The sequence below is a fragment of the Stutzerimonas chloritidismutans AW-1 genome, assembly GCF_000495915.1.
Classification (GTDB): Bacteria; Pseudomonadota; Gammaproteobacteria; order Pseudomonadales; family Pseudomonadaceae; genus Stutzerimonas; species Stutzerimonas chloritidismutans.
This window is the reverse complement of sequence record NZ_AOFQ01000032.1, coordinates 115,144-221,301: the sequence shown is the minus strand read 5'-3', so window position 1 is coordinate 221,301 and position 106,158 is coordinate 115,144. Positions and strand designations below refer to the sequence as shown.

Annotated in this window: 83 protein-coding genes and 2 pseudogenes (1 of these 85 only partly in view); 38 read left to right on the top strand and 47 right to left on the bottom strand. The window is 61.9% G+C overall.

Annotation, left to right across the window (positions count from 1 at the left end; all coding sequences use genetic code 11):
- Positions 1–497: 497 nt before the first annotated feature.
- The 4 genes from merA to merT are packed head-to-tail and all read right to left on the bottom strand — an operon-like array spanning position 498 to position 3,058.
- Positions 498–2,168: a mercury(II) reductase gene (gene merA, locus F753_RS36810; protein ID WP_023445427.1), complete on the bottom strand. Its 1,671-nt coding sequence runs from the start codon at positions 2,166–2,168 to the stop codon at positions 498–500.
- Positions 2,168–2,413, bottom strand: a complete 246-nt coding sequence (gene merF, locus F753_RS36805; protein WP_023445426.1) for a mercury resistance system transport protein MerF — start codon at positions 2,411–2,413, stop codon at positions 2,168–2,170. Before merF ends, merA begins: the two co-directional genes overlap by 1 nt.
- A 2-nt stretch (positions 2,414–2,415) precedes the next feature.
- Positions 2,416–2,694: a mercury resistance system periplasmic binding protein MerP gene (gene merP, locus F753_RS36800; protein ID WP_023445425.1), complete on the bottom strand. Its 279-nt coding sequence runs from the start codon at positions 2,692–2,694 to the stop codon at positions 2,416–2,418.
- A gap of 13 nt (positions 2,695–2,707) precedes the next feature.
- Positions 2,708–3,058, bottom strand: coding sequence for a mercuric ion transporter MerT (merT, locus tag F753_RS0124935; RefSeq protein WP_021018607.1), 351 nt, complete (start codon positions 3,056–3,058; stop codon positions 2,708–2,710).
- Between the two features lie 71 nt (positions 3,059–3,129).
- Here merT and merR point away from each other — a divergent pair, with 71 nt between their 5' ends.
- From merR to F753_RS36785, 3 genes are all read left to right on the top strand, one after another.
- On the top strand, positions 3,130–3,549 hold the full coding sequence (gene merR / locus F753_RS36795; RefSeq protein WP_021018608.1) for a mercury resistance transcriptional regulator MerR: 420 nt from the start codon (positions 3,130–3,132) through the stop codon (positions 3,547–3,549).
- A 301-nt stretch (positions 3,550–3,850) separates the two neighbouring features.
- Positions 3,851–4,801, top strand: coding sequence for an arsenic resistance protein (locus F753_RS36790; RefSeq protein WP_023445422.1), 951 nt, complete (start codon positions 3,851–3,853; stop codon positions 4,799–4,801).
- A gap of 24 nt (positions 4,802–4,825) precedes the next feature.
- On the top strand, positions 4,826–5,239 hold the full coding sequence (locus F753_RS36785) for an EamA family transporter (protein WP_245218650.1): 414 nt from the start codon (positions 4,826–4,828) through the stop codon (positions 5,237–5,239).
- A 319-nt stretch (positions 5,240–5,558) separates the two neighbouring features.
- On the opposite strand, the gene F753_RS36775 is transcribed toward F753_RS36785, so the two are convergent.
- The 13 genes from F753_RS36775 to F753_RS36715 all read right to left on the bottom strand — a co-directional run bounded on the left by F753_RS36775 (position 5,559) and on the right by F753_RS36715 (position 18,721).
- A complete protein-coding gene (locus F753_RS36775; protein ID WP_023445419.1) occupies positions 5,559–5,918 on the bottom strand; it encodes a hypothetical protein in 360 nt (119 codons plus the stop codon).
- A gap of 80 nt (positions 5,919–5,998) precedes the next feature.
- Positions 5,999–6,958 carry an SdiA-regulated domain-containing protein gene (locus F753_RS36770; RefSeq protein ID WP_023445418.1) on the bottom strand — a complete coding sequence of 320 codons (960 nt, stop codon included), beginning with the start codon at positions 6,956–6,958 and terminating at the stop codon, positions 5,999–6,001.
- A 77-nt stretch (positions 6,959–7,035) separates the two neighbouring features.
- Entirely contained in the window at positions 7,036–8,523 is a 1,488-nt protein-coding gene (locus F753_RS36765; protein WP_051375871.1) for an ArnT family glycosyltransferase, read from the bottom strand.
- An 80-nt stretch (positions 8,524–8,603) separates the two neighbouring features.
- Positions 8,604–9,344, bottom strand: a complete 741-nt coding sequence (locus tag F753_RS36760) for a glycosyltransferase family 2 protein (RefSeq protein WP_023445416.1) — start codon at positions 9,342–9,344, stop codon at positions 8,604–8,606.
- A 91-nt stretch (positions 9,345–9,435) separates the two neighbouring features.
- Complete coding sequence (locus tag F753_RS36755; RefSeq protein WP_023445415.1) at positions 9,436–10,134, bottom strand: TVP38/TMEM64 family protein; 699 nt, start codon at positions 10,132–10,134, stop codon at positions 9,436–9,438.
- Positions 10,135–10,206: 72 nt separating this feature from the next.
- Positions 10,207–11,199, bottom strand: coding sequence for an NAD-dependent epimerase (locus tag F753_RS36750; protein ID WP_023445414.1), 993 nt, complete (start codon positions 11,197–11,199; stop codon positions 10,207–10,209).
- On the bottom strand, positions 11,196–12,539 hold the full coding sequence (locus tag F753_RS36745; protein ID WP_023445413.1) for a UDP-glucose dehydrogenase family protein: 1,344 nt from the start codon (positions 12,537–12,539) through the stop codon (positions 11,196–11,198). The genes F753_RS36750 and F753_RS36745 overlap by 4 nt, the downstream gene beginning before the upstream one ends.
- A 183-nt stretch (positions 12,540–12,722) precedes the next feature.
- Positions 12,723–14,858 (bottom strand): LTA synthase family protein, encoded by a 2,136-nt coding sequence (locus tag F753_RS36740; protein WP_023445412.1) that lies wholly within the window; start codon positions 14,856–14,858, stop codon positions 12,723–12,725.
- A gap of 34 nt (positions 14,859–14,892) precedes the next feature.
- Positions 14,893–15,279, bottom strand: coding sequence for a diacylglycerol kinase (locus F753_RS36735; RefSeq protein WP_031297681.1), 387 nt, complete (start codon positions 15,277–15,279; stop codon positions 14,893–14,895).
- Between the two features lie 5 nt (positions 15,280–15,284).
- On the bottom strand, positions 15,285–16,001 hold the full coding sequence (locus F753_RS36730) for a lipopolysaccharide kinase InaA family protein (RefSeq protein WP_023445411.1): 717 nt from the start codon (positions 15,999–16,001) through the stop codon (positions 15,285–15,287).
- Positions 16,002–16,004: 3 nt separating this feature from the next.
- The gene (locus tag F753_RS36725) at positions 16,005–16,694 is read right to left on the bottom strand and encodes a class I SAM-dependent methyltransferase (RefSeq protein ID WP_023445410.1); all 690 of its coding nucleotides are present in this window, start codon (positions 16,692–16,694) and stop codon (positions 16,005–16,007) included.
- Positions 16,695–16,776: 82 nt separating this feature from the next.
- A complete protein-coding gene (locus tag F753_RS36720; RefSeq protein ID WP_023445409.1) occupies positions 16,777–18,048 on the bottom strand; it encodes a sensor histidine kinase in 1,272 nt (423 codons plus the stop codon).
- On the bottom strand, positions 18,038–18,721 hold the full coding sequence (locus F753_RS36715) for a response regulator transcription factor (protein ID WP_023445408.1): 684 nt from the start codon (positions 18,719–18,721) through the stop codon (positions 18,038–18,040). Before F753_RS36715 ends, F753_RS36720 begins: the two co-directional genes overlap by 11 nt.
- Before the next feature lie 105 nt (positions 18,722–18,826).
- Here F753_RS36715 and F753_RS36710 point away from each other — a divergent pair, with 105 nt between their 5' ends.
- From F753_RS36710 to F753_RS36700, 3 genes are read left to right on the top strand one after another with little or no spacing between them, the layout of a single operon-like run.
- On the top strand, positions 18,827–20,785 hold the full coding sequence (locus F753_RS36710; protein ID WP_023445407.1) for an LTA synthase family protein: 1,959 nt from the start codon (positions 18,827–18,829) through the stop codon (positions 20,783–20,785).
- A 55-nt stretch (positions 20,786–20,840) separates the two neighbouring features.
- Positions 20,841–21,590, top strand: a complete 750-nt coding sequence (locus F753_RS36705; RefSeq protein WP_023445406.1) for a phosphatase PAP2 family protein — start codon at positions 20,841–20,843, stop codon at positions 21,588–21,590.
- A complete protein-coding gene (locus F753_RS36700; protein ID WP_023445405.1) occupies positions 21,590–22,270 on the top strand; it encodes a dual specificity protein phosphatase family protein in 681 nt (226 codons plus the stop codon). Before F753_RS36705 ends, F753_RS36700 begins: the two co-directional genes overlap by 1 nt.
- Before the next feature lie 211 nt (positions 22,271–22,481).
- Here the strand turns inward: F753_RS36700 and tnpC are convergent, their stop codons facing one another.
- The 4 genes from tnpC to F753_RS36680 form a co-directional block, all read right to left on the bottom strand.
- Positions 22,482–22,844, bottom strand: coding sequence for a Tn3 family transposase post-transcriptional regulator TnpC (gene tnpC, locus F753_RS36695; protein ID WP_023445404.1), 363 nt, complete (start codon positions 22,842–22,844; stop codon positions 22,482–22,484).
- Positions 22,841–25,855, bottom strand: a complete 3,015-nt coding sequence (locus F753_RS36690; protein WP_031297679.1) for a Tn3 family transposase — start codon at positions 25,853–25,855, stop codon at positions 22,841–22,843. Before F753_RS36690 ends, tnpC begins: the two co-directional genes overlap by 4 nt.
- A 289-nt stretch (positions 25,856–26,144) precedes the next feature.
- On the bottom strand, positions 26,145–27,533 hold the full coding sequence (gene hemN, locus F753_RS36685; protein ID WP_023445401.1) for an oxygen-independent coproporphyrinogen III oxidase: 1,389 nt from the start codon (positions 27,531–27,533) through the stop codon (positions 26,145–26,147).
- Between the two features lie 222 nt (positions 27,534–27,755).
- Positions 27,756–29,378, bottom strand: a complete 1,623-nt coding sequence (locus tag F753_RS36680) for a methyl-accepting chemotaxis protein (protein WP_014820238.1) — start codon at positions 29,376–29,378, stop codon at positions 27,756–27,758.
- 606 nt (positions 29,379–29,984) lie between these two features.
- Here F753_RS36680 and galU point away from each other — a divergent pair.
- Positions 29,985–30,824 (top strand): UTP--glucose-1-phosphate uridylyltransferase GalU, encoded by an 840-nt coding sequence (gene galU / locus F753_RS36675; RefSeq protein ID WP_014820237.1) that lies wholly within the window; start codon positions 29,985–29,987, stop codon positions 30,822–30,824.
- A 46-nt stretch (positions 30,825–30,870) separates the two neighbouring features.
- On the opposite strand, the gene F753_RS36670 is transcribed toward galU, so the two are convergent.
- Positions 30,871–31,293 carry a VOC family protein gene (locus F753_RS36670; RefSeq protein ID WP_023445399.1) on the bottom strand — a complete coding sequence of 141 codons (423 nt, stop codon included), beginning with the start codon at positions 31,291–31,293 and terminating at the stop codon, positions 30,871–30,873.
- Positions 31,294–31,364: 71 nt separating this feature from the next.
- Here F753_RS36670 and gorA point away from each other — a divergent pair, with 71 nt between their 5' ends.
- A complete protein-coding gene (gene gorA / locus F753_RS36665; RefSeq protein ID WP_023445398.1) occupies positions 31,365–32,723 on the top strand; it encodes a glutathione-disulfide reductase in 1,359 nt (452 codons plus the stop codon).
- Positions 32,724–32,763: 40 nt separating this feature from the next.
- On the opposite strand, the gene F753_RS36660 is transcribed toward gorA, so the two are convergent.
- Complete coding sequence (locus F753_RS36660; protein ID WP_023445397.1) at positions 32,764–33,270, bottom strand: copper chaperone PCu(A)C; 507 nt, start codon at positions 33,268–33,270, stop codon at positions 32,764–32,766.
- Positions 33,271–33,720: 450 nt separating this feature from the next.
- Here F753_RS36660 and F753_RS36655 point away from each other — a divergent pair, with 450 nt between their 5' ends.
- The 3 genes from F753_RS36655 to F753_RS36645 all read left to right on the top strand — a co-directional run bounded on the left by F753_RS36655 (position 33,721) and on the right by F753_RS36645 (position 37,717).
- Positions 33,721–35,019, top strand: coding sequence for a sialidase family protein (locus F753_RS36655; protein WP_167332067.1), 1,299 nt, complete (start codon positions 33,721–33,723; stop codon positions 35,017–35,019).
- Complete coding sequence (locus tag F753_RS36650; protein ID WP_023445395.1) at positions 35,019–35,606, top strand: hypothetical protein; 588 nt, start codon at positions 35,019–35,021, stop codon at positions 35,604–35,606. The genes F753_RS36655 and F753_RS36650 overlap by 1 nt, the downstream gene beginning before the upstream one ends.
- Positions 35,607–35,680: 74 nt before the next feature.
- Positions 35,681–37,717 carry an LTA synthase family protein gene (locus F753_RS36645; RefSeq protein ID WP_023445394.1) on the top strand — a complete coding sequence of 679 codons (2,037 nt, stop codon included), beginning with the start codon at positions 35,681–35,683 and terminating at the stop codon, positions 37,715–37,717.
- A gap of 95 nt (positions 37,718–37,812) precedes the next feature.
- Here F753_RS36645 and F753_RS36640 read toward each other — a convergent pair whose 3' ends face one another.
- From F753_RS36640 to F753_RS36625, 5 genes are all read right to left on the bottom strand, one after another.
- The gene (locus F753_RS36640; protein ID WP_023445393.1) at positions 37,813–38,199 is read right to left on the bottom strand and encodes a diacylglycerol kinase; all 387 of its coding nucleotides are present in this window, start codon (positions 38,197–38,199) and stop codon (positions 37,813–37,815) included.
- A gap of 551 nt (positions 38,200–38,750) precedes the next feature.
- Positions 38,751–39,116 carry a hypothetical protein gene (locus F753_RS49550; protein ID WP_156924036.1) on the bottom strand — a complete coding sequence of 122 codons (366 nt, stop codon included), beginning with the start codon at positions 39,114–39,116 and terminating at the stop codon, positions 38,751–38,753.
- Between the two features lie 66 nt (positions 39,117–39,182).
- Complete coding sequence (locus F753_RS36635) at positions 39,183–39,461, bottom strand: phage/plasmid replication domain-containing protein (protein WP_031297673.1); 279 nt, start codon at positions 39,459–39,461, stop codon at positions 39,183–39,185.
- Positions 39,462–40,036: 575 nt separating this feature from the next.
- Positions 40,037–40,294: a hypothetical protein gene (locus F753_RS36630; RefSeq protein ID WP_023445389.1), complete on the bottom strand. Its 258-nt coding sequence runs from the start codon at positions 40,292–40,294 to the stop codon at positions 40,037–40,039.
- A 316-nt stretch (positions 40,295–40,610) separates the two neighbouring features.
- Positions 40,611–41,546, bottom strand: coding sequence for a helix-turn-helix domain-containing protein (locus tag F753_RS36625; protein WP_023445388.1), 936 nt, complete (start codon positions 41,544–41,546; stop codon positions 40,611–40,613).
- A 165-nt stretch (positions 41,547–41,711) separates the two neighbouring features.
- Here F753_RS36625 and F753_RS36620 point away from each other — a divergent pair, with 165 nt between their 5' ends.
- The 7 genes from F753_RS36620 to F753_RS36590 all read left to right on the top strand — a co-directional run bounded on the left by F753_RS36620 (position 41,712) and on the right by F753_RS36590 (position 49,179).
- A complete protein-coding gene (locus tag F753_RS36620; protein ID WP_023445387.1) occupies positions 41,712–43,778 on the top strand; it encodes an FUSC family protein in 2,067 nt (688 codons plus the stop codon).
- Entirely contained in the window at positions 43,775–43,978 is a 204-nt protein-coding gene (locus F753_RS36615; protein ID WP_003300280.1) for a DUF1656 domain-containing protein, read from the top strand. Before F753_RS36620 ends, F753_RS36615 begins: the two co-directional genes overlap by 4 nt.
- 3 nt (positions 43,979–43,981) lie before the next feature.
- Positions 43,982–44,881, top strand: a complete 900-nt coding sequence (locus F753_RS36610) for an efflux RND transporter periplasmic adaptor subunit (protein ID WP_023445386.1) — start codon at positions 43,982–43,984, stop codon at positions 44,879–44,881.
- On the top strand, positions 44,878–46,350 hold the full coding sequence (locus F753_RS36605; protein ID WP_023445385.1) for an efflux transporter outer membrane subunit: 1,473 nt from the start codon (positions 44,878–44,880) through the stop codon (positions 46,348–46,350). The genes F753_RS36610 and F753_RS36605 overlap by 4 nt, the downstream gene beginning before the upstream one ends.
- Positions 46,351–46,369: 19 nt before the next feature.
- Entirely contained in the window at positions 46,370–47,305 is a 936-nt protein-coding gene (locus F753_RS36600) for a LysR family transcriptional regulator (protein WP_023445384.1), read from the top strand.
- A 285-nt stretch (positions 47,306–47,590) separates the two neighbouring features.
- On the top strand, positions 47,591–47,827 hold the full coding sequence (locus F753_RS36595; RefSeq protein WP_014820223.1) for a DUF2790 domain-containing protein: 237 nt from the start codon (positions 47,591–47,593) through the stop codon (positions 47,825–47,827).
- 272 nt (positions 47,828–48,099) lie between these two features.
- Complete coding sequence (locus tag F753_RS36590; RefSeq protein WP_023445383.1) at positions 48,100–49,179, top strand: DUF1615 domain-containing protein; 1,080 nt, start codon at positions 48,100–48,102, stop codon at positions 49,177–49,179.
- 143 nt (positions 49,180–49,322) lie between these two features.
- On the opposite strand, the gene F753_RS36585 is transcribed toward F753_RS36590, so the two are convergent.
- The 3 genes from F753_RS36585 to F753_RS36575 form a co-directional block, all read right to left on the bottom strand.
- On the bottom strand, positions 49,323–50,351 hold the full coding sequence (locus F753_RS36585; protein ID WP_023445382.1) for a hypothetical protein: 1,029 nt from the start codon (positions 50,349–50,351) through the stop codon (positions 49,323–49,325).
- Between the two features lie 166 nt (positions 50,352–50,517).
- Positions 50,518–53,082 carry a DNA ligase D gene (ligD, locus tag F753_RS36580; RefSeq protein ID WP_023445381.1) on the bottom strand — a complete coding sequence of 855 codons (2,565 nt, stop codon included), beginning with the start codon at positions 53,080–53,082 and terminating at the stop codon, positions 50,518–50,520.
- 26 nt (positions 53,083–53,108) lie between these two features.
- On the bottom strand, positions 53,109–53,405 hold the full coding sequence (locus F753_RS36575; protein ID WP_023445380.1) for a hypothetical protein: 297 nt from the start codon (positions 53,403–53,405) through the stop codon (positions 53,109–53,111).
- A gap of 276 nt (positions 53,406–53,681) precedes the next feature.
- On the opposite strand from F753_RS36575, the gene F753_RS36570 reads away from it, so the two are divergent.
- A complete protein-coding gene (locus F753_RS36570) occupies positions 53,682–53,957 on the top strand; it encodes a DUF1652 domain-containing protein (RefSeq protein WP_014820219.1) in 276 nt (91 codons plus the stop codon).
- Between the two features lie 7 nt (positions 53,958–53,964).
- Here F753_RS36570 and F753_RS36565 read toward each other — a convergent pair whose 3' ends face one another.
- Together F753_RS36565 and F753_RS36560 are read right to left on the bottom strand one after the other, a co-directional pair.
- Positions 53,965–54,249, bottom strand: a complete 285-nt coding sequence (locus F753_RS36565; RefSeq protein WP_023445379.1) for a DUF2061 domain-containing protein — start codon at positions 54,247–54,249, stop codon at positions 53,965–53,967.
- A 105-nt stretch (positions 54,250–54,354) separates the two neighbouring features.
- On the bottom strand, positions 54,355–54,885 hold the full coding sequence (locus F753_RS36560) for a ferritin-like domain-containing protein (protein WP_023445378.1): 531 nt from the start codon (positions 54,883–54,885) through the stop codon (positions 54,355–54,357).
- A gap of 204 nt (positions 54,886–55,089) precedes the next feature.
- On the opposite strand from F753_RS36560, the gene F753_RS36555 reads away from it, so the two are divergent.
- Entirely contained in the window at positions 55,090–56,202 is a 1,113-nt protein-coding gene (locus F753_RS36555) for a mechanosensitive ion channel family protein (protein WP_031297667.1), read from the top strand.
- Here F753_RS36555 and F753_RS36550 read toward each other — a convergent pair whose 3' ends face one another.
- Entirely contained in the window at positions 56,203–56,709 is a 507-nt protein-coding gene (locus F753_RS36550; RefSeq protein ID WP_023445376.1) for a CinA family protein, read from the bottom strand.
- A gap of 297 nt (positions 56,710–57,006) precedes the next feature.
- Here F753_RS36550 and glgA point away from each other — a divergent pair, with 297 nt between their 5' ends.
- The 7 genes from glgA (at position 57,007) to F753_RS36515 (ending at position 69,111) form a co-directional block, all read left to right on the top strand.
- Positions 57,007–58,557, top strand: coding sequence for a glycogen synthase GlgA (glgA, locus tag F753_RS36545; protein WP_023445375.1), 1,551 nt, complete (start codon positions 57,007–57,009; stop codon positions 58,555–58,557).
- A 12-nt stretch (positions 58,558–58,569) separates the two neighbouring features.
- On the top strand, positions 58,570–60,342 hold the full coding sequence (treZ, locus tag F753_RS36540; RefSeq protein WP_023445374.1) for a malto-oligosyltrehalose trehalohydrolase: 1,773 nt from the start codon (positions 58,570–58,572) through the stop codon (positions 60,340–60,342).
- Positions 60,339–62,414: a 4-alpha-glucanotransferase gene (gene malQ, locus F753_RS36535; protein ID WP_023445373.1), complete on the top strand. Its 2,076-nt coding sequence runs from the start codon at positions 60,339–60,341 to the stop codon at positions 62,412–62,414. The genes treZ and malQ overlap by 4 nt, the downstream gene beginning before the upstream one ends.
- Entirely contained in the window at positions 62,411–65,221 is a 2,811-nt protein-coding gene (locus F753_RS36530) for a malto-oligosyltrehalose synthase (protein ID WP_023445372.1), read from the top strand. Before malQ ends, F753_RS36530 begins: the two co-directional genes overlap by 4 nt.
- Positions 65,218–65,571 carry a DUF2934 domain-containing protein gene (locus tag F753_RS36525; RefSeq protein ID WP_023445371.1) on the top strand — a complete coding sequence of 118 codons (354 nt, stop codon included), beginning with the start codon at positions 65,218–65,220 and terminating at the stop codon, positions 65,569–65,571. Before F753_RS36530 ends, F753_RS36525 begins: the two co-directional genes overlap by 4 nt.
- A 98-nt stretch (positions 65,572–65,669) precedes the next feature.
- The gene (glgX, locus tag F753_RS36520) at positions 65,670–67,820 is read left to right on the top strand and encodes a glycogen debranching protein GlgX (protein WP_023445370.1); all 2,151 of its coding nucleotides are present in this window, start codon (positions 65,670–65,672) and stop codon (positions 67,818–67,820) included.
- A 439-nt stretch (positions 67,821–68,259) separates the two neighbouring features.
- Positions 68,260–69,111, top strand: a complete 852-nt coding sequence (locus F753_RS36515) for a M23 family metallopeptidase (protein WP_023445369.1) — start codon at positions 68,260–68,262, stop codon at positions 69,109–69,111.
- Between the two features lie 9 nt (positions 69,112–69,120).
- Here F753_RS36515 and F753_RS36510 read toward each other — a convergent pair whose 3' ends face one another.
- The gene (locus F753_RS36510; protein ID WP_023445368.1) at positions 69,121–69,960 is read right to left on the bottom strand and encodes a DUF2218 domain-containing protein; all 840 of its coding nucleotides are present in this window, start codon (positions 69,958–69,960) and stop codon (positions 69,121–69,123) included.
- 29 nt (positions 69,961–69,989) lie between these two features.
- Positions 69,990–70,814 (bottom strand): DODA-type extradiol aromatic ring-opening family dioxygenase, encoded by an 825-nt coding sequence (locus tag F753_RS36505; RefSeq protein WP_023445367.1) that lies wholly within the window; start codon positions 70,812–70,814, stop codon positions 69,990–69,992.
- 103 nt (positions 70,815–70,917) lie between these two features.
- Here F753_RS36505 and F753_RS36500 point away from each other — a divergent pair, with 103 nt between their 5' ends.
- The 5 genes from F753_RS36500 (at position 70,918) to F753_RS36475 (ending at position 76,069) form a co-directional block, all read left to right on the top strand.
- Complete coding sequence (locus F753_RS36500; RefSeq protein WP_023445366.1) at positions 70,918–71,838, top strand: LysR family transcriptional regulator; 921 nt, start codon at positions 70,918–70,920, stop codon at positions 71,836–71,838.
- 268 nt (positions 71,839–72,106) lie between these two features.
- Positions 72,107–73,024, top strand: a complete 918-nt coding sequence (locus F753_RS36490; protein WP_023445364.1) for a DUF72 domain-containing protein — start codon at positions 72,107–72,109, stop codon at positions 73,022–73,024.
- Positions 73,021–73,824 carry an endonuclease/exonuclease/phosphatase family protein gene (locus tag F753_RS36485; RefSeq protein ID WP_014820202.1) on the top strand — a complete coding sequence of 268 codons (804 nt, stop codon included), beginning with the start codon at positions 73,021–73,023 and terminating at the stop codon, positions 73,822–73,824. The genes F753_RS36490 and F753_RS36485 overlap by 4 nt, the downstream gene beginning before the upstream one ends.
- Positions 73,821–75,065 carry a cardiolipin synthase ClsB gene (gene clsB / locus F753_RS36480; RefSeq protein ID WP_023445363.1) on the top strand — a complete coding sequence of 415 codons (1,245 nt, stop codon included), beginning with the start codon at positions 73,821–73,823 and terminating at the stop codon, positions 75,063–75,065. The genes F753_RS36485 and clsB overlap by 4 nt, the downstream gene beginning before the upstream one ends.
- Complete coding sequence (locus F753_RS36475) at positions 75,062–76,069, top strand: lysylphosphatidylglycerol synthase domain-containing protein (RefSeq protein WP_023445362.1); 1,008 nt, start codon at positions 75,062–75,064, stop codon at positions 76,067–76,069. Before clsB ends, F753_RS36475 begins: the two co-directional genes overlap by 4 nt.
- A gap of 369 nt (positions 76,070–76,438) precedes the next feature.
- Here F753_RS36475 and glgB read toward each other — a convergent pair.
- From glgB to F753_RS36460, 3 genes and pseudogenes are all read right to left on the bottom strand, one after another.
- Positions 76,439–78,654, bottom strand: a pseudogene (gene glgB, locus F753_RS36470) (1,4-alpha-glucan branching protein GlgB).
- Entirely contained in the window at positions 78,647–81,973 is a 3,327-nt protein-coding gene (gene treS, locus F753_RS36465; protein WP_023445361.1) for a maltose alpha-D-glucosyltransferase, read from the bottom strand. The pseudogene glgB and the gene treS overlap by 8 nt, the downstream one beginning before the upstream one ends.
- 136 nt (positions 81,974–82,109) lie before the next feature.
- The gene (locus F753_RS36460; protein WP_023445360.1) at positions 82,110–84,122 is read right to left on the bottom strand and encodes an alpha-1,4-glucan--maltose-1-phosphate maltosyltransferase; all 2,013 of its coding nucleotides are present in this window, start codon (positions 84,120–84,122) and stop codon (positions 82,110–82,112) included.
- 358 nt (positions 84,123–84,480) lie between these two features.
- Here F753_RS36460 and F753_RS49725 point away from each other — a divergent pair, with 358 nt between their 5' ends.
- Positions 84,481–84,645 carry a hypothetical protein gene (locus tag F753_RS49725; RefSeq protein ID WP_003285031.1) on the top strand — a complete coding sequence of 55 codons (165 nt, stop codon included), beginning with the start codon at positions 84,481–84,483 and terminating at the stop codon, positions 84,643–84,645.
- A 23-nt stretch (positions 84,646–84,668) separates the two neighbouring features.
- On the opposite strand, the gene ligD (F753_RS36455) is transcribed toward F753_RS49725, so the two are convergent.
- The 4 genes from ligD (F753_RS36455) to F753_RS36440 form a co-directional block, all read right to left on the bottom strand.
- Positions 84,669–85,589: a non-homologous end-joining DNA ligase gene (ligD, locus tag F753_RS36455; protein ID WP_084799377.1), complete on the bottom strand. Its 921-nt coding sequence runs from the start codon at positions 85,587–85,589 to the stop codon at positions 84,669–84,671.
- Between the two features lie 12 nt (positions 85,590–85,601).
- Positions 85,602–86,552, bottom strand: a complete 951-nt coding sequence (ku, locus tag F753_RS36450; RefSeq protein ID WP_023445358.1) for a non-homologous end joining protein Ku — start codon at positions 86,550–86,552, stop codon at positions 85,602–85,604.
- A 53-nt stretch (positions 86,553–86,605) separates the two neighbouring features.
- Positions 86,606–87,463, bottom strand: coding sequence for an SDR family oxidoreductase (locus F753_RS36445; protein ID WP_023445357.1), 858 nt, complete (start codon positions 87,461–87,463; stop codon positions 86,606–86,608).
- A gap of 105 nt (positions 87,464–87,568) precedes the next feature.
- Entirely contained in the window at positions 87,569–88,585 is a 1,017-nt protein-coding gene (locus tag F753_RS36440; RefSeq protein ID WP_023445356.1) for a zinc-dependent alcohol dehydrogenase family protein, read from the bottom strand.
- A 263-nt stretch (positions 88,586–88,848) separates the two neighbouring features.
- On the opposite strand from F753_RS36440, the gene F753_RS36435 reads away from it, so the two are divergent.
- The 5 genes from F753_RS36435 to F753_RS36415 all read left to right on the top strand — a co-directional run bounded on the left by F753_RS36435 (position 88,849) and on the right by F753_RS36415 (position 97,161).
- On the top strand, positions 88,849–89,766 hold the full coding sequence (locus tag F753_RS36435) for a LysR substrate-binding domain-containing protein (RefSeq protein WP_014820192.1): 918 nt from the start codon (positions 88,849–88,851) through the stop codon (positions 89,764–89,766).
- Between the two features lie 314 nt (positions 89,767–90,080).
- A complete protein-coding gene (gene mexE, locus F753_RS36430) occupies positions 90,081–91,310 on the top strand; it encodes a multidrug efflux RND transporter periplasmic adaptor subunit MexE (RefSeq protein WP_023445355.1) in 1,230 nt (409 codons plus the stop codon).
- Positions 91,311–91,405: 95 nt separating this feature from the next.
- On the top strand, positions 91,406–94,576 hold the full coding sequence (locus tag F753_RS36425; RefSeq protein WP_023445354.1) for an efflux RND transporter permease subunit: 3,171 nt from the start codon (positions 91,406–91,408) through the stop codon (positions 94,574–94,576).
- Positions 94,573–96,021 carry an efflux transporter outer membrane subunit gene (locus tag F753_RS36420; protein ID WP_023445353.1) on the top strand — a complete coding sequence of 483 codons (1,449 nt, stop codon included), beginning with the start codon at positions 94,573–94,575 and terminating at the stop codon, positions 96,019–96,021. The genes F753_RS36425 and F753_RS36420 overlap by 4 nt, the downstream gene beginning before the upstream one ends.
- Positions 96,022–96,168: 147 nt before the next feature.
- A complete protein-coding gene (locus F753_RS36415; RefSeq protein ID WP_023445352.1) occupies positions 96,169–97,161 on the top strand; it encodes a TRAP transporter substrate-binding protein in 993 nt (330 codons plus the stop codon).
- An 84-nt stretch (positions 97,162–97,245) separates the two neighbouring features.
- On the opposite strand, the gene F753_RS36410 is transcribed toward F753_RS36415, so the two are convergent.
- From F753_RS36410 to F753_RS36395, 4 genes and pseudogenes are all read right to left on the bottom strand, one after another.
- Positions 97,246–98,739 carry an efflux transporter outer membrane subunit gene (locus F753_RS36410; protein WP_023445351.1) on the bottom strand — a complete coding sequence of 498 codons (1,494 nt, stop codon included), beginning with the start codon at positions 98,737–98,739 and terminating at the stop codon, positions 97,246–97,248.
- A pseudogene (locus F753_RS36405) lies at positions 98,736–101,851 on the bottom strand (efflux RND transporter permease subunit). Before F753_RS36405 ends, F753_RS36410 begins: the two are co-directional and overlap by 4 nt.
- 28 nt (positions 101,852–101,879) lie before the next feature.
- A complete protein-coding gene (locus tag F753_RS36400) occupies positions 101,880–104,960 on the bottom strand; it encodes an MdtB/MuxB family multidrug efflux RND transporter permease subunit (RefSeq protein ID WP_023445348.1) in 3,081 nt (1,026 codons plus the stop codon).
- Positions 104,957–106,158: the 3' portion of an MdtA/MuxA family multidrug efflux RND transporter periplasmic adaptor subunit gene (locus tag F753_RS36395; protein WP_023445347.1), read on the bottom strand. It continues 40 nt past the right edge of the window; the window shows 1,202 of its 1,242 coding nt (coding positions 41–1,242); its start codon lies off the right edge, out of view — the gene reads right to left on this strand; it ends in the stop codon at positions 104,957–104,959. The genes F753_RS36400 and F753_RS36395 overlap by 4 nt, the downstream gene beginning before the upstream one ends.

Here is a 106,158-nt window from a genome sequence, read left to right as displayed (position 1 = left end):
CTACACCCCCCCCGCCATATCCTTTGGTGGCCTTGCAGCTAAACCCGCCCTTGAATTGCATACTGGCTCCACGGCTCAACTTCCAGCTTCTCATTGACATCGGCCTACACCAGGAACGACGGTGCAACGTTGCGTGCAGCCCGCCACTATGCCTCGGCTTGTGAGATATCGGCCATTGGCAGCATGAAGTGCAGTCGGGCTCTTTGCCCGACGCTTACAGGCAGCTGGACAGCTCTAGGATGAGCTTTATAGGCCTTTATAGTTGATTATAGAGCGATTATAGAATCCTATTTTGGGTGCCCAATTCAGCCCACTTTTGGCCAGCATGCGATTAGCTGGGGTTAGATTTCCAAGAGATACCGCCCTGGCCCCTTCGGTCTGCGTCTCGGCGCTGCAAGCTGTGGTGATGCGAGTGTCCGCCCCCACCTCCTTGGCTGTTCCGATCTCACTGATGCAATAGCCTCGGCTCTCGTCTCCTGACACGGTGCAGTTTTCCCTTAACCCGCGCAGCAGGACAGTTGCTTCACGTCCTTGGTGAAGGTTTGCGCGGCGAGTTTCAGTCCCTCCACCATGGTCAGGTAGGGGAACAACTGGTCGGCCAGTTCCTGCACGGTCATCCGCGCGTGGATGGCGATGGCGGCAGTCTGGATGATCTCGCCCGCTTCCGGCGTCACCGCCTGCACGCCCAGCAGCCGGCCTGTACCGGCCTCGGCGACCAGCTTGATGAAGCCGCGGGTGTCGAAGTTGGCCAGCGCGCGGGGCACGTTGTCCAGGCTCAGCGTGCGACTGTCGGTTTCGAGGCCGGCGTGGTGCGCTTCCACCTCGCTGTAACCGACGGTGGCCACCTGCGGATCGGTGAACACCACGGCCGGCATTGCATCGAGATTGAGCGTCGCCTCGCCGCCAAGCATGTTGATCGCCGCGCGAGTGCCGGCCGCCGCCGCGACATAGACGAACTGCGGCTGGTTGGTGCAATCGCCGGCCGCATAGATATCGGGGGCGCTGCTGCGCATGCCGGAGTCGATCTGGATGGCGCCGTGTTCATCCAGTTGTACGCCGGCTGCTTCCAGGTTCATGCCTTGAGTGTTGGGCGTGCGGCCGGTGGCGACGAGCAGTCGGTCGACACGCAGTTCGCCGTGGTTGGTAGTCAGCACGAACTCGCCGTTGGCGTGGGCCACCTGGCTGGCTTGCGTCTGCTCCAACACTTCGATGTCCTCCAGGCGGAAGGCCGCCGTCAGCGCTTCGCCGATGGCCGGGTCTTCGCGGAAGAACAGCGTGTGGCGCGCCAGGATCGCAACCTGGCTACCCAAGCGGGCGAAGGCCTGGGCCAGCTCCAACGCTACCACCGAGGAGCCGATCACGGCTAAGCGTTTGGGAATGCTGTCGCTCACCAGCGCCTCGGTAGAGGACCAGTACGGCGTGCCACTGAGACCGGGAACCGGCGGAATGGCCGGGCTCGCGCCGGTGGCAACCAGGCAGCGGTCGAAGGCAACGATACGCTCGCCGCCCTCGGCCAGTTCCACGCTAAGTGTGCGGCCATCCCTGAAACGGGCGGTGCCGCGCAGCACAGTGATAGCTGGCGTGCTCTCCAAGATGTTTTCGTACTTGGCATGACGCAGTTCGTCCACGCGACCTTGTTGCTGGGCGAGCAGCCGTTCGCGCAGCACGCTCGGCGGCGTGGCGGGCAATCCAGCGTCGAACGGACTCTCGCGGCGCAGATGGGCCACATGCGCGGCGCGAATCATGATCTTCGACGGCACGCAGCCAACGTTGACGCAGGTGCCGCCGATGGTGCCGCGCTCGATCAGGGTAACGCGGGCACCGCCTTCCACTGCCTTGAGGGCGGCCGCCATGGCGGCGCCGCCGCTGCCGATGATGGCAACGTGCAGCGATTGCTCATCGCCGGTCTGCGTAGTTTCCCGACCCGGCCAGCCCGGCACCTGGTCGAATGGACCGGCAGAGCCGTCGGCGATCCGCGCGCGATAACCGAGTGCGGTGACCACCGCGATAAGCGGCTCCAAGTCCACATGGCCATCGGTCGCGATCGCTGCCAATCCCTGCGGATAGGACACGCTCGCCGAGCGCACACCAGCCACCTGCTCCAATGCCTGTTTGACGTGCTCCGTGCACGATCCGCAGGTCATACCCTCCACCTGGAGCTCGATCATCACTTTTCTCCCATCTTCGAATCGGCTGTGCAGCAGGCCTCGGCTTTACGCTTCTTGTGCAGGGCATAAAGGGTCAGCGCGATAAAGGCACCGAGCGCCGGAAACAGTACGTAGTCCAGGTAGCCGACCCAGGCGGATAGGCCAAATACCCCGAGCAGAATCACCAACACTGGCGTGAAACAACACAATGCCACCACTACCGATCCGCTCACGCCGATCTTCAACAGCGGTTTTGGGTTGCTCATGGTCACTCCTTGAGCGAAGCCGGGTAGCCCGCGTTTTCGCTGGCTTGGGTGAGAGCTTCGACACTGGTCTTGGCATCGTCGAAGGTGACGATGGCTTCGCGGTTCTCGAAACTCACCTCGGCCTTGGTCACGCCATCGACCTTGGTCAGCGCCTTCTTCACCGTGATCGGGCAGGCGGCGCAGGTCATGCCGGGCACCGCTAGGGTGACGGTCTGGGTGGCAGCCCAGATAGGCGTGGCGATGAGGGTAGCGAAGGCGAGGGATGCGAGCAGTCTTTTCATGGCTAGCTCCTGATCAGTAGAACAACGGAAGGATGTAAGGGAAGCCGAGTGCGACCAGCACCAAGGCCGCCACCAACCAGAACAGCAGCTTGTAGGTGGTGCGTACCTGCGGGATGGAACAGACCTCGCCTGATTTGCAGGCAGTTGCCGGGCGGAAGATCCGTCGCCAGGCGAAGAACAGCGCCACCAGTGCTGCACCGATGAAGAACGGTCGGTAAGGTTCCAGCACGGTCAGGTTACCGATCCACGCCCCGCTGAATCCCAGGGTGATCAGTACCAATGGCCCAAGACAGCAGGTCGAGGCGAGAATCGCCGCCAGCCCCCCGGCGACAAGAGGGGCGCGCCCGTTTGACGGTTCAGACATGCATTTCTCCTTTTGAGCATATGATCGATGGTTTAAGGTTACTTCCGTAGTCAAGTACGGGATCAAGCGCTATGGAGAACACTGTGGAAAGTCTGACCATCGGCGCCTTCGCCAAGGCGGCCGGGGTCAACGTGGAAACCATCCGTTTCTATCAGCGCAAGGGACTGTTGCCCGAACCGGACAAGCCTTACGGCAGCATTCGCCGTTACGGCGCGGCGGATGTCGCACGGGTGAGATTCGTGAAGTCCGCGCAGCGGCTGGGCTTTAGCCTCGAAGAAGTGGCCGGCCTGCTGCGACTGGACGACGGCACTCACTGCGACGAAGCGCGCGCGCTCGCCGAGCAGAAGCTTGAGGATGTGCGGGGAAAACTCGCGGATCTGCAGCGAATCGAATCAGTCTTGGCGCGACTGGTTCATGACTGTTGTGCGAGCCAAGGGACTGTTACCTGCCCGCTGATCGTTTCGCTGCATGGGGAAAGAGAACGGGCATGATGCGGTTGGAGGTAGTAGGGCTTACGTTGGTTTTTGGTTCCATTGCTCCCCAACCCCCAACCCCCAACCCGCATTCGGCGAACTTTTTCGAGCTGGCTGACTGGTAGTGCTCTACATCAAGACACCGATAGAGCTCGGCTTCGCCGGCAAGCTGTTCGATAACGTCTTAATTTTTCGGCGCCATGTAAACGACGGATGAAGCCAAGTCGGGCTCCAAAGTGGCCCGGTAAGCTGCACCGATTGATCGCCCGCATCGCCAACGACATTGGCTTAATCGCCTAGCATCGAAGAAGGACTCACAGTGGAACGCCTGACACTCGAACGCAACCAGGTCTGGCTGTACCTGGGTGGCATACTGGCCGGACTGGCCCTTGGCAATCTCGCTCCCGGAATGGGAAGTACTCTGGAATACATGTTGTGGCCGGCTCTGGTGGCGTTGCTCTACGCCACCTTCGTGCAGATGCCGCTGTTACATGTGCGTGAGGCGTTTCGCGACCATCGCTTTGTTGGCGCGGTGCTGCTGGGCAACTTCCTCCTCGTTCCCCTGCTGACCTGGGCCATGTTGCAGTGGCTGCCTCACGACCCAGCACTGCGCATGGGCGTGTTGCTGGTGTTGCTCGTGCCCTGCACGGACTGGTTCATTACCTTCAGCCAACTGGGTGGAGGCAATGTGCCCCGTGCTATTGCGGTCACGCCGATCAACCTGCTACTGCAGCTGGCATTGTTGCCGCTCTATCTGTGGTTGATGCTTGATCAGGGCGTCGCCTTAGAATTGCGGGTGATCGACCTCTGGCCAGCTCTGTTGGTCGTATTGATACCGCTTGTGTTAGCTGCATTGTCGGAGCGCTGGATCGAGGCCCGAGCGGGGCGCGATGTTTGGCGCGAGCGACTGGCCTGGTGGCCGGTGCCGCTGTTGACACTGGTGGTGTTCCTCATCGCCGGTGCCCAGGCTGAGGCGGTGCGAGCTGCGCTGAGAGAGTTGCTTATCGTCATCCCGGTGTTCGTGTTGTTCCTGCTGGCTGTGCCTTACATTGCCAAGCTACTGGCGCGGCTGATGGTGTTGCCCAGCGATCACGCCCGCACCCTGGCATTCAGCTTGGGTACACGCAATTCTTTTGTGGTCTTGCCATTCGCCCTGGCCCTGCCTGCGGGCTGGGAGGTTGCAGCCATGGTTATCGTCCTGCAGTCGGTAATCGAGCTGTTCGGTATGGTGTTCTATCTGTGGTGGATACCCCGCAGGCTGTTCAAATAGGACGCGCCGGTCATGGAAAAATGGGTGCTGTACGCCTTTATCTCGATGTTCTTCGCCGGATTCACGTCGGTGATCGCCAAGATGGGGCTCAATGGGATTTCCGGCGAGCTGGGGCTGACGATTCGTACGCTGTTCGTCTGCGCTTTCGTGCTGCTCTTCGCGGTTTGGGCAGTACCCGTACAGCAGCTCGCCGAGGTCAGTCAGCGCAACCTGCTGTGGCTTGGCCTCTCTGGCATCACCACGGCGCTGTCTTGGATCTTCTACTACAAGGCGTTGAAGTTGGGAGACGTAGCCACGGTGGCGCTGATCGACAAGGGCAGCGTCGTGGTAGCGATGCTGATGGCCTGGCTACTGCTGCGCGAAGTGATCACGCTGCGGATGCTGGCCGGTGCCGGGTTGATCGTGGCCGGGCTCTTGGTTATTGCCAAAAAGCCCTGACCAGTGACCCTAGGCCTCGTGCTGTTGAAAGGCAGCCGCCAGCGTGAGCTGTGCACGGGCCTCGATGATCTCGATCAGTTCGAAGTGCTTGGGGAACTCTCGTGAGCCAGCCACTAGGCACGAAGTGATGATCGAGGTGAACCGTGGTGCTTTGGCCTTCGGCCGCCGCGCAGAGCATGACGTTCAACTCTGAATCATCACCAGCCATCGCTGCTGGCACGAAGACGATGCCGTTGTCACTGATACCGAAAGATCGTCTCCATTCGGGGAATCGCTTCTGCTCAGGGTTTGAAACGGCAAACCAATGAATCTTATCCATTTATTCCTTCTCAAAAGGGAGCAGCGTGGAATACGGCAGCGAATCACCTTCGGCTGCGGCTAGTACCTGGTCCAGCACCGCCTCAGGGGCATCGAGAGCACCGAGAATCACATACAACTCGGATAACACGTTCATCCTATCCGCTCGATCGAAGCCGGCATCACCACCTACGGGCTCGGGATGATCGAATGCAGTGGCAACGGCATTCTCCTTGAGCAGATAACGCGCGCCGCAATCGCAGAGAAATGGTTGCTTGGCGTTGTAGAAACGATCCTGTGCTTCCCAACCATGCAGCCGCGGCTCCATGGGCTTGCCACACTTGGGGCAATAGGCAGGTTGCACATCGATAAGGTAAAGCATGCTTGAGTTCCTTTCCTGGCGGACCGCTCCGTGTGTGGAGGGCCACCCGCAAAGGCAATCCGAGGGCAGCCCATAGCAACTTAATCCTTCTTGAAGCGATAGAAAAGATTGGGCTCGCTGACCACATAGAGGAGTCCTTCGTCGTCCATGGTCAAGCCTTCGGGTTGGCCTGCGCTTTTCTTCAAGTCGCTAAAGCGGCCGAGCAGAGTACGGAAGCTGACCCCATCGCCGTTCTCGCTGAGTTCAATCACCAACTTCGACTCGTCGCTGAGCACCAAAAGATGTCCGGTTCGTTCGTCGAAGTGCAGGTCGGAGATGTCCCGGGCGAATACGCTGCGATCGATCCAGCCACTAAGATCTTCCACCTTGAGCTGGAGCTTGGCGTTGAGGCTCGCTTTAGCGCCACTGACGACATAGAGCTTGCGAGGGTCGCGTTCCTTTGCGACGAAGATGCGGTCATGAATGGCGTCGTAGGTTACGCCTTCGAATCCTTTGTTGTGAGCGCTGGACGTAAGAGGCAGGGCCAGAGTCTGGGCGTCTAGCTTGTCGACTACCTGGCCAGGTTGCTCGGGCAGGCGGAAGAACACCAATTGCTGTTGGAGTTCGTCAGCCACCACCACCAGACCGTCGCCCATGTAGGCCAGACCTTCTACGTCCTCGAAGCCATTCAGTGGGTACTGTGCCGTGAGACTTCCTTCGCGGTCCAACTCCACCAGCATGATCGGCGGGGCATTGGTCACTGCCAGTAGACGTTTGCGGTCTGGAGCGTAGTCGATGGCAGACAAGTCGTCGCTAATACCTATTACCGGTCGCGCCTCGACCTCTACCTTATAATCCGGTAGCCAAATGCTGCGCCCCTTCCATTGATCGGCAGTCAGGCGGCTGGTGACATAGAACCAGGCGCGGTCATGCCAATGGAAACTGTTGGAGGCTATGGCGGCCAGCAACAGGATCAAGAGGCCCAGACTGAACAAACCAAGCGAGTGCAGTTCGCGTCTCGGCTTGAGCTTGCCTTTGTTGTGTTCAACAGCACTGTTCATGGCGTTTTTCCTGTAGTACGGGCGACCGCTGGCTGGGTGCCCTCCAAGGGAGGGGCCGCAAGTTCGTTCACGGGCCATCAATCGAGTGGCTGCTTCCAGGCGAAGCGATAAGGTGGTTGTTCGGCGAATGTCGCGTCGTGGCACTGGCCGTTGTCGGCATCCACCTGTACCAAGTACCAATCCTCTTCGTCCCCATCGCCGACGCGCTTCGCCTTCTCTGGCATGAAGCAGCGCGTCAATTCTGAGGCGCGGACCATTGCGAAAGTGTCGGGATGTCGACGTATCCATTCGGCGGCTTTGTCGACCTGATTCGGTGCTACCACGCCGAAGTGCACCAATGGTTGACGGGAGTACAACCAGTGGCCTTCGCGCCAGTTGGTCAGTATCAGCTCGGCGCTGTGGGTTGCCTTAGCCACGCTTGCCATCAAGGTTTGGCGTGGATTGATGCCTTCTTTGATAGGTTCAATGAAGCCGCGGGCAAACCACGCGAAGAACCAGAATAGGGTCAGGCCAATGAAGATCTTTCGGCCTCGCGGGCGCTGGGCGAACCAACGGCGTAGCAACCAGGGCACCAAAGGCGCCATGATCAGCACAAGACCGGGGATGGCCGGGTAGATGTAGAGCTTGCGCTTGCCGCTGCTGAGGCTGAAGAAGATCAGCACGAGGACGACCCAACCGAGCAGCACCAAGTAGCGGCCATCCTTTTTGGCCAGCTGGCGGCGCCAAGCCGGCGCCATCCAGGGCAGGGCCAGTATCAGGGGCAGCCAGTTCTTGGGAATCACGTTTGTGAAGAAAAACCAGAACGGCTCGCGGTGGTGCCAGGCATCGGCATAGCGCTTCGCCGTTTGTTTTAGGAGGATTTCACCCAGATAGGCCCGACTCGCTTCATCGCCCGATACCGTGATCTTGATGATCACTGGCAGTAGCCAAGTACAGATGGCCGCCAATGCAACAAGCAGTCCCAGTGCCCAGGCCCAGGTTTCATTCGGCATGCGTACGACGTGATTCCACTCGCGGCGAGCTGCGTAGGCGTAGGGAATCAGCATCAGCGCAGGTAGGAAGCCGACGCCTTTGCTGATGACGCCGAACCCCATGGCCGCGCACGCGAGATAGAACCAGCGCCAGTCTGGGCCTAGCAGCAAGTGACGGACCATGCCGTAGAAGCCGATGGCGATCCACAGCAGCAGGAATCCATCGATCTGCCCCGCGCGGAGGATGCTGTAGGTTTGATAGGTGGCGAGAAACAGCAGGCCTGCGATCATGCCGATATGACGATTCCAAAGGCGTGAGCCGAGGTCGTGCAGGCAGGCCGTTGTTATCACACCGGCCAGCAGTGCCGGTAGGAACAGGGCGATCGTAGGGGCGATGCCGAGCTTGATCAGACCGCCGACGGCCCACATGAACAGCGGTGGCTTGTCCGGATAGATTTCGCCGGCGCGGTGGGGGATCAGCCAGCCGCCACTCTGGAGCATTTCCCAAGCTACCCCGAGGAAGCGCTCCTCGTCCACGTTTGATGGCTGGCGCAGGCCGAGCCCTGCACTAAGCATGACTGCGGCCAGCAACATCAGAAACAGCAGCGCGGAGCTTCGAGAGCTAACCAGGCGCAAGTAGACGCTCTTGGTCAGGAGGGCGAGGTGACCCATGCCTAGATCTCCAGTTCACGCGGGCTGGCGTTGAAACGCGTGCGTCGGATCAGCCACCAGACGCCGAACAGATCGAGAATGCCCACCAGTGCGCGGTCCAAATTGCCGTACTTTGACACCCCGGCACTGCGCGGGCGGTGGTTGACCGGGTGGACCCGCATGCCGCCCTGGTGGCGCTGAATCAGCGCCGGGATAAAACGGTGCATGTGGTCGAAGTAAGGCAGGCGGAGAAAGGCTTCGCGCTCGATCAGCTTCAGCCCGCAGCCGGTGTCCGGAGTGTTGTCCTTGAGCAGATAGCTGCGCAGGCGATTGGCAAAGCGCGAGGCCCAGCGCTTGCTGGCGGTGTCGCGGCGATTGACCCGGTGGCCGGCGATCAGCTTGAGGTTCTGTGACGCGTCCGCTGTGCGGACGATGGCCAGCATGCCTGGGATATCCGCCGGGTCGTTCTGCCCGTCGCCGTCCAGCGTGGCCAGCCAAGTGCCTTGTGCGGCCTGAGCCGCATGGTAGATCGAGGTGCTCTGGCCGAGTGAGCGATCCTGACTGAGGATGCGTAGCTGCGCGTAGCCGTCGCGCTTGAGGGCAAGCAGTTGCGCGGCGGTGCTGTCAGTGCTGCCATCATCGACCACGATCACCTCGAAGTTCTCGCCGGCCAATGCCAGGCGAATTTCCTCGAGCAAGGCAGGCAGGTTTTCGGCTTCATTTTTGGCCGGAATCAGTACGGAGAGTTCGGGCTTGGTCAGCATGCTAGGTCCATGGGGTGCGTTCATTCGAGTCATTCGTGCCGGTCAAGAAACAAGACCACTGGGGAAGTGAGAGGTCAGGCCTCCAGCGGGTTCAAGATTGCTCCACCTCACCGAGAGCGGCATCGATCCGGTCGTCGAAGCTGAGGCCGTGGCGATGACGATGGTACAGGTAGGCGCCGAGCATGCCGGACGCCAGGAACAGCAGGGAAGCAGCCCCGATGCGCAACGTCGGTGCGACATTGATGCCACTACCGACGAGAGCGAAGACCAACGTCTGGGGCAGGTAGCCGACGAAGCTGGCGGCGAGGAAAGGCAGCATACGGGCGCTGGAAACCCCGGCGACAAGGTTGGTCAGGATGTTGCTCCCGATGGGTAGCAAGCGAATCAACAGGGTCATCGAGAACGGGTGCTCGTGAACGAAGCGATCGAAGCGTGCGGCGCGCCTGCCAAGGCGGTCGCGCAGCAGGCGCCTGCCGAACAGCCGGGCATAGAGGAATGTAACCAGGCACCCCAGCAGTGCCGCCAGTGTGCCGAGCAGGGTGCCGGTCAGCAGGCCAAAGGCATACCCGGCGAGGAAGGCGATGATCTGGCGCGGCAGCCCCAGAGCGGTGAACAACATGCCCATGGCCAGAAATAGCAGCGTACCCTCCAGGCCGTGGCCGCGGATGTGGGCATCGACCCAGGCTTCGTTGATGGCGTTGCCGAGGTCGCTGCTATCGAACAGGTAGCCGAGTAACGCCAGACTGAGGATAAGCACCAGGCCCTTGATGAGCACGCGCGGGTTTAGCATCGACGTGCTCCTGCGCCACTCGTTGCCAGCATAGGCTGTTCGCTTGAAATCACTGCTCGACTGCGCATCGCGTCAGACTCCATAAAAGTCGCAGTACCAGTCGACAAAGCGCGTCACACCTTCCTGCAGCGGTGTCTCGGGGCGGAAGCCTGTCCGCTGGGCCAACGCACTGGTGTCGGCCCAGGTTTGCGGTACATCCCCGGGTTGCATGGGCTGCATGTGTTTTATCGCCTGGACACCGGTGGCCGCCTCGATACAACCGACGAAGTCGAGCAGACGTACCGGCGAACCCAGACCGATATTGAACAGGCGCGCCGGGGCGCCCTGGCGGGCCTGTTCCGACTCGTCGGCATAGGGCGGCGGACAGCCCTGGATGCGGACGATGCCTTCGACGACATCGTCGATGTAGGTGAAGTCCCGCGACATGTCGCCATTGTTGTAGATGTCAATAGGCTGGCTGTCGAGGATCGCCTTGGTGAACTTGAAGGGCGCCATGTCAGGCCGCCCCCACGGACCATATACGGTGAAGAAACGCAGGCCGGTAGTGGGGATGCGGTAGAGGTGGGCATAGGTATGGGCCATTAGCTCGTTGGCGCGTTTGGTCGCGGCGTAGAGCGATATCGGGCAGTCGACGGCGTCATCGATGGCAAAGGGCACCTTGCTGTTCATGCCATAGACCGAGCTGCTGGAGGCGTAGACCAAATGACTCACAGCGTTGTGCCGACAGCCTTCCAGAATGTTGACGAAGCCGCTCAGATTGGCATCGGCATAGACGTGGGGGTTCTCCAGCGAATAGCGCACCCCGGCCTGCGCCGCCAGGTGGATCACACGCTCGAACTGGTGCTTCTGGAACAGCACCTGCATGCCGTCACGGTCGGCGATATCTTGCTGAATGAATGAAAAGTTGGGCATTCCAGTCAACTGCGATAGCCGTGCCTGTTTGAGCTCGACGCTGTAGTAGTCGTTCAGATTGTCGATGCCCAAGACCTGGTGTCCGGCCTGGCACAGACGCATGGCGGTATGAAAACCGATGAAGCCCGCTGCACCAGTAACGAGAAACTTCATGCCTGCACCATTCCACTGACCGCGCGGCCGATGGAGTAGTAGGTCAGGTCTTCGCGCACCAACTGTTCAGGTTCGAAGATATTGCGCCCATCGAACACCACCCGATTGACCAGGCGTTGGCGGATCAGTCCGAAGTCGGCGACGCGAAAATTCAGCCATTCGGTGATGATCACCAGGGCGTGCGCCCCCTCAAGGGCCTCCTCTTTGGAGTCGGCCAAGTACAGGCCGGGATGCTCTCCATAGATGCGCCGGGCTTCGTGCATTGCCTCAGGGTCGAAGGCGCGAACGCGCGCACCCGCTGCCCAGAGGGACTCCAGCAGGACGCGACTGGGAGCCTCGCGCATATCGTCGGTGTTCGGCTTGAAAGACAGGCCCCAGACGGCGAAGGTCTTGCCACTGATATCGTCGTTGTAGTGACGACGGATGTTGTCGAAGAGTTTCTGCTTCTGGCGCTGGTTGACCGACTCCACGGCCTCCAGCAGCAGCGGTTGGTAGCCGGCCTCCCCCGCAATGCGCTGCAGCGCCTGAATGTCCTTCGGGAAGCAGGAGCCTCCGTAGCCACAGCCGGCATAGATGAAGTCATAACCGATGCGCGAGTCGGAGCCTATGCCCTTGCGCACCATCTCAATATCTGCGCCCAGGCGCTCGGCGAGATTGGCCATTTCGTTGATAAAGGAAATCTTGGTGGCGAGCATGCAGTTGGCCGCGTACTTGGTCAGCTCGGCGCTGCGGCTGTCCATGACGATCAATTTTTCATGATTGCGACTGAACGGCTTGTAGATTTCGCGGAAGAGCTCGATGTTCTGCTCGCCATCGATGCCGATGATGATGCGCTCGGGGCGCATGCAGTCATCAACCGCCGAGCCTTCTTTGAGGAATTCGGGGTTGGAGACCACCTGTACACCCAGGTCGCGCCCCTGCTTGCTCAGAGCCGACTGGATGCGCGCTTGAATACGCTGGGCAGTCCCCACAGGCGAGGTGGATTTGTTGATCACCACCTTGGACTCACGGGAGTACTCGGCGATCGTATGGGCCACGGCGAAAACGTATTGCATGTCAGCGCTGCCGTCTTCGTCAGGTGGAGTACCAACGGCGATGAAAATCACTTTGGAAAAGCCCACGGCTTCTGTTGCATCGGTGGTGAAGCTCAGGCGACCCGCTGAGAGATTGCTTAGGAGTAAGGCTTCAAGACCAGGCTCATAGATCGGTGACAAGCCCTGGTTGAGCTGGGCGATACGGCGCTCGTCGATGTCGATGCAGCATACTGTGTGACCTACTTCAGCCAGGCATGCCGCCTGGGTCAGACCGACGTAACCAGTTCCGAAAATAGTGATCTTCATGCAATGCCTGTGTGTTTTTTCCAAATACGTCGTTCCGCTTGGTGGTCCTGAGCCGTTCCACCAGCCAGTTTTCAAGCACCAAGACAGCCTAGCAATACAAATGTGAAAAATTTGTGCTCCCGCATTTAGGCGGGTGAAATACTACGGAATAAGGTTGCGCTGAGAGTGCAGGAAATTTGAGATTCAATTTTCCTGCAGATTCTTTTCGACCACGGACAGAGCGCTTATGGAAGCGTCAGGCTTATTCGAAATCCTATCCTCAACCCCTGTCGTATTACTGAGCAGACTGTTGGTTGCGGTCTGTAGGTAGGCCTGTAGTTGCATACCCAAACGGTCATCCCGCTCTGTAGTAGGCGTCAGGGCACCTTGCGGATGCGGGCCCAAAGTGTATTGATAGCTGCGTGGAGGCATGTCCTTAGGCAATACCAGCATACGTTCGTCACTGATCATGGCTACTGTCTGGTCACTGCCCGAGGGTTTCACAATGGCAAAGCCACTGTCGCCATCTGGCAAGCTCAACAAGTCGCGCCCCCAGCACTGGTGGCGCACAGGCTCTCCAAGCCGGCCCATGATGGTTGGGACGATATCAACCTGACTGCCGACGACATCCTGGGTCTTACCAAAGGCGTCTTGGACGCCCGGCGCGATCAACAGCATGGGGACATGAAATCGGTACAGATCCATCTCGGTTAACTGCTCTTGAGCACCAAAGCCATGGTCACCCACGACCACGAATAGGGTGTCTTTGAAATAAGGCGCTTTACGAGCCTTTTCAAAAAATCGTCCCAGAGCCCAGTCAGAATAACGCATAGCTGTCAGGTGCTGATCAAGCGAACCTTGCCCTGTCACGGGCTCAACAGGCAACACACCTGGAAGCGCGTAAGGCGTATGGTTTGAAAGCGTTTGCAGGAGTGCATAGAAGGGTTTCTTCGGGTCTTGCTTGAACAGTTCTTCTGCAGCGCGATCAAACATATCCTGGTCAGCCACTCCCCATGTCGGGTCAGATACCACGGGGTCAACAAAGTCATTACGACCGATAAACCGTGTCATGCCCTGGTTGCTGAAAAAGCCACGTTGGTTATCCCAGGCAAAATCGCCGTTGTAGACATACAGATCGTCGAAGTCGCGAGTGCTAAGCAACTGAGCCAGACCGGAGAATTGGTGGCCTCCTTCCGGAGTCTGCATCAAGTACTCGAAACCGGGTAAATTTGGGAAACAGGCCATGCTGGCAAACATGCCTTGATGGGTATGGGTGCCATTAGCGAAGAAGCGGCGAAACAGCACACCCTCCTGAGCCAGTCGGTCGAAGTTCGGTGTGATGCCAGCTTCGCTGCCGAGCGCGCCAACAAAGTGCCCAGCAAAACTCTCCATCAGAATCACTACGACATTGCGGATCGGCAGGCGCCTGTCTTGTGGGGGCTGGAAATCGCGGCGGATCGCTGCTGTGTTCTGGTCTGCTAGGCGGTCGTGTTCGGTGAATAAGAGATCGCGTGTCAGGGTCGTCGCTTGATCTGCGGGCATGCGGCTCTTCCAAACCTTGTCGGCGCGATCACCTGAGTAGTGGTTCTTGGCCGCGGCATAAAGGCTCAAGGTGCCATTGAGGCCTAGGTGGTTGGCAAACATTGAGTCTGTGGTAAATGCATCCCCCCAGCGTAGTGGCGGCCCTTGCCGCAAAGTACCTCGCGCCACAACGACCGATATAGCCAGACAAAGCAGCAGCGCCATACCATGACCGAGCTTATTCATTGTTCGGCGCGACTCGACGGTTGAGCGGCCCTTGCCACGAGTGCGTATATCCAGCCAACCCAGCAGTACGAAAAAGAGAGCGCTCAACGCCAGCCAGGCACCCAGTAGGCGCAGCACTGGAAAGCCATACCAGAGCATGCTCAGCACAGTTGCCGGGTCTTCTTGCAAATATTGAAAGACCAATGCGTTGAGACGCTGATGAAACTCTCGATAGAAGTTCAGTTCAATCATGCCGAGCAGGATAGCTACCGCTGCGCAAGTCCCCAGCCAAATGCGTTGCCATGTCCGGCAGACCATTGCCGGGCGATATGCCAATGCCAGGGTCAGTGGTGCGCAGATATAGACCACTAAGCGCAAGTCGAAACGCAGGCCATTAAAAAACGCTTCTGCCAGGCTGGTCCACGCGGTAGCTCCAATCAGCTCTCGGTTGAAAAGTAATAGGGCCACGCGTAACAGGGTCAGCAAAGCTACTAACAGCGCTGCACTGCCAAAAAGGAAGGCCAGGTGTTCGCTAAGGCCAAGTTTTTCTTTCGCATTGGAGGCATCAGCGGACGCTGGTATGCGGGGAGGCATAATGGGTAGCCTTTTATAATTTAAGAATGGGGAGCTATAACAGGATCAAACCCCAAGTAAGGGCAATCAGTATCAGTGCAATGAGTTGCGCCGCACTTCCCATATCCTTGGCTTGTTTAGACAGTGGGTGGATGCTCAGGGAAATACGGTCAACAGTGCTCTCTATGGCTGAGTTGAGTAGCTCCACTATCAACGCCAGCATCGGCACGAGTATCAGTAACACGCGCTCACTGGGCGTTGCATCCACCAGACAAGCCAGCGGCAGAAGCACTGCATTTAATAACAGCAGCTGCCTGAAAGCGGCTTCGCCTTGAAACGCTGCCCGCAAGCCTGCCAGCGAGTATCTAGTGGCATAAATAATGCGGGTAAAGCCACTGCGGCCTTTCAACGAGAGGGCATCCAATTCGTCGCTCTGTGGCATGTTGCTCATGGCTGCAACACTCCAGCAGGGTCGTTCAGCGCTTGCTGATAGGCCTGGTGGATAAACAACAGATCAGTTTCAGGCATGTTTCCACGGTGCCGCCCTAACTGGCCTAGGTCACGGCGAGCAGCGTCTTTGATTCGTAGACGTCGGCGGCTTTTTTCGAGATCGAGCAAGGCTATTTCGACCGTCACCGTGCCGCCTTCGTTAACCTGGGATTTGACGAAGATATGCTTGGGATAACAGCAACCATGCTGCCAGCCCGCCAAATGCAAGCGTGCTAGGGTTGCTGCGAGTTGTATCAGTGCAGCCTTCGTAAGCTCGGCACTATTCTCAACAGCGTACCACTGCTCTAGGCTGACAAAGCCTTGCAGGGCTTCAGTCACCAGCAGCGCCTGCCAGGCACCATGCTGCTGTCGTGCAGTGCAGTAAACGACGTTAGGTGTCTTGATGCCCAGGCGGGCAAAAGCGCGATAGGCCTGCAGTTCTCGCAAGATGGTCGGGCGACCAAACGGATGCAACAAAGTTCGGTAGGTATGCCCAACCTGGCGCTTACAGTACAAGGGTGGCCGCGTTAAATCGCGCTGCTGCAACAACTGAACGCCACTTTCGTCACCACGTCGCTTGTTGGCCGGTTCAACCCAGATACCGGAGCTATTCCACCAGCGATCAAATTCTGTAGTGATGAGCTGCGGCGATGCTTTTTCGGTCATTACGCCCATGGCTCAGGCCTCCTTGCGCAGCACATAAGTGCGCCACATGGCGTAGCCTGGCAGAAAATCTAGGTGATCGACGACGCGGAAGCCGGCTTGTTTAAATTCATCCTCGATAACTGACTTGGCTACGACAAATCGGTTTTGGTTTTGTGACGCCCGGCCTTCATCTGCTCGCCGCTGTTCCAGGCGGCGACGCTTCCATGCCTTGTAGTTGCCATCAACCCAGAGCGAAAGGATTACGCTATCGCGGCTAACGCGATGGAACTCACGCAGAATGGCCAGTCGGTGCTCAGATGATTCGATGTGATGCAGCAGACGTATGCAGAAGATGCAGTCCACCGCATTGACACCCAGGTCAATATCAAACGCCGAAATCTGGAAGGTATTCACCCGCGAGACTACCTCTGGCGGTTGTGCGGCGCATGCTGTAGCGAGCATATCGGCTGAGTTATCGGCGGCGAGGATCACCCGATTGGGTTGCTCGCAAAGCATGGGCCAGAAACGCCCAGCACCACAGGGCAAATCCAGCACCAAATCGGGATCATCCGCTAGCTTTAGAGCCCTGCGCGCCACCTGAATATCGCGCCAGTGCGACAGCTGCCGAGCCAAGCCATCCTGATGCTTAATCAGGTACTGCTGAGCATGCTCTTGGTCATATTTACGGGAAAATTCGAGTTCGACGGGATTTGGTTTCGACATGGCGAGGCGTCCACAAGAAGGTACGCTCGCCACACTAGGGGGTTGGGCATCATGGCCCTGTCAAAAGGATGTGAAAAAATCGTCAAACAACGCTTTTCAAGGTTACGCTGAAGCATGCTCCCCCACCGGGTAGGTTATGAACCGAGATCGTCCAACCTTGCTTGCTACAGATGCGTTTTACTAATGAAAGACCCAGACCCAAACCATCCCCTCGCGCCTGTGTACCACGTACAAAGGGCTGGAAAATCTGCTCGTGATGCTCGAAAGGAATGCCGCTGCCACTATCCTCTACGCGAAACTCTCCAGATCCTATTACTAGGCGTACAACCCCCCTCTCGGTGTAATGCAGTGCGTTTCGCAGTAGGTTGGCCATCACCGTGTTGAGAAAAGTAGGATTGTAGCGACCATCGTCCGTGCCCTCTTCAATGCACTGGAAATCCAGGTTTTTTTCTCTGAGCATTGGGCCCCAACGCTCGGCTTGCTCGGTGGCCACCTTGGCTAAGCTGCTACTAGCGACAAAGGCTGTCTCATTAGTTTTATCCCTGGCCAGTTGCAAGAAGGTCTGGACCAGCTCGCGCATCTCCTCGCTAGCCCGGTCTATACGTTCAATCTGCATACGCTCGCGCTGCCCCAGTGTCGCCTCTGCAAGCAATTCGCAGGAAGTGGCAATGATCATTAGTGGGGTGCGCAATTCATGGCTGACATCACTAGTGAATAGCCGTTCACGCTCCAGTGACTGACGGACTTGGCCCAACGTGCTGTCAAAGGCAGCTGCCAGTTGACCAATTTCGTCATCAGGGTATTCGGGAGCAAGTGGCGGAGCCAAAGAGTGCAATTGGTCGCGATGACGCACCTGCTGAGCCAAGCGGCTGATGGGCGCCATCACCTTACGCGCCATGACGAGCCCAAGCCCCCATGCGCCTGCGATAGTCAGTAGGAAGCCTGCGAGTACAACATCGAATAGAACTTGCTCACGTGCCTCGAACTCGTGTTGTTCCTGCACCAATAGATAGGTCTGATTGTTGATTTCCTGGACATAGACATAGAACGCCTCATCGCCATCGACGACCTCATTAAAGCCTTCTTCTAGATTTGCATACTGCTCGGGAATGGCATACTCGGAATGGCCAGAGGCGAAAAATCGGGTACTAGAGTCCAAGCGTGGTGGCCGACCTCGATTGATATCCTGGTGCAGCACGGTGTTCAGTTCTCGCTGTAACTCCTCGGAAACCAGGTGCTCTTCGACAAAGTGCACCACCGCTACGATGCCTATGGAAAAGGTGCCGCTGACCATTACGGTCATCAGTACAAAGGCGAGCAGGATGCGCCGTGCAAAAGGTTGTTTAGATACCATCAGTTTTCTCCGCAAGGCGGTAACCCACACCATGCTGGGTGTGCAGCAGCTCTGTATTGAAGGGTTTATCGAGAACCTGACGGAGTTGGTGGATATGGCTTCTCAGGCTATCGCTATCGGGGCATTCATCTCCCCAGAGCGCTTCCTCCAGTACTTCGCGGCGTACCACGGCCGGGCTTTTCTGCATTAACACCGCTAATAGCTTTAGGCCAATGGGATTCAGCTTGAGCGGTCGGCCTGCTCGACTGACATACAACGTATCCAGGTCATAGAGCAGATCCGCTACTTTCAATTGGCGTTTTCGGCTGCCTTGGCTGCGGCGCAGGATCGCCTCGATACGCGCGACTAACTCGGATAGGGCAAAGGGTTTGATCAGATAGTCGTCAGCTCCGACGTTGAGGCCGTGCAGCCGGTCGTCAAGCGCATCACGGGCAGTCAGCATAAGGATTGGTACCTCACTCTGGCCATCCTCACGCAGGCGTTTGCACACCTGATAACCGTCGATGCCCGGCAGCATGATGTCAAGCACGATCAAATCGTAGTGCCCCGTGCTGGCTAGGTGTAAGCCGCTCAAGCCATCCTGCGCGCAGTCGACGCTGAAGCCCTTTAACTGCAGGTAGTCCAGCACATTAGCCAGGATGTCGCGGTTGTCTTCGATCACCAGAATACGCATCGCCTGATTACTCTTTGATTTTGACGTTTTTTTCACGTCGCTTTGACAGGCTACTGACAGAGGCAAATGCAGACTGCGGCCCGTTCATCCAAAAAGGATCATACGATGCCCCAGCTTCATTATGCGCAAATTCGCTACTTATCCATCGTCGTGCTGACGTGGCTAACGGTATTCGCTCTGACTCGTAGCCTGTTGCTGGTTAGCCACCTGGCAGATGCGAATATCAGCATTTCGAACCTTATGGGCTTGTATGCCGTAGGGATGATCTACGACTTGAGCTTCCTGCTTTACGCGACCTTGCCAATGGCGCTTTACCTGCTGCTTTGCCCGCGCGCGATTTGGCAGCAGCGATGGCACAAAAAGTTGATGACCAGCGCCATGGCCCTCAGCCTGTTCGTCATGCTGTTCACTGCTGTTGCGGAATGGCTGTTTTGGGACGAATTCGGCGTACGCTTCAATTTCATTGCCGTCGACTACCTGGTGTACTCCGAGGAGGTGATCAACAACATACTTGAGTCATACCCGATTTACCCCCTGCTGGCACTGCTCGCCATCTTGGCTATTGGTCTGACATTCATCCTTCGCCGCCCCCTAGCAGCTGCCTTGGATGCCCCACGCATGGCACCTAAGCAAGCTTTTTATAGTCTGGGTGTTTTGCTCTTGCTGGCCGGGCTTAGTAGCGCGTTTGTTGGGCAGAACTCCCCCCGTGGAATAGGTGGCAATGCCTATCAGCGCGAACTGGCGAGCAATGGTCCTTTCCAGTTCTTTGCTGCATTTCGGAATAACGAACTGGACTACCAGCAGTTTTATTCGACCCTGCCGGAGTCCGAAGTCGCCGGGTTGCTGCGACGTGAGGTGAGCGAACCCAATGCACGTTTTATCGGCAGCGACCCGTTAGATATTCGCCGTGAAATCGATAATCCTGGGCAACCAAAACGCCTAAACGTGGTACTAGTAACCATCGAGAGTTTGAGTGCCAAATACCTGGGTAGCTTCGGTGACAGCCGCGGATTGACACCGAATTTGGACGCACTGCGCAAGCAGAGCCTGGCATTTAGCAAATTTTACGCCACGGGCACCCGAACTGATCGGGGTCTAGAAGCCATCACTCTGTCGATTCCACCAACGCCGGGGCGTTCGATCGTCAAACGTATTGGTCGTGAAGCTGGTTATGCGAGTCTTGGTCAGCAGTTCGCCGCCCAAGGGTATGACAGTGCATTTCTCTACGGCGGCCGTGGTTACTTCGATAACATGAATGCTTTCTTTGGCGGCAACGGCTATCGCATCGTTGACCAAAGCAGCGTGGCCGAGGCTGATATTGCCTTCAAAAATGCCTGGGGCATGTCGGATGAAGATCTCTATAAGCAAGCCCTCAAAATTGCAGATGCAGACCATGCAGCGGGCAAACCTTTCTTCCTGCAATTGATGACCACCTCAAATCATCGACCCTATACCTACCCTGAAGGTCGCATCGACATACCTTCCGGTGACGGTCGCGAAGGAGCGGTGAAGTATACCGACTACGCCATTGGCCAACTCCTTGCCCAAGTGCGGGAAAAACCTTGGTTCAAGGACACGCTGTTCGTCTTCGTCGCCGACCACACTGCAGGCAGCGCCGGTAAGGAAGATCTGCCAGTGGCCAACTACCACATCCCGCTGTTCATTTACGCTCCGGAACATATCGAACCTAGAGAGTTCACCGATGTTGTCAGTCAGATCGACCTGGCTCCAACTTTGCTGGGCATGCTCAATATCGACTATGTCTCAACGTTTTTCGGGCGCAACGTGCTGCGAAAGGATCGCACTGCTGGACGCGCTCTGGTTGGTAACTACCAGCACCTAGGACTGTTCGATGGCAACAATCTGGCCATTCTCAGTCCAAGGCGTGGCATGCGCAAACATGAAGACGCATTGGGGTTGAGCCATGAGTCGATCATTGGCACCGATGACGGGCTGCTGCGTCGCGATATCGCCTACTACCAGGGTGCTAGCTATGCCTTTCAGAAGGGACTTATAGCTTGGCGGTCAGGGTTGCTGCCAGATGAAAAGTTGGGCCTGCGTTAACCCACTCATGCATTACAGGCACCGCCTGGCGGTGCTTTGATTTGGAGCTACTGAAATGACGGCCGACCGCTCAGAAAGCGCTTCTCGCTACTTTGATTTCCGTCTTGCGATAGGTATTCCGTTAGGGCTTATGGCCTTACTGTTGCTGCTTGACCCTAGTGGAGTTGATTTCGCTTTGGCAGAACTGTTTTACGAGCCGGGCCAGGGCTTTATCGGACGTCACAGCTTCTGGCTGGAAGACATACTCCATGACCGGGCGAAGCAAGCTGTTATTTTCGTGGGTGTAATGGCCATTTTCGGTTTCGTACTAAGTCTGATGCCAACCAGGCTAAGTCCTTTTCGTCGTCAACTAGGTTACCTGGTACTGGCATTGGCTCTATCAACCAGTATTGTCACTCCGCTGAAAACACTGACTGGCGTGCACTGCCCATGGAGTTTGAGCGAGTTCGGGGGAGCAGAAACTTTTACACCTTTGCTCAGTGAGCGCGCGTCAACCGAAAAGCCAGGGCGCTGTTGGCCAGGGGGGCATGCCTCGGCGGGGTTCTCTCTGTTGGCTCTGTTTTTCGCGCTGCGCGACAGGCGTCCTCGCACCGCTCGCATTGCTTTAGTTGTTGCGTTTGGACTGGGAGCAGTGTTTTCGCTAGGACGTATGATGCAGGGTGCGCACTTCCTCTCGCATAACCTGTGGACCTTGTTGTTCGACTGGCTGATCGGAGTGCTGTGCTACCGGTGGATTCTCTATAAAGCGCCACAACCAATGCAACTGTCTCAGCTTGCGCCTGATTTAGCGGGAGGACAGAACTGATGCAAGGTCTTCTATGGTTCCTTCGCCTGTGCCTGGCAGCGCTGGTATTGGTCGCTGCATTGGCAGCACTGCCTGTTAGCATGGCCTGGAGTGCCGCGCCTACAATTCAGAGCCTGACTGGCGAGACTCGGCCACAGAGTTGGGCGGAGCCGCTAGATGAGCGGTTGAACCTGTATCAGATACAGCCCAATCTCTATCGCAGTGCTTTGCCTGACAATGAGGCTCAATCGATGCTCAAAGAGCTGGGCGTCACGACAGTGATCAATTTCTATCAACGTAGCGACTCCGCTTGGCTGCATGATCCAAAAGTGCGTCAGATTCACCTGCCATTCCATACTGACAGAGTTGATGATACGGATGTGATCGCAGCACTACGGAGCATCCGACAGTCACAAGATCTCGGTTCTGTGCTGATTCACTGTAAGCATGGACAAAACAGAACTGGCCTGATTGCGGCGCTATATCGCATCGTTTATCAGAACTGGAGCAAGGAGCAAGCTCTGGCTGAAATGCGCGGTGGCGGCTTTGGAGGTGAGCAGCGACTAGGCGATGCTGAACGATACGTGCAACAAGTCGATATAGAACAACTTAAGACCGCACTGGAGAGTGGTGCCTGCAGCACAAATCCATTAGCCTTGTGTGCGATGAAGGCTTGGATAATCGATGTGCTTAACGTGTAATGCCAGTAGTGGCATATCGAGCGGCTGCGTGACGATGCAGAGATCCCAGGCTATATTGCAGTTTCATCCGTGTGCCCCTCTTATGCCGCCTACGGGCGGCTTTTCTTTTTCAGGACTCAGCTAACTGCACTGTCTGTGCAGAGCATTTAGCTGAGTCCTGAAAAAATCAACGCTCAAACCTGCACCGAGTTTGGCTTGAGCCCAACGCCAGCTATCGTTCATGGCCTGGAACAAGATCACCCAACGGTGCAATCGTCATCTGAGCAATGCGTATCCAAGAACTCAGCGTTTCGAGATCTAGCCGTACCGATTCGGCCGCTTCCCAAATGCTGACATTCTCAGTTGGGACTGTCGGTACGACGCCCTCGATTACTGTCAGCGCCATTGCATGCAACCGCAGTAGTTCGTCGCGCATGTCATTAATTCCACCCAGTTCTGCCAGACATGCATCCAGTCGGCCAACCAACTGCAGAAGCCGGGTGGTGTCGAAGTTCGTTCGCAGCCTTTCCAGTGCTACAGAATCCACATCGCCGTAAGGAGTAATCTGAAAAGACGCCGGCGGAATCTCGATCATGTTGCCTCCTCGGCATCGGCCTTGCTGGCCGTATTGACTCGCAGCGAGCCGGCAGCCTGCTGGAATACCGAATCCTTGATCCAGGGCTCCGGTGGCCGATTGAGCTTAAGATTGAACTCGCCGAAGCGCTTGACGTTGCTGGTCAGGTAGGGACTGAGGAAGGACACATCTTCATCGGTGAACTGCCAGCCCTCGCGGGCCAGTTTCTGCAGGATGCGCATCATGTCCACGGTGTTCTGCAGGATCACCGACGAGGCCACCATGTCGTTGTAGCGCAGGCGTTTCTGCTGCTCGTCCGGATCGTTTTCGGCGATCACATCGCCGCCGAAGGATAGCCACTTTGAGAAACCGTTGTAGGACTCGATCTTGTTGGTGTTCGCGGTGACCTCCTGGCGCAACTCGCGACTGCCGATCCAGTTGAGCAGGAAGATCGTACGGATCACGCTGCCCAGTGCCTGTGCCGCATGGTAGAGCTTGTTACGCCTGCTGTAGGAACCGAGTTTTCGCAGCAGCATAGGCGAGGAGATTTTGCCGGCCTGGATAGACAGCGCGACCTGCATCAAATCCTGCCAGTGGGTTTCGATCAGGTGCCAGTCGGCAGTGTCGGTGAACAGGCGGTTGATATGCTTGTACGAAGCGCCGCGATCCGGCCGGCACATCACCAAGTCCCGCCAGTTGCGAATACGTGGCATCAGGTTAATGCCCAGCAGATGGGTGAAGGCAAAGACCGTCGCCGATTGCCCCTGAGTATCGGAATACACAGTGTCTGCCTCGACACTGAGATCAGCCTTGAGCAGCCCCTCAATCACGTAGATCGCCTCCCAGATGCCCGGCGGGATGAAGTGTTGGAACACAGCGATGTAGTTGTTGGCCACGTGCCGATAGGCCACGGCCCCCATCTTGCGGTAGCGGAAGTGGTAGCCGGCCAGCAGGTTGTCATCGTAGAAATCGAACTGAGTACCGTCCGCGGCCACCGCCTTGCCATCGCCCCAAAGCTTGGGCAGATCGAGCTGCAGATAGAGCTCCACCAGCTCACGGTTGGCCTTGTCCAGCTTCTCCAGAGAGAGGTGTCGGCGATTCGTATAAGACAGCATGTGTGGCGTGACATTACCGGCCAGATGCCGTGCGGCCTGGTTAGGGCCCAGGTTGCAGCCCATGGCGAAAATCGTCATCAGGTAGCGTTCGGCCGGTTCTTTAAGCTTCGGCTCGTTCCCAGACATGGGGCCGAAATGCCGAGTGAACTGAATCCAATGCTCGATGTTAGCCATGATGTCGAGCACGTGCCTGGCCGGGATGCGCTGCATAAGCGCCGTCTGGAGCGAGATGGCCGAAGGTGGGATGTCCCGCGCCGTTACTCGGCGCAACACCGGTTCTCCAGCTTCGTTAATCGATACGTCCCCTCGGCAAGATGGGAATTTGTCGTCCAGTTGCTGCGCGGTTTCCTCCAGTTGGGTCTTAAGGGAGGCAACAAATTCCTTCGCCGTGCCAGGCAGCCCCATCTTTTCGCAGTAGGCCGGTAGTCGCTGGAGACAGTCGTCCCAGGGTAGCAACTGCTTGCGATAGTCGGCGAAGGATTCCGACCCTTGTACGCACATGTCACCGGATCGCAGTTCGTTGGCCAAGTAGGAGAATACGCAAACTTCCAAATAGCGGCGGTTGGTCGATGGCCCTTCACTGGCAGGCCGACGCACGACCTTAACCCAGCGCTCCGACGCGAACGACAAGTCGACGTGCTCATCGATCCATTCGCGGTGTAGATTCTCGCTGTCCTGGATCAGTTGAAGCGCCTGAAGCAGAGATCGATCCTGAGTGGTGGGCTCCAACTGGAGAAGGTGACTGAGACGGAATAACAGCGAGCGATGGGACCTGAAGTGCTTCCAGATCAACGGCAGGTAGTTATTGCCGCCGGTAGCCTGGACTTCGGCGCAAGTCTCGCGCAACCGATCCAGATTGCCATCGGGGGAGAGGTATTCCCGAATCAGGCTGCCAGCCTCCTGGTCATCCGGTTCTTGAACCAGAATCTGCACCACGCCGTCCAGGGTCGCCGCTAACTGCTCCAGCTTCTGACGTTGACGCGCCTGGATTTGCTCCAACTCTTCCTTGGCGCGCTTATGAATCGTCGAAATCCGTCGGATGAACATCTCGGCCAAGTGGTCCCGGGTCCGCACGCGCATACGGTAGATCAAAGCCAGCATCAGCGTGTAGCGCTTCGGTAGCGAGCAGTCCTTCAGCTCGGCGACGTCTGACGCCGCGGCTTGGGCAGCGAAGTGACGGATCTTGGTATCCACTATTCCATCAAAAATGGCCCCCAGATCCCCGAAGCTTTCGAGCCAGGCCAGATGATCAATCAGCACCTCCAGGTGTTTGCGAGAGGGTTTCTTGGGTGCCTGTTTCAGCGCATTGAAGTCGCTCTGGCGTCGGCCGAAGTCAGTGTCGAGCAGCTCCTTTAGCTTGTGGATCACCTCGATTGGCGTTCTGGTTACTACGAGGTTGAATATTGCCCCTTGGGATTCGGCTTGAATCCTCTCAGCGAGATCATTCAGGGTCGAGTACGCAGGGAGCTCATAATCCTGGCGGATCAGTTCTTCAATCACGGAGTTAATGATGTCGGCACGCTGGTCAAGCACGAACGACATTGCTTTGGCATGCCTCTCGGCGAGCTCGATAGCATCAGAGCCGTAGAATGCAGTCACACCGAGGCGAGCTCGGATCGCGTTCATGTGGCGATATTGCTGAAACCACTTGTATTCCGCGAATTTCACCTTGCTACGCTGACCCAACTCCTCGCGAATGAACGCCACCAGTTGATCAGGTACGTCGGTGATATCAGGGAAATATCGGAGTACCTGAAAGGTCTTCAGGAGAACGGCGAGATTGAGGTGAAAGGGGGCCTTGGACTTGCTTCGTACCCACTTAATCTCATCATCTGAGAAGGAGAAATCCCGCTGCAGCTCAGCTTTTGAATACGCCTTTGACAGAGTGGGGTACGCCGTGCGCTCTAATGAAGCCATAGGACCTCCTTTTCTGAGGAATCAGAAAAGATAGTCCACAATCAAGGGCGGTGCGGACGACTTAGAAAAGCCACCAATATCAATATCTTACGCGCGAAGTGAGTGAATTTTCCCTTTATCTCGGCATGACCCCTTGCACATCCGCTGCAGCTGGGGCGCGCGCGGCCCGCTCAAAGACTGGCTATTTATACAGTTTGAGCGGCGTTTGGCAATTGCCCGGTGATCAGCGGAAGTCTCACCAGCTACAGCAGGCGGCTAGACGCCGCCTGCTGTGACGTCGTTGGCGATGTCAGACCGTGCGCGAAAAACGACCGCGCTGCTCGCCGCCGAGATAGGCGTCGAAGGCCATGGCGACGTTGCGCATCATCAGCTGCCCTTGCGGTAAGAGGACCAGCGCATCGTCGTGCAGCTCGACCAGGCCATCGGCAACCGGTTCGGCGAGCTTTGCCAGCGAATCGGCGAAGTATTCCCGAAAATCGATGCCGTGCTTCTGTTCGATCTGGCGGTAGTCGACGCGGCTATGGCACATCAGCGACACGATGACGTCACGGCGCAGGCAGTCATCGTCGCTCAGCTTGTAGCCGCGCTGCACGGGCAGCATGCCCTCGTTGAGGCGCGCGTAATACTGCGATAGCTCCTTGACGTTCTGGCTGTAGCTGTCGGCGACCTTGCCTATGGAGGAAATGCCCAGCCCGATCAGGTCGCAATCGGCGTGGGTCGAATAACCCTGGAAGTTGCGCTGCAGCGTGCCATTGGCGCGGGCAAGGGCCAGCTCATCTTCCGGCAGGGAGAAGTGATCCATACCGATATAGATGTAGCCGGCGGCGGTAAGGCGCTGGATGGTCAACTCCAGCAGCTCGAGCTTGCGCTCCGGCGGCGGCATGTCCTCTGGGCGAATCAGCTTCTGCGCTCGCACCAGCTCAGGCAGGTGGGCGTAGCTGTAAGCGGCGATGCGATCGGGGCGGATGTCGATGATCTTGTCCAGCGTGGTGTCGAAGCTGGCCACCGTCTGCAGCGGCAAGCCGTAAATCAAGTCGACGCTGATGGACTTGAATTGCGCATCACGCGCGGCCTGTACCAGCTCGCGGGTCTGCTCTTCGGTCTGGATGCGATTGACGGCGATCTGCACCTGCTCGTCGAAATCCTGCACGCCGAAACTCAGCCGGTTGAAGCCCAGTTTGCGCAGACCGTGAATCTGCTCAGGCGTGACGGTGCGCGGGTCGACTTCCAGCGAGAACTCGTGGTTGTCGCTGTCATCCATGTTGAACGCCTGATGCAGGCTCGCCATCAGGTCGGCCAGCTGCTCGCTGGTGAAGTAGGTAGGTGTGCCACCGCCGAGGTGCAGCTGAGTGAGCTTGCGCGAACGATCGAAGAGTTCGCCCTGCATGGCGATTTCGCGCTTGAGATACTCAAGGTACTCGACCGCGCGATCGGTCTTGTGGGTGATGATCTTGTTGCAAGCGCAGTAGTAGCAAAGGCTCTTGCAGAACGGAATGTGGATGTACACCGACAGCGGCTTGGGTATTTGCGCCTGATTACTGCGTGCGGCGGCGGCATGGTAGTCATCCTGGGCGAAGGCCTGGTGGAACTGCGGGGCAGTGGGGTAGGAGGTGTAGCGCGGACCGGGACGGTCGTATTTCTCGACCAGGGCGCGGTCGAAGCTCGGCAGTTGGTCCATGTTCGTTGTCACCTAAGGTTGAATTCGGAGTCATGCGCGGAACGCGGTGTCACCCTCGGGTGTGTCCGGCTCAGGCAGGTCATGGGCGCGGATTATGGACGATTCGGTCCGGCGCGCCGACTGTCTCAGATCAAGAATAGCGCCCCGGCGGTACTCCGAACCGCACCGTTGGGCGATTCGAAATGCGTACCGGGCGCGGCCGGGAAGGCCGCGCCGCAGTGGTCAGAGCTTGAACTGGCCGACCAGACGGTTCAGCTCGGTTGCCAGACGCACCAGCTCGTCGCTGATCTGCGAGGTCTGGGATGCGTCAGCCGAAGTGGTGTCCGCAATGCGGCTGATGGTCGTGATGTTGCGATTGATCTCTTCGGCAACCGCACTCTGCTGTTCGGCAGCCGTTGCGATCTGGGTGTTCATCTCGTTGATGGTGCCGACTTCGTCGGCGATCACGGCGAGACTCTGGGCAGCCTTCTCGACGCATTGCGAACCCGACCGGGCACGCAGTTGTGCTTCGCTCATGGCCTGCACCGCATTGCGAACGCCGCTTTGCAGCTGTTCGATCATGGCCTGGATTTCTTCGGTGGATTTCTGCGTGCGCGAAGCCAGGGTACGTACCTCATCGGCCACCACCGCAAAGCCGCGGCCCTGTTCGCCGGCGCGTGCCGCTTCGATGGCTGCGTTCAGCGCCAGCAGGTTGGTCTGCTCGGCGATGCCATTGATCACGCCGAGCACCATGTCGATGCTGGCGCTGTCGCTCTCGACCCGCTGGATGACCTGGGCGGCTTTCTCGATCTCGGCGATCAGCACTTCGATACCGTCCAGTGCCTCGGTGGCGACCTTCACGCCGGCTTTTGATTCGTTGTCGGCGCCGGTCGATGCCGTGGCGGTCTGGCTGGCATTGCGTGCCACTTCCTGCACGGTCGCGCTCATCTCGTTCATCGCCGAGGCAACCATGTCGGTCTCGCTGCGCTGCTCGTTGACGGCAGCCAGGGTCTTCTCTGCAACATGGGATACCCGCTCGGAGACATCACTGAGCTGATGGGTAACGCCCGCGACGGCCTCCAGGCTATGGCGGAACTTGCCGATCATGCGGTTGAAGGCATCGCCCATCGCGCCGATTTCGTCCTTCGCACCCACCTCGACGCTAAGGCTGAGGTCTTCGTCCTCGGCCATGGTATTCATGGTGTGGCGCATGGCAGTGATGCGGCGGATGATGACGTGGCGCACGGTCAGGCACATGACCACCACGCCGATGAACAGCAGCAGCAACTGAATCCCGCCGCTGATCATGATGTTGCGATCGACTTCCTGGTCCAGCGCCTTGAGGTCATAACTGATGCGCACAGCGCCCATTACCGTGTTCTCGCCAACCTGGTGGCAGGTCAGGCAGTTGGTACCGCGGTAGTCCGCGTGGGCCAGGATGGGATTGATGACGGTCAGCACACGGCCACCGTTCTGCTTGTTGACCTCGATGATCGCCTCGCCGCTCAGCGCGCGGCGATCCAGCGCGTCGGCCGGGGCCTGGTGGTCATAGCCAGGGCCGAACACCTTGGTGACTTCTTCCCCGCGGATGATGCGCGCATCGATAACGCCTGGGCGCGCGAGGATCTTGTTCCGCAGCACCTCTCGCTGAGCCATGGTGCCGGTCAGCATCATGGTGTTGATGCTATCGAAATAGGAGTCGGCGGCATCCTTGGTCTGCTGCTCCACAACCTGGAGCACGAGCCGCTTCTCCGTACTGGCAGAGAAGAACAACGAGGCAGACATGATCGCCACCAGGACCAGCACCAGGGCCAGGTTGATCTTTGTCTGCACGGACATTTGTCGGGAGGCGGAGCTGTTGTTCATGGTTTTCCTTAGTACTACTGCCACGCGGGGTCAGCTGCCATTGCAGCACTGCTGCGCTGCCGATACTTGCGGCGCAGCATTGAGCAGGCAGTCACCTGCTGATATCGGCGTGCTGTGCGTATTCTTGAAACCAACCGCAGGTGATAGCCATGCGCCATTATTGGGCGGCGCTATGGTATTGCTTTTCGGCACGAGAGAAGTGCTTCGGGCGACCGACAACAGTGCAATTGCACATTTCCCTGATTCAGGTCATGGGTCGACCGGCTCTCTTTCGGTGCAAGGTGCGACAAAGGTGTAATGATCATTGGCTATGGGTATTCGCGGTTGCGCGTCCGGTTATTCGGCCTCACTGGCACGGTGAAAAAACACCGACAGATGGCTTTACAGAGCGCCCCGACCGCCATTAGCGTGGCGACCCGCCGGAGCAGCGAAACCAGTGCCTCCGACAGGCAGGCACATAATCTGCATCGAGCGTGAATGTCGCTGCGAACCCCGCTGCAAAACGATGGTCGTAGGCTCTACGCCGGCATGGCCGGGCAACATCGCAAGGCAGCTGCTGTTCTCGATGGCAGTGCATCGACTGGAACCTTTATTTCAAGGACTCACATGATCAAGAAATGCCTTTTTCCCGCTGCCGGATATGGCACCCGTTTTCTTCCTGCAACCAAAGCCATGCCCAAGGAAATGCTGCCGGTGGTGAACAAGCCCCTGATTCAGTACGGGGTTGAAGAGGCACTGGCGGCGGGGCTGAACCAGATCGCGATCGTCACCGGGCGTGGCAAGCGCTCGCTGGAAGACCATTTCGACATCAGCTACGAGCTGGAGCACCAGATCCGCAACACCGACAAGGAAAAGTACCTTGTCGGTATTCGCCGCCTGATCGACGAATGCAGCTTCTCCTACACCCGCCAGGTGGAGATGAAGGGCTTGGGGCATGCGATTCTCAGCGGCCGCCCGCTGATCGGCGATGAGCCGTTCGCCGTGGTCCTGGCTGACGACCTTTGCATCAACCTCAATGGCGATCCGGTCCTGGCGCAGATGGTCAAGCTCTACAACCAGTTCCGCTGCTCGATCGTTGCCATTCAGGAAGTGCCGCCGGAAGAGACCAGCAAGTACGGTGTGATCGCCGGCGAGATGATCCGCGACGATATCTACCGCGTCAGCCACATGGTCGAGAAGCCCAAGCCGGAAGATGCGCCGTCCAACATGGCGATCATCGGTCGCTACATCCTGACTCCGGACATCTTCGATCTGATCGAGCAGACCGAGCCGGGCAAGGGCGGTGAGATTCAGATCACCGACGCGTTGATGCGCCAGGCTCAGGATGGTTGCGTGCTGGCGTACAAGTTCAAGGGCCAGCGCTTCGACTGCGGTAGCGCCGAGGGCTACATCGCGGCGACCAACTTCTGCTACGAACACTTCTACCTGACCGGCAAGGCGTTCTGAAGCAATTGGGCCACCTAAGGGTGGCCCAGTCACTTCCGGGCCTGCTTCAAGGCTCCGGCATATCCTCGGCACCCGGTCCAAGCGGCTGCCCGTAGCTGAATTCGACATAGTTGCCCGCAGGATCGCGCAAACCGCAGTAGTAGCCCACCGGATAGGGTTCGTCGCGCGGCTCCCATATCAGACAGCCTTCCCTGCGCGCCAGGTCGGCAACCGCATCCACTTCCTCTCGACTGGCCAGCGCGAAGCCGAAATGGCTGTAGTCGTCCATCGCCAGCGATCGATCCTTGCCGCCCGGCATCATCACGAAGATGAACTCGCGCTCTTTTCCAGGCTCCGCCATCCAGACGATGCGTGAGCCCTTTCCGGGGCGCTCGTGAAACACGTGCATGCCGCAGAAGTGCTCATAGAACGCGATACAGGCGTCCAGATCGGGCACGTGCAGAGCCAGGTGGGTGAGGGTAGGGCGCATGCGGCACTCCTTCGGTGATTCAGGCCGAAAGCCTGGGTTATGCTGTTCGCTACAGAAGGAGACAACATTACATGGCTTACGACTTCGATCTATTTGTCATCGGTGCAGGTTCCGGTGGCGTGCGTGCGGCGCGCTTCGCTGCAGGTTTCGGCGCGAAGGTGGCGGTTGCGGAAAGCCGTTACCTGGGCGGTACCTGTGTCAACGTCGGTTGTGTGCCGAAGAAGCTACTGGTCTACGGCGCGCATTACGCCGAAGACATTGGCCAGGCACAGGGCTACGGCTGGACCATCGACGGCGCGACCTTCGACTGGAAGACCCTGATTGCCAACAAGGACCGGGAAATCCAGCGACTGAACGGCATCTACCGCAGCATCCTGGTGGATAGCGGCGTGACCCTGCTGCAAGCGCATGCGCGTCTGGTCGATGCCCATACCGTCGAAGTCGAGGGCAAGCAGTACACGGCCGAGCACATCCTGATCGCCACTGGCGGCTGGCCCCACGTGCCGGCGATCCCGGGGCGTGAGCACGCCATCACGTCCAATGAAGCTTTCTACCTCGAATCCTTGCCGCGACGCGTGCTGGTGGTCGGTGGTGGCTATATCGCCGTCGAGTTCGCCTCGATATTCCATGGCTGCGGTGCCGATACCAAGCTGCTCTATCGCGGTGAATTGTTCCTGCGCGGTTTCGATGGCTCGCTCCGCGATCACCTGAAGGACGAGATGATCAAGAAGGGCGTGGATCTGCGGTTCAACGCCGACATCGTGCATATCGACAAGCAGGCCGATGGCAGCCTGCTCGCGACGCTGGAAGACGGCCGCACGCTGGAAGCGGACTGCATCTTCTACGCGACAGGCCGCCGTCCGATGCTGGACAACCTGGGGCTGGAAAAGGCCGGCGTAGCGCTGGATGCCCGAGGTTTCATTGCCGTTGACGATGAATACCGTACCTCGGTGTCTTCGATTCTGGCGATCGGCGACGTAATCGGTCGCGTGCAGCTGACACCCGTCGCACTGGCTGAGGGCATGGCCGTGGCGCGGCGGCTATTCAAGCCGGAGCAATATCGCAAGGTCGATTACACGACCATCCCGACCGCGGTGTTCAGTCTGCCGAACATGGCAACTGTCGGGCTGACCGAGGAGGAGGCGCGCGAGCAGGGCTACAAGGTAACGATCTTCGAAAGTCGTTTCCGGCCGATGAAGCTGACCATGACCGATAGCCTCGAGCGCAGCCTGATGAAGCTGGTGGTGGATGCTGAGACCGACCGTGTGCTCGGCTGCCATATGGCGGGACCGGATGCCGGCGAGATCATGCAGGGGCTGGGCGTGGCGCTGAAGGCCGGGGCCACCAAGCAGGTGTTCGACGACACGCTGGGCATCCACCCGACGGCCGCCGAAGAGTTCGTCACCATGCGCACACCGGCGGCGATCTGAAAGCATGCTGGCAGCCGCCTGCGGCGGCGCGCCAGATCACTCAGTGATGATGCCCTGGCGCAGCTCCGCCGGCAGCCGGGGCGTCTACCTCGATGCTCACCTCGGTGGTGATCTCGCCGCCGTCCTCGAACTGCAGCGTCACCGGGAAGCTCTCCCCAGCCACCAGCGGCTGCTTGAGCCCGAACAGCATCACGTGATTGCCACCCGGCTTGAACTCCACCTTGCCAGCTGCGGGCACGTCGACCGCCTCGACCTGCTGCATCTTCATCATGTCGCCCTGATGCACATGGGTGTGCAGCTCGGTCTTTTCGGCCCGTGAGGTCTGCGCGCCGATCAGGCGCTGTGGCTGCTGACCACGATTTTCCAGTATGAAGTACACCGCGCCAGTCGGAGCGCTGGGCGGCATCGCCCGCGACCACGCCTGGCTGACAGCCAGCTCGCTGGTGGCCGCTTGTGTCGAAGCCTGGTGGTCGTGGTGGTGCTCCTGCGCAAGGGCAGGCAAGCAGAGTGCCGCAAAAGTACCAGCGGCCAGTAAGCGAAGCAGCATGAGAGAACTCCCGTTCTGTTGAGATGCGCCATATTACGCCGCTGGCCCTGCAGCGGTACGTCTGGGTAGTCGACTTGTCGGTCGGCCATGGCTTGTGTGCCGCGCGATGGAGAGGAGGGTGCAGCAATTTGCCACAGGCATGTTTGTGACACTATATTGCGACGCCTGCACTTGCAGCCGTCGAGGGTTTCTGTAGCACCTGGTTTTTCTGAACGAAGCGTTTATCAAGCGCGGCTGATCGGCTTCATGCACCAAGTGATTGCTCCGACCCTGGTGCTCGGCCATGATCGGCGGCCGCACAGACAAGCTCGGTACTCCCGGCCATCAGAAGTCGGGGCAAACCGATCAATACACTTTCTTTTTCACGCCCCGACGATTTTTGGGGCATACGAGCTTGTCGTTTCTTGCAAAGCGCAGGACGCGTCATGTGTTTATACGGACATGATTTATATGAGTTCTGGAAAGTTCGGATTTCTTCCCACCTGCCTGTCTGTCGTCGCCCTTGCAGCTATTTTCACTACCGCCTGGTGGCTTCATCCTGAGCGAGCGGTTGCCGGTTTCGCCGTAGCTGGCAGTCCCCATGCGTTGCCGCTTGCCAGCAAGGGGCCGTTTTACAGCACCCGCTTCGCATCCTCCGATCTCGACGAATTTGTCCATGCCTCCTCGGTGACCTCCTTGCCGGATGGTGGCCTGATGGCCGTATGGTTTGCCGGTTCACGCGAAGGGGCTGCGGATGTTCAGGTGCGCGGCGCGCGATTCGACGCGATTGCGGCGGAGTGGGGCGACGAACTGGTCCTGGCAACTCGCGAGTCGACCCAGAAGGCGACCCAGAAGCACATACGCAAGCTCGGCAATCCGGTCATTGCGCTGGCTCCCGACAACAGGCTGTGGCTGTTCTATGTGTCGGTATCGATCGGTGGCTGGGCTGGAAGCGCCATCAACGCCATGTATTCGGATGATCTGGGAAAAACCTGGTCGACTCCCAGGCAGCTGATCACCACCCCCTTCTTGAACATCAGCACACTGGTGCGCAATGCCCCGGTATTCCATCAGGACGGCACCATAGGGCTGCCCGTCTACCACGAGCTCCTCGGCAAGTTCGCCGAGTATTTGTACATCAGCCCGAACGGCGAGGTGACCGGTAAAAGTCGAATCAGCAAAGGCAACGATTCACTGCAACCAACAGTGGTGCCAATGGACGAGCAACATGCCGTTGCCATGCTGCGCTATGCAGGTGCCAGCCATCATCGCGTGCTCGCCAGCCGCACCGCGGATGCCGGCAGAACCTGGAGCAAGCCTTATCCGATCGACCCGGCCAACCCCAATTCCGCGCTCGCGGCGGTGGCCACGCCCAATCATGGCCTGCTGGTTGCCCTGAATGATCTGGAGGACGGACGTTTCCGTCTTCGCCTGATGGAAACCGACTCGAGCCTCGATCTCTGGAAGCCGGTGATTGACCTGGACGAATCGCCTGACCCGGAGGGCAACCCGTTCACCCCGGAGGTATATCGGGAAATCATCGGCGACAAGTTTCGCCTTTCCAGCGGGCCGCGGCGGCTATCGCTGGTAGACGAGTTTCTGACAAACCTGGATAAGCGCGTCTGCAAGACCCATGGCTGCGATTTCGAGTACGAGTATCCCTACTTCATCAGGAGCGCCGACGGTCTCTACCACCTGGTCTATTCCTGGAACAACACATTCATCAAACACGTCAGCTTCAATGATGCCTGGCTACTGGAGCAGCTCTGATGCCTGAACTCTGGCAAGCGCATCTGACCTTCGGGTTACTCGCTTTCATCGTCACGCCTGGATTTGGCTTCGGCCGAGGGGTTCAAGGGCTTCGCCTTTTCCTCCTGCTGGGGATCAGCTTCATTCCTGTGGACGGTTTGTCACTGGCCGCCTACATGCGCAGCTTCACTGATGACGTGGCCATCACGACGCTGGTGGCGCTGGCATTTTTCGCGGCAGTGCGCTTGGGACTGATGGCGATGCCGCCGCAGAACGCGCACGTGCAATTGTTGATTGTGATGGCAGGGCTGGCGCTTTTTCTCTACCCGGCAACGATGGGCCTGTCCTATCTGGACCCCTATCAAATCGGTTACGCCCCCCGCCCGCTGATCGCAGTGGTGGGCGTGCTTGCCCTGGGATTGCTGCTGCTCAATAACTGGCTGGGCGCTTTCATGCTTGGCCTTGCCACCTTGGCGTTCAGCCTGGGGATCAAGCCGTCGCCCAATTACTGGGACTATCTGCTAGACCCCTTCATCGCCTTGTTCAGCTGCGGGGCGTTGCTTGTCTATGCCTGCAGGGCTCTCGTGCGCAAGCCAATGCCCGCGTGACGAAAATTACTCCAGCCGACCTGTGATGGCTCGGCTGCGCTATTTGACGATTCGATAGATTCGAGGTTGGGACAATGGGTTGGCTTCAGTCGCGGCGCCTGCATTACTGGTTCGGTGCAGTCGGGATTCTGTTCATTGCGCTCGCAGCATTACGCGGGATTTTCTTCGTCGGTTTTTCCGGACTGGCGCCCAGCACGCTCGGCACGGTCGATGCCGTACCCGAAACGCTCGGAATCGGCCTGCGTTTCGACCTTCGTCTGGCGATCCTGTTGATGTTGCCGATCGCGCTGTTGGCGTGGCTGCCGGTCTGGAATCTGACCCGCTCCCGCGTCCTTCGCTGGGTGGCGCGGCTCTATCTGGCACTGGCGCTTGGTGCAGTGCTGCTGGTCTACATCATCGATTTTGGCCACTACGCCTATCTCGGGGTGCGCATCAATGCCACCGTGTTGCGCTTTCTGGAGGACGCGCAGATCTCCACCGATATGGTCTGGCAAACCTACCCCGTGGTCTGGATCACCCTTGGCTGGGCGGCGGCAACCGCTCTGGTCTGGTGGCTGCTGCTGCGCTTCGAGCGGGTCACGCTGGATCGTCCGGCAAAGCGAATCAGCCGGCTTTCACTGATCTGGGGTAGTGCGCTGATGGTGGTGGCTGTCTTCATCGCCATCCTCGGGCGTTTCGACAATATCAACCTGGAAAACCCCGTGCCGCTGCGCTGGAGTGATGCTTTTTTCTCGGGCGACAACCAGATCGCAGCCCTTGGCCTGAATCCGGTGATCTTCCTCTACGACACGCTGAAGGTGCCCAATCAGCCGTATGACCGGGAACAGGTCAAGGCCCATTACGATGTCGTCAGCCGTTACCTAGGCGTCGACCAGCCTGATGCGAAAACGCTTAATTTCAGCCGGGAGCAGGGCGTTCAACCCTATGCGATTGACGGAAAGCGGCCGAATGTCGTCTTCGTCATGCTCGAATCCCTGGGAACCACCGCGGTGGGCGCCTACGGCAATCCGCTCAATCCAACTCCCAATATCGACCGGCTGGCCAAGCAGAGCTGGTTCTTCAAGAACTTCTACGTGCCCGTGACCGGCACCGCGAAGACCGTTTGGGCGAGCATATCCGGCGTACCAGACGTTTCCCGGCAGGAAACCGCGACGCGCAATCCGCTGATCACCCGTCAACACAGCCTCGTCAACGCGCTGCAGGGCTACGACAAGTACTACATGATTGGCGGCAATTCTGGCTGGGCCAATATGAATGCCCTGATCCGCCAGAGCATCGACGACATCCAGCTATATGAAGAGCGCCACTGGAACTCTCCGATGGTGGATGTGTGGGGAATCTCCGATCTGGACCTGTTCAAGGAAAGCGACCGGCTGCTGCGAGAGCAGGGGGAGGGCAAGCCCTTCTTTGCCTATATCCAGACGGCGGGCAACCATCGTCCGTTCACCATACCCAAGCAGAACGACGGCTTCGAAGCCCTCGATCTGCCTTTGGAAAAGGTGCAGGGTGCCGGTTCCCGCAGCGTGGCGCAGTACAACGCGGTCCGCCTTCTGGATTTCAACATCGGCCGCCTGATGGAGATTGCGAAGAAAGGCGGCTGGTACGACAACACCATCTTCGTCATGTTTGGCGACCACAACACGCGCATCGCTCAGATTCCGCACATGCTGCCGGCATACGAAAAGCTGGGGCTCGAGAGCAATAACGTTCCGTTGTTGATCCATGCGCCCAAGCTGCTGGAGCCACGAGTGATCGAGGAGGCCGTGGGTCTGGCCGATCTGCTACCGACCGTACTGGGCATGGCCGGCATGGAGTTTCGCAACGGTGCGATGGGACGCGACATCCAGCAGCCGGCTCCTGAAGGGGAGCGAGTGGTTCCACTCGTGCTCCGCGAAGGCACGTTCCCGCTGATTGGTGGCGTGACCAAGGACTTTCTTCTGCAGATGCAGCACGACGGCAGCCAGCCGACCCTGCACGAAATTGCATCACCGGAGCCTCTGGTCGACGTAGCCGACCGGTATCCCGAGGAATTCCAGCGACTTGTCGCCCTGACACGGGGTCTGCACGAGACATCGCGTCTGATGCTCTATCAGAACGTCAGGAAGGACTGAGTTCCAGGGCGGTGACTGCCTATCCGCGAGCTGTCTGACACAGTGCGCGGATGGGCAGATCGGGCGAACATTAGCGTCAAGTTACAGCGCCAGGCTCAATAGAGAATCATCACCCAGGTGACCGCTACCATCACCAGCGACAGCAGTTGCGCCGCGCTGCCCATGTCCTTGGCGTTCTTGGAAAGCGGGTGCAGTTCGAGCGAGATTCGGTCGATTGCTGCCTCTATCGCCGAATTGACGAGCTCGACCACCAGTGTCAACAACGGCACGATCACCAGTAACAAGCGTTCGATTCGGCTGACGTCAAGCGTGAACGCCAGTGGTATCAGGACAGCGTTGAGCAGCAGCAGCTGTCTGAAGGCAGCTTCGCCGGCAATCGCAGCACGGATACCTGCAATGGAGTATCCCAGCGCTCTCAGGATTCGCCTGAGACCTGAGTGCCCCTTGAGCGATTGCGCGTTGAGTTCTTCGATGCTGCTCATGTTCAACTTCCTGGCAGAATTGTGGCGAGTATAAGCATCCCGCGGCAGAGAGCGCGTGCTGATCGTGGCAAACGAATACCAGAGAGGGAAAGGACCAGAAGGTGGCGATGGCAAAGCACGGCCATTACCTACCACAAACGAAATTTAACATAATATAGATTATGCGAAGCGCCCAGTAAGAGCACGGTGGCCGCCAGGGCATGCTGTGCGAACGCTGAAGGCGCTACTGCTAGGCGTCAGCAATAACGTTTCAAGCAAGCAGGAACTAGACAGCGATACGCTACACGGAATGCACCTACCCAGCCCCCTAAAGGGGGCCCGGCAGGTGCATACAAAGCAGCAGCACGGCGGCTAAACCGTGCCATGTGAGAACTGAACATCTGCAGCAGCATGAGCGGGCTCAGTGGTCGTAGTGCGTGCTCTGGCGGGCAGCGTGCGGATACGGGGTGCTCGCTAAGACCGGTAATAGAAATTACCGGTGCTAAGCCAAAACCTGCCAATACCCTAATCAGGGGCTTAGAAGCCCCAAATATGAGTAAGCCGATCAATCGTCAGTGAAGAACATCAAGGACGGTCAGGCTGGAAACGCCGACATACTCCGAAAACTCGAAGCCGTCCTGCTGGATCAGCAGACTGCTATCGATTCCGTGCTCAATGCTTCCGATCGAAACAGCTAAAACTCGGCCTGTTGAGATATGAGATTCAAGCGGGTCACCGTCACCCTCACATGTCTCGGTGTCAGAAAGGATGAGCTCAGCAAAGCGGATGTGCTTACCAACCAGAACGAGCGGGTGAACGAACGTTTTACCCCTAATTGAGCATGATATTTTTTCAAGTTCAGGCATGGTAAGCAGGCTTTTGGAAGAACCATCAAAACCGCTTGAGACAGTTGTTTCAGTAGAATTGAGCGCAGCCATTTCGATCCCCTATAGATCGTTTTTGGTAAGCAGGCAGGGGTGGTTGCAGCCACCCTTCCCTGCGGTTCAGATTTGCTGTTTTTGAAGTGAAACTATCTCGCCAGCAAATGGTTTGCCGATATCGAGACCAATCTTCCTGAGGCGCGCTCGATGCACCTTAACGGCGCTCTTGGAAAGGTCGAACTCAACACCCTCCATCCATTGAATGGCATAAACAAGCGTCGCATTCGCAGCTGAGAAGCTCTTCACGATGCCTTTTTCTAAAAGCAGTGGCTGAATCTCAAGCAGCCTTATCGGCACAGGATATCCTCGCTTAAGGTAGTCCAAATAAGTATGGACTTCCATACTTTAGAAGCTCTAAGCAGAAGAAGCAAGCGCCGGGTTTGTTAGAGAAAAAGTCTGGGATTTCATACCAAATTGGGGGTGTTACAGCACCCCCACCGCCGACCAACTGAAAAGCGCTGCTGAAACCGGGCAACTGTCGTGACCTGACCAGAGACGGTGCTGAAGGTCTTGGGAGAGCGGCAGAGAGACGCCCGGAGCGGTTCCGTTTGGGCAGATCGGGGCGCGGGTTGAGGTAGTGGCGGGACAGTAGAGCGAGGAACGCGAAAAGCCCCTGGCGAGCCGTTGAGGCCGTCGGGGGCTTTTTCGTTGGCGGGAGATCGGCCGCTGCGCGGGTATCGTCGCGGTAACGGCGATGCAATCAGTCCAGGGCGTGCAGGCGACTAATCGCCGCGAGCGGCGAGGTCGAGGCCAGCAGGACAGGTCAGAGGGATGATTTCGAATCGCAGGAGGCAACGATAGGCATGAGCTTATCGTCGATCCACTGGAACCACTCTGAATTCGCTTGTGATCTGCCAGCGACATAACCGAGCCCGATCATCACTAAGCAGAGAGCGACCAAAAACCAGATACGGAGATCAGCCATCGATCAAGTCTCCTTGCCCGGTCTTTTCGAGAAGCTGAGCCGCCGAGGAGCGGGCCTGTTCGATGATGTTGCGGAGCCGGCGAATCTCGGTCCGCTGGCTGTCGATGACTTCGTGGAGTTCCTGGTTCTTGTGATACAGGTCGAAGGCATCGAGAGCGGCCATTTTGAATGCCTTGCTGGCAACCTTCTGGCCGTATTGCATCTTGAGGCGGTCGCCCTCCTCGTTGGTTACGTCGAATTTGATAAGCATTTTGGTACCTTTCCTTTCAACCAGGTTCGTTCCTCGAGGAGGGAAATGGTACCAAACCATCAGAAGCATTCCTAGCGATTGGTACCATTTGTTCGCCCTGGTGCGATCGGAGATCCGCGAAAATGGTACCAGTCGCCTCGCATAATCCGCCGTTATGTTACGCCTGCCCTACGGGCTGCGCTGGCCGCAGGATAGTCCCAGCGCACCGGCTCAACATAACGCCGAGCCTCAATTATGCGAAACACGACCTTACGCCTTAGGCGTTACCCACCACCAGATCACCTCAAGCTTTTCGCCTCAATATCTCCAAAGCGCTTCAGCTTTCGGGTGAATCCTTTGCCTGCGCATGCTGGCTGTTCGGCTGACTAGTTTCCGCATTCCGAAACGCCGAGCGAAATTCGCTGGGTTTGAGTCCGGTCTGCTTGCGAAAGAAACGGCTGAAGTATGCCGCGTCGTCGAACCCCAGGTCGCGGGCGATCTGCTGGATGTCGAGCGTGGTATACGCCATCTGACGTTGTGCTTCGCGAACGACTCGCTCGTTGATGATCGCAGTCGGTGATTCACCCAGACCTTCGCGGGTGGCTCGGCCGAGTGTGGCTGGCGTGATTCCCAGCGCTTCGGCGTACAGACCAAGCGGCCAATGCTGTCTGAAATGCGTGTCGACCAACTCACGAAACTGAATCAGCAGCTGGGACCGCCTGCCATTGGCTGGGCGAGCTATCGGCACTGGCTGTTCCAGCCGGACGACATGTACGAGCAGCGCGATCAACAATGCGTGCCCCGCGGCGACATTGCCGCGTTCCTGACCGAGCGCTTCCGCCTGGATCAGCTGGATCAGCGGCCATATCGGCTCTTCACCGTCTGCATCCCACGGCAGCGGCACCACTGCCGGACGTTGCATCAAGGCCAGCAGGTCGCTGGACAAAATCCGCGCCATCGACTCCAGCGGTCGCTGTGCTGCCGTGATGACCGGCCCGTCGGTCTCGGGACTGTAGCGAAAGGCATGCACGGTGCGCTGCGGCAGCAGGATCAGGCACGGCGCACCGAAGCCCATGCGGCTGTTCTCCAGAGAAACTTCGCCCTCGCCACTTCGTACATAGACGATCTGCAACAGTGAGTCATGCTGATGCGGCTTGATTTCGCGCTGATGCATGTCGCCGCGTTCGTTGATCCATTCCAGATGCAACAGGTCCTGCCATACGGGCAATGCAGCCTGGCCGTACAAGGCGTAGTTGGGAATGCGTTTGCTCATGAATTCCTGCCGTGGTGCCGGTATCCGGCGCGGAAAAATGCACTAATCGTCCTAGTGGTTGTTCAGTCTGTCATACGTCTTTGACGTTAAATGTAACCATCTGTGTTGCAGCGTGACGGCCGCGCCCTCTCCCGCCTCTGGCCCACGCCCCAAAAAACGAATTCTATGAATATGCCAACCTGGCGCGAATGGCTGTTTTCGGCCAAGGCGCTGATTGCCGCCCTGCTTGCGCTGTACATCGCTCTGGCGATACCGCTGGAAAACCCTTACTGGGCCATGGCCTCGGTTTACGTCGTGTCGCATCCGTTGTCCGGGGCGACACGTTCGAAGGCGATCTATCGCGCGCTGGGCACGCTGCTCGGTGCAGCCGCATCGGTCGTGCTTCTGCCGACGTTCGCTCAGCAACCGGTGATGTTGAGCCTGGCGATCTCGTTGTGGATCGGCGCCCTGCTCTTTCTCTCATTGCTGGACCGCTCGCCACGCAGCTACATCTTTCTACTCGCCGCCTATACGGTGCCGCTGATCAGTCTCGCCGAGGTCAATCACCCAGCGACCATCTTCGATGTCGCCCTGGCGCGTTCCGAGGAGATTCTGCTCGGTATCGTCTGCGCCAGCGTGGTGAACGCCGTGCTGTTTCCCAGCCGCATCGCGCCGACCCTCGCCGCGAAGATGCACCTGCTGTTGCGCGATGGGCGCGGTGCCGTCAGCCGGATGCTCAATACCCACCACCTGGGCGAAGCCGACCAGCGTGCGCTGAATGCGCTGCTGGTGGATGTGATGGGGTTGGACGCGATGATCAGCCATCTGAGCCACGACAGCGGCAGTCATCTCTCCACTGTCCATGCTCGCGAATTTCGCGCGCGTATGGCGATGTTGATGCCGCAGCTGACCTCCACCGCGGACTCGCTGCACCGGCTACAGGCTGAGCTACAGGGCTTGCTGCCGGAACTGGTGGATTACCTGCAGCAGGTGGATCGCTGGATTCAGTCCGATGCCGAGGCTGGGCACGGCGAGCATCTGCGCGAACGCAGCCTGCAGCTGGCAGCCTGGCTGGGCGACAGCCATCCGGCGCATGCCCTGGCGATCGACAGCGGTCTGCGCCAGCTACGCGCGTTGATCGACCTGTGGCAGGACTGCCTCGACCTCTACCAGCAGTTCCATGAGGGCCATCCCGAGGCGGCGCCGGCGCTGCGCTATCACGTACAGCAACTGGTCGGCGGGCCACGCCACTATGACTACGGCCTACTGGCATTCACCGCGGCTTCGGTAGCGCTGTCGGTGTTCTGCCTGAGCATGCTGTGGTTCGTTTCCGGTTGGGAGCACGGCTATAGCGGCGTGTTCATCGCCGCGGTGGCAGGCTGCTTCTTCGCCAGTCAGGACAATCCGGCGCCGTTCATCAAGTCGTTTCTGGTCGCCACGCTGATCTCCTCTACGGCCGCCGGCATCTACCTATTCGCGTTGCTGCCCAACGTGCACGATTTCGGCAGCCTGGCCATCCTGCTCGCCGTGCCGCTGCTGTTGCTTGGCACCCTCGCCGGTCGACCGCAACACGCCGGGACAGTGATCGTGATTGCGGTGCAGACGATCTCCAACATCACCCTTCAGGACAGCTACCGCGCCGATTTTCAGCTGTTTGCCGACATCGCTCTGTCCACTGCGCTGGGCGTGCTCTTCGCGTTCGTCTGGGCTCGCCTGACCCGGCCGTTCGGTACGCTCTGGGCTGCGCGGCGATTGGTACGCCACGGCTGGCTGAGCCTGGCGGCGCTGGCAGACCTGCGACGTTGGCGCAACGAAGCCGATGATGCCTCGAGTTTCATCGACCGTATCGCCCAGCTGCTGCCACGCCTGGCTCAGCTGGATGACGATCGCTTGGCGCTGAACGACGCCACGCGCGAGCTGCGCGTCGGTTTTCGCCTGCTGGAACTGCTTGAACTGCGGCCGGCACCCGCCATTGAGCAGAAGCTGGAGCCGGTGCTGGGCATGATCCGCGCGCATTTCCTTGCCTGCGCCACCGCGCGTAGCCAACTGCCGACACCAGAGCCCTTACGCGACACCCTCGAGGTCGCATTGCAGGATCTGCAGCGCGATGCTTCGCCCAGCGCACACCAGGCGGCGCAGGTGGTGCACGGCTTGCGACTGGCGCTTTTCGCCGACGCATCGGCCAGCGTGCGTGCCGCACCGGGAGGCCCGCCACCCGCAGCCGGCCTCTCCCCCGCTGGAGCGCACGCATGACCGGTCACCTCGATGTGTACGGCGTCTATGTGCCGGTCCTGCTGGTTGCCATGCTGGCCGCCTACGGCGTCAAGAGCCTGCTCGCCACCGTGCTGCAGCGCACCGGCTTCTACCGCTGGGTCTGGCATCCGCCGCTGTTCAACCTCGCCCTGTACATCATCGTGCTCGGGGCCCTGTTCAATCTCCTTCCCCGGATGTGAATCGTGAAGAAATGGATACCCGCCGCCGGCTCGGTGCTGCTGACCCTGCTGGCGGTCGTCATCGCCGTCGTCGTCAGCCTGCACCTGTGGGACTACTACATGGAGGCACCCTGGACCCGCGACGGCCACGTGCACGCCGACATCATTCAAGTCGCACCAGATGTTTCCGGGCTGGTGACCGAACTGCACGTGCGCGACAACCAGAAGGTCAGCCGCGGCCAGGTGCTGTTCGTGATCGACCGGGCACGCTTCGAACTGGCGGTCGACGAAGCCCGCGCCACAGTGCTCGAACGCCGCGCGCAGCTGGACCAGGCGCAACGCGAAGCCAGGCGTAATCGGGTGCTGAAAGACCTGATCGCCGCGGAAACCGTCGAGATCGGCGACACCCAGGTCAAGCGCGCCGCTGCCGCCCTGGCCACGGCTGAGGCCGCCCTCGGCGTGGCGCGTCTGGATCTCGAACGCACCACCGTGCTAAGCCCGGTGGATGGCTATCTCGGCGACCAGACGATGCGCGTGGGCGATTACGTAAAAACCGGTACGCCGGTGCTGTCGATCGTCGATACCGATTCACTGCGCGTCGAAGGCTACTTCGAAGAAACCAAGCTGCACGCCATCGAGATCGGGCAGCCGGTGGACATCCGCATCATGGGCGAAGCGCAGCATCTGCGCGGCCATGTGCAGAGCATCGCCGCAGGCATCGAGGATCGCGACCGTGTGCGCGGCAACTCGCTGCTGCCGAATATCGACCCGAGTTTCAACTGGGTGCGCCTGGCGCAGCGAATTCCGGTTCGCGTGGTGTTGGACGAAGGCCAGCAGAGCGACATCCGCCTGGTGGTCGGCCGTACGGCGACGCTGTCCGTGCTGCCGTGGTCGCGCGACACATCGGCGACGGTCAGCCAATGAGTCGCGCGGCATACGCACTGCCGTTCGCGCTGACTGCGCTGCTCGCCGCCTGCAGCGCGGTTGGCCCGGACTACCGCGTGCCAGACCAAGCCGTGGCGTTGCAGGCCGCTGCGCAGAAACCCTTCGATCTGGCCGGCAACGAACGGGTCGAACAGGCGCCGCTGCCGGACGACTGGTGGCAGCTCTATGACGACCCGACGCTCGATCAGCTGGTGAGTGAAGCCCTGATCGGCAATGCCGACGTGCGCCAGGCGTATCACAACCTGCGTCGCGCCTATGAGGGCTTCCAGATGGCGCACCACGCGCAGGAGGTCGTGGTCGGCGGCAACGGCTCGGTTGCACGCGGCCAGCTGTCCAGCGAAGCCCTCGCCCTGGAGGAAAAACTTCCAGTGATGAACCTCGCCGACGCCGGCCTCAGCGTGGGTTACCAGCTCGATCTGTTCGGTCAGCTGCATCGCGCCGCGGAAGCTGCGGGGGCCGATGCCGACGTCAGTGCGGCGCTGCTCGACACGGCCCGCATAACTGCTGTGGCCGGGGTGGTACGCAGCTACATGACAGCCTGTCATGCCAGCGAGGAGCTGACGATAGCGGAGCATTCACTGGCGATTCAGCAGCAACAGCTGGATGTCGCCGAGCGCCTGTTCGAGGGCGGTCGTGGCAACGAAGTCGATGTGTCTCGCGCCCACGCCCAGCTGGAGGCTCTGCGTGCCGAGCTGCCGCCATTCGAAGCGAAGAAGGCGGCCGCGTTGTATCAGCTCGCCGCCCTGCTCGGCCGCACGCCCGGAGCCCTTCCCGAGACGGTTACCGCCTGCAGTCACGCACCGCAGCTGCGCCAGGCGATTCCGTTGGGTGATGGCACCGCCCTGCTCAAGCGCCGCCCGGACATCCGTGCGGCCGAGCGCGCACTCGCCTCCGCTACGGCACAGATCGGCGTCGCCACGGCGATGATGTATCCGCAGGTCAGTATCGGCGCTGCGGCCGGTTACACCGGAATGCTCGAACACCTCGGTAATCCGGTAACCCGTCGCTGGGAATTCGGCCCGTCGATCAGCTGGCATTTTCCGACCCGGGTTGATCGCGCGCGCGTTAGCGCCACCGAGGCCGGAGCCGCTGCCGCCCTCGCCCGCTTCGACGGAGTTGTGCTCGACGCACTGCGGGAAACCCAGACCCTGCTCACGCACTACGCTCACGACCTGCATCGTGACCAAGCGCTGCGCGAAGCGCGCGATGCCGCGCGAGACGCCGCGGACCACACGCGCCGGTTGTATCAGGAAGGACGACTGGCCTATCTCGACAGCCTCGACGCCGAGCGCACCCTCGCAACGGCCGAAGCCGCCCTGGCGGCGTCCCAAGCCCAACTGTCGCAAGACCAGGTGAACCTGTTCCTCGCGCTGGGCGGCGGCTGGCAAGGCACGCAAACCGCATCGGCGCACGCTGAAAATCCATCGCCGGGCGTGCCTGGCCAATAACCCAGAGAGGCCTTACTCGATGGACATGCTGCAAGCGATGCGGGTATTCGTCCGGGTAGTCGACGCCGGCAGCTTCACCGCCGCGGCGAAGCTGGCCGACACGTCCACCGCGCAGGTTTCCCGCCTGGTGGCGGAGCTGGAGAACCACCTCCACGCGCGCCTGCTCAACCGCACCACACGGCGGTTGGCGCTGACCGAGGTCGGCGCACGTTTTCTCGAACGTTCGCGCGAGATCCTGGCGCAGCTGGACCAGGCACAGGAGGAAGCCTGCGGGGCCCATCTGACCCCGCGCGGGCGCCTGCGCGTGCACTCGACGACGGGTCTGGGCATCCAACTGCTGGCAGGGCTGGCCGGAAGATACGGTGAGCGCTACCCCGAAGTGAGCCTCGACCTGACCCTTTCGCAACACCAGCCCGATCTGCTGGAAGCCGGACTCGACGTCATCATCACGCTTTCCCGCGAGCTGCCTGATTCGGAGCTGATCGCCCAGCGCTTGGGCGAGGTTGGCAATGTGGTGTGCGCGGCACCCGGCTATCTCAAACAATATGGCGTACCGCAGCAACCGCGCGACCTGCAACAGCACCGCTGTCTGCGCCTGGCGGACCCGGTCTTCGCGGATGAATGGCGCTTCATCGCAGACGGTGCCGAAGACGTGATTCGCCCTGGCGAAGCGTTCAAGGTCAACGTGGCTGAAGCCATGGCCAGCGCGGCAGAAGCCGGCATGGGCATCTGCCTGCTGCCCGACTATGTCGCGGCTCCGGCCCTGCAGCGCGGCGCACTGCTGCGCCTCTTGCCCCGCTATCGTCTGCAGGAAAAGCAGATCCACGCGCTCTACCCGTCCCGGCGTTTTCTCGACGCGAAGATCAAGACCTGGGTCGACTTTCTCGCGCTGGAGCTGCCGCGCGCATTCACCAACTATCACCGCATCCTGCAGGACCCGGCCCATTGGGCCTGATCGATTGTTGCGCGGCGGGTAAAGGTGCTTCACCGCTGGCGCGGTTTTTCCCCACCTGGTCGCTCACTAAAATTGCCGGGTGGCAACGGACACTAGAAGCCAGTCCGCTCCTTCGCCGGTCGAGCGCTCCTTCGATCGGGCGTCCTGCCACCTTTTGGCTGCTTTCCCTCGTGGCAGCCTCGTTTATTTCCCGGCGTCTGCCATCCGGCAGGCGCTGCACGCAAGAAATGCCTGCCCTCGCGCCGTCGCAGCGACTTGGGCCCGCAGGCGCTCTGGAGGTTACCTGTGAACAAACTGATCTGGATTGCCGGCCTGGCACTCAGTGCCCAGCTGGCGTATGCCGCCGATGAACCCAAGGCCTATCAATATGGCGACAAGCTGGACATCGCCAAGGTCATATCGATGGACGTGCCTGCTGGCGGCTGCGAGGTCGTGACCGCCCGGATGACCTATGTGGATTCCAAGGGCGAAACCCACGAAACCACGTACCTGCGCCAGGGCCCGGATTGCCACGATTTCTGAGTCCGGCGCGAGCTGCTACAGCTAAGCGTACGTCGCTTGCAGCACTGGCACAGGCTGTGCGCGGCAGGTCAGGTGCGCGCCGGGATTCGGCAAGCGAACCAGTCGGTTTTGAATCGCGGTTCTGAAAGAGGCAGAACGGTTTCGGCTCTTTTACTGTCCGAGCCCCAGGCGCTCATTACATTCAGGACCGCATGACCATTTCGATTTCAACCTGTCGCACGGCATGCAGCCCTGCCGTTACCCGATCAGTTCCTGGCAACACCCGCCCATTCATGGCGGCAATCGTCGCAGTGGCGTTGCTCGGTCTTGCCGGTTGTGGAACCCAGCAGCCGACGACTCCGGCGCCCAAGCCGGAAGAAGTCCGGGCGAGGATCGCTCGCCTGATCCCCGCCAACATTCCCGATCGTCAGGGGTGGGCTCAGGACATCTACACAGCCTTCGATGCGCTGGATATCCCGCCGAACGATGAAAACATCTGCTCGGTCCTGGCCGTGACGGTGCAGGAATCGACATTCCAGGCAACCCCGCCCGTGCCCGGCCTGGCGAAGATCGCGCGAGAGGAAATCTACCGTCGTGCCGGCCGCCTGCACGTCCCGCGGTTCGTGGTGGATGCGGCGCTGGACGTGAAGTCGCCCAACGGCAAGACCTATAGCCAGCGTCTCGCGGCCGTGCGCACCGAAGAGCAGTTGAGTGCGATCTTCGATGACTTCCTCGGCATCATGCCGCTCGGCAAGCAGTTGTTCGGCACGCTCAACCCGGTCAAGACCGGCGGCCCGATGCAGGTCAGCATCGCCTTTGCCGAAGACCGCAGATGGACCTACCCCTATGAACGGGAAGGCTCGATCCGCGACGAAGTCTTCACGCGCCGCGGTGGCATGTATTTCGGCATCGCCCACCTGCTCGACTACCCGACCAGCTATCGTGAACCGCTGTACCGTTTCGCCGACTTCAATGCCGGCTGGTACGCCAGTCGCAACGCCGCGTTTCAGGCCGCGGTGAGCCGTGCCAGTGGCATCAAGCTGGCCCTCGACGGCGACCTGATCATTCACGGCAGCAGCAAGGCCGGCCAGACCGAGCGTGCAGTTCGCGCGCTGGCAGGCAAGCTGGAAATGAGCGATACGGCGATTCGCAACGCACTGGAGCGCGGTGACACCCATGGTTTCGAGAAAACCGACCTCTATGAAAAGGTCTTCGCACTGGCCGAAAAGCGCGCGGGTAAGCCGCTGCCTCGGGCGGTGCTGCCGGGAATCCGGCTGGAAAGCCCGAAGATCACCCGCAACCTGACCACCGCCTGGTTCGCCAACCGGGTCAATGACCGGCACCTCGCGTGCATGAAGCGCGCCCGCAACTAGTGAGAGCCTGCATAGCCGGCGACCGCTGCATGGCACCACAGTGAAATTGTCACTGGCCCAGGCCGTAGCGCGCATAACGAACGCTACGGCAACCGACCATTGCGAAACGTAGCGCGGCCGTCTGACGGCCGCGTCAATCCGGCTCAGCGCTGGGTGATCGACGTGCTGTTGCCAGTGCCGTTCTGGATGATGGCGGCGCTCGGCGGCGCGGCGAATTCCGTCAGTTGATTGAGCACCGCAATGTTGCCATCGCCGCTCTGGCTGATCGAAGCCGTGCCATAGGCGGCATGTTGCACCACATCGATCTCGTTGGCTGAACCGTTCTGCGCGATGTCGAGCACCGGACCGTCAAAACTCTGGTCAATGTTGACGCGATTGTCGTTGCCGGCCGAGGTCCCTCGAATCGTTCCGGTGCGCGTGCCCTGCCTCGCCGTCAGCTCGTTGCCGATTCCGTTCTGGCTAAAGGTTAGGTTGCTGAACCCCGCCCATTGCACCACTTGCGCACTGTTAGCGCTGCCGACCTGCGCCAGGTTGACCTCGCCCGTGTAGTAACGGCCACCCACCTGGGTAACCGCGGCCTCGTTGAAGGCGCCGTCCTGATCAACGGTGACTCCCCCGCCATAGGCGAACACGTTCTGGTCGATGGTGATCCGGTTGTCGCTGCCGACCTGCTGGGTAGTGGCGGTCGCAGCACCGTTCTGAGTGACTTCGGTGAGATTGTTCGTGCCGAATGTGCGACTTTCCAGCCCGTTGGCATAGAACAGCTGCTCGACCCGATGAGTGTTGCGTGCGCCCTGCTGGTGGATGGTCGCTTGGGAGCCGTTACCGTCGGCCTGCACGACTTCAGCGACATTCTCATCTCCCAGCTGTACGACCGCCGCCGAATGCCCGAAGTTATAATCGCTTGCCTGATACACCGTCGCCTGGTTGCCCATCCCCCATTGGAGGAGCTCCAACTGCGTGGGCTGTAGCGAGGTTTCGCCGCCGCCCTGCTCTACTCGCGAGAAGTTCGCATCCCCTTGCTGCAGCAATAAGGCCGAATTCGAGCCCCCACGCTGCTCGAGGATGACCTCGTTATCGTTTCCGGTCTGGGTGGTTACGGCCTGTGCCGAGGCCAAGCCTGGCAACGAGCCGAGCAGGAAACAGGCGATAAGCGGTTTATGCGCGAACATGCGGGGCACTCCTTTGAATATTGTTGTTGGCCGACAGCATGCTGGCTTTGTCTGGCGCCTCCCTCACCATTACCGCTCCCCTGAACGGGCCGATTGTTTGCCCGGTGGTGCCATCCGCCTATCGCCCTATCGATGTAGACCGACTAGCGTTTAGACGGACGGCGACTTAAGCCGGCATGCCCAGACGTTCGCGCATCTGCGCGGTGATGGTCTGCCTGACCCGCGTCATATCCGCCCAGGGATCGTCGTCGCCCAGTTCCTGCAGGCGCTCCAGCAGATTGCGTACGGTCCAGAGATTGGCGCCCTTGAGGTCCGCCAGTTCTTCGCGGTGGATCGGCACGGAAACCGGCAGGCCCTCGCGGGCACGCACCGAATAAGGGGCGACGGTACTGGCGCCACGGCTGTTGCGCAGGTAGTCGATGAAGATGCGTCCAACCCGGTTCTTCGGCCCGCTGACGGCGGAAAAATGCGACGGCAGCAGCTTTGCCAGGTACTTCGCGATGGCCTGACTGAAGGCCTTCACCTCACTCCAGCCGTGTACCGGATCGAGCGGTACGACGATGTGGATGCCTTTGCCCCCGCTGGTCTTGAGGAACGAGGTCAGGCCGATCTCGTCCAGCAGCGTCTGGGTCAGCTGAGTGGCTTCGAGCATGCTCTTCCAGGGCAGCGCCGGGTCCGGGTCGAGGTCGAGCACAAAGCGATCCGGATGCTCCAGTTCGGGCGCTACCGCGTTCCAGCAGTGCAGCTCGATGGTGCCCATCTGCGCGGCGCCGACCAGCGCTTCGGCGCTGTCGATCACCAGTAACGCACCGTGCTTCGGGTCTAGCGCCGGGTCGAGTTGAGTGATGTGCGGGATGGCCAGTTTGTCGGCGTGCTTCTGGAAGAACAGCTCGCCGGTGATGCCCTCCGGGGCGCGCACCAGGGCCAGCGGGCGTGCTCGCAGCTGCGGCAGGGCCCAGGGCGCGATCTGCGCGTAGAAGCTGGCCACTTCGATCTTGGTGATCCCGCTGCTGGGGTCGATGATCCGCTCGGGACTGGATATCTTGATCCGGCCGCTGCCGATAGCGTCTGTCTGCCGCTGCTCGGCTTTGCTGCTACGACTGGCGGACTTGGCCCGCTCATGGGTAATGGCGTCGGCGGATTTGTCCGAGCGCAGGCCATGGAACACCGAATGGCGGACCACGCCTTGGCGGGTCATCTCCGCGTAGGCAACCTCGCACATCAGTTCGGGTTTGAGCCATTGCGCGCCGCGCACATCAGCAGCAGGTGCCGCCTTGGCCAAAGGACTTTTGTCGGTTTCCAGCTTCTTCAATTGCTTGTGCAGACTTTTCAGCGTGGCCTGATTGAAGCCCGTGCCGACCTTGCCTGCATAGAGCAGCTTTCCACTGTCGTCATGCAGCCCAAGTAACAACGCGCCGAACCCGGTGCGCGTGCCCTTGGGCTCGGTGTAGCCGACGATGATGAATTCCTGCCGGTTGCTGCACTTGATCTTGACCCAGCTGCTGCTGCGCCTGGAGGTATAGGAGCTGCCCGCTCGCTTGCCGATCAGGCCTTCGAGCTTCATCTGGCAGGCACTTTCCAGAATGCTGTCCGGCTGCTCGGTGAAATCCTCGGAGAAACGCAGCAATTCGCTGTCGCTGCCTTCCAGCACCTCACGCAACGCCGCGCGACGCTGTTCCAGCGGCACATCGCGCAGGTCCATGCCGTTCAGATAGGGCACGTCGAACAGGTAATAAAGAATGCTCCCACTGCGTCCGGCTTCGAACGCGTTCTGCAATGCCTGGAAGTCCGGAGCGCCCTCCTCGTTCGGCACCACCACTTCGCCGTCGAGCCAGCCGGATTCAAGCCCGAGTCCGGCAAGCGCGGCCGCCTGCTGCGGCATCTTCGCCGTCCAGTCATGGCCGTTGCGGGTGAACAGCGCGACCTTGCCGGCGTCGATACGGGCGAGCATGCGGTAGCCGTCGAACTTGATCTCGTAGCGCCAGTCGCCGCTCGGCACGGCGTCCACCAGCGTCGCCAGCTGCGGCTTGAAGGTCTCCGGCAATTCGGCCGGGACGGCCCCTTCCAGCTTTACCGCGTCGCTCTTCTTGCGTGACGCTAGCTTTCTTGCCGGCGCCTTGACTGGGCTGGCCGGCGCTTCCGCAACGCGAGCCTTGGCCGGCCCGCGTTTGCGCGGGACCAGCGTGCGATCGCTGAGCACGCTGTTCGGCTCGGCGGTGACGACGTCGTACTCACCCTCCTCGCGCGCGGCCTCGTCACGGGACTTGATGAGGAACCACTGCTCCTTCTTGCCATCCATGTGGGTGCGCACCAGATTCCAGCTGCCGGCGAGCTTTTCGCCCTCGAGGCTGAACTTGAGCTTGCCCTTGCGATAGCCGTCTTGTGGATCACCCTGCGGTATCCACACGCCGCGATCCCAGACGATCACATCGCCCGCGCCGTAATGCCCGGCCGGAATGGAGCCCTCGAACGTGGCATATTCCAGCGGGTGATCCTCCACATGCACTGCCAGCCGGCGAACGCTCGGGTCAAGGCTGGGGCCCTTGGGGATCGCCCAGCTCTTCAGCGTGCCATCCAGCTCCAGGCGAAAGTCGTAATGCAACCGCGTGGCGTCGTGTTTCTGGATGCAGTACTGCAGGCTCTGGACCTTGCGTGACCTGCCGCGCGCCTTGCCCGACGGCTCGGGCGTGGCGGCAAAATCGCGCATGCGCTGGTATTCGTCGAGCGCCATGGCTGACCTCCGGCAATGTCCGGCGATTACTCAAGCTTGCCAGCGTCGGTGGAACTGTCGTCAGCCCCGCCGGGCGTCGAATGCCGGTTCGGGTCAGTGGATTTTTCCTCGCTTCCCGGCTGCGGCTCCACCAGCCGGCCATCTTCGGTCACGGTGCGTCCCTGATGGTCCTGGCGGGTTTCGACTTCCTCCTGCGGCGTCGGATTACCCATGGTGCTGGGGCGTGAACCGGTGTCGTCTCGCGGAGTACCAGCGGGAAACTGGGCCATGGCCGGTAGCGCAACCAGGCCGCTCAGGATCGCCGTAAGCATCGTTTTCTTCATCTCGGTTCTCCGCTGAGGACGACGTACTTAATTTGGTCATCCCCTACTGGTATGAAGTTCAGCAAGGACAGATCGAGCCGTCCGACGGGTTCCGACAAGCGGCACTGGCCGGAAACTGCCGTGTAGAGCAGTTGCCGGACTTAATCCGCCGGGTGGACAGATCGCCGCATTTACAACCGGACAAGCACTGCTACGGTTGAATGACGTCGGGAAAACCAGGGGTGCGCAGCGATCGCTTTACTGCGCTCAAGTCACCTTCCTACATAGGGAGGATTTATGAATACGCGTCTTCCGCTGTTCAAGATCGAAGCGATCCTGCACACCTACCTTCGCCCATTCCAGTGCGAATGCCGCGACGATTCCGACAACTCACTCCGCGTGCGCCTCTTTCAGGAATCGCCGGACGAGGAACTGACCGTTCTCGGCATTTCCTACGATCAGTGCCGCGATGCCGCCAATCTGGTGCGTCTGGCGCAGGAACTGCGCATTGAAATGTGCGTCACGCGTAGCTCGCTGCCCGCCGAAGGCAAACAGCTCAGTCACGTCGAATGAGCCTCGCTTAGCGAGGCGTGCGGACGATCCGGCTGCTGGCGGTCTGGCCGCGCGCCATGTATTTCAGGAATACGTCGTGGCCATAGCTGTGGCTGTGGGTGGCCTTCTGGCGGCCGAAGCGTTGCCAGGCGCGTTCATGGAAATAGAACACCAGGGTGTTGCACAGCGGCTCGATCAGCGCGACCGCCCCGCCGATCACCAGACTTCCGGTGAGGGCATAGACGACGATGAACGCTGTCGCGAAATGCAGCACAGCGAAGGTCAAGGTCTTGAGTAGCGGGCGTTGTCTCATTGCTAGCTTCCACCAGGCGCGCGACGGCGAGTGGTCACGGCATGGCTAATAAGTTGGAGGAGTAATACACCCGGCCGGAGGCAGCCGGGTGCCCGGGCTAGTCGCTTAGCGCTTGGCCTCGACATGCGGCTCGGCTGCACGAGTGAGATAGGCCTGGGTCAGCTCGGCCAGGTGGTCGCGTAGCCAGTCGGCCATGGCCACCTCCTCCACCAGGATGCGCTCGCACACTTCCTTGGTCTGCATGTCACCAACCGCTTCGGCAGCGGCGATGAGGATCTTGTAGGAGGCGATCTCGAGGTTCTCGAACACGTAGCCCATCTGCGCGCCCTTGACGATCTCGTCGTTGACCATCATGCCGCCCATGGCCTGCCCCATCGCCATCATCTTGCCGCCCAGGTCCTTGAGGCCGGAGTAGGACTTGTCATAGCGCTGCAGGCAGCCTTCGATCAGCTTGGCCTGGTTCTGGGTTTCGGTGATGTGCTGTTCGATCCGCGCCTTGAGTTCGGGGTAGTGCTCGATGCGGCTGGCCTGCTTGTTCAGCATGGTTTCGGCCTGCGCCTCCATCGCGTGCGCATCGCGCAGCCATTCGATCAGGCGTTCGGTACGGACGTCATTGCCGGTCTGTGCACTCTGCATGGTTCAACTCCAATCGGGTCAGAAAATCGGGTCGTGCTCTGCAACCCGCTTGGAATTTGTGAAACATCCCGCCCATAGGAGTTCCGCCCACCCGTCCGGCGCACTTCCCGGCTGCGCGCCCTGAACTTTCGCCGCCGGCTGTCTGTCTCTGCCCCAGACCTCTGGCCAACCGGAACGCCCGCTATCGAATTTCCAGCCTTTCTCCTGCAGTGGGATCACTACATCAGCCAGCCGGCACTGCGCACCATAGCCGCGGCGCTGTTCGTGGCGTTGGTCCTGAGTCTCTTCGGCCGGCTGCTGACGGCCCTGACGCTGCGCCTGGCGCGAGCCTTCCTGTTTACCCGGGAGCTGTCCGAGCAACTGGAAAAGCCCGTCCGGCTACTGTTGCCACTGGTAGGGGTGCAGGGCGTATGGACGTCTGCGCCGAACGATCTGCATTTCATCGACGCGGCACGGCATGTCACCACGCTGCTGATAATCGCCACCCTCACGTGGCTGGTGATGCGCTCGCTGCGTGGGCTGCAGCAGTTCATTCAGCTGCGCAATCCGGTGGATGTGGTCGACAACCTTCGCGCCCGCCAGATACAGACGCAATCACGTGTGCTGCTACGCACCCTGACCTTCTTTGTGCTGTTGATCGGCGCGGCGGCCATGCTGATGACCTTTCCCGGTGCCCGCCAGTTCGGTGCCAGCCTGCTTGCCTCGGCGGGCCTTGCGGGCCTGGCGGTGGGCTTTGCCGCGCGGCCCGTGCTGGCCAACCTCATCGCCGGCGTGCAGATCGCCATGACCCAGCCGATCCGCCTGGACGATGTGGTCATCGTCGAGAACGAATGGGGTCGCATCGAGGAAATCACCGGCACCTACGTCGTGGTGCGGATCTGGGATGACCGGCGGCTGATCGTGCCGTTGCAGCACTTCATCGAGAAACCGTTTCAGAACTGGACCCGTCGCGGTTCCAGCCTGATCGGCACGGTTTTCCTTTGGGCCGACTATTCGCTGCCACTGGAACCGCTGCGCGAGGAGCTGCGCCGGCTGTGCAAGGAAGTCCCCGAGCTGTGGGATGGTCGGGTCTGCGTCCTGCAGGTCACGGACACCAGCGAGAAATCCATTCAGCTGCGCGCCTTGGTGAGTTCGCCGGATTCGTCGCGCAACTGGGACCTGCGCTGCCACATTCGTGAAAGCCTGCTGAGTTTCATCCAGCGGCAATACCCGCATTCACTGCCGCAACTGCGCGCAGACCTCAGCGTCGGCCACAAGCCGCGCGTCGATACATCGCAGCCCGAGCATGTCGAACCGGAGCGCCAGCCACCGGTGTGACTAGTCGCCCTCGAGTCCCTCCAGCTTCTTCAGCAACTCGGCGTATTTAATCGGCAGCTGGGTGAGTCCGTGTCGCGCGGCCTGCTTGCGAATCGCGACCCGGTCGCCATCGAACTGCACCGTTTCGCTCACCACCACCTGCCGCTCGCCCCGCATCAGTGCATAGGCGTAGCACTGGGTGCCGCCCTCATCCTCCTGATCATTGTCCGCAACGCCGGTATTCGACACGGCGAGGGTGGCGACGCTGGCGTTCAGCGCACCAATGGCCATCTCACGTGCGACCTCCTCGCTGGTCAGGCCGAATCTCTCGATGGTTTCGAAGTCCACCCCGAGCAGGCGGTTCTTTGCCTTGGGCGAATAGACCACGAAGCCGCTGTCGAGCACCTGGCCGCATCCCGGAATGTCGCCCATCAGCGAAGCCATCAAACCGCAGGTGCAGGACTCCGCGGTGGTCAGCGTGAGTTCCTCGCGTTGCAGAAAGTCAACGACTCGTTCGATCTCTTGCATGTTTTTTGCTCCGACCATTCCAGGTTCAACGCCTTCACGACTCTGTATTCGGAGCAAGTTGGCTGGTTGCGAGTTCCGGCAGTGGTAGTTGATCGGGTTTTCAAGAACTTCTACCGCGACGCCGGGTCTGGTTTCTGGTAGGGCCAGTGAAGCCCCACCTGCCTTCGCGGCAGCTCCGAACTAGATTTCAGCCTGGTCGTGTTCATGGTATGTGACGGTCATCAGATCGTTGCATAGGAGAAATATGCTCGTAGCTGGCGCCGGCACCTGGAACGCCGGGGCTCTGGGGAGATCGTGATGAGTATTGCCGCTGTGAACGCCCTGCCTGTCGGACTACCGAAGGCGCAACCCGCCATACCCCTGGTTACTCGCCCTGCCCTGCAGATTCGCAGTAGCCACGATGACAAACGCAAGATTCTGTTCGTCACCTCCGAACTGACCGATCTGGTCAAGACCGGCGGGCTCGCCGACGTGTCGGCAGCACTGCCCCGGGCGTTGGGCGCACGCCACGATGTGCGCGTGCTGATCCCCGGCTATTCGCAGGTAATCAACAGCGGTCACGCCATCCGCACGGTCGGCTCGCTGGGCGGCTATGCCGAGATTCCCGGCTGCCGCATTGGCCGGATGGACATGCCCGACGGCCTGATCATCTATGTGCTGATCTGCCCGGAACTCTATGAGCGCGAAGGCTCGCCATACGGTGACGCCGATGGCAACGACTGGCCGGACAATCCGGTGCGTTTCGCTCGCCTCGGACTGGCCGCTGCGGAAATCGCCGCCGGTACGGCCTGCATCCGCTGGGCGCCCGAGCTGGTGCACGCCCACGACTGGCCAGCCGGTCTGGCGCCCGCCTACATGCACTGGCGCGGGTTGAACACACCCAGCGTCTTCACCATTCATAACCTCGCCTACCAGGGCAACATCGACATGGCGCAGCGGCGCCTGCTGGGAATCCCCGCCGAGGCCTGCGACCCGGAGCGCATGGAGTTCTACGGCAAGCTGTCCCTGCTCAAGGCCGGGATCGCCTATGCCAACCGTGTGACCACGGTGAGCGCTACCTACGCCGAGGAAATCACCACGCCGGAGTTCGGTTGCGGCATGGAAGGCTTTCTCAGCATGAAAGCCCGCCAGGGTCTGCTCAGCGGTCTGCTCAACGGCATTGACGAAAGCTGGGAGCCAGAAAGCGATCCCTATCTGGTGAAGGGTTTCAGTGCGCGTAACTGGGCAGGCAAAGAGGCCAATGCCGCGTATATCCGCGATTCGTTCGGTCTCGAGCAGTGCCATGCACCGCTGTTCGCCGTGGTGTCGCGCCTGGTGCACCAGAAAGGTGTCGACCTGACCCTCGGCGTGGCCCATGCCATCGTCGAAGGCGGCGGCCAGCTGGCGATACTCGGCCAGGGCGATCACCAGATCGAGCATCAGGTTCGCCAGCTCGCCGCCCAGTACCCCGGCCGTGTCGCGGCCCACATCGGCTTCAACGAAACCGATGCGCGCCGCCTGTTCGCCGGCAGCGATTTTCTGCTGATGCCCTCGCGCTACGAGCCGTGCGGCCTCAGCCAGATGTATGCCCAACGCTATGCCTCATTGCCCGTTGCACGTCGCACCGGCGGGCTGGCCGACTCCATCGATGACGGCATCACCGGGTTCCTGTTCAACGAATCCAATGTCAGCAGCTACCGGCAGGCCGTCCAGCGGGCGCTGGCGATCCATCAGCATCCTCAGCTGCTGGCCGCCATGCGTTGCCGGGCGATGGGGGCCGGCTTTTTCTGGCGTCACGCCATCGAACCCTATGACGCGCTGTACCGGAAACTGCTCGGAGAGCGCCGCGAGGTTCGTCTTTTAATCTGAAGAGGTCGTTCAATGCAGAAGCAGCGTGCCCATATCGGGCATCACGGGCCGGAGTTGCTGGAAGACGGGACCACCCGCTTCCGACTCTGGGCGCCCGATGCGCAAAACGTCAGTCTGATCGTTGTAGGCGCACAAACGCTGCCGATGACCGCCACTGAAGAAGGCTGGTACAGCATCGATGCCCCTTACGGGGCCGGTACGCTCTACCGGTTTCTCATCGACGACGAACTGCATGTGCCCGACCCCGCCTCGCGGGCGCAGGCGGGTGACGTGCATGCGCCGAGCCTGGTGGTCGACACCCATGACAACTATCTGTGGCGCAACAGCAGCTGGCTCGGTCGCCCCTGGCACGAGACGGTGCTGTACGAAACCCATGTCGGTCTGTATGGCGGTTTCGCCGAGATGGAAAAGCACCTCGCCGGGCTTGCCGAACTCGGCGTGACGGCCATCGAACTGATGCCGATCTCCGAGTTTCCCGGCGACCGCAACTGGGGCTACGACGGCGTTCTGCCCTACGCGCCGGAAGCGGCCTACGGCAGTCCGGAAGAGCTCAAGCATCTGATCGATACCGCCCACGGCCTCGGCCTGATGGTGTTTCTCGATGTGGTCTACAACCACTTCGGCCCGGACGGCAATTACCTCGGCCGCTACGCCAAACACTTCTTTCGCCACGACCAGCAGACGCCCTGGGGCGATGGCATCGATTTCCGCCGCCGCGAAGTCCGCGACTTCTTCATCGACAACGCGCTGATGTGGCTGATGGACTACCGCTTCGACGGGCTGCGCTTCGATGCCGTGCATGCCATTCCCGACCGCAGCTTCCTCACCGAACTGGCCGAGCGCGTGCACACCACCGTGGAACCCGGTCGCCATGTGCATCTGGTGCTGGAGAACGAGGACAATCGCTCCAGCCTGCTGACCCAGGGCTTCACCGCGCAGTGGAACGATGACGGCCACAATGTGCTGCATGCGCTGCTCACCGACGAAAGCCAGGGCTATTACGCCGACTATCACCAGGACGCGACCAGCAAACTGGCGCGCTTTCTTGGCGAAGGCTTCGTCTATCAGGGGCAGAACAACCGCCGTGGCGAATCCCGTGGCGAGCCCAGCGCGCACCTGTCACCGACCTCGTTCGTGCTGTTCCTGCAGAACCATGACCAGACCGGCAACCGCGCCTTTGGCGATCGCCTGGTTACGCTGGCCGATGCCGACGCGCTCAGGGCTGCCACCGTCGTCCTGCTGCTTTCCCCCATGGTCCCGCTGCTGTTCATGGGCGAGGAATGGGGCTCGCGACAGCCTTTCCTGTTCTTCACCAGCCATCACGGCGAGCTGGCCGATGCAGTGCGTGAAGGCCGCCGCAACGAATTCGCCGAGTTTTCCGAGTTCGCCGACGAAGCCACCCGCGAGCGCATTCCCGATCCCAACGCCGTATCCACGTTCGAGCAGTCGCGGCCGGACTTCGGTGCACAAACGCAACCTGGGCACGCCGAGTGGCATGCGCTGTACCGCCAGCTGCTGAGCATCCGCCATGCCGAGATCGTGCCGCGCCTGCCCGGTAGCGCCTTCCTCGGTTGCAGCGTGCTGGGCGATGCCGCTGTGCTTGCACGCTGGCAGCTGGGTGATGGCAGTCAGCTGCGCCTTGAGCTGAACCTAGGCGAACAAGCCGCTCTACTGCCCGCCTCGTCTAGCGCCGCGCAGCTGCTGTTCGCCAGCCGCGCCTTGGATGCCACGCTCGACCAATTGCCGCCTCGTATGGCCAAGCTGTATCTGGAGAAAGCCAAATGAGCGACGAATCCCTGATCCGCCTGGCGGAAGCCGCCGGGCTCTCCATCGACTGGGTCGATGCCGACAACCGCGAACAACGGGTCGAGCCGGCCGTACTGCGCGACGTGCTGACCTGCCTCGGGCTGGCGGCGGAAACCGATGCAGATATCGAAGCCAGCCTCGAGATTCTCGCGCACAAGAACAACCACGGCGGCGTGCCGCCGCTGCTGACCTGCGATCAGCACGCTGCACTGGACCTTTCCGCCTACTTTCCGGCGACCAGTCGTTTCGAGTTGCAGGCAGAAGATGGCGGTGTTCAGAAGGGCACGCTCGACAACCAGGCACGCCTGCCAGCCATCGACACGCCCGGCTACTACCGGCTGACCATCGACAAGTATCAGCTGACCGTGGCTATCGCCCCGCTCTCCTGCCCCACAGTCGCCGAAATCGCCGGGGCGGACGCCTGGGGCCTGACGGTGCAGTTATACGGGCTGCGCCGCGCGGACGATGGTGGTCTGGGCGACACCCAGGCACTGGAGGCGCTGGTCAGCAACGCCGCTGCCCACGGAGCCGATGCGCTTGGAATCAGCCCGGTGCACGCCATGTTCGGCGCGCATATCGACCAGTACAGCCCTTACTCGCCGTCGAGCCGGCTGTTCTTCAATGTGCTGCACGCCGCGCCCGGGTCGATCCTTGGTGAGCGGCCGTTGCGCCAAGCCATCGAGACTTGCGGGTTAGGCGAGGAATTGAAACGGCTCGAGCGCCTGGAGCTGATCGACTGGCCGGCCGTGGCGCAATCGCGGCATCGCCTGTTGCGGCAGCTGTTCGACGACTTCAGCAAGGGTGGCAACGCCCTGCAGGTGGATTTCGACAGCTTCCGCGCGAGCGGTGGCGAGGCGTTGGAAAACCACTGCCGCTTCGAAGCCCTGCACACTCATTTGCGTGACGCAGACGGTCACACGCAGCACTGGAACGACTGGCCGAGCGAATACCGCGATCCCTCCAGCCCGGCCGTTGAGGCCTTTGCCCGCGAACATGCCGATGAGGTGAGTTACCACGCCTTTGGCCAGTGGTTGATGGCCCGCGGCCTGGAACGTGCCCAGGTCGCCGCGCGCAGCGCCGGTATGCGCATCGGGTTGATTTCCGACCTCGCCGTCGGCGCCGATGGCGGCGGCAGTCAGGCCTGGAGCCGCCAGGCCGAGCTGTTGGCATCGCTGAGTGTTGGCGCGCCGCCGGACATCATGAATCGCGATGGCCAGAACTGGGGCATTTCCGCTTTCTCGCCCTGGGGCCTGCGGCAGAACGGCTTTCGCGCCTATATCGAAATGCTGCGGGCCAACCTCGCCCATGCCGGCGGCATGCGTATCGACCACGTGCTGGGCCTGAAGCGTCTCTGGGTTGTACCCGCCGGTGCCGACCCGAAGCGCGGCGTGTACCTCAACTTCCCCTTCGACGACATGCTGCGCCTGCTCTGCCTCGAGGCCTGGCGCCACCAGGCGGTGATCCTCGGCGAAGACCTCGGCACCATTCCCCACGGCCTGCGTGACGTACTCGCGGCACGGGGAATCCTCGGTATGCGGGTGCTGCTCTTCGAACAGCACGACGGCCATTTCCAGACCCCTGCCCAGTACCCGGCGCAGGCGCTGGCAACCAGTACCACTCACGATATCCCGACCCTGACGGGCTGGTGGCACGGTCACGATATCGACTGGCGCATCAAGGTCGGCCAGGTGCCCGAATCGGACCGTGATGCCCAGTGGCAAGCGCGTGAGAAAGAACGCGCAGGGCTGAATCGCGCATTGTGTGAGTACAGCGGCAAGAACCCGGACGTGCTGCTGAACGCCGAGGAGGCGGTCGATGCCGCCATTTGCTTCCTGGCGCACACCCCCGCGCCGCTGGTACTGGTTCCGGTGGAAGATGCGCTCGGTCTGGAAGAACAGACCAACATGCCCGGCATCGTCGAAACCCATCCCAACTGGCGTCGCCGTTATCCCGGCGACAGTGCAACATTGCTCGACAGCCCGGCCAGTAGCCGTCGGCTGGCGTCCTTTGCGCAGGCCCGTCGTAACCATCGTGGAGCTGCGCATCGATGAAAGACCTAACCGCAACCCTGAGATTGCAGTTTCACCGCGACTTCACCCTCGACGACGCTACCGCGCTGGTCGACTACTTCGCGGAACTCGGCATCAGCCACATCTATGCGTCCCCATTGCTGACCGCCCGCCCCGGCTCCATGCACGGCTATGACGTGATCGACCCGACCCGCATCAACCCTGAACTGGGCGGCGAACCGGCGTTGCAGCGTCTGGTGGAGGCCCTGCGCGGCAAGGGCATGGGGCTCATCCTCGATATCGTCTCCAACCACATGGCGGTCGGTGGCTCGGGCAACGCCTGGTGGCTGGACGTACTCGAGTGGGGCCGCCGCAGCCCGTACGCGCAGTTCTTCGACATCGAGTGGAATTCGCCGGACCCCCTGCTCGAAGGCCAGTTGTTGGTGCCCTTCCTTGGCAGCGACTACGGCGAGGCGCTGCAGCAGGGCACCGTGAAGCTGCGCCTGGACGTTGATAACGGCTCGCTGTACGCCGAGCATTACGAGCACCGTTTTCCGATCACCCCGCCGAGCTACGGCGAGGTGTTGCGTGCCGCCGATCATCCGCAGCTGCGTACCCTGGCGCAGCACTTCGATGCCCTGAAGACCGAGCCCGCGCCGTACCAGGCCGCTCGCTTGCTACGCACCGAGCTCGCCGAGCAGCTCCAGGACGCCAGCACCCGCCAGGCGCTGGAGCAGGCGCTCAACTGCTACGACTCCACTACCGATGACGGCTTCCGCCGCCTGCACAGCCTGCTGGAACGTCAGAACTATCGTCTGGCCAGCTGGCGGACCGCGGGTGACGACATCAACTGGCGGCGCTTCTTCGACATCAATGAGCTGGGCGGCCTGCGCGTCGAACGTCCGGTGGTGTTCGAGGAAACCCACGCCAAGATTTTCGAGCTGATCGGCGATGGCCTGGTCGACGGCCTGCGCATCGACCATATCGACGGGCTAGCCGACCCGCGCGGCTATTGCCGACGCCTGCGCCGGCGTGTCGATCGGCTGAATGCCGGGCGCCCGCAGGACGCGGTGCAGGATCACGTGCCGATCTACGTCGAGAAGATTCTCGCCGGTGGCGAGCGGCTGCATGACGACTGGGGCGTGGACGGCACCACCGGTTACGAATTCATGAATCAGGTGTCGCTGCTGCAACATGACCCGGCTGGCGAATCACTTCTGTGCTCCTTGTGGAGCGAGACCAGCGGACGCACCACCGATTTTATGGAAGAGGCTCGCCAGGCTCGCCAGCTGGTGCTGACCGGCCCGCTGGCGGGCGACTTCGAAACCGTCGCCCTGTCGCTTTTGCAGGTCGCCCGCGGCGACGTGATGACCCGCGACATCACCCTCGGCGCGATTCGCCGCGCGCTGCTGGAGCTGATCATTCACTTCCCGGTGTATCGCACCTACATTGCCGCGCCGGGCCGCCGCGAGGCCGATGAACCGTTCTTCCAGCAGGCGCTGGACGGCGCGAAGACGACCTTGAGCGAAGCCGACTGGCCGTTGCTCGAGCATCTGCAGCGCTGGCTCGGCGGTGAAAGTCTGCGGCAACTGCCGCGTAGCCTGCGCAAGATTCGTCGCTACGCCTGCACACGCTTCCAGCAGCTGACCTCACCGGCTGCGGCAAAGGCCGTGGAGGATACCGCCTGCTACCGCTCCGGCATTCTGCTGTCGCGCAACGATGTCGGCTTCGACCCACAGCACTTCAGCGCGCCATTGCAGGCATTCCACGACGAGTGCCTGCAACGCGCCGAGCACTTCCCGCGCAACATGCTGACCACCGCGACCCACGACCATAAGCGTGGCGAAGATACCCGCGCGCGCATCGCTGTGATCAGCGAGCGCGCCGAATGGTTTGCCGGCAAGGTGCGGCGCTGGCGCGAGATGAGTGCCAGCCACATCCAGCAGCTTGGCGACGGTGCGGCGCCCTCGCCCGGCGATGAGCTGATGCTGTTCCAGATCCTGCTCGGCAGCTGGCCGCTGGAGCTGCGGGCCGACGACAAGGCTGCGATGGAGCAGTACTGCACACGCATCCTGCAATGGCAGGAGAAAGCCCTGCGCGAGGCCAAGCTGCGCACCACCTGGAGCGACCCCAACAGCGATTACGAAAGCGCCTGCCGCCAGCACGTCGAGTACCTGCTACTCACCGACGAAGGTGCACCATTACGGGACGAAATCGCTGCGGCCGCTGCCGAACTGGCCCCTGCCGGTGCGTTGAACAGCCTTGTGCAAAGCCTGCTGCGCATGACCACCCCTGGCGTGCCTGACCTCTATCAGGGTGCCGAGTACTGGGACTTCAGTCTGGTCGATCCCGACAACCGGCGGCCGGTGGACTTCACTGCACGGCAGCACAGCCTCGCCAGCGCGGCCTCGCTCGATGAGCTGCTGCAAAGCTGGCACGACGGTCGCATCAAGCAAGCTGTGATCCGCCGCACACTGCAGCTGCGTCGACGCCACCCGCAGCTGTTCAGCGAAGGCCGCTATCTGCCGCTAGCGGTTTCTGGCGAGCAGGCCGAGCAGCTGCTGGTCTTTGCCCGCGAGCTGGAAGGCGAGTGGGTGGTAGTCGTCGTACCGCGGCTGGCAGCGGATCTGCTGGGGGATCGTGGAGTACCGAGCATTCCGGCACAGCGCTGGGGCGACACCCGGATCACACTGCCCGAGGCGCTAAACGGTAGTGAATTCGAGCGACTTTTCGACGGAGCGACAGTCTCATCCCAACAAGCCAGCCTAGAGGTTGCGCGCGTTCTGGACGGACTATCGGTGGCCGTCCTGCATACGTCTATGACCGCAAATGGAGAATCCCAACAATGAGTTCAGAAGAGCAACGTATCCGCGAGTTCGCTTATCAGATCTGGCAATCCGAGGGTTGCCCGGAAGGGGAAGATGAGCGCCATTGGGCAATGGCGCGCAAGCTGGTCGAGGCCGAATACGGCGCTGCCGATGCCAAGCCCGCCAGTCGTCCACGCAAGACCGCTACCAAACCCACCGACGCCACGCCAAAAGCCAAGACCAAAGCCAAGGACGTGAAGGATTCGAAGGACGCGCCAGCTGCCAAGCCCCGCGCGAGCCGTGCCGCACCCAAGGCTGGCACCGATGCCAAGGCCGGTACACCCGAAACCATCAAGAAAACACGCACCCCGCGCGCGAAGAAGGAAAGCTGACCGGCGGCAGGCATCTTGTCGGCGTCGGATCGGTCGAATGATCGTCCGCGCCGACACTCGCCTCGGCATGCCTTCCGGAATCCGCCTTTGGAGATTTCATGAGTAAGAAAAAGCCCTACGTGCCGCAGGTTACGACCCCGTCCAGGATCAGCGAGGGCTTGCCCTTCCCTCTCGGGGCAACCTGGGACGGCCTGGGTGTCAATTTCGCCATTTTCTCCGCTCATGCCACCAAGGTTGAACTCTGCCTGTTCGACTCCAGTGGCGAGATCGAACTCGAGCGTATCGAATTGCCCGAGTACACCGATGAGATCTGGCACGGCTATCTGCCGGATGCGCATCCCGGACAGATCTACGGCTATCGCGTGCACGGTCCGTACGACCCGGAAAACGGCCATCGTTTCAACCCGAACAAGCTGCTGATCGACCCCTATGCCAAGCAACTGGTAGGCGAGCTGAAATGGTCCGAAGCGCTGTTCGGCTACACCATTGGCCACCCTGACGGCGATCTCAGCTTTGACGAGCGCGACAGCGCACCCTTCGTGCCCAAGTGCAAGATCATCGATCCGGCCTTTACCTGGGGCCGCGATCACCCCGTGCAGGTGCCCTGGGACAAGACGATCATCTACGAGACCCACGTGCGCGGTTACACCATGCGCCATCCGGCGGTGGCGGACGATGTGCGCGGCACCTTCGCCGGCTTCAAGACGCCGGAAGTGATCGACTACATCCGCAAGCTTGGGGTCTCCTCGATCGAGCTGTTGCCGATCCATGCCTTCGTCCAGGACCAGCATCTGCTCGAAAAAGGCATGGCCAACTACTGGGGCTACAACAGCATCGCCTTCTTCGCGCCGCACCCCAAGTATCTGGCCAGCGGCAAGATCACCGAATTCAAGGAGATGGTCGCGCACCTGCACAACGCCGACCTCGAGGTGATTCTCGACGTGGTCTACAACCACACCGCCGAGGGTAACGAGCGCGGCCCGACCCTCTCCATGCGCGGCATCGACAACGCCTCGTACTACCGCCTGATGCCGGACGACAAGCGCTACTACATCAATGATTCCGGCACAGGCAACACGCTGGACATGAGCCACCCGTGCGTACTGCAGATGGTCACCGACTCGCTGCGCTACTGGGCGACCGAGATGCACGTGGATGGCTTCCGCTTCGATCTGGCGACCATTCTCGGCCGCGAGCATGACGGTTTCGACGAGCGCCACGGCTTCCTCGTCGCCTGTCGCCAGGACCCGGTGCTGGCCAAGACCAAATTGATATCCGAGCCCTGGGACTGCGGCCCCGGCGGCTATCAGGTCGGCGGCTTCCCGCCGGGCTGGGCCGAGTGGAACGACCAGTTCCGCGATACGGTGCGCTCGTTCTGGAAAGGCGACGACGGCCAGCTGGCTGATTTCGCCAGCCGTCTCACCGGCTCCGGCGATCTGTTCAACCAGCGCGGGCGGCGCCCGTTCAGTTCGATCAACTTTGTCACCGCCCATGACGGCTTCACGTTGAAGGACCTGGTTTCCTACAACCACAAGCACAACGAGGACAACGACGAAGACAACCGCGACGGCAGCGACAACAACCTGTCGTGGAACCATGGCGTCGAGGGGCATACCGACGACCCGGAGATCAACGAGCTGCGCTATCGGCAGATGCGCAATTTCCTCGCCACGCTGCTGTTCTCCCAGGGCACGCCGATGATCGTCGCCGGTGACGAGTTCGCCCGTACACAGCACGGCAACAACAATGCCTATTGCCAGGACAGCGAGATCGGCTGGGTCAACTGGGACATCAGCGAAGACAGCTACGGCCTGCTGGGTTTCGCTCGTAAGCTCATCCGCTTGCGCCAGCGCTTCCCCATGCTTCGCCGTGGGCGCTTTCTTGTCGGCGCCTACCACGAAGAGCTGGGTGTGAAGGACGTGACCTGGCTGGCGCCGAATGCGGAGGAAATGTCCATCGAGCAGTGGGAGGACGCACACAACCGCTGCATGGGCATGCTGCTTGACGGTCGAGCCCAGCCTACGGGCATCAGACGCGCAGGCTCCGACGCAACGCTGCTGATCATCGTCAACGCGCATCATGATCTGGTGAATTTCACGCTGCCGGAGGTGCCGCAGGGTATCTACTGGAATCGCCTGATCGACACCAACCACCCGACCGCTCGACCGGAACGGTTCGACTTCAACGACGAATACGCCGTGACCGGCCGTTCGCTGCTGCTGCTCGAACTGATCAAGTCCGACGAGTGAGCAAAGGCGCCTCGGCCCAGTGGCCGGGGCACTTATGCTGGCTTTCTCCGGGACCGCGTGCCTGGCATTCACTGCTGCCCCTTCCACACCAACTTGTTTTTGGGGCGCGGGGCCGCCAGGCCTCGACCGCGAAGCGGTGCTTCAACAGTTCAGTGGCACGGCTGGCTTGGCGTCCCTGAATGTCGCCGCGCGGAAATCGAGCTATAGACGCCCTTCCCACCTCACGCCAAGCCCATAACGGATGTGGGAGCGGTCTCGACCGCAAAGCTCCTGTACCGCCACAGACTTAGTCCCGCGCCCACGCGCAAAAAACGACACGCGGTAGTGAACCTCATCGCGTGACTCAAGTCCCAAAACCAGCGCGGCCCCCTAACCAACCCAACGGATTCGTTCTGCTCGTCGCCGGCAGCCTTGTCTTTTCCGTGATGGATCACACGTCATGCTCTCTCTGCGACCGCTTTTTTATCCCTTTCTATTACTGCTCGGGCTGGCACCTCTGGTGCCGGCCGTGGCCGCCAACAACCAGGCAAAAGCCGATAAACCGGGCTCGGTGCGCCTGTTCATCAACCGTGCCGGCAGCGGCAAGGCGATGGACGTCAGCAACACGCTGGAAGTGCCGGTCGAGGTCACCTTGCGGCTGACGCGCATGGTCAATGTGGCCGGCGTCGGCAAGGGGGTGATTCGCAAGACCATACCGGCCAACAGCCGCGTTCGCGTGGCTACCCTGAGCAAGCGCAAGGCCGGCGGGCCAATCATGTTCAAGCATTCGTTCAGCTACGCGATGCTGTTCTCGCCGGAGCCGGATCAGCCTGACTCGGTTTCGGTCGAAGGGCCGGCGTACGCGCTGCCGTGGCAAGGCGGGCCGTTCCGCATCTCCCAGGGCGCTGGCGGCGACTTCAGCCACAACTCGCCGAGCGGTCGTTATGCGGTGGATATCGCCATGCCTGTCGACACCCCTATCGTGGCGGCTCGGGCGGGCACCGTGGTGAAGATTCGCAACGGCCAGGGCGGCCGATTTCCCGACCCGGCCGGCAACTACGTGCGCATCGAACACGAGGACGGCACCCACAGCGCCTACCTGCATCTGAGCCGCGGATCGGTGCGGGTCAAGCCAGGGCAGCAGGTCAAGCTCGGCACGCTGTTGGGCAAGTCCGGCAACACCGGCCGCAGCACCGGACCACACCTGCACTTCGTGGTGCAAAAGGCCTATGGCAGCTCGATGTTGTCGATCCCCTTCCGCTTCAACCAGCCGGTTAGCTCGCTGCCCAACTTTGCGCTGAGCGGCCAGTGAAGCCAGGGCCTAGAGCATGCGCTGCATGATGTCGTCGCGCTTGACCAGGCGGTGATACAGCGCAGCGCCGATATGCCCGAGCACCAGCAGAACGGTGAGCCAGGCCAGCGGTGAATGCACGCTGCCGAGCGAGGCGGCCCAGGCGATCTCCGGGCCTTTCTCCACCAGTTGCTGGCCGAACACCTTGACCCCGTAGCCATTGCCGATCAGATACAGCAGACCGCTGATCGGCATCAGCAACATGCAGCCGTACAGTGCCAGATGACCGCCGTTGACCAGCCATGCTGTGGCCGGGTCGTGCGGCGGGCGCTGTTTGAGCTGGCTCGCCGCCCAGACGATGCGCAGCACCACCAGTACCAGCAGCACCGCGCCAAGGGAAACATGCCAGGGCACCAGGGTCTGCCCAACCCAGTGCTCGCCTTCGGCGATGCGGTCGCCCAGCTTGAGAAACTGCCAGACGATCAGCAGTGCCATCAGCCAGTGGAATGTTCGCGAAACCGTACCATAGCGACTTCTGGAGTCGACCGCCGTGTTCGCGTTCGCAGCGGCTCCGGGCGGCTGGCCCGCTTCGGATTGCCAGTCGATCTGCAGGCGCTCTTCTCCCGCCATGCGCGCCAGGTGATCGGCCACAACCTTCTGCAACTGCTGCGTCTTGTCCTGATCGGCTGATTCCAGGTGCGCGTTCAGGTATCCCTCAACGGCGCGCAGATCGCAGCGGCCGATCGGCAGCTCGATGACCCCGCCCTGCTCGTCCAGCTGTACGGGAAACTTGTGCCGCCAGTGGTTGCAAAGCCGCTTGATCAGCCGCTGCGGGTTCTCGGCCGCGATACGGGCATGTGATCGATACATCGCTTGTTCTCCTGTAGAAATTTGCCCTGTCAGCCGAAGCGATAGGCGGACAGCATGGTGTGCATGACGCGGTCACTGAAGACCTTGCGTCCGATGGAGTCTCCACCCGCGCCGGCCGCCACCAGCAGCGGAAGCAGATGTTCCTCGGCGCGCGGCGGATGGCAGAGGCGTGCCGACGGCGCCTGTTCCCAGCGTTGCAGCGCGAGATCGCGTTGCTCGGGCGCGGATTCGACCGCGGCGCTCAGCCAGCGATCGAACTCGTCGGAGATCGGCGCGAAACGCGGGTCGCCGTAGCCGCGCATGTTGTGAAAGCTCATGCCGCTGCCGACGATCAGCACCCCGTCCTTGCGCAAGCCCTGCAAGGCACGACCGGCCTCGATATGTGCCTGCGGGTCGAGGTCGCTGCGCAGCGAAAGCTGCACCACCGGGATATCCGCGTCGGGAAACATCAGCTTCAGCGGGATGAACATGCCGTGGTCGAAGCCGCGCTGTGCGTCCTCATGGCCACCGAGCGAAGCGTCTTCGAGCAGACCGGCGATACGCGCAGCCAGCCACGGCTCACCTGCAGCCGGATAGCGCAGCTCATAGGTGTGCGGCGGAAAGCCGTGATAGTCGTAGACCAACGCCGGCCGCGCAGCGCTGGTGACGCTGAACGTCGGCTGCAGCCAGTGCCCGGAAATCAGCACGATGGCCGTCGGTTTCACCGGCAGTGTCGCCGCGATGCCCCTGAGGAAATCAGCCATGGCGTTCCAGGCGGTCGGCGGGTTCCACTCCATGAAGAAGCAAGGCCCGGCGCCATGCGGCACGAACAGCGTCGGCATGGTTCGATCAGTTGCAGGATCACTGGCAATCATCAGCGGACTCCGTGAAGGACGTGCGACAAAGCATGACCTACACTCGGCGGTGAGAGAACCTGCTAAAAAGAACACACAGTTTTAACCAGGAGTAGGAACCGCGATGCTCGACAGAATCACTGGCATGCGCGTATTCGCCCGCGCTGCCACGGCTGGCAGCCTCTCGGCGGCGGCGCGCCATCTGGAAATGTCGCCAGCGATGGCCAGCAAGCATGTCGATGCGCTGGAGGCCCGTCTCGGGGTCAAGTTGTTCCACCGCAGCACCCGTCGCCTGAGCCTGACCGAGGCCGGCAGCAACTATCTGGAGGCCTGCCAGCGCATCCTCCCGGAGATAGAGGAAGCCGAGGCCAGCGTTGCGTCGCAGCGGATCGAGGCCACCGGGCTGTTGCGCATGAATGTGCCGCTGACGTTCGGCACGCAATTCATCGCCCCGCTCATTCCGGAGTTCAGCCGTCGCCATCCCGCGGTGAAAGTGGAACTCGGCCTGACCGACAGCCGGATCGACCTGATCGATGGCGGCTGGGACATGGCCGTTCGCATTGGCAGGCTGCAGGACAGTCCCATGCAGGCCCGCCAGCTTGCCGATTCCCCATTGTTGGTCTGTGCCGCGCCGCGCTATCTGGATGAGCGAGGCGTGCCGCGCAGCGTCGCCGACCTGGGGCAGCACAACTGTCTCGGCTACAGCCTGGCGAGCCTCGCCGCGGGCAAGGTCTGGCCGTTCGGTCGCAATGCCGAGGTGCGGATCGCAGTCAACGGCGATCTGGTCGCCAACAATGGGGAAGCCCTGGTGGCCGCCGCGGTCGGTGGACAGGGCGTGATCTACCAGCCGCAATTCATTGTCGCCAAGGCGTTGCGCAGCGGTGAACTGGTCGCCCTCGAGCTGGATCAGCCGTGCGTCGAGCTTGGTGGAATTCACGTGGTCTACCCGCCCGATAGACGTCCTCCGGCCAAGGTCCGGGTGATGATCGATTATTTGGTCGACGCCTTTTCCGCTGACCTGCCGTGGAGCCTGTCGCCGGACTGAATCCGCTCCAGTTCAGCCGCAAGACCGCGGTCCAGAGCGCAACCCGCACGCTAAAACTGCCACCACCGCGATAGAAAAGGTGAACCGCTACTGCGCGCAAAAGTCGGAACAGATGTGCGCATCGGCGATTGCGCACCTGTCTGGGCGAATTGGAGTGGTTATGAAAGCGGTCAACCCCATCACCGGTGCAACGCCCTGCGTAGCAGCTACCGCCGCCAGTAATCCGGCAAGCGCCTCGTCTGTCCTGATTGCACGGTAGGGCCGGTCCATGGCGAACATTCATATCGGCATATCCGGCTGGCGTTATGCGCCCTGGCGCGGCGATTTCTACCCCAAGGGGCTGACGCAGAAGAAGGAACTGCAGTTCGCCTCGCGCGCGGTGAGCAGCATCGAGATCAATGGCTCGTTCTATTCGCTGCAGACCCCGGAGCGCTATGCCGACTGGTACGCCGATACGCCAAAGGGCTTCGTTTTCAGCATCAAGGGGCCGCGCTACATCACCCACGTACGCCGTCTTAACGACGTGGAGAAACCGATCGCCAACTTCTTCGCTTCGGGAATCTTCCAGCTCAAGGAAAAACTCGGGCCGATCCTCTGGCAGTTCCCGCCTTCGTTCAAATTCGATGCGGAACTGTTCGAGACTTTCCTTCGCCAGCTGCCCCACGACACCGAAGCCGCGCTGGCCATCGCCAAAGGATGCGAGCCCCGCATGGAGGGGCGCAGCTACCTGTCCATCGACCGCAAGCGGCCGATGCGGCACGCGGTGGAAATCCGCAACGCCTGTTTCGCCACGCCCGAATTCATTGACCTGCTGCGCAAGTACCGGGTCGCCTTGGTGGTGGCCGACACCGCCGGCAAGTGGCCGCACCTAGAAGACCTCACCAGCGACTTCGTCTACATCCGCCTGCATGGCGCGGAAGAGCTCTATACCAGCGGTTACACCGATGCCGCGCTGGACCACTGGTGTCAACGCATCCAGCGCTGGAGCGACGGCGACCAGCCCGATGACGCGCGACTGACCAGCCCGCGCAAGCCGCGGCCGCGCAAATCCCGCGCGGTGTACTGCTATTTCGACAACGACGTGAAGGTTCGCGCGCCCTATGACGCGCGGCAACTGCTGCGCCGGCTCGGCCTGGATGAACACCTGCAGGCCACGCCTGGCCAACTGGAAGGAGCAATGGTTTGACTCTGGACAAAAATCACCCGATCGAAAGCGCCGACCTCGATGCCCACATGGCGACAGCGGTCAATTCGATCCGCATTCTCACGGTCAATACGCACAAGGGCTTCACCGCACTCAACCGTCGCTTCATCCTCCCCGAGCTGCGTGAAGCGGTGCGCAGCGTCTCGGCGGATGTGGTGTTCCTGCAAGAAGTTCTCGGCACCCACGACAAGCACGCAATGCGCTTTCACAACTGGCCCTCCACGCCGCAGTACGAGTTCCTGGCCGACAGCATCTGGACCGATTTCGCCTACGGCCGCAACGCGGTCTACCCGGACGGCGACCATGGCAATGCCGTGCTGTCGAAGTTTCCGATCATCCGCTACGAGAACCTCGACATTTCCATCGCCGGCCCGGAACGCCGCGGGCTGCTGCATAGCGTGCTGCAGGTGCCGGGACACGACGAGTTTCACGCGATCTGCGTACACCTTGGGCTGCGCGAGTCGCACCGTCAGCAGCAGCTGGAACTGCTCTGCAACCTGCTCGACTCGCTGCCCGAAGGTGCGCCGGTGGTGGTCGCCGGGGACTTCAACGACTGGCGACTCAAGGCCACCAGGACACTGGACCGCTGCGCCGGCCTGCATGAGGTCTTCGCCGTTTCCCAGGGTCAGGTGGCGAAAACCTTCCCGGCACGCTGGCCGATGCTGCGCCTGGACCGCATCTATGTGCGCAATGCCAGCAGCCACGATGCGCGAATCCTCGGTAACAAACCCTGGACGCACTTGTCCGATCATCTGCCCCTAGCGGTGGAGATACATCTATGAGTTACCACTGGAGAGACGGGAATCGCCTTCAGTTACTGGAAAACGGCGAAGAGTTCTTTCCTCGAGTGTTCGAGGTCATCGCCCAGGCCAAGAAAGAAGTGCTGCTGGAAACCTTCATCCTGTTCCAGGACAAGGTAGGCGCGGAGCTGCAGAAAGCGCTGATCGCCGCTGCGGAAAACGGCGCCAGCGTCGATGTGACCGTGGACGGATACGGCTCGGCGGACCTGTGCGGCGAATTCGTCACCGCCATGACCCGGGTCGGCGTGCGTATTCACATGTTCGATCCCGGCAAGCGCCTGCTCGGCCGCCGGCTCAACGTGTTCCGGCGCATGCATCGCAAGATCGTCGTGGTCGATGGCGAGGTCGCCTTCATCGGCGGCATCAACTTCTCCGCCGATCACCTGGGTGACTTCGGCCCGGCCGCCAAGCAGGACTATGCCCTGCAGGTGGAAGGTCCCGTGGTGCGTGATATCCACCACTTCGCACTGGCGCAGATCGCACCGGACAAGCCGACCCATCGCTGGTGGCGGCGGCGCATGCGTCATCAGACGCCGGGTTACGGTGGCGTCAGCCGTGGCGAGGCGCGGGCGTTGTTCGTCATCCGCGACAACGACCAGCACCGCAACGACATCGAGCAGCACTACCTGCAAGCGATTCGAGATGCTCGCTCCAGGTTGTTGATTGCAAACGCCTATTTCTTCCCCGGTTATCGTGTATTGCGAGAAATCCGCAACGCCGCGCGGCGCGGGGTGCGGGTGCGGCTGATCCTCCAGGGCGAGCCGGACATGCCCATCGCCAAGTTCGGCGCGCGCATGCTCTACAACTACCTGATGCGCGACGGCGTGGAGATCCACGAGTACTGCCGCCGCCCGCTGCATGGCAAGGTCGCGCTGGCCGACTACGAGTGGTCCACAGTCGGCTCGAGCAACCTCGATCCGCTGAGCCTGTCGCTCAATCTGGAGGCCAACCTGATCATTCGTGATCATGTGTTCAACCGCCACCTGCACGAGCGCCTCGATCACCTGCTGCAGACCGACTGCCGGCGTATTCCGCTGGAGCGGATCGTCCGCGGATTCTGGTGGCGTGCGCCGCTGGCCTTCCTGATCTTCCACTTCCTGCGGCACTTCCCGGGACTGGTCAGCCTGTTCCCCGAGCACAAGCCACGCCTGGAGCTGATCGATCCGGACACCACCCGCCCACTCGATCCCGTGCCTTCTCCCCTGCAGCGAGACCACCAATGAGCCAGACCAACCAGGCCGAGGCAAAGAGCGGCTGGCGCCGACGCTGGCCGATGATCAAGAAGATCCTCACCTATGTGTTCTTCGCACTTGTTGTCGGCCTGCTAGTCGGTCTCGCGCGCAACCTCGACTGGGGTGAGGTCTACAAGACCTTGCGCAACTACCAGGCACAGACGCTGTGGATGGCTGGCGCTGCCGCTTTTGGCAGCTACCTGGTGTACTGCTTCTTCGATGTGCTGGGCAAAGGCTACGCACGGCATGACCTGCCGATCCGACAGATCCTGCCGGTCACCTTCGTCTGCTACGCCTTCAACCTCAACCTGAGCGCCTGGGTCGGCGGCATCGCCCTGCGTTTCCGTCTGTACTCGCGCCTGGGGCTGAAACCCTCGCAGATCACCCGGGTGTTCACCATGAGCATCCTCACCAACTGGCTGGGCTACATGTGGCTCGCCGGAATGATCTTCGCCATGGGCTGGATTCAGCCGCCGGCCAGCTGGGAAATCGGCTTCACCGCCCTGCGGGTGCTTGGCGTCGGCCTGCTGGTGGCGTGTGTGGTGTATCTGTGGCTGTGCGGCTTCTCCAAGCGTCGCTCGTGGACCATTCGCGGCCACGAGATTCAACTGCCTTCGCTGCGCCTGGCGCTGATCCAGCTGGTGCTGGGCGCCGCCAACTGGTCGCTGATGGCGCTGGTGGTGTACTTCATGCTTTCCCAGAAGGCCGCCTATCCCGAAGTGCTGGGTATCCTGATGATCAGCAGCATCGCCGGGGTGGTCACCCACATCCCGGCCGGGCTCGGCGTCATCGAGGCGGTATTCGTGGCAATGCTCGCCGACGAGATGAGCAAAGGCGCCATCGTCGGAGGTCTGATCGGCTACCGGGTCATCTACTTCCTGATCCCCCTGCTGTTCGCCACCCTCGTCTATGTGGTGCTCGAAGCCCGGGCGAAGAAGCTGCGCAGCAGCAACCAGGCCGGCGACCAGCAGACTGTCTCTCAGGAAACGGGCTGAGGGTCAGCGAGGCGATTTCCTGGAAGATCGCGATTCGAGACGTGCTCCGTTCGCGGCCAGGGCCCGCTGCTACAAAGGCGGATACTTGAACGGAGCCACGGTGGCACTGCCTCACCGGTCGGTTCTGTCAGCAGCTCAATCCACGACATACTCGACCGCGGCGTCCGTGGGAGCGGTCTTGACCACGAGTTGGAGCCCGTAACGCTTCCGCCCAGGCCGCCCCCGCAGTGAATGCTTGGCCGTGACCATCGCTCTGCAGCCGCATTAGAGCGCACAAGCGCTCATAGAGCGGATTTCCCGGCGCCGCATCCTACTCTAAAAAAAACGCCGCTCAGGTTGCCCCGAGCGGCGCTTTTCAGCGCGGCAGCCTTACACCTGCGGCCGCAGTACCAGCACGCCAAGTGGCGGCAAGGTCAGTGACAGCGAGACCTTCTCGCCGTGGCTCTCGATCGGCTCGGCGAGCATGCCGCCGCCGTTGCCGGTGTTCGAGCCGCCGTAGCAGGCCGCGTCGCTGTTGAAGACCTCCAGCCACTTGGCCTCCACCGGAACGCCGATGCGGTACGCCTCACGTACCACCGGCGTGAAGTTGGCGACCACCAACAGCGGATGCCCGGTCGAACTCTTGCGCAGCCAGGCGAACACGCTGTTGGCGCGGTCATCACCGATCAGCCACTGGAAACCCTGCGGGTCGCTGTCCAGTTCGTGCAACGCCGGCTCCTGGCTGTACAGCCGGTTCAGATCGCGCACCAGGTTCTGCACGCCACGGTGATCGGCCTCTTCGAGCAGATGCCAGTCCAGCTCGCGGTCATGGTTCCACTCGCGCCACTGGCCGAACTCGCTGCCCATGAACAGCAGCTTCTTGCCCGGGTGCGTCCACATGAACGACAAGTAGGCGCGCAGGTTGGCGAACTTCTGCCAGCGATCCCCGGGCATCTTGTCGACCAGCGAGCCTTTGCCGTGGACCACTTCGTCGTGGGAAATCGGCAGGACGAAGTGCTCGGAATAGGCGTAGACCATGCTGAAGGTCATCTTGTCGTGGTGGTACTGCCGATTGATCGGGTCTTCCTGGATGTACTTCAGCGAGTCATGCATCCAGCCCATGTTCCACTTGTAGGAAAAGCCGAGGCCACCTTCGCTGGTGGGCTTGCTGACCCCCGGAAAGGCTGTCGATTCCTCGGCGATCACCAGCGCGCCAGGGGTTTCCGTAGCCACCACGTCGTTCAGATGGCGGAGGAAGTCGATCGCCTCGAGGTTCTCACGCCCGCCATGGCGGTTCGGAATCCACTCGCCGTCCTTGCGCGAGTAGTCGCGATAGAGCATCGATGCCACCGCATCGACACGCAGGGCATCGACGTGGAATTCGCGCAGCCAGTGCAGCGCCGAAGCGAGCATGAAACCGTGCACCTCGGTGCGGCCGAGGTTGTAGATGTAGGTATCCCAGTCCTGATGGAAGCCCTCGAACGGGTGCGCGTATTCGTACAGCGCGGTGCCGTCGAATTCGCCCAGGCCATGGGCGTCGGTGGGAAAGTGCGCCGGCACCCAGTCGAGGATCACACCGAGATGCCGGCGTTATGGCAGGCGTCGACGAACTCGGCGAAATCATGGGCGTTGCCGTAGCGCGCGCTCGGTGCGAACTGCGAAAGCAGCTGGTAACCCCAGGAACCGCCGAACGGATGCTCCATGATCGGCATCAGCTCGATGTGGGTGAAGCCCATGTCCACCACGTAGGGGATCAGCCGCTCGGCCAGCTCGTGCCAGTCATACAGGCGGCCATCGTCACCGCCGTCACGTCGCCAGGAGCCCGCATGCAGCTCATAGATGCTCATCGGTGCCTTGATCGACTGACGCGCCGCGCGCTGCTGCAGCCAGCCATGGTCCTTCCATTGGTAATCCAGCGGACGGGCGATGACCGAAGCGGTTCCCGGCGGATGCTCGGTTGCCAGGGCGATCGGGTCGGCTTTGAGCGGCAGGATGCCGTTCGGCCCGAGAATCTCGTACTTGTAGGTGTCACCAGGCTGCAAGCGCGGAATGAACAGCTCCCAGACGCCGGACGGAAAGCGCAGCCGCATCGGATGACGGCGGCCGTCCCAGCCGTTGAAGCTGCCGACCACCGACACGCGCCGAGCATTGGGCGCCCAGACGGCGAAACGCACGCCCTGCACACCGTCGACTTCCAGCACCTGCGAGCCGAATACCCGGCCGATCTGCCGGTGATTGCCTTCGGAAAACAAGTGCATGTCCAGCTCGCCCAGTTGCGGACCGAAGCTGTAGGGGTCTTCGGTAATCTGCTCGCCGCCGGCCCAGCGAATCTTCAGCAGGTAGGGTTGCTGATGTGGCAGGCGGATAAAGAAGAATCCGGGCACCTGCCCCTGCTCCATCACGGCAAGCAGTTGCTCATCGCGGTCGAGCACTTCGGCACCCAGGGCATTGGGCAGGTAGGCGCGAATCACGATTCCCCCGCCGTCAGGATGCGGCCCGAGAATGGAAAACGGGTTGCCATGCTCGGCTCGCACCAGGGCGTCTACATCGGCGTCGCTGGGCATCAGGGTTTCCCCTGGCATGGTCAGAACCGGACGATCAGTCATTGGAGCCTCCATCGAAAAGCTGTTGTGCCAGGGCCAGCAATCCCTGTAGCGGGACGGGCAACCAGGTTGGTCGGTTCTCCGCTTCGTAAACGATCTCGTAAGCGCATTTTTCCAGGCTGAACAGCAGCAGTGCAGCATTCGCGCCATCCGCGTCGCGCCAGTCGTGCGGCAACTCGGCGGTGGCCTCGCGGTAGGCTTCGAGGAAGGCCGCCTGCGCACTGCCCTGGTAACTCGCCGCGATACGTTGCCGTGCCTGATCGGCCTCGGGCGTGCTGTCGCTGATCTGCGCACCGCGGATGGTCATGGCCGCGGCGTACTCGAACGAACGCAGCAGGCCTGAGACATCCTTGAACGGACTATGTTTGGCGCGCCGCTCATCCAGCGAGCGGGCCGGCTCCCCTTCGAAGTCGATGAAGTAGGCATCGCCCTGCACCACCAGCACCTGGCCGAGGTGCAGATCGCCGTGGACACGGGTCCGCACGCCACCAACGGTTCTAGCAGCCAGACGTTGCACTTGTTCGAGCAGTTCGTCGCGCCGCGCCAGCAGTTGGCCGAGCGCGGTGGCCTCCTTGCGATCGAAGCTCGAGCGATGTTCCTCGAGGCGCTGCAGCGCCTGCTCCAGCTGCGCGCTGACGCTCTGCTCCCACTGCTTGGCGTCGGCTTTGCTGGTGCTTTCGTAGGCGAAGGCCGGATCTTCGGTCTGCGTGGCGAGCGCCATGTGCATCTCGCCGAGCCGCTGGCCGAGCAGGCGGTTGAAGGCCTGCAGTTCGTCGAGGGCGCTGAACTGGTTCTCGTGCATCGACACGCCGCCCGCGATTTCGTCACGCACCGCGCGGTCGAGGTTGTTCAGCGTCCACACCCAGGCATCGCCCTGGCTGTCGAGGAAGTGCTGGATCACCATCAGGGCAACCGGCTCGCCCTGCTTGTTGATGCGGCTGACCTGACCGAGCATGCCGGAGATATGAGCGAAACCGCGTTCAGTGAGGAAACCGCCCATTTCCAGTTCAGGGTGGACGCCCGGTGCCACGCGACGGAGCAATTTGATCATCACCTTGTTGTCGATGATCGCCGAGCTGTTCGACTGCTCCGCAGAGATAAAGCGCACCTCGGGGTGCCCCGGCAATTGCAGGTCGGCCAGTTGCGGCATCGGCACGAAGCGGATCTCACCGTCGTTGCAAGGCAGTACCAGCTCGTCGCGCAGGCCCTGAATGACTGCGGCGCTGAACTGCTCGAGGGCGAAGGCATCGGTCATCAGGCCGACCTGCGGCCCGCGGCGTACCCGCGCCAGGGCCAGTTGCTGCGGCAATGCGACCTCGAATTCGGTCTCGGCCAGAAAACCCAGCGGCAGCTGGTACAGATCGCTGCGCCCGGCGGATTCCACGCAAAGCTCGCTGAGCAGCACCGGGCGATTTGGGTCGCCGAATGGCACGCAGTAGCTGATGCGGACCGACTCGATCGCCACGTCCTTGGCGGCAAACCAGCGCCGTTTCGGCAGATAGGCTGGTAGCGCTTCGGTTTCCAGAATGCGCCGGTTGGCGGCGGTCAGGGTATCCAGGCGCTTGAGTACCAGCGTCTGGAAGTCCGGCATGGTGTCCACCGGCTCTTGGTGCCAGCTCGGCATCTGGTTGGTCAGCGCGAGCTGGAACCAGTAGAAGCCGTATGGCGGCAAGGTCAGCAGATACGGCAGCTGACCGATGGGCGGGAAGGCACTGCCGCCGACCATCTCCACCGGCACCATGCCGGCGTACTGCGACATTTCCAGCTCCGCGGCCTGGGCCGAGCGCGAGACGTTGGCGACGCAGAAAATGATCTCGGTTTCGCCGTTCGCTCCGGTGAATTCGCGCATGTAGGCGAGGATGCGGCGGTTGCTCGGCGCGAGCATCTTCAGGGTGCCGCGGCCGAAGGCCTTGAACTGCTTGCGGATGGTCAGCATCCGCCGCGTCCAGTTGAGCAGCGAATGCGGATCGCGCTGCTGGGCCTCGACGTTGATCGTGTAGTAGCCGTAGAGCGGGTCCATCACCGGTGGCAGCACCAGGTTCGGTGGGTCGGCGCGGGAGAAGCCGCCGTTGCGGTCCACCGACCACTGCATCGGCGTGCGTACGCCGTCGCGGTCGCCGAGGAAGATGTTGTCGCCCATGCCGATCTCGTCGCCGTAGTAGATCACCGGCGTGCCGGGCATGGAGAGCAGCAGGCTGTTGAGCAACTCGATCCGCCGGCGGTCACGCTCCAGCAGCGGCGCCAGGCGCCGGCGTATGCCCAGGTTGATCCGTGCGCGCTTGTCCGAGGCGTAGTAGTTCCAGAGGTAGTCGCGCTCCTTGTCGGTCACCATCTCCAGTGTCAGCTCATCGTGGTTGCGCAGGAAGATCGCCCACTGGCAGTTCTCCGGGATGTCCGGGGTCTGGCGCAGGATGTCGGTGATCGGGAAGCGGTCCTCCTGGGCGATGGCCATGTACATGCGTGGCATCAGCGGGAAGTGGAAGGCCATGTGGCATTCGTCACCCGGGCCGCCGTCTTCGCCGCCGAAATACAGCTGGGTGTCTTCCGGCCACTGGTTGGCTTCGGCCAGCAGCATGCGGTCGGGATAGTTGGCGTCGATCTCGGCGCGGATCGCCTTGAGCACCGCGTGAGTTTCCGGCAGGTTCTCGTTGTTGGTGCCGTCGCGCTCGACCAGGTAGGGAATCGCGTCCAGGCGCAGACCGTCGATGCCCATGTCCAGCCAGTAGCGCATCACCGCCAGCACGGCCTTCATCACCTGCGGGTTGTCGAAGTTGAGGTCCGGCTGGTGCGAATAGAAGCGGTGCCAGAAGTACTGCTTGGCCACTGGGTCCCACGTCCAGTTGGATTTCTCGGTGTCGAGAAAGATGATCCGTGTGCCGTCGTACTTCTTGTCGGTATCCGACCAGACGTAGAAATCCCGCGCTGCCGAGCCCTTCTTCGCCTTGCGCGCGCGCTGGAACCAGGGGTGCTGGTCGGACGTGTGGTTGATGACCAGTTCGGTGATCACCCGCAACCCGCGCTTGTGCGCCTCGGCGATGAAGCGCCGGGCGTCGGCCATGCTGCCGTATTCCGGATGCACGCCGCGGTAATCAGCGATGTCGTAACCATCGTCACGCCGCGGCGACGGATAGAACGGCAGCAGCCAGATGGTGTTCACCCCAAGATCGGCGATGTAATCCAGCTTCTCGATCAGGCCGGGGAAGTCACCGACGCCGTCGTTGTTCGAGTCGTAGAAGGACTTCAGGTGCACCTGATACACCACCGCGTCCTTGTACCAGAGCGGGTCCTTGATGAAAGCGGCGGGTTTGCGCGGTTTTGCCATGTTCTTCATTCCTGTCGCGGTGTGAAGGCCCAGGCCGGATCGGCGCATTAGGCAACGGCAGAGCAACAGCTGAATTCACATCAACAAAGCGTCATAAACGTATGATTCAAATGAATTAACAGCTGCGCCCGAGAAATTACTTGAGGTCCGGGTCCGGCTCCTGTGCGGTCAGGCGCCAGATGCCGAACGGCAGATGCCAGGGTTCGATGCGCATCCACTGGGTCTTGCCGTACCAGGTCCAGCGATGGCCATTCATCAGGTCCTCGCCCTGGGTATGGGCATCATCCGGCAGGCCGAGCTCCCACAGCGGCAACTCGAAATTCGCCTCCTGAGCGTTGTGCGGATCGAGACTGATGGCCACCAGAATGAAGTTCGACAGGTCTGGTGTGCGCTTGCCGAAGTAGAGGATGTTGTCGTTCCAGGCCATGTAGGCCTTGAAGCCCAGGTGCGTCTGCAGTGCCGGGTTCTGCCGTCGGATGCGGTTGAGCTGGGCGATCTCGGCGATGATGTTGCCCGGTGCGTGGTAGTCGCGGACGCGAATCTGGTACTTCTCCGAGTCCAGATACTCTTCCTTGCCCGGAATCGCCGCCGACTCGCATAGCTCGAAGCCCGAGTACATGCCCCACAGCCCCGAGCCCATGGTCGCCAGCGCGGCGCGGATCAGGAACCCGGCGCGGCCGGAGTCCTGCAGGAAGAACGGATTGATGTCCGGCGTGTTGACGAAGAAGTTGGGCCGGTAGCAGTCGCGCAGCGGGGGCTCGTTCAGTTCGGTGAGGTACTCGCTCAGTTCCGCCTTGGTGTTGCGCCAGGTGAAGTAGGTGTAGCTCTGGCTGTAACCGATCTTGCCCAGACGCGCCATCATGCCGGGGCGTGTGAACGCTTCGGAGAGGAACATCACGTCGCGGTCGCGCTCGCGGATATCGGCAATCAGCCACTCCCAGAACGGCAGCGGCTTGGTGTGCGGGTTGTCGACCCGGAATATCTTCACGCCCTGCTCCACCCAGTGCCAGACCACGTCACGCAGCGCCAGCCAGAGGTCGGGCATGGCATCTTCGGCATAGAAGTCGACGTTGACGATGTCCTGATACTTCTTCGGCGGGTTCTCGGCGTATTTGATCGTGCCGTCCGGGCGCCAGGAGAACCAGCCCGGATGCTCTTTCAGCCAGGGGTGGTCCTGCGAGCACTGGATGGCGAAATCCAGGGCGATCTCCAGACCATGCTCGCGAGCCGCTGCGACCAGGTCGCGGAAATCATCAAGTGTGCCCAGCTCGGGATGGATGGCGTCGTGGCCGCCCTCTTCGCTGCCGATGGCATAGGGGCTGCCGGGATCGTTCGGGCCGGCCTGCAGACTGTTGTTCGGGCCCTTGCGGTGCTGGCGACCGATCGGGTGGATCGGCGGGAAATACAGCACGTCGAAGCCCATGTCGCGAATCGCCGGCAGACGCTTGTGCACATCGCGGAAGGTGCCGTGGCGATTCGGATCTTCGGTCTCCGAGCGCGGGAACAGCTCGTACCAGCTGGCGAACTGCGCCAACGTGCGCTCGACGTCCAGGGGATAGACACGGCTGCGGCTGCAGTGCTCGCGTGGGTCGGCGGCAGCCATCGCCACGGCCGTCTCCGGTGCGAGCAGCAGTGACACGCGCTCGTCATCGGTATGCGCCATGCCGAGGCGGTGCAGCAGATCGTCAAGCATCGCGCGGTTCTCGCCCTGGGCGCGGGCGGTGGCCTTCTCCAGCAGCAGACGCCCTTCTTCCAGCTCCAGATGCACCGGCACGCCGGCCGTGTGCTTCTTCGACAGCTCGTAGCGATAGCTCTCGAACACATCCCACCAGGCTTCGATGACGAACTCATGCTCGGCGACCTGAGTGGGCGTGAACTGGCCTTGCCAGGCGTCGTTGCCGAGCAACTTCAGTCGTGCCCGCCGCCAGCTGGTTTCGCCTTTTTCACGCCAGCACACGGCGGCGGCCAGCTGGTCGTGGCCGTCGGCGAAAATCTTGCTGGTCACGACCACTGGCTGGCCGATGACCGCCTTGGCGGCAAAGCGCCCCTCATCCAGCACCGGCAAGGTGGATTCGATGGCGATGCGCGGCATCTGCAAGGCTTCTTCGAGTCGAGGGTGAATCGTCGCGTTAGGCTGTGCATCGCTCATCGAACGGGCTCCTGGGGCGCATGGGTTCGGGTTGCCCGAGCCGCCTCTGGACGCGTCATCGTGCGGTTCGGGAGGCGACCGGTACGGTTTTCGTCGGCTCTTTCTTCCGAGCCAAGGGACCCTGGAAAGTTCAGCCCCGGGCGGCCGTTAGCCAGCCCGTCCGGCGACCGGTCGAGCCTGGTGGAGCGCAATACGGCAGTTGCCGGTTTCAAGCCCCCCGTGAGCGGGTGCCGAACCCGACCACGCCGAATGTCGCCAGCGCCGCGAGCAGCGACGATTGGCCGGAACCTCGCCCATGTAAGCCGATCAATGCAGAACGGCCGCCAAGGCTGAGCTGGCTAACACCAGGAGAACGACGATGACTCACGTGCGACCCGATGTGCCGCAACCCGACCCGATCGTGCATGACAAGCCGGGCGATGTGCCGCAGGTGCCTTGTGCCGAGGAGCTGGACGAACACAAGCCCGGCGCGCCATATGGAAACCAGACCGTGGCGGATACCGACGATCCCCAGACGACCTGATCGCTCGCCGCCACACTGATGTCTCAACCTTTCTCCAGGCGCTTGAGCAGTGCCTGCGTCAGCCCCTGTCGAACGGCGCCGTAGCGGGCCCACGGGTCGCTGCGTAATGCCCGCAAACGCTCATCCAGGTTGCCGATGTTCCAGCGATCGGCTCTCTCCAGCTGCGCCAGCTCCTCACGCTCGACAGGCACGGATACCGCCAGCCCCGGACGCGCCCTGACCGAATAGGCGGCAACGGTGCTCGCCCCGCGCTGGTTGCGCAGGTAGTCCACGAAAATTCGCCCGACCCGATTCTGCGGGCCCATCTTGTCGACGATCAGCTCCGGCGCCTCGCGCGCCAGCCGCTCGGTGACCGAGCGAGCGAACTGCCGGGCCAGGTCCCAGTCGTGCCGACGATCGAGCGGCATCACGACATGCATGCCGCGGCCTCCGCTGGTCTTGAGGAAGGCCTGCAATCCCAGGTCGTCCAGCAGCCGCAGCGTCAGCTCGGTCGCCTCCACCATGCTCGACCAGGGCAACGCGGGATCGGGGTCGAGATCGAAAATGACTCGATCGGGCCGCTCGACGCGATCACTGCGCGCGTTCCAGGTGTGGAACTCGACGGTACCCATCTGCACGGCCTCGATGACCGCGGTGATGTTGTCCGCCTGGATCAGCCGCGCATGCTCGGGATCGAGGTTTTTCGGCAGTGCGCGCATGTGCGGCATCTTCAACCGACCGCAATGGCGTTGGAAAAAGCTTTCGCCGTCGAGGCCTTCAGGTGCACGAACGATGGACAGTGGCCTGCCAGCCAGTTGCGGCACCAATCGGTCGGCGACCGCCTGGTAGTACTCGGCCAGCGCAAGCTTGGTCGCGCCGCTGACCTTGTCGATCACTCGCTGTGGATTACTGATGCCGACGCCACCCACCAGCGGGCGGCCGGCGCTCATGCGCTGCTCTGGCATGGGCTACCCCGATCAGCCCGCCCTTTTGCTGGATTTGCTGCCCGCCGCTGGCGCCTTGCGCGTGCGCGAAGCCGCCGAGGAAGATTTGCTCGTTTTGGCCTTGCTCGCAGTCTTGGGCTTGGCCGGCGCCTTTTCCTCCTCCTCGAGGTCGTTCTCTTTGCTGGCCTTGCCCGGCTTGGCAGCGAGGCTGCGCTTGAGCAGTTCGGTAAGATCGATGACATCCGCCGAACGACGATCCACCGCTTCCTCCGGCCCGCCGACCGCTTCCAGCTTGCCTTCGCGGGCCTTCTTCTCCACCAGCTCCATGATCTGGTCCTGGAAGGTGTCCTTGTACTGTTCCGGCTTCCATTTCTCGGTCATGTCCTCGACCAGCCGCTTGGCCATGTCCAGCTCACGCTCGGCCAGGTCCGGATCGAGCGCCTCGTCCTTCAGCTCCAGGTATTCGACCCCGCGCACCTCGTCGGCCCAGCGCAGGGTGTTCATCACCAGCGCCTTGCCCAGCGGCATTACCACCGCCAGGTGCTGCTTGTTGCGCAGCACCACGTTGGCGATGCCGACCTTGCCGGTCTGGATCAGCGTCTCGCGCAGCAAGGCGTAGACCTTTTCCCCGCGGCGGTCCGGCGTCAGGTAGTACGGCGTGTCGATGTAGAGAAAGGAAATGTCCTTGGCATCGACGAAAGCGACGATATCCACGGTCTGGGTCGCCTTGGGGTGCGCGCCTTTGATCTCGTCATCGCTGATCACGACGTAGTGACCCTTCTCGTACTCCACGCCCTTGACGATGTTCTCGCTGTCGATGTCTTCGCCGGTGGTCTTGTTTATGCGCTTGTAGCCGACCCGGTCCATGCTGCGTTTGTCCAGCCAGTCGAAATCGATGCCCTGGCGGGTGGTGGCCGGTACCAGCGCCACCGGGATGTGTACCAGTCCGAAACTGACTGCGCCTTTCCAGATCGTGCGTGGCATGGTCGTTCTCCAAGCGTTGATGTGGCCGGGCCATTCGTTGGCCCGGCAATGGGTCAGCCGTTGACCACGGTGCCGCCGTTGACGTGGATAACCTGGCCGCTCACGTAGGCTGCATCGCTGCTGGCCAGGTAGACATACGCCGGCGCCACTTCATCGGGCTGGCCGGGGCGCTTCATCGGCGTATTGGAGCCGAATTCGGCGACCTCGTCGGCATCGAAGGTCGACGGAATCAACGGTGTCCAGATCGGTCCCGGCGCGACGCCGTTGACGCGGATGCCACGCTCGGCGAGGTTCATCGACAGCGAACGGGTGAAGGCCGTGATCGCGCCCTTGGTGGCCGAATAGTCCAGCAGTTGCGGGCTGCCCTTGTAGGCGGTCACCGATGTGGTGTTGATGATCGAAGCGCCCTTGCCGAGATGCGGTAGCGCCGCCTTGGTCATCTGAAACATGCCGAAGATGTTGGTGCGGAAGGTCTTCTCCCACTGCTCTTCGCTGATGTCTTCGAGCTTTTCCTGCGGGTGCTGCTCGGCGGCGTTGTTGACCAGGATGTCGAGCTTGCCGAACGCAGCGAGGGTTTCGTCGATGACCTTGCGGCAGACGTCGCGATCGGCCACGTCACCGGCGAAGGTCAGGCAGCGACGGCCGTACTGTTCGACCACGGTGCGGGTTTCCTCAGCGTCCTGATGCTGGTCGAGGTAGAGAATCGCCACGTCGGCGCCCTCACGGGCGTATAGCACGGCCACCGAGCGGCCGATGCCGCTGTCACCACCGGTGATGATCGCTACCTTGCCTTCGAGCTTGCCCGCCGCCTTGTAGTCTTCGCCGCGGTATTCCGGGCGCGGGTTCATCAGCCCTTCCTTGCCGGGCTCGGGCTGCTCCTGCGGCGGTAGGGTCTGATTGTCTTCAGCCATGGAAAATCCTCCGTCAAGGTTATGAGCCTGTCTTCGGAGGACTTGAACGGCGCGAGAAAAGTTTCTACGGGGCGATGAGAGGGCCCTGTACAGGCCCTCGAAGGGTCAGGTCAGCGTCAGCACGACGCGGCCGCGGGGTACGCCGCTTTCGACATACTGGTGGGCTTCGACTGCCTGCTCGAACGGGAACTGGCGGTCGAGCTGCGGCCAGATCAGCCGATCCACGGTGAGCTGGTTGATATGCTGCAGCGCACGCTCCACGGCTTCACGGTTCTGCTCGATGCCCAGCTCCGGCTGCCCGGTGAAGTCGCACAGGCAGTGCAGGAAGAACTTGAAGTTCTTCTTGAAGGCCGCACACACCGGCAGGGCCGTTTCGTTGCCGCCGTTCATGCCATAGAGGATCAGCTTGCCCAGCGGCGCCATGACGTCGCCGAGCAGTTTCATCTGCGAACCGCCACAGGCATCCAGCACCACGTCGACGCCGCGGCCTTCGGTCACCTTCTGCAGGCGGCCTACCAAGTCTTCCTCTTCGGTGACGATCACCGTCTCCGCGCCCAGCTCGCGCAGGTAGTCGCGGTCCTCGCTGGTGTCGCAGGTGGCGATCACCCGGCCGCCCAGCGCCTTGGCCAGCTGTACGGCTGCCGGCCCGGTGCAGTGAGCCGCCTGGTTGATCAGCACGTACTGGCCGGGTTCCAGCTGGGCCAGTTCGACCAGCGCGAAATAGCTGACCAGCATCGGCGTGTAGTGGATCGCCGCCTCACTGGCACTGAGCATGTCCGGGTAACGCACCAGCGCCTGCTGCGGCAACAGCGCATGCTCGGCGTAGAGCGGATACTGATTGAGATCGTGGGCCGGGAAGCCGGCAACATGATCGCCGACACTGAAGCCCTGAACGCCCTCACCCACCGCCAGCACCTCGCCCGCGACCTCGCTGCCGAGCCCGGCAGGCAGACGCGCGTGTCGTGGCGCGAGGTCCTGGCGCCAGAGCACGTCATTCCAGCTGACGCCGATGGCGCGCACGCCAATCAGCACCTCGCCTGGGCCGGCAACCGGCATCGCGCGTTCCTCGTGGCGCAACACGTCGGCCGGGCCGAACTGATGAAAACGGATGATGCGGGACATTTCGACCCCTCACTTACTACTGTGCGAACGGACTCTATCGTCAGTATCGTCACAACTCCAGTGAACGGCGTGGATTCCCATCGATAGTTCCCATGCGCAGTAATGATGGAACTACGTATGTATGCTTGCCGGCGCATTGCAGCTTTGTGCATTTCGAAAGCGGGATCGGGCATGCCGTTGGCAGCCGAAGCTGTCTAGAATGCAGACCACCCTCCAGAGCCGGACGCCTCCTGGTCCGGCTGCAGGCTCGACGTGAACCAGGTATGAATCGCAACGACCTTCGCCGTGTTGACCTCAATCTGCTGATCGTCTTCGAAACGCTGATGCACGAACGCAGCGTGACCCGCGCAGCGGAAAAGCTGTTTCTCGGCCAGCCGGCGATCAGTGCCGCCCTGGCACGACTGCGCACGCTGTTCGACGATCCGCTCTTCGTCCGTACCGGCCGCAGCATGGAGCCGACCGCCCGCGCGCTGGAGATCGCCCAACTGCTTTCACCGGCGCTGGACTCGATCTCCACCGCCGTTAGCCGCGCCTCGACCTTCGACCCGGCGACCAGCACCCAGGTGTTTCGCATCGGCCTGACCGATGAAGTCGAGTTCGCCCTGCTACCGCCGCTGCTGCGCCGCCTGCGCGCCGAAGCGCCGGACGTGGTGCTGGTGGTGCGCCGCGCCAACTATCTGTTGATGCCCGGCCTGCTGGCATCCGGTGAGATATCGGTGGGCGTCTGCTACACCGAGGAGCTGCCGGCCAATGCCAAACGCAAGGTACTGCGCCGGCCCAAACCGATGCTGCTGCGCGCCGACAGCATTCCCGGCCGGCTGAGCATGGAGGACTACTGCAGCCGTCCGCATGCGATGGTCTCCTTTGCCGGCGATCTCAACGGCTATATCGACGAGGAACTGGCGCTGCACGGCTGCAAGCGCAAGGTGGTCCTGGCGGTGCCGCAGTTCAACGGCCTGGCCAGCCTGCTTGCCGGCACCGACATCATCGCCACCGTCCCGGACTACGCCGCCGCGGCGCTGGCGGCCAACGGCGGCGTGCGCGCCGAACCGCTGCCGTTTCAGACCAGCCAGGATTTCGAGCTGTCCATGGCCTGGCGCGGCGCCCAGGACAACGACCCCGCCGAGCGCTGGCTGCGTTCGCGCATCCAGATGTTCGTCGGCGATCCGGATAGTCTCTGACAGGCCCGACGCCTGGGGCTTCGCGGCGCGTGCCAGGTAGACAGGCCTGCTCCCGCCAGTGATGCGCTGACCGGTTTTTCTTGGCTTCGAGCGTGATCGCTGGGGAATGCCGCGCCGAGGCTTCGGCGGCGGCAGGGTTCATTCGCGGCCAATACTGTTCCCACGCATAGGTGAGCAATATCCTCGCGCTGCGCTGATAACGAATGCGCAACCATCACCGCCAATGATATTCACCTTCGCCTCGTTCGATTTTTGCTGAACGGCTTGACCACGCAGACTCCTGCCATCAACAAATCCGACTTGCGGAGTCAAGCATGGAACGTTCGTTCAACGCCTTGCGTTTTCCCCTTATCGCCCTGACGGTGCTGATCACCGCCGCTTGTGGCAAGGCACCGGAGGCCACCCAGTCGGGCATGCCGCCGCCCGCCGTCAGCGTCGCGGAAGTCATCGAGCAGCAGGTGACCGAGTGGGACGAACTCACTGGCCGCCTGGAAGCGCCGGAGTCGGTGGAGATTCGCCCGCGCGTGTCCGGTTTCATCGACAAGGTGGCCTTCGAAGAAGGCGCGCTGGTGAAGAAAGGCGACCTCTTGTTCCAGATCGACCCGCGCCCGTTCCAGGCCGAGGTCAAGCGCCTGCAGGCGCAACTGCAACAGGCTCGCGCCAACCAGCAACGCACCGTCGCCGAAGCCGAACGCGGCGAGCGCCTGCGCAAGAAGAACGCGATTTCCGACGAGCTCGCCGACGCCCGCGTCAGTGCCGCCAGCGAAGCCCGCTCGGCAACCGCGGCGATTCAGGCGCAACTGGACCGCGCGCAGCTGGATCTCTCCTTCACCCGCGTGACCGCGCCCATCGACGGCCGCGTCGGCCGGGCGCTGATCACCGCCGGCAACCTGGTCAACGCCGGTGAGGCGCTGCTGACCACGCTGGTCTCCACCGACAAGGTCTATGCCTATTTCGAGGCTGATGAGCGTACCTACCTCAAGTACCGCGAGCTGGCGCGCAACGGCGACCGTGGCGAGGCGACCCCGGTCTACCTCGGCCTGTCCAGCGAGGACGGTCACCCGCACCTGGGCCACATGGACTTCGTCGACAACCAGGTCGACCCGCGCACCGGCACCATCCGCGGTCGCGCCGTGTTCGACAACCGTGACGGCAGCTTCACCCCCGGCCTGTATGCACGCCTGAAGCTGGTCGGCAGCGCTACCTACGACGCCGTGCTGATCAAGGACGTCGCCGTCGGTACGGATCTGGGCAAGAAGTTCGTCCTGGTACTGGCCGAAGATGGCACTGTCGCCTACCGCCCGGTCGAGCTCGGTCCCAAGCTCGAAGGGCTGCGCATCGTCCGCAGTGGCCTGGCCAAGGGCGAAAGCATCGTGGTCAACGGCCTTCAGCGGGTACGGCCGGGCAGCCAGGTGCAGCCGGAGTCGGTACCGATGGCCGACGCGGAGACCCTGGCCACATTGCGCCAGCAGAACCGTGCGATCAGCGAGGCGATGAAGCCGCAGGTCGACGAGCGCACCCTGGCCCAGCGCCCGAGCAGTTGACCGTCCGACAGCAGTCCTGAACTCCGGCGCGCCAGTCGCGCCCATCCGATCGATCCGCCAGGGCGCGCCCGCCGCGCCCTCCCCCGGAGTGCGCCATGAATTTCTCGCAATTCTTTATCAAGCGGCCGATTTTCGCCGCCGTGCTGTCGTTGGTGATCCTCATCGGCGGCGCCATCTCGCTGTTCCAGCTGCCGATCAGCGAATATCCGGAAGTGGTGCCGCCCACCGTGGTGGTGCGCGCCAACTTCCCTGGCGCCAACCCCAAGGTGATCGGCGAAACCGTTGCCTCGCCGCTGGAACAGGCCATCACCGGCGTCGAGGGCATGCTCTACATGTCGTCCCAGGCGACCGCCGACGGCAAGCTGACGCTGACTATCACCTTCGGCCTGGGCACTGACCTGGACAACGCCCAGGTGCAGGTGCAGAACCGCGTCACGCGCACCATGCCGACCTTGCCGACCGAAGTGCAACGCCTCGGCGTGACCGTCGACAAGGCCTCCCCCGACCTGACCATGGTGGTGCACCTGACCTCGCCGGATCAGCGCTACGACATGCTCTACCTGTCCAACTACGCCGCACTCAACGTCAAGGACGAGCTGGCGCGGCTGGACGGCATCGGCGATGTGCAGCTGTTCGGCATGGGCGATTACTCCCTGCGCGTCTGGCTCGACCCGGAGAAGGTCGCCTCGCGCAACCTCACCGCATCGGACGTAGTCAACGCGATTCGCGAGCAGAACCGCCAGGTCGCTGCAGGTTCTCTGGGCGCACCGCCGGCACCGGGCGCGACGGACTTCCAACTGTCGATCAACACCCAGGGCCGCCTGGTTACCGAGGAGGAATTCGAGAACATCATCATCCGCGCCGGCGAAGACGGCTCGATCACCCGCCTGCGGGACATCGCCCGTGTCGAACTGGGCTCCAGCCAGTACGCGCTGCGTTCGCTGCTGAACAACCAGCCCGCCGTCGCCATTCCGGTATTCCAGCGCCCGGGTTCGAACGCCATCGAAATCTCCGATTCGGTACGGGCACGCATGGCAGAGCTGAAACGCGACTTCCCGGAAGGCGTGGACTACGAGATCGTCTACGACCCGACCATCTTCGTGCGCGGCTCCATCGAGGCGGTGGTACACACCCTGCTCGAGGCCATCGTGCTGGTGGTGCTGGTGGTGATCCTGTTCCTGCAGACCTGGCGCGCCTCGATCATTCCGTTGGCCGCCGTGCCGGTGTCGCTGATCGGCACCTTAGCGGTCATGCACCTGCTCGGCTTCTCGCTCAACGCGCTGTCGCTGTTCGGCCTGGTGTTGGCCATCGGCATCGTGGTGGACGACGCCATCGTCGTGGTGGAAAACGTCGAGCGCAACATCGGTCTCGGCAAGTCGCCGGAGGAAGCGACCCGTCAGGCCATGAAGGAAGTGACCGGGCCGATCATCGCCACGGCGCTGGTCCTGTGCGCGGTGTTCATCCCGACGGCGTTCATTTCCGGCCTCACCGGGCAGTTCTACCAGCAGTTCGCGCTGACCATCGCCATTTCCACGGTGATCTCGGCCTTCAACTCGCTGACCCTGTCGCCGGCACTGGCCGCCGCACTCCTCAGGTCGCACGACGCACCAAAGGACGGCTTCTCGCGTCTGCTCGATCGAATTTTTGGTGGCTGGCTGTTCGCGCCGTTCAACCGCATGTTCGACCGCGCCAGCCACGGCTACGTCGGCCTGGTGCGGCGCATCCTGCGCGGCAGCGGCATTGCGCTGGTGCTCTACGTCGGACTGGTCGGCCTCGGCTACATGGGCTTCGCCAGCACGCCGACCGGTTTCGTGCCACCGCAGGACAAGCAGTACCTGGTCGCCTTCGCCCAGCTGCCGGACGCCGCCACGCTGGACCGCACCGAGGACGTGATCAAGCGCATGTCGGAAATTGCCGGCAAGCACCCGGGCGTGGAGAACACGGTGGCCTTCCCAGGCTTGTCGATCAACGGCTTCACCAATAGCCCGAACAGCGGCATCGTATTCACCCCACTCAAGCCCTTCGATGAGCGCAAGGACCCGTCGCTCTCGGCGAACGCCATCGCGGCGGATCTCAACGGTCAGTTCGCGCAGATCCAGGACGCCTTTATCGCCATCTTCCCGCCGCCACCCGTACAGGGCCTGGGCACCATCGGTGGCTTCCGCGTGCAGGTGCAGGACCGCGGCAACCTCGGCTACGAGGAGCTGTACAGCCAGGTGCAGAACGTCATCGCCAAGAGCGCGGACTATCCGGAGCTGGCCGGCCTGTTCACCAGCTATCAGGTGAACGTGCCGCAGGTGGACGCCGACATCGACCGGGAAAAAGCCAAGACCCACGGCGTGCCGATCGACGAGATCTTCGACACCATGCAGGTTTACCTCGGCTCGCTGTACGCCAACGACTTCAACCGCTTCGGCCGCACCTATCAGGTCAACGTCCAGGCCGACCAGAAGTTCCGCCTGGCACCGGAGCAGATCGGTCAGCTGAAGGTGCGCAACAACCGCGGCGAGATGGTCCCGCTGTCGACCTTCGTCAACGTCACGGACAGCGCCGGCCCGGATCGGGTGATGCACTACAACGGCTTCCTCACCGCAGAGATCAACGGCGCGGCCGCACCGGGCTATAGCTCCGGGCAGGCCGAGGCGGCCATGGAGCGCCTGCTCAAGGCTGAACTGCCGAATGGCATGAGCTACGAATGGACCGAGCTGACCTACCAGCAGATCCTCGCCGGCAACACCGCGATATTCGTCTTCCCGCTCTGCGTGCTGCTGGCCTTCCTGGTGCTGGCCGCGCAATACGAGAGCTGGAGCCTGCCGCTGGCGGTGATCCTGATCGTGCCGATGACTCTGCTCTCGGCGATCACCGGGGTGATCCTGGCCGGTGGCGACAACAACGTGTTCACCCAGATCGGCCTGATCGTGCTGGTGGGCCTGGCATGCAAGAACGCCATCCTCATCGTCGAGTTCGCCAAAGACAAACAGGAAGAAGGCATGGACCGGCTGGCCGCGATCCTCGAAGCCTGCCGCCTGCGCCTGCGACCGATCCTGATGACCAGCTTCGCCTTCATCATGGGCGTGGTGCCGCTGGTGCTTTCCAGCGGGGCCGGTGCCGAGATGCGTCATGCCATGGGCGTCGCGGTGTTCAGCGGCATGCTCGGCGTCACCTTCTTCGGCCTGCTGCTGACCCCGGTGTTCTATCTGGTGATTCGTGCCTTCGTCGAGAAACGCGAAGCCCGCAAAGCGGTTTACAAGGAGGCCCGCGCATGAAGTTCTTCGCCCTTTCCCTGCTCACTCTGGCACTGAGCGCCTGTGCGGTAGGCCCCGATTACCGGGCACCGCAGCCGGAACCGGCGCGTATCGACAGCGCTTCGGCTGGCGAATACGACCACTCACGCTTCGAAGCGGCCTGGTGGCAGCAGTTCGACGACCCGACGCTGGACGCCCTGGTAGGCGAAGCCCTGGCCGAGAACCGCGAACTGCGCATCGCCTATGCCCGCCTACGGGCGGCACGCGCTATTCGCTATGACGTCAGCAATGATCGTCTGCCCACTGTCACCGCGGGCGCCAGCGCCGATATCGGCAAGGCCCAGCAACCCGGCGTGACCGAACAGCGCGTGAATGCCGAACGCTACGACCTCGGGCTGGACATGGCCTGGGAACTGGACCTGTTCGGCCGCATCCAGCGCCGCCTGGAATCCAGCGAGGCGCAGGCGGATGCCGTCGAGGCCGAGCTCTACCAGCTGCAGGTCAGCCTGATCGCCGAGCTGGTGGATGCCTATGGTCAGCTGCGCGGTGCCCAGCTGCGCGAGCGCATCGCTCGCGACAACCTGGCCAACCAGCGCAATTCCCATGAACTGACCGAGCAGCTGCGCGAAGCGGGTGTCGGCAGCGAGCTCGACGTTCTGCGCGCCGATGCCCGTCTGGCGGCCACCGAAGCCAGTCTGCCGCAGCTCAGGGCGCAGCAGGCGCGTGCGCGCAACCGCATCGCCACCCTGCTCGGCCAGCGCGCTGATCAGCTCAGCGTCGACCTCTCGCCCCGCGAGCTGCCAGCAATCGCCAAGTCGCTACCGATTGGCGATCCCGGCGAGCTGCTGCGCCGGCGCCCGGACATTCGAGCTGCCGAACGCCAGCTCGCCGCGACCACTGCCGATGTCGGCGTGGCCACAGCCGATCTGTTTCCGCGCGTAAGCCTGTCGGGCTTTCTCGGCTTCGTTGCCGGGCGCGGCTCGCAGATCGGTTCCAGCGCGGCGCGGGCCTGGGGCGTGGCGCCGAGCATCAGCTGGGCAGCATTCGACCTGGGCAGCGTGCGGGCCCGCCTGCGTGGTGCCGAAGCCGACGCCGATGCGGCGCTGGCCAGCTATGAGCAACAGGTATTGCTGGCACTGGAAGAGTCAGAGAACGCCTTCAGCGACTACGCCAACGCCCAGCAGCGCCTGCTTTCTTTGGTCCGCCAGTCGACAGCCAGCCGCGCCGCCGCGCAGCAGGCGGAGATCCGCTATCGCGAAGGCACTGCCGATTTCCTCGTGCTGCTCGATGCCGAGCGCGAGCGCCTGACGGCCGAAGACGCTCAGGCGCAAGCCGAAGTGGAGCTCTATCGCGGGGTGGTGGCGCTGTACAAGGCCCTTGGCGGTGGCTGGGAAGTCCCCGAGCAGACGCCGCGAACGGCCGCGGCAGAGCAGTTGCAGTCCGAGGGAGGTCGCGCAGAAATGTGACACGGTGCCGCTCCCGCCGGGTTGGTTGGGGAAAGCGCTTTCAGTCGTCACCTATCTTTGGCATAAGGAGCGGCTGAAAGCCTAGAAGCGTCCTCGCGGTCGGTCCGCCTGGATGCACTGCCAACCAACCAGAATAAAGAGTCTTTCATGAAGCCGATCATTACCCTTGCCGGGCTTGTGCTGGCGGTCACCAGCGCATTCGCCCAGGCGGAGCCCATCGTCATCAAGTTTTCTCACGTAGTGGCCGAAGACACGCCCAAGGGCAAGGGTGCGCTGATGTTCAAACGCCTGGCCGAAGAGCGGCTGCCCGGCCAGGTAAGCGTCGAGGTCTACCCGAATTCGACGCTGTTCGGTGATGCCACGGAGCTGGAGGCATTGCGCAACAACGAAGTGCAGCTGCTGGCACCGTCACTGGCGAAGTTCGAGCAATACACCAAACAGCTGCAGGTATTCGACCTGCCCTTCCTGTTCGACGATATCGACGCGGTAAATCGCTTCCAGAAGCGCACCAAGGGCAAGCAGCTGCTGCGCTCGATGGAAGACCAGAACATCACCGGCCTGGCCTACTGGCACAACGGCATGAAGCAGCTCTCGGCGACCCGCATGCTACGCCTGCCGAGCGATGCCTCGGGGCTGAGCTTCCGTATTCAACCGTCGGCCGTGCTCGAGGCGCAGTTCGGTGCTGTCGGCGCATCGACCCAGAAGATCGCCTTCGCCGATGTCTACGACGCCCTGCGTACCGGCACCGTACAGGGCGCAGAGAATCCCTGGTCGAACATCTACAGCAAGAAGATACATACCGTGCAGCCCTACATCATCGAGAGCGACCACGGTGTTCTCGATTACATGGTGGTCAGCAACACCCGTTTCTGGATGGGCATGCCGCACAAGATCCGTTTCGAGCTGGAAGCCATCCTCGACGAGGTGAGCTACATGGTGAACCGCGAGGCCGAAGAGCTGAATCAGGCCGATCGTGAACGCATTCGTCAGGCGGGAACGACCGAGATCGTCAGCCTGACCCCAGAAGAGCGCGAGCGCTGGCGCGAAGCGATGCGTCCGGTTTGGCAGCAGTTCGAGCCGGTGATCGGCGCGGACATCATCAAGGCAGCCCAGACCGTCAATCGCAAGCAGCGCAATTGACCGCCGAAAGCGACGCCGCATAAGACGCAAAAGCCCCGCCGATCCGGCGGGGCTTTTTTTGGGGTGCTGGCTTCGCGGCCGGAATCAGGGCGCGTCCGGCGAAGTCGCAACCGCCGGTGGCTGATCCAGCTGCTGGCTATCCCAGCCACCGCCGAGCGCGGCGATCAGCAGCACACTGGCGGTCAGCCGATCGCCCAGCAGGGTCAGGTTGGTGCGCTCGTTGTTCAGCGCGGTGGTCTGCACCGTGGCAACGCTGAGGAAATCGACAGTGCCTGCCCGGTACTGGTTCTCGATCAGACGCAGGGACTCCTGGGCCGCCTCCAGCGCCTCGCGCTGCACCACCGCCTCCTCTTCCAGCACCCGTAACTGCACCAGGTAATCCTCCACCTCGCGGAAGCTGTCGAGCACGGTCTGCCGGTAAGTGGCCACGGTCTGGTCGTAACTGGCTTCGGCACGCTCCAGTTCGGCGCGGCGGCTGCCGAAGTCGAGCAGCGTCAGCGCCAGTTGCGGGCCGAGCGACCAGAAGCGGTTGGGCACGCTGAACAGGTCGCTGAAGCTGCTGTTGCGGTAGCCACCGCTGGCGGAGAGCGTCAGGTCCGGGTACCAGGCCGCTTCGGCAACGCCGATGTTGGCATTGGCCGCCATGACCTGGCGCTCGGCGGCGGCGATATCGGGGCGGCGCTCCAGCAGCTGCGACGGCACAGCCAGCGGCACGCCTGGCAGCGCCGGGATATCCTCGCGCACCGCGATGTCCAGTTCCGAGGGTGCAACGCCGATGAGCACGGCGATCGCGTGCTCCATCTGTGCCCGCTGCCAGCGCAGATCGATGGCTTGGGCCTGGGTGCTCTTGAGTTGCGTCTGCGCCTGGGCGACGTCGGATTTCGGCACGATACCGGCCCGATACTGGTTCTCGGTCAGACGCAGCGAGCGCACGTAGGCCGCGACGGTCTGATCGAGCAGGCGTTGATGTTCGTCGATCACCCGCAGTTGCAGGTAAGTCTGCACCAGCTCGGCTTGCAGGCTCAGTCGCACTGCGGCCAGGTCTGCGGCGCTGGCCTGCATGCTGGCGCGGTTCGCTTCCAGATTGCGCCGCAGTCGGCCCCAGATATCCGCCTCCCAGGACGCACTCAGGCCCGCTTCGTAGCTTTCGCTGACGCCACTGCCGAACGAGCCGCCGCTGGTGTCCGAGCTACCACTGCCCTGCGCCGAACGGGTCACGCCGGCGCTGCCGGAAAGGATCGGGAACAGCTGCGAGCGTGCACCACGTACCAGTGCCCGGGCCTGACGGAACTGCGCCTCGGCCGCGGCCAGGTTCTGATTGTCGACATTCAGCCGGGCGACCAGGGCATCCAACTCGGCATCGCCATAAAGTCGCCACCACTCGCCACGCTCCAGCACATCGGCCGGCGCCGCGGCTTTCCAGCCTTCGGCCTGTTTGAATTCGGTAGCCACGGGCAGCTCCGGACGTTGATAGTCCGGCCCCAGGGTACAGGCGCCCAACGACAGGGCCAGCACGGCAGCTGCGAGGGGCCGCAGGGCATGCTTCAGCGATGAGGGGTTCAGCGACGACGGATTCATAGCGGGTTTTCCAGGGCGGCATCGGTGCGAACACCGCGCCAGCTGTTGAAACGATGACGCAGGCGGTCGAGGTACAGATAGACCACCGGCGTGGTGTAGAGGGTCAGGATCTGGCTCAGCAGCAGACCGCCGATGATGGTCAGACCCAACGGCTGGCGCATCTCGGCGCCCTCCGCGCCGCCGAGCAGCAGCGGCAGCGCGCCGAGAATGGCAGCCATGGTGGTCATCAGGATCGGCCGGAAACGCAGCAGGCAGGCGCGATGGATCGAATCGGCGGGCGACAGCCTGTCGTTGCGCTCGAACTGCAGGGCCAGGTCGATCATCAGGATCGCGTTCTTCTTCACCACGCCGATCAGCAGGAACAGCCCGAGCAGCGAGATCAGGCTGAACTGGTCGCCGGTAAGGATGATCGCCAGCAGCGCGCCGACCCCGGCCGATGGCAGTGTCGAGAGAATGGTCAGCGGATGGATGTAGCTTTCGTAGAGGATGCCCAGCACGATGTAGACCAGCAGCAAGGCGCCGAGAATCATCAGTGGCTGGCCTTGCTGAGTGCTCTCGAAGGCGCTGCCGGTGCCGCCAAGGCGTCCTTGCACCTCACTCGGCATGCCGATGGCGGCTACCGCGCGCTCGATGGCCAAGGTCGCCTGATCGAGGCTGACGTCAGGCGCGAGGTCGAAATCGATGTTCTCCGCAGCGAACTGCCCGTCGTGGCTGACTCGATCCTCCTCCAGGCTGCGTTCGTAGCGAGCGAACGCGGCGAGCGGCACGCGTCGACCATCCCCGGTGATGATGTGGATCTGCTCCAGTACCTCGGGGTACTGCGCGTAGCTGGGGTCGATCTCCATCACCACCTGGTACTGGTTGAGCGATTCATAGATGGTGGAAATCTGCCGCTGGCTGAAGGCGTTGTTGAGCAGCGTGGTCACCGTACTCATGTCGATGCCCAGACGCTTGGCCGCATCGCGATCGATCTTCAGGCTGATCTGCTGCGCGCCCTCGCCGTCATTGGCGTCGATGCTGGTCAGTTCCGGCAGCGCCGACAGTGCCTGGGTGACCCGCGGCACCCAGGTGCGCAGGTCGTTCAGGTCGCTCGCCAGCAGCGTGTAGGAATAGGCCGAGCTGCTCTGCCGGCCACCGCCGAACTGCAGGTCCTGATCGGCCATGAGGAACATACGCCCGCCAGGCACCTTGGGCTGGTTCTTGCGAATGCGCTCGATGACCTTCTGCGCCGAGATCTTCCGTTCGCTCAGCGGTTTTAGGCGCACGATCATGAAGGCGTTGTTGATGCCGCCCTGCCCCCCCCCCCCCCGCCGATGAAGCCCGCCACGCTCTCCACCGCCGGATCCGCCAGCACCGCCTTGCGGAAGACCTCCATCTTCGGCTGCATGACCTGGAAGGACAGGCCGTCATCACCGCGGATAAAGCCGGTCAGCTGGCCGGTGTCCTGCTGCGGCAGGAAGGTCTTCGGCACCTGCACGTAGAGCACCACGTTCAGCGCGATGGTCGCCAGCAGGCTCAGCAGCGTGATGCGGCGGTGCCGCAGTGCCCAGCTCAGCGACCGGTCGTAGTGACGCAGCAGCCACTGATGGGCCTGGTGGCTCCAGCGCTGCAGGCGCCCTTCCTGCGCGGGCTGATGCGGTTTGAGCCAGCGCGCGCAGAGCATCGGTGTCAGCGTCAGCGAAACCAGCAGGGAGACCAGGATCGCCGCCGCCAGGGTGATGGAAAACTCGCGGAACAGCCGCTCGACGATGCCGCCCATGTAGAGGATGGAGACGAATACCACCACCAGTGAGAGGTTCATCGACAGCAACGTGAAACCGACTTCGCGGGTGCCGACGTAGGCGGCCTTCAACGGCGGCATGCCGTCGTCGATATGCCGGGCGATGTTCTCCAGCACCACAATGGCGTCGTCCACCACCAGGCCGGCGGCCAGGATCAGCGCCATCAGCGAGAGGATGTTCAGCGAGAAGCCGAACAGGTACATCACGGCAAAGGTACCGACCAGCGACACCGGCACCGCCAGCGCCGGGATCAATGCAGTACGCAGGCTGCCGAGGAACAGGAACACCAGCACGATGACCAGCGCCACCGCGATCAGCAGCGTGCGTTCGGCCTCGTGCAGCGTGGCGCGGATCACCGGCGAGCGGTCCATGGCGATGTTCAGATCGACGCTGCCGGGCATGATCGCCTGCAGCGCCGGCAGTTCGCGGCGGATGCCCTCGATGGTTTCGATGATGTTGGCGCCGGCCTGGCGATTGACGATCAGCAGCACGGCCTGCTCGTTGTTGAAGAAGCCGCTGTTGTAGCGGTCCTCCACCGAATCGCGCACCTTTGCGACATCGCCCAGGCGCAGCGCCGCACCGTCCTGGTAGCGGATGATCAGCGGTGTGTAGTCGGCCGCCTCGTGCAGCTGATCGTTGGCGCGAACCTGCCAGTGGCGGTCCGCGTCCTCGACCATGCCCTTGGGTCGGCGCACGTTGCCGTTGGCGATGGTCTGGCGCACTTCGTCCAGCGACACGCCGTACTGCTCCAGCTGCTGCGGCTGCAGCTCGATGCGCACGGCGGGCAGCGAGCTGCCGCCGACCTGGATTTCGCCGACGCCGGACACCTGCGACAGCTTCTGCGCCAGGATGGTCGAGCCGATGTCGTACAGCTCGGCCTTGTCCAGCACGTCCGAGGTCAGCGAGAGCACCATGATCGGTGCCTGGGACGGATTGATCTTGCGGTAGGTGGGCATGCTGCGCATGCCGCTGGGCAGCAGGTTGCGCGCGGCGTTGATGGCCGCCTGCACGTCGCGGGCGGCGCCATTGATCTCGCGGTCCAGGTCGAACTGGATGATGATCCGCGTCGAGCCCTGGCTGCTGCGACTGGTCATCTGGCTGACGCCGGCGATGCTGCCCAGCGAGCGCTCCAGTGGCGTGGCCACGCTGGAGGCCATGATTTCCGGGCTGGCGCCGGGCAGGCTGGCTTGCACGGTGATTACGGGGAAGTCCATGTTCGGCAGCGGCGATACCGGCAGCAGGCCGAAGCTGACGCCACCCAGCAACAGGATCGCCAGACTGAGCAACATGGTCGCCACGGGACGGGCGATAAAGGGTGCGGAAAGGTTCATACCCTCCCCCGCACGATCGCAGGCCGGCTCACGCTTCAGCCTCCACCAGCGGCTCGCGGCGACGCCCGAAGCGCTGGCCGAGGCGGTCGAAGAACAGGTAGATCACCGGTGTGGTGAACAGCGTCAGCAGCTGGCTGAGTAGCAGACCGCCGACCAGCACCAGGCCGAGCGGCTGGCGTAACTCGGCACCGGAGCCGGATGCCAGCATCAGTGGAATCGCACCGAACAGCGCCGCCAGCGTGGTCATCAGGATCGGCCGGAAACGCAGCAGCGCCGCGCGGAAGATCGCGTCCTGCGGACTCATGCCCTGCTGCCGTTCGGCCTCTAGGGCGAAGTCGATCATCATGATCGCGTTCTTCTTGACGATGCCGATCAGGAGGATGATGCCGATGATCGCGATCAGCCCGAGGTCGTTACCGGTCAGCAACAAGGCTAGCAAGGCGCCGACCGCCGCCGAGGGCAGCGTGGAGAGGATGGTGATCGGGTGGATATAGCTCTCGTAGAGCACGCCGAGCACGATGTACATGGTCACCACCGCGGCGAGGATCAGCAGCAGCGTGCTCGACAGCGAGGCGCGGAACGCCTCGGCCGCACCCTGGAAACGCGTCTGGATACCGGCCGGCAGGCCGATCTCCTGCTCCACCGCTTCGATCACTTCCACCGCCTTGCCGAGCGACACGCCGCTGGCCAGGTTGAACGACAGGGTCACCGCCGGGAACTGGCCGATATGGTTGATCAGCAAGGGCGCGTTGCGTTGCTCCAGCGTCGCCAGGCTCGACAGCCGCACCGGCGTGCCACCTTCGCTCTGCACGAATAGTTGCTCCAGCGCCTGCGGGCCGAGGCGGTTGCCCGCCTCTGCCTCCAGCACCACGCGGTACTGACTGGCCTGGGTGAAGATGGTGGAAATCTGCCGTTGGCCGAAGGCGTCGTACAGCGCATCGGTGATATCCGCGACCTGGATGCCCAGGCGCGCCGCGGCGTCGCGGTCGATGTCCAGATAGATCTGCAGGCCGCTGCTTTGCAGATCGCTGGCCACATCGGTCAGCTCCGGCCGCTCGCGCAGCGCCTCGACCAGCCGCGGCGTCCACTCCTGCAGCAGCTCGCCGTCCGGCGTCTCGAGGCTGAACTGGAATTGCGTGCGGCTGATCCGGTCCTCGATGGACAGATCCTGCACCGGCTGCAGGTACAGCTCGATACCTGGCACCTTGGCCAGCTCCGGTCGCAGCCGGTCGATGATCTGGCTGGCAGTCAGGTCTCGCTCGCCGTGGGGCTTGAGATTGATCAGCAGGCGGCCGCTGTTGAGCGTGACGTTGTCGCCATCCACGCCGATGTAGGACGACAGGCTGTCCACCGCCGGATCGGCAAGAATCACCCGCGCCAGTGCCTGCTGGCGCTCGCTCATGGCGCGGAAGGAGATCGACTGCGGCGCCTCGCTGATGCCCTGGATCACGCCGGTGTCCTGCACCGGGAAGAATCCCTTGGGCACGGCGAGATAGAGCACGACGGTAAGGCCAAGCGTCGCAACCGCGACCAGAAGGGTCAGCGTCTGGTGGCGCAATACCCAGGTCAGCCAGCGCGAGTAACCGCCGATCAGCCGCTCGACCCAGTCAGGCTTGGCCTCGGTGGCCGTCTGCGGCTTGAGCAGCTTGGCGCACATCATCGGCGTCAGCGTCAGCGAAACCACCAGCGAGATCAGAATCGCCACCGCCAGGGTGATGGCGAACTCGCGGAACAGCCGGCCGACCACGTCCTGCATGAACAGCAGCGGGATCAGCACGGCGATCAGCGAGAAGGTCAGCGAGATCAGGGTGAAACCGATCTGTTTCGCGCCCTTGAGCGCGGCGTTGAGCGGTGTCTCGCCCTCCTCCAGATGCCGCGCGATGTTCTCCAGCATGACGATGGCATCGTCCACCACGAAGCCGGTGGCAATCGTCAGCGCCATCAAGGTCAGGTTGTTCAGGGAGAAACCGCAGACGTACATCACCGCGAAGGTGCCGACCAGTGACAGCGGCACGGCAATTGACGGGATCACCGTGGCCGAGAGCTTCTTGAGAAAGACGAAGGTGACCATCACCACCAGGAAGGTGGCGAGCATCAGCTCATGCTGCACATCGGTTACTGCGGCGCGGATGGTCTGGGTACGGTCGGTGAGCACCACCACATCCAGGCCGGCCGGCATGCTGGCCGTCACTTCCGGCAGCAGCGCCTGGATGCGTTCGACCACGTCTATGACATTGGCACCGGGCTGGCGCTGGACGTTGAGCAGCACCGCCTGGCTGTCGTTGGCCCAGGCCGCGAGGCGCTCGTTCTCGGCGCCGTCGATGATGTCGGCGACATCCTTAAGCCGCAGCGCGGCGCCATCCTCGTAGGTGAGGATCAGCTCGGCATATTCCTCAGGCGTCTTCAGCTGGTCGTTGGCGTCTAGCATCGACACCCGGGTCGGGCCGTCGAAGTTGCCTTTGGGCTGGTTGACGTTGGAGCTGGTGATCAGCGAGCGCACGTCGGCCAGCGAAAGGCCGTACGCGGCAAGTGCTTCCGGGTTGGTGCGGATACGCACCGCCGGGCGCTGGCCACCGGCGATACTGACCATGCCGACGCCGTTGATCTGCGCCAGTTTCTGCGCCATACGCGTGTCGACCAGATCATGCAGTTTGGGCAGCGGCAGCGATTCGGACGTCACGGCCAGGGTCAGCACCGGCGTGTCGGCCGGGTTGACCTTGTTGTACACCGGCGGCGCTGGAAGATCGTTGGGCAGCAGGTTGTTCGCCGCGTTGATCGCGGCCTGCACTTCCTGCTCGGCCACATCCAGCGCCACGTCCAGCGAGAAACGCAGGGTAATCACCGAAGCGCCGCCGGAGCTGGTGGATGACAGCTGCTCGAGCCCCGGCATCTGCCCGAACTGGCGCTCCAGCGGTGCGGTAACGGCGCTGGTCATGACTTCGGGGCTGGCCCCGGGATACAGCGTCATCACACGGATCGTCGGGTAGTCCACCTGTGGCAATGCCGCCACTGGCAACAGCTTGTAGGCGATCAGTCCTGCCAGCAGGATTGCGATCATGCTCAGCGTGGTCGCAACCGGTCGCAGGATGAACAACCGCGAGATGTTCATCGCTCTTCGCGCTCCGCAGCCTCACCGCCCCCGAGCACCGGATTTTCCGCAGCCTGCTCGGCCATGCGCTGGCTGCCGACGACCTCCACTTCAGCGCCATCGCGCAGGCGGTCGGTGCCTTCCATCACCACCCGCTCGCCCACCTTCAAGCCCTCGAGCACCACCGTGGTCGCGCCGTTGGTAGGCCCGGCCTGCAACGTCCGTAGCTCAACCTTGTTGTCGTCGCCGACGACGTAGGCGAAGGTGCCGCGCGAGCCGAACTGCAGCGCCGCAGACGGAATCAACACGGCGTCACGCAGGGTCTCCACCCGCAGGCGCACGTTGACGAACTGGTTGGGGATCAGCAGCTCTGCTTCATTGTCGAAACGCGCCTTCAGGCGCAGCGTGCCGGTAGTCGCATCAATCTGGTTATCGATGCTCTCCAGCACGCCCTCGCCAAACTGGATCTTTTCACCGCGATCCCAGATCTGCACTGCAAGCTCATCGCCCTGGCGATAGCGCGTCAGCACCGGCAGCAACTCGCCTTCGGGCAGGGTGAAGCTGATGGACATCGGCTGGGTCTGGGTGATCACCACCAGCGGCGTGGTGTCGTTGGCAGCGACCAGATTGCCCACATCGAGCTGGCGCAGGCCGACCCGACCATCGATGGGCGAGCGAATTTGGGTGAACTCGAGATTCAGGCGCGCCTCGTTGACCGACGCCTGGTTGGCGGCCAGCGTGCCCTGGTACTGGCTGACTAGCGCTTCCTGGGTATCCAGGGTCTGCTTGGCGATGCTGTCATCGGCGTAGAGACCGCGGTAACGCTCGAAGTCCACCTGCGCGTTCTTCAGCTGCGCGCGGTTCTGCTGCAAGGTGCCCTCCGCCTGCTGCAGCGCGACCTTGTATGGGCGAGGGTCGATCACCGCCAGCAGATCGCCCTTCTTGACACGCTGCCCCTCCTCGAAACGCAGCTCGACCAGCTCGCCACCGACCCGGCTGCGCAGATTGACGGTATTCAACGGCGTCACGCTGCCGAGCGCCTTGTTGAAGACCTCGAATTCACCCTGCTCCACCTTGGCCACGCGCACGGGCACAGGCCCGCCAAACGCGCCGAAGCCCGGACGCCCGCCCGGCCGCTGAGGGGTTTCCTGAGGTGCAGGCCACAGCCACCAGACCAGCAGCCCGATGGCAGCTACGGCGAGGATGATGAGCAGCCAAC

Bases quoted from the DNA above. Each gene is read 5' to 3' on its own strand.
- F753_RS36435 (WP_014820192.1), top strand. From the start codon at position 88,849: ATGAATCGCAACGACCTTCGCCGTGTTGACCTCAATCTGCTGATCGTC.
- F753_RS36670 (WP_023445399.1), bottom strand. From the start codon at position 31,293: ATGCGCCCTACCCTCACCCACCTGGCTCTGCACGTGCCCGATCTGGAC.
- glgA (WP_023445375.1), top strand. From the start codon at position 57,007: ATGAGTATTGCCGCTGTGAACGCCCTGCCTGTCGGACTACCGAAGGCG.
- F753_RS36615 (WP_003300280.1), top strand. From the start codon at position 43,775: ATGACCGGTCACCTCGATGTGTACGGCGTCTATGTGCCGGTCCTGCTG.
- F753_RS36650 (WP_023445395.1), top strand. From the start codon at position 35,019: ATGCCTGAACTCTGGCAAGCGCATCTGACCTTCGGGTTACTCGCTTTC.
- F753_RS36775 (WP_023445419.1), bottom strand. From the start codon at position 5,918: ATGCTTTACCTTATCGATGTGCAACCTGCCTATTGCCCCAAGTGTGGC.
- F753_RS36400 (WP_023445348.1), bottom strand. From the start codon at position 104,960: ATGAACATCTCGCGGTTGTTCATCCTGCGACCGGTTGCGACCACGCTG.
- F753_RS36725 (WP_023445410.1), bottom strand. From the start codon at position 16,694: ATGTCGAAACCAAATCCCGTCGAACTCGAATTTTCCCGTAAATATGAC.
- F753_RS36590 (WP_023445383.1), top strand. From the start codon at position 48,100: ATGGCGGCAATCGTCGCAGTGGCGTTGCTCGGTCTTGCCGGTTGTGGA.
- F753_RS36770 (WP_023445418.1), bottom strand. From the start codon at position 6,958: ATGAACAGTGCTGTTGAACACAACAAAGGCAAGCTCAAGCCGAGACGC.
- F753_RS36720 (WP_023445409.1), bottom strand. From the start codon at position 18,048: ATGGTATCTAAACAACCTTTTGCACGGCGCATCCTGCTCGCCTTTGTA.
- F753_RS36515 (WP_023445369.1), top strand. From the start codon at position 68,260: ATGCTCTCTCTGCGACCGCTTTTTTATCCCTTTCTATTACTGCTCGGG.
- merP (WP_023445425.1), bottom strand. From the start codon at position 2,694: ATGAAAAGACTGCTCGCATCCCTCGCCTTCGCTACCCTCATCGCCACG.
- F753_RS36755 (WP_023445415.1), bottom strand. From the start codon at position 10,134: ATGCTAAACCCGCGCGTGCTCATCAAGGGCCTGGTGCTTATCCTCAGT.
- F753_RS36760 (WP_023445416.1), bottom strand. From the start codon at position 9,344: ATGCTGACCAAGCCCGAACTCTCCGTACTGATTCCGGCCAAAAATGAA.
- F753_RS36440 (WP_023445356.1), bottom strand. From the start codon at position 88,585: ATGTCCCGCATCATCCGTTTTCATCAGTTCGGCCCGGCCGACGTGTTG.
- F753_RS36475 (WP_023445362.1), top strand. From the start codon at position 75,062: ATGAGCCAGACCAACCAGGCCGAGGCAAAGAGCGGCTGGCGCCGACGC.
- F753_RS36705 (WP_023445406.1), top strand. From the start codon at position 20,841: ATGACGGCCGACCGCTCAGAAAGCGCTTCTCGCTACTTTGATTTCCGT.
- F753_RS36445 (WP_023445357.1), bottom strand. From the start codon at position 87,463: ATGGCTGAAGACAATCAGACCCTACCGCCGCAGGAGCAGCCCGAGCCC.
- merF (WP_023445426.1), bottom strand. From the start codon at position 2,413: ATGAGCAACCCAAAACCGCTGTTGAAGATCGGCGTGAGCGGATCGGTA.
- F753_RS36680 (WP_014820238.1), bottom strand. From the start codon at position 29,378: ATGAACAACAGCTCCGCCTCCCGACAAATGTCCGTGCAGACAAAGATC.
- F753_RS36730 (WP_023445411.1), bottom strand. From the start codon at position 16,001: ATGGGCGTAATGACCGAAAAAGCATCGCCGCAGCTCATCACTACAGAA.
- F753_RS36660 (WP_023445397.1), bottom strand. From the start codon at position 33,270: ATGCTGCTTCGCTTACTGGCCGCTGGTACTTTTGCGGCACTCTGCTTG.
- F753_RS36620 (WP_023445387.1), top strand. From the start codon at position 41,712: ATGAATATGCCAACCTGGCGCGAATGGCTGTTTTCGGCCAAGGCGCTG.
- F753_RS36505 (WP_023445367.1), bottom strand. From the start codon at position 70,814: ATGATTGCCAGTGATCCTGCAACTGATCGAACCATGCCGACGCTGTTC.
- F753_RS36735 (WP_031297681.1), bottom strand. From the start codon at position 15,279: ATGCCACAGAGCGACGAATTGGATGCCCTCTCGTTGAAAGGCCGCAGT.
- ligD (WP_084799377.1), bottom strand. From the start codon at position 85,589: ATGCCAGAGCAGCGCATGAGCGCCGGCCGCCCGCTGGTGGGTGGCGTC.
- F753_RS36630 (WP_023445389.1), bottom strand. From the start codon at position 40,294: ATGCTTATCAAATTCGACGTAACCAACGAGGAGGGCGACCGCCTCAAG.
- F753_RS36490 (WP_023445364.1), top strand. From the start codon at position 72,107: ATGGCGAACATTCATATCGGCATATCCGGCTGGCGTTATGCGCCCTGG.
- F753_RS36550 (WP_023445376.1), bottom strand. From the start codon at position 56,709: ATGCAAGAGATCGAACGAGTCGTTGACTTTCTGCAACGCGAGGAACTC.
- treZ (WP_023445374.1), top strand. From the start codon at position 58,570: ATGCAGAAGCAGCGTGCCCATATCGGGCATCACGGGCCGGAGTTGCTG.
- gorA (WP_023445398.1), top strand. From the start codon at position 31,365: ATGGCTTACGACTTCGATCTATTTGTCATCGGTGCAGGTTCCGGTGGC.
- galU (WP_014820237.1), top strand. From the start codon at position 29,985: ATGATCAAGAAATGCCTTTTTCCCGCTGCCGGATATGGCACCCGTTTT.
- F753_RS36710 (WP_023445407.1), top strand. From the start codon at position 18,827: ATGCCCCAGCTTCATTATGCGCAAATTCGCTACTTATCCATCGTCGTG.
- F753_RS36425 (WP_023445354.1), top strand. From the start codon at position 91,406: ATGAATTTCTCGCAATTCTTTATCAAGCGGCCGATTTTCGCCGCCGTG.
- F753_RS36525 (WP_023445371.1), top strand. From the start codon at position 65,218: ATGAGTTCAGAAGAGCAACGTATCCGCGAGTTCGCTTATCAGATCTGG.
- F753_RS36410 (WP_023445351.1), bottom strand. From the start codon at position 98,739: ATGAATCCGTCGTCGCTGAACCCCTCATCGCTGAAGCATGCCCTGCGG.
- malQ (WP_023445373.1), top strand. From the start codon at position 60,339: ATGAGCGACGAATCCCTGATCCGCCTGGCGGAAGCCGCCGGGCTCTCC.
- F753_RS36565 (WP_023445379.1), bottom strand. From the start codon at position 54,249: ATGAGACAACGCCCGCTACTCAAGACCTTGACCTTCGCTGTGCTGCAT.
- F753_RS36715 (WP_023445408.1), bottom strand. From the start codon at position 18,721: ATGCGTATTCTGGTGATCGAAGACAACCGCGACATCCTGGCTAATGTG.
- glgX (WP_023445370.1), top strand. From the start codon at position 65,670: ATGAGTAAGAAAAAGCCCTACGTGCCGCAGGTTACGACCCCGTCCAGG.
- F753_RS36560 (WP_023445378.1), bottom strand. From the start codon at position 54,885: ATGCAGAGTGCACAGACCGGCAATGACGTCCGTACCGAACGCCTGATC.
- merT (WP_021018607.1), bottom strand. From the start codon at position 3,058: ATGTCTGAACCGTCAAACGGGCGCGCCCCTCTTGTCGCCGGGGGGCTG.
- F753_RS49725 (WP_003285031.1), top strand. From the start codon at position 84,481: ATGACTCACGTGCGACCCGATGTGCCGCAACCCGACCCGATCGTGCAT.
- F753_RS36765 (WP_051375871.1), bottom strand. From the start codon at position 8,523: ATGTTGCTGGCCGCAGTCATGCTTAGTGCAGGGCTCGGCCTGCGCCAG.
- hemN (WP_023445401.1), bottom strand. From the start codon at position 27,533: ATGGACCAACTGCCGAGCTTCGACCGCGCCCTGGTCGAGAAATACGAC.
- F753_RS36420 (WP_023445353.1), top strand. From the start codon at position 94,573: ATGAAGTTCTTCGCCCTTTCCCTGCTCACTCTGGCACTGAGCGCCTGT.
- F753_RS36530 (WP_023445372.1), top strand. From the start codon at position 62,411: ATGAAAGACCTAACCGCAACCCTGAGATTGCAGTTTCACCGCGACTTC.
- clsB (WP_023445363.1), top strand. From the start codon at position 73,821: ATGAGTTACCACTGGAGAGACGGGAATCGCCTTCAGTTACTGGAAAAC.
- F753_RS36740 (WP_023445412.1), bottom strand. From the start codon at position 14,858: ATGCCTCCCCGCATACCAGCGTCCGCTGATGCCTCCAATGCGAAAGAA.
- F753_RS36570 (WP_014820219.1), top strand. From the start codon at position 53,682: ATGAATACGCGTCTTCCGCTGTTCAAGATCGAAGCGATCCTGCACACC.
- F753_RS36605 (WP_023445385.1), top strand. From the start codon at position 44,878: ATGAGTCGCGCGGCATACGCACTGCCGTTCGCGCTGACTGCGCTGCTC.
- F753_RS36415 (WP_023445352.1), top strand. From the start codon at position 96,169: ATGAAGCCGATCATTACCCTTGCCGGGCTTGTGCTGGCGGTCACCAGC.
- F753_RS36575 (WP_023445380.1), bottom strand. From the start codon at position 53,405: ATGAAGAAAACGATGCTTACGGCGATCCTGAGCGGCCTGGTTGCGCTA.
- ligD (WP_023445381.1), bottom strand. From the start codon at position 53,082: ATGGCGCTCGACGAATACCAGCGCATGCGCGATTTTGCCGCCACGCCC.
- F753_RS36640 (WP_023445393.1), bottom strand. From the start codon at position 38,199: ATGAGCAGCATCGAAGAACTCAACGCGCAATCGCTCAAGGGGCACTCA.
- F753_RS36645 (WP_023445394.1), top strand. From the start codon at position 35,681: ATGGGTTGGCTTCAGTCGCGGCGCCTGCATTACTGGTTCGGTGCAGTC.
- treS (WP_023445361.1), bottom strand. From the start codon at position 81,973: ATGGCAAAACCGCGCAAACCCGCCGCTTTCATCAAGGACCCGCTCTGG.
- F753_RS36690 (WP_031297679.1), bottom strand. From the start codon at position 25,855: ATGGCTTCATTAGAGCGCACGGCGTACCCCACTCTGTCAAAGGCGTAT.
- tnpC (WP_023445404.1), bottom strand. From the start codon at position 22,844: ATGATCGAGATTCCGCCGGCGTCTTTTCAGATTACTCCTTACGGCGAT.
- F753_RS49550 (WP_156924036.1), bottom strand. From the start codon at position 39,116: ATGGCTGCGCTCAATTCTACTGAAACAACTGTCTCAAGCGGTTTTGAT.
- F753_RS36600 (WP_023445384.1), top strand. From the start codon at position 46,370: ATGGACATGCTGCAAGCGATGCGGGTATTCGTCCGGGTAGTCGACGCC.
- mexE (WP_023445355.1), top strand. From the start codon at position 90,081: ATGGAACGTTCGTTCAACGCCTTGCGTTTTCCCCTTATCGCCCTGACG.
- F753_RS36510 (WP_023445368.1), bottom strand. From the start codon at position 69,960: ATGTATCGATCACATGCCCGTATCGCGGCCGAGAACCCGCAGCGGCTG.
- merA (WP_023445427.1), bottom strand. From the start codon at position 2,168: ATGATCGAGCTCCAGGTGGAGGGTATGACCTGCGGATCGTGCACGGAG.
- F753_RS36750 (WP_023445414.1), bottom strand. From the start codon at position 11,199: ATGAAGTTTCTCGTTACTGGTGCAGCGGGCTTCATCGGTTTTCATACC.
- ku (WP_023445358.1), bottom strand. From the start codon at position 86,552: ATGCCACGCACGATCTGGAAAGGCGCAGTCAGTTTCGGACTGGTACAC.
- F753_RS36635 (WP_031297673.1), bottom strand. From the start codon at position 39,461: ATGGAAGTCCATACTTATTTGGACTACCTTAAGCGAGGATATCCTGTG.
- F753_RS36500 (WP_023445366.1), top strand. From the start codon at position 70,918: ATGCTCGACAGAATCACTGGCATGCGCGTATTCGCCCGCGCTGCCACG.
- merR (WP_021018608.1), top strand. From the start codon at position 3,130: ATGGAGAACACTGTGGAAAGTCTGACCATCGGCGCCTTCGCCAAGGCG.
- F753_RS36745 (WP_023445413.1), bottom strand. From the start codon at position 12,539: ATGAAGATCACTATTTTCGGAACTGGTTACGTCGGTCTGACCCAGGCG.
- F753_RS36460 (WP_023445360.1), bottom strand. From the start codon at position 84,122: ATGAGCGATGCACAGCCTAACGCGACGATTCACCCTCGACTCGAAGAA.
- F753_RS36625 (WP_023445388.1), bottom strand. From the start codon at position 41,546: ATGAGCAAACGCATTCCCAACTACGCCTTGTACGGCCAGGCTGCATTG.
- F753_RS36655 (WP_167332067.1), top strand. From the start codon at position 33,721: ATGAGTTCTGGAAAGTTCGGATTTCTTCCCACCTGCCTGTCTGTCGTC.
- F753_RS36700 (WP_023445405.1), top strand. From the start codon at position 21,590: ATGCAAGGTCTTCTATGGTTCCTTCGCCTGTGCCTGGCAGCGCTGGTA.
- F753_RS36585 (WP_023445382.1), bottom strand. From the start codon at position 50,351: ATGTTCGCGCATAAACCGCTTATCGCCTGTTTCCTGCTCGGCTCGTTG.